The sequence below is a fragment of the Kineobactrum sediminis genome (genome assembly GCF_002868715.1).
GTDB classification, from domain to species: Bacteria; Pseudomonadota; Gammaproteobacteria; order Pseudomonadales; family Halieaceae; genus Kineobactrum; species Kineobactrum sediminis.
This window is the reverse complement of sequence record NZ_PKLZ01000007.1, coordinates 1-115,343: the sequence shown is the minus strand read 5'-3', so window position 1 is coordinate 115,343 and position 115,343 is coordinate 1. Positions and strand designations below refer to the sequence as shown.

93 protein-coding genes (1 of these 93 running past the window's edge) are annotated in these 115,343 nt (G+C 58.1%); 35 read left to right on the top strand and 58 right to left on the bottom strand.

Features of this window, described 5'->3' with window-relative positions; all coding sequences use genetic code 11:
• From CWI75_RS08695 to CWI75_RS08685, 3 genes are all read right to left on the bottom strand, one after another.
• Positions 1-275 carry the 5' portion of a DUF3429 domain-containing protein gene (locus CWI75_RS08695; RefSeq protein WP_101521122.1) on the bottom strand. Its footprint begins 160 nt before the window's first position, so only the first 275 of its 435 coding nucleotides appear in the window; its start codon is at positions 273-275; its stop codon lies off the left edge, out of view.
• Positions 276-290: 15 nt separating this feature from the next.
• Positions 291-833 carry a DUF3833 domain-containing protein gene (locus CWI75_RS08690; protein WP_101521121.1) on the bottom strand — a complete coding sequence of 181 codons (543 nt, stop codon included), beginning with the start codon at positions 831-833 and terminating at the stop codon, positions 291-293.
• Between the two features lie 98 nt (positions 834-931).
• Positions 932-1,276 carry a hypothetical protein gene (locus tag CWI75_RS08685; protein WP_101521120.1) on the bottom strand — a complete coding sequence of 115 codons (345 nt, stop codon included), beginning with the start codon at positions 1,274-1,276 and terminating at the stop codon, positions 932-934.
• A gap of 141 nt (positions 1,277-1,417) precedes the next feature.
• On the opposite strand from CWI75_RS08685, the gene CWI75_RS08680 reads away from it, so the two are divergent.
• Complete coding sequence (locus tag CWI75_RS08680; RefSeq protein WP_101521119.1) at positions 1,418-2,500, top strand: NAD(P)H-dependent amine dehydrogenase family protein; 1,083 nt, start codon at positions 1,418-1,420, stop codon at positions 2,498-2,500.
• A 68-nt stretch (positions 2,501-2,568) separates the two neighbouring features.
• Here the strand turns inward: CWI75_RS08680 and CWI75_RS08675 are convergent, their stop codons facing one another.
• Positions 2,569-4,011 carry a hypothetical protein gene (locus CWI75_RS08675; protein WP_101521118.1) on the bottom strand — a complete coding sequence of 481 codons (1,443 nt, stop codon included), beginning with the start codon at positions 4,009-4,011 and terminating at the stop codon, positions 2,569-2,571.
• Positions 4,012-4,078: 67 nt separating this feature from the next.
• Complete coding sequence (locus tag CWI75_RS08670) at positions 4,079-7,159, bottom strand: TonB-dependent receptor (protein ID WP_101521117.1); 3,081 nt, start codon at positions 7,157-7,159, stop codon at positions 4,079-4,081.
• Positions 7,160-7,420: 261 nt separating this feature from the next.
• Between CWI75_RS08670 and CWI75_RS08665 the strand changes: the two genes are divergently transcribed.
• Both CWI75_RS08665 and olsF read left to right on the top strand, forming a co-directional pair.
• On the top strand, positions 7,421-7,621 hold the full coding sequence (locus CWI75_RS08665) for a hypothetical protein (RefSeq protein ID WP_101521116.1): 201 nt from the start codon (positions 7,421-7,423) through the stop codon (positions 7,619-7,621).
• 24 nt (positions 7,622-7,645) lie between these two features.
• Positions 7,646-9,466: a bifunctional ornithine lipid synthase OlsF gene (olsF, locus tag CWI75_RS08660; protein WP_101521115.1), complete on the top strand. Its 1,821-nt coding sequence runs from the start codon at positions 7,646-7,648 to the stop codon at positions 9,464-9,466.
• Here olsF and CWI75_RS08655 read toward each other — a convergent pair.
• Positions 9,372-10,754 carry a DsbA family protein gene (locus CWI75_RS08655; RefSeq protein ID WP_101521114.1) on the bottom strand — a complete coding sequence of 461 codons (1,383 nt, stop codon included), beginning with the start codon at positions 10,752-10,754 and terminating at the stop codon, positions 9,372-9,374. The genes olsF and CWI75_RS08655 overlap by 95 nt on opposite strands.
• Positions 10,755-10,815: 61 nt before the next feature.
• Between CWI75_RS08655 and CWI75_RS08650 the strand changes: the two genes are divergently transcribed.
• From CWI75_RS08650 to glcF, 3 genes are read left to right on the top strand one after another with little or no spacing between them, the layout of a single operon-like run.
• Positions 10,816-12,246, top strand: coding sequence for an FAD-linked oxidase C-terminal domain-containing protein (locus CWI75_RS08650; RefSeq protein WP_101521113.1), 1,431 nt, complete (start codon positions 10,816-10,818; stop codon positions 12,244-12,246).
• Positions 12,243-13,313 (top strand): glycolate oxidase subunit GlcE, encoded by a 1,071-nt coding sequence (glcE, locus tag CWI75_RS08645; RefSeq protein ID WP_101521112.1) that lies wholly within the window; start codon positions 12,243-12,245, stop codon positions 13,311-13,313. Before CWI75_RS08650 ends, glcE begins: the two co-directional genes overlap by 4 nt.
• Positions 13,314-13,322: 9 nt before the next feature.
• A complete protein-coding gene (gene glcF / locus CWI75_RS08640) occupies positions 13,323-14,552 on the top strand; it encodes a glycolate oxidase subunit GlcF (protein WP_101521111.1) in 1,230 nt (409 codons plus the stop codon).
• Here glcF and CWI75_RS08635 read toward each other — a convergent pair.
• Positions 14,538-15,566, bottom strand: coding sequence for a DUF2235 domain-containing protein (locus CWI75_RS08635; RefSeq protein ID WP_101521110.1), 1,029 nt, complete (start codon positions 15,564-15,566; stop codon positions 14,538-14,540). The genes glcF and CWI75_RS08635 overlap by 15 nt on opposite strands.
• Positions 15,567-15,834: 268 nt before the next feature.
• Here CWI75_RS08635 and rmf point away from each other — a divergent pair, with 268 nt between their 5' ends.
• Positions 15,835-16,038: a ribosome modulation factor gene (gene rmf / locus CWI75_RS08630; protein WP_101521109.1), complete on the top strand. Its 204-nt coding sequence runs from the start codon at positions 15,835-15,837 to the stop codon at positions 16,036-16,038.
• Between the two features lie 61 nt (positions 16,039-16,099).
• Here rmf and CWI75_RS08625 read toward each other — a convergent pair whose 3' ends face one another.
• Entirely contained in the window at positions 16,100-20,947 is a 4,848-nt protein-coding gene (locus CWI75_RS08625) for an NAD-glutamate dehydrogenase (RefSeq protein ID WP_101521108.1), read from the bottom strand.
• A gap of 250 nt (positions 20,948-21,197) precedes the next feature.
• Between CWI75_RS08625 and CWI75_RS08620 the strand changes: the two genes are divergently transcribed.
• Genes CWI75_RS08620 through CWI75_RS08595 form a run of 6 tightly spaced genes read left to right on the top strand, consistent with a single transcriptional unit; the run spans position 21,198 to position 28,123 of the window.
• Positions 21,198-22,154 carry an AAA family ATPase gene (locus CWI75_RS08620; protein WP_101521107.1) on the top strand — a complete coding sequence of 319 codons (957 nt, stop codon included), beginning with the start codon at positions 21,198-21,200 and terminating at the stop codon, positions 22,152-22,154.
• A gap of 11 nt (positions 22,155-22,165) precedes the next feature.
• Complete coding sequence (locus CWI75_RS08615) at positions 22,166-23,107, top strand: DUF58 domain-containing protein (RefSeq protein WP_101521106.1); 942 nt, start codon at positions 22,166-22,168, stop codon at positions 23,105-23,107.
• Positions 23,104-23,589, top strand: a complete 486-nt coding sequence (locus tag CWI75_RS08610) for a DUF4381 domain-containing protein (RefSeq protein WP_101521105.1) — start codon at positions 23,104-23,106, stop codon at positions 23,587-23,589. Before CWI75_RS08615 ends, CWI75_RS08610 begins: the two co-directional genes overlap by 4 nt.
• Positions 23,586-24,635 carry a vWA domain-containing protein gene (locus CWI75_RS08605; RefSeq protein ID WP_101521104.1) on the top strand — a complete coding sequence of 350 codons (1,050 nt, stop codon included), beginning with the start codon at positions 23,586-23,588 and terminating at the stop codon, positions 24,633-24,635. Before CWI75_RS08610 ends, CWI75_RS08605 begins: the two co-directional genes overlap by 4 nt.
• The gene (locus CWI75_RS08600) at positions 24,628-26,463 is read left to right on the top strand and encodes a VWA domain-containing protein (RefSeq protein WP_101521103.1); all 1,836 of its coding nucleotides are present in this window, start codon (positions 24,628-24,630) and stop codon (positions 26,461-26,463) included. The genes CWI75_RS08605 and CWI75_RS08600 overlap by 8 nt, the downstream gene beginning before the upstream one ends.
• Positions 26,447-28,123: a BatD family protein gene (locus CWI75_RS08595; RefSeq protein WP_162300033.1), complete on the top strand. Its 1,677-nt coding sequence runs from the start codon at positions 26,447-26,449 to the stop codon at positions 28,121-28,123. Before CWI75_RS08600 ends, CWI75_RS08595 begins: the two co-directional genes overlap by 17 nt.
• Positions 28,124-28,125: 2 nt before the next feature.
• Here the strand turns inward: CWI75_RS08595 and pepN are convergent, their stop codons facing one another.
• From pepN to CWI75_RS08555, 8 genes are all read right to left on the bottom strand, one after another.
• Positions 28,126-30,783 (bottom strand): aminopeptidase N, encoded by a 2,658-nt coding sequence (gene pepN, locus CWI75_RS08590; protein ID WP_101521101.1) that lies wholly within the window; start codon positions 30,781-30,783, stop codon positions 28,126-28,128.
• Positions 30,784-30,791: 8 nt separating this feature from the next.
• A complete protein-coding gene (locus CWI75_RS08585; RefSeq protein WP_101521100.1) occupies positions 30,792-31,625 on the bottom strand; it encodes a DUF2797 domain-containing protein in 834 nt (277 codons plus the stop codon).
• The gene (locus CWI75_RS08580) at positions 31,622-31,897 is read right to left on the bottom strand and encodes a YeaC family protein (RefSeq protein WP_101521099.1); all 276 of its coding nucleotides are present in this window, start codon (positions 31,895-31,897) and stop codon (positions 31,622-31,624) included. The genes CWI75_RS08585 and CWI75_RS08580 overlap by 4 nt, the downstream gene beginning before the upstream one ends.
• A 43-nt stretch (positions 31,898-31,940) precedes the next feature.
• The gene (locus tag CWI75_RS08575) at positions 31,941-32,804 is read right to left on the bottom strand and encodes a rhomboid family intramembrane serine protease (protein ID WP_101521098.1); all 864 of its coding nucleotides are present in this window, start codon (positions 32,802-32,804) and stop codon (positions 31,941-31,943) included.
• Complete coding sequence (locus CWI75_RS08570; protein WP_101521097.1) at positions 32,804-33,688, bottom strand: NAD(+) kinase; 885 nt, start codon at positions 33,686-33,688, stop codon at positions 32,804-32,806. The genes CWI75_RS08575 and CWI75_RS08570 overlap by 1 nt, the downstream gene beginning before the upstream one ends.
• A gap of 6 nt (positions 33,689-33,694) precedes the next feature.
• Positions 33,695-34,666: a 1-aminocyclopropane-1-carboxylate deaminase/D-cysteine desulfhydrase gene (locus CWI75_RS08565; RefSeq protein ID WP_101521096.1), complete on the bottom strand. Its 972-nt coding sequence runs from the start codon at positions 34,664-34,666 to the stop codon at positions 33,695-33,697.
• Positions 34,667-34,674: 8 nt separating this feature from the next.
• Positions 34,675-35,664, bottom strand: a complete 990-nt coding sequence (gene lipA / locus CWI75_RS08560; protein WP_101521095.1) for a lipoyl synthase — start codon at positions 35,662-35,664, stop codon at positions 34,675-34,677.
• Positions 35,665-35,891: 227 nt separating this feature from the next.
• Positions 35,892-36,878, bottom strand: a complete 987-nt coding sequence (locus tag CWI75_RS08555; protein ID WP_101521094.1) for an aromatic ring-hydroxylating oxygenase subunit alpha — start codon at positions 36,876-36,878, stop codon at positions 35,892-35,894.
• Between the two features lie 179 nt (positions 36,879-37,057).
• On the opposite strand from CWI75_RS08555, the gene CWI75_RS08550 reads away from it, so the two are divergent.
• Complete coding sequence (locus CWI75_RS08550; protein ID WP_101521093.1) at positions 37,058-38,290, top strand: acetyl-CoA C-acetyltransferase; 1,233 nt, start codon at positions 37,058-37,060, stop codon at positions 38,288-38,290.
• Positions 38,291-38,372: 82 nt separating this feature from the next.
• Here the strand turns inward: CWI75_RS08550 and icd are convergent, their stop codons facing one another.
• Entirely contained in the window at positions 38,373-39,626 is a 1,254-nt protein-coding gene (gene icd / locus CWI75_RS08545) for an NADP-dependent isocitrate dehydrogenase (RefSeq protein ID WP_101521092.1), read from the bottom strand.
• A gap of 147 nt (positions 39,627-39,773) precedes the next feature.
• On the opposite strand from icd, the gene CWI75_RS08540 reads away from it, so the two are divergent.
• Genes CWI75_RS08540 through CWI75_RS08510 form a run of 7 tightly spaced genes read left to right on the top strand, consistent with a single transcriptional unit; the run spans position 39,774 to position 46,091 of the window.
• Complete coding sequence (locus tag CWI75_RS08540; RefSeq protein WP_101521091.1) at positions 39,774-40,427, top strand: pseudouridine synthase; 654 nt, start codon at positions 39,774-39,776, stop codon at positions 40,425-40,427.
• On the top strand, positions 40,424-40,891 hold the full coding sequence (locus tag CWI75_RS08535; RefSeq protein WP_101521090.1) for an NUDIX hydrolase: 468 nt from the start codon (positions 40,424-40,426) through the stop codon (positions 40,889-40,891). Before CWI75_RS08540 ends, CWI75_RS08535 begins: the two co-directional genes overlap by 4 nt.
• Positions 40,888-41,997, top strand: coding sequence for a tRNA 2-thiouridine(34) synthase MnmA (gene mnmA / locus CWI75_RS08530; RefSeq protein ID WP_101521089.1), 1,110 nt, complete (start codon positions 40,888-40,890; stop codon positions 41,995-41,997). The genes CWI75_RS08535 and mnmA overlap by 4 nt, the downstream gene beginning before the upstream one ends.
• Before the next feature lies 1 nt (position 41,998).
• Positions 41,999-42,643: a high frequency lysogenization protein HflD gene (gene hflD / locus CWI75_RS08525; protein WP_101521088.1), complete on the top strand. Its 645-nt coding sequence runs from the start codon at positions 41,999-42,001 to the stop codon at positions 42,641-42,643.
• Between the two features lie 30 nt (positions 42,644-42,673).
• Positions 42,674-44,050: an adenylosuccinate lyase gene (purB, locus tag CWI75_RS08520; protein WP_101521087.1), complete on the top strand. Its 1,377-nt coding sequence runs from the start codon at positions 42,674-42,676 to the stop codon at positions 44,048-44,050.
• 6 nt (positions 44,051-44,056) lie between these two features.
• A complete protein-coding gene (locus CWI75_RS08515) occupies positions 44,057-45,172 on the top strand; it encodes a cupin domain-containing protein (RefSeq protein ID WP_101521086.1) in 1,116 nt (371 codons plus the stop codon).
• Positions 45,162-46,091, top strand: coding sequence for a GNAT family N-acetyltransferase (locus CWI75_RS08510; protein ID WP_162300032.1), 930 nt, complete (start codon positions 45,162-45,164; stop codon positions 46,089-46,091). Before CWI75_RS08515 ends, CWI75_RS08510 begins: the two co-directional genes overlap by 11 nt.
• Before the next feature lie 54 nt (positions 46,092-46,145).
• Here the strand turns inward: CWI75_RS08510 and CWI75_RS08505 are convergent, their stop codons facing one another.
• From CWI75_RS08505 to CWI75_RS08480, 6 genes are read right to left on the bottom strand one after another with little or no spacing between them, the layout of a single operon-like run.
• The gene (locus tag CWI75_RS08505; RefSeq protein ID WP_101521084.1) at positions 46,146-46,463 is read right to left on the bottom strand and encodes a Rieske (2Fe-2S) protein; all 318 of its coding nucleotides are present in this window, start codon (positions 46,461-46,463) and stop codon (positions 46,146-46,148) included.
• Positions 46,464-46,500: 37 nt separating this feature from the next.
• Positions 46,501-47,460 (bottom strand): methylmalonyl Co-A mutase-associated GTPase MeaB, encoded by a 960-nt coding sequence (gene meaB / locus CWI75_RS08500; protein WP_101521083.1) that lies wholly within the window; start codon positions 47,458-47,460, stop codon positions 46,501-46,503.
• Between the two features lie 3 nt (positions 47,461-47,463).
• Entirely contained in the window at positions 47,464-49,626 is a 2,163-nt protein-coding gene (gene scpA / locus CWI75_RS08495) for a methylmalonyl-CoA mutase (RefSeq protein ID WP_101521082.1), read from the bottom strand.
• 22 nt (positions 49,627-49,648) lie between these two features.
• Positions 49,649-50,059: a methylmalonyl-CoA epimerase gene (mce, locus tag CWI75_RS08490; RefSeq protein ID WP_101521081.1), complete on the bottom strand. Its 411-nt coding sequence runs from the start codon at positions 50,057-50,059 to the stop codon at positions 49,649-49,651.
• Between the two features lie 10 nt (positions 50,060-50,069).
• Positions 50,070-52,883, bottom strand: coding sequence for an ATP-binding protein (locus tag CWI75_RS08485; RefSeq protein WP_101521080.1), 2,814 nt, complete (start codon positions 52,881-52,883; stop codon positions 50,070-50,072).
• A gap of 40 nt (positions 52,884-52,923) precedes the next feature.
• Positions 52,924-54,654 (bottom strand): acyl-CoA carboxylase subunit beta, encoded by a 1,731-nt coding sequence (locus CWI75_RS08480; protein WP_101521079.1) that lies wholly within the window; start codon positions 54,652-54,654, stop codon positions 52,924-52,926.
• 323 nt (positions 54,655-54,977) lie between these two features.
• Here CWI75_RS08480 and pabB point away from each other — a divergent pair, with 323 nt between their 5' ends.
• On the top strand, positions 54,978-56,354 hold the full coding sequence (gene pabB, locus CWI75_RS08475) for an aminodeoxychorismate synthase component I (RefSeq protein WP_101521078.1): 1,377 nt from the start codon (positions 54,978-54,980) through the stop codon (positions 56,352-56,354).
• Between the two features lie 33 nt (positions 56,355-56,387).
• On the opposite strand, the gene thrH is transcribed toward pabB, so the two are convergent.
• The 7 genes from thrH to CWI75_RS08440 all read right to left on the bottom strand — a co-directional run bounded on the left by thrH (position 56,388) and on the right by CWI75_RS08440 (position 62,648).
• The gene (gene thrH, locus CWI75_RS08470; protein WP_101521077.1) at positions 56,388-57,005 is read right to left on the bottom strand and encodes a bifunctional phosphoserine phosphatase/homoserine phosphotransferase ThrH; all 618 of its coding nucleotides are present in this window, start codon (positions 57,003-57,005) and stop codon (positions 56,388-56,390) included.
• An 83-nt stretch (positions 57,006-57,088) separates the two neighbouring features.
• Positions 57,089-58,063, bottom strand: a complete 975-nt coding sequence (gene cysB, locus CWI75_RS08465) for an HTH-type transcriptional regulator CysB (RefSeq protein ID WP_101521076.1) — start codon at positions 58,061-58,063, stop codon at positions 57,089-57,091.
• 112 nt (positions 58,064-58,175) lie between these two features.
• Positions 58,176-59,075 (bottom strand): 5'-nucleotidase, encoded by a 900-nt coding sequence (locus tag CWI75_RS08460; protein ID WP_101521075.1) that lies wholly within the window; start codon positions 59,073-59,075, stop codon positions 58,176-58,178.
• Positions 59,075-60,397 carry an alanine/glycine:cation symporter family protein gene (locus tag CWI75_RS08455; RefSeq protein WP_101521074.1) on the bottom strand — a complete coding sequence of 441 codons (1,323 nt, stop codon included), beginning with the start codon at positions 60,395-60,397 and terminating at the stop codon, positions 59,075-59,077. The genes CWI75_RS08460 and CWI75_RS08455 overlap by 1 nt, the downstream gene beginning before the upstream one ends.
• Positions 60,394-61,404, bottom strand: coding sequence for a 1-aminocyclopropane-1-carboxylate deaminase/D-cysteine desulfhydrase (locus CWI75_RS08450; RefSeq protein WP_101521073.1), 1,011 nt, complete (start codon positions 61,402-61,404; stop codon positions 60,394-60,396). The genes CWI75_RS08455 and CWI75_RS08450 overlap by 4 nt, the downstream gene beginning before the upstream one ends.
• Positions 61,404-61,739: a preprotein translocase subunit YajC gene (gene yajC, locus CWI75_RS08445; protein ID WP_101521072.1), complete on the bottom strand. Its 336-nt coding sequence runs from the start codon at positions 61,737-61,739 to the stop codon at positions 61,404-61,406. The genes CWI75_RS08450 and yajC overlap by 1 nt, the downstream gene beginning before the upstream one ends.
• A gap of 126 nt (positions 61,740-61,865) precedes the next feature.
• Positions 61,866-62,648: an exodeoxyribonuclease III gene (locus CWI75_RS08440; RefSeq protein ID WP_101521071.1), complete on the bottom strand. Its 783-nt coding sequence runs from the start codon at positions 62,646-62,648 to the stop codon at positions 61,866-61,868.
• Positions 62,649-62,830: 182 nt separating this feature from the next.
• On the opposite strand from CWI75_RS08440, the gene CWI75_RS08435 reads away from it, so the two are divergent.
• A complete protein-coding gene (locus CWI75_RS08435; RefSeq protein WP_101521070.1) occupies positions 62,831-64,525 on the top strand; it encodes a class I adenylate-forming enzyme family protein in 1,695 nt (564 codons plus the stop codon).
• A 13-nt stretch (positions 64,526-64,538) separates the two neighbouring features.
• Here the strand turns inward: CWI75_RS08435 and CWI75_RS08430 are convergent, their stop codons facing one another.
• From CWI75_RS08430 to moaC, 13 genes are all read right to left on the bottom strand, one after another.
• A complete protein-coding gene (locus CWI75_RS08430) occupies positions 64,539-65,249 on the bottom strand; it encodes a glutathione S-transferase family protein (RefSeq protein ID WP_101521069.1) in 711 nt (236 codons plus the stop codon).
• A gap of 10 nt (positions 65,250-65,259) precedes the next feature.
• Positions 65,260-65,709, bottom strand: a complete 450-nt coding sequence (locus CWI75_RS08425; RefSeq protein ID WP_101521068.1) for a nuclear transport factor 2 family protein — start codon at positions 65,707-65,709, stop codon at positions 65,260-65,262.
• A 38-nt stretch (positions 65,710-65,747) separates the two neighbouring features.
• Positions 65,748-66,512: a glutathione S-transferase family protein gene (locus CWI75_RS08420; protein ID WP_101521067.1), complete on the bottom strand. Its 765-nt coding sequence runs from the start codon at positions 66,510-66,512 to the stop codon at positions 65,748-65,750.
• Between the two features lies 1 nt (position 66,513).
• The gene (locus CWI75_RS08415) at positions 66,514-67,386 is read right to left on the bottom strand and encodes an amidohydrolase family protein (protein ID WP_101521066.1); all 873 of its coding nucleotides are present in this window, start codon (positions 67,384-67,386) and stop codon (positions 66,514-66,516) included.
• A 146-nt stretch (positions 67,387-67,532) separates the two neighbouring features.
• Positions 67,533-68,762 (bottom strand): cytochrome P450, encoded by a 1,230-nt coding sequence (locus tag CWI75_RS08410; protein ID WP_101521065.1) that lies wholly within the window; start codon positions 68,760-68,762, stop codon positions 67,533-67,535.
• A 162-nt stretch (positions 68,763-68,924) separates the two neighbouring features.
• The gene (locus CWI75_RS08405; protein ID WP_101521064.1) at positions 68,925-71,102 is read right to left on the bottom strand and encodes a xanthine dehydrogenase family protein molybdopterin-binding subunit; all 2,178 of its coding nucleotides are present in this window, start codon (positions 71,100-71,102) and stop codon (positions 68,925-68,927) included.
• Positions 71,099-71,581, bottom strand: coding sequence for a (2Fe-2S)-binding protein (locus tag CWI75_RS08400; RefSeq protein WP_101521063.1), 483 nt, complete (start codon positions 71,579-71,581; stop codon positions 71,099-71,101). Before CWI75_RS08400 ends, CWI75_RS08405 begins: the two co-directional genes overlap by 4 nt.
• Positions 71,582-71,588: 7 nt before the next feature.
• Complete coding sequence (bcp, locus tag CWI75_RS08395) at positions 71,589-72,065, bottom strand: thioredoxin-dependent thiol peroxidase (RefSeq protein ID WP_101521062.1); 477 nt, start codon at positions 72,063-72,065, stop codon at positions 71,589-71,591.
• 81 nt (positions 72,066-72,146) lie between these two features.
• A complete protein-coding gene (locus tag CWI75_RS08390) occupies positions 72,147-72,689 on the bottom strand; it encodes an NUDIX hydrolase (protein WP_101521061.1) in 543 nt (180 codons plus the stop codon).
• 60 nt (positions 72,690-72,749) lie between these two features.
• Positions 72,750-73,226 carry a flavin reductase family protein gene (locus CWI75_RS08385; protein ID WP_101521060.1) on the bottom strand — a complete coding sequence of 159 codons (477 nt, stop codon included), beginning with the start codon at positions 73,224-73,226 and terminating at the stop codon, positions 72,750-72,752.
• A 72-nt stretch (positions 73,227-73,298) separates the two neighbouring features.
• Complete coding sequence (locus CWI75_RS08380; protein WP_101521306.1) at positions 73,299-73,763, bottom strand: molybdenum cofactor biosynthesis protein MoaE; 465 nt, start codon at positions 73,761-73,763, stop codon at positions 73,299-73,301.
• 4 nt (positions 73,764-73,767) lie between these two features.
• Positions 73,768-74,019 (bottom strand): MoaD/ThiS family protein, encoded by a 252-nt coding sequence (locus CWI75_RS08375; protein WP_101521059.1) that lies wholly within the window; start codon positions 74,017-74,019, stop codon positions 73,768-73,770.
• A complete protein-coding gene (gene moaC, locus CWI75_RS08370; RefSeq protein ID WP_101521058.1) occupies positions 74,019-74,507 on the bottom strand; it encodes a cyclic pyranopterin monophosphate synthase MoaC in 489 nt (162 codons plus the stop codon). The genes CWI75_RS08375 and moaC overlap by 1 nt, the downstream gene beginning before the upstream one ends.
• Positions 74,508-74,763: 256 nt before the next feature.
• On the opposite strand from moaC, the gene CWI75_RS08365 reads away from it, so the two are divergent.
• Together CWI75_RS08365 and CWI75_RS08360 are read left to right on the top strand one after the other, a co-directional pair.
• Positions 74,764-75,777: an LLM class F420-dependent oxidoreductase gene (locus CWI75_RS08365; protein ID WP_101521057.1), complete on the top strand. Its 1,014-nt coding sequence runs from the start codon at positions 74,764-74,766 to the stop codon at positions 75,775-75,777.
• Between the two features lie 57 nt (positions 75,778-75,834).
• Positions 75,835-77,139, top strand: a complete 1,305-nt coding sequence (locus CWI75_RS08360; RefSeq protein WP_241521139.1) for a spinster family MFS transporter — start codon at positions 75,835-75,837, stop codon at positions 77,137-77,139.
• Here the strand turns inward: CWI75_RS08360 and CWI75_RS08355 are convergent.
• Positions 77,136-78,152: a class I fructose-bisphosphate aldolase gene (locus CWI75_RS08355; protein WP_101521056.1), complete on the bottom strand. Its 1,017-nt coding sequence runs from the start codon at positions 78,150-78,152 to the stop codon at positions 77,136-77,138. The genes CWI75_RS08360 and CWI75_RS08355 overlap by 4 nt on opposite strands.
• A gap of 145 nt (positions 78,153-78,297) precedes the next feature.
• Here CWI75_RS08355 and CWI75_RS08350 point away from each other — a divergent pair, with 145 nt between their 5' ends.
• Positions 78,298-79,032: a ZIP family metal transporter gene (locus tag CWI75_RS08350; RefSeq protein WP_101521055.1), complete on the top strand. Its 735-nt coding sequence runs from the start codon at positions 78,298-78,300 to the stop codon at positions 79,030-79,032.
• Positions 79,033-79,117: 85 nt separating this feature from the next.
• Here the strand turns inward: CWI75_RS08350 and CWI75_RS08345 are convergent, their stop codons facing one another.
• Positions 79,118-79,612 carry a CBS domain-containing protein gene (locus tag CWI75_RS08345; protein ID WP_101521054.1) on the bottom strand — a complete coding sequence of 165 codons (495 nt, stop codon included), beginning with the start codon at positions 79,610-79,612 and terminating at the stop codon, positions 79,118-79,120.
• Positions 79,613-79,833: 221 nt separating this feature from the next.
• Here CWI75_RS08345 and CWI75_RS08340 point away from each other — a divergent pair, with 221 nt between their 5' ends.
• Positions 79,834-80,577 carry a Crp/Fnr family transcriptional regulator gene (locus CWI75_RS08340; RefSeq protein WP_101521053.1) on the top strand — a complete coding sequence of 248 codons (744 nt, stop codon included), beginning with the start codon at positions 79,834-79,836 and terminating at the stop codon, positions 80,575-80,577.
• On the opposite strand, the gene CWI75_RS08335 is transcribed toward CWI75_RS08340, so the two are convergent.
• Genes CWI75_RS08335 through treS form a run of 4 tightly spaced genes read right to left on the bottom strand, consistent with a single transcriptional unit; the run spans position 80,574 to position 92,904 of the window.
• Positions 80,574-82,541, bottom strand: coding sequence for a 4-alpha-glucanotransferase (locus CWI75_RS08335; protein ID WP_101521052.1), 1,968 nt, complete (start codon positions 82,539-82,541; stop codon positions 80,574-80,576). The genes CWI75_RS08340 and CWI75_RS08335 overlap by 4 nt on opposite strands.
• A 39-nt stretch (positions 82,542-82,580) precedes the next feature.
• Positions 82,581-87,743 carry a malto-oligosyltrehalose synthase gene (locus CWI75_RS08330; RefSeq protein ID WP_101521051.1) on the bottom strand — a complete coding sequence of 1,721 codons (5,163 nt, stop codon included), beginning with the start codon at positions 87,741-87,743 and terminating at the stop codon, positions 82,581-82,583.
• Complete coding sequence (treZ, locus tag CWI75_RS08325; protein ID WP_101521050.1) at positions 87,740-89,563, bottom strand: malto-oligosyltrehalose trehalohydrolase; 1,824 nt, start codon at positions 89,561-89,563, stop codon at positions 87,740-87,742. The genes CWI75_RS08330 and treZ overlap by 4 nt, the downstream gene beginning before the upstream one ends.
• A 14-nt stretch (positions 89,564-89,577) precedes the next feature.
• Positions 89,578-92,904, bottom strand: a complete 3,327-nt coding sequence (treS, locus tag CWI75_RS08320; RefSeq protein ID WP_101521049.1) for a maltose alpha-D-glucosyltransferase — start codon at positions 92,902-92,904, stop codon at positions 89,578-89,580.
• Between the two features lie 251 nt (positions 92,905-93,155).
• On the opposite strand from treS, the gene CWI75_RS08315 reads away from it, so the two are divergent.
• The gene (locus tag CWI75_RS08315) at positions 93,156-93,929 is read left to right on the top strand and encodes an endonuclease/exonuclease/phosphatase family protein (protein WP_101521048.1); all 774 of its coding nucleotides are present in this window, start codon (positions 93,156-93,158) and stop codon (positions 93,927-93,929) included.
• Positions 93,930-94,022: 93 nt separating this feature from the next.
• Entirely contained in the window at positions 94,023-95,093 is a 1,071-nt protein-coding gene (locus CWI75_RS08310; RefSeq protein ID WP_101521047.1) for a mechanosensitive ion channel family protein, read from the top strand.
• A gap of 23 nt (positions 95,094-95,116) precedes the next feature.
• On the opposite strand, the gene CWI75_RS08305 is transcribed toward CWI75_RS08310, so the two are convergent.
• The 4 genes from CWI75_RS08305 to CWI75_RS08290 are packed head-to-tail and all read right to left on the bottom strand — an operon-like array spanning position 95,117 to position 100,843.
• Complete coding sequence (locus tag CWI75_RS08305) at positions 95,117-96,745, bottom strand: alkaline phosphatase family protein (protein WP_101521046.1); 1,629 nt, start codon at positions 96,743-96,745, stop codon at positions 95,117-95,119.
• Positions 96,745-98,022 carry a glycosyltransferase gene (locus CWI75_RS08300; RefSeq protein ID WP_241521138.1) on the bottom strand — a complete coding sequence of 426 codons (1,278 nt, stop codon included), beginning with the start codon at positions 98,020-98,022 and terminating at the stop codon, positions 96,745-96,747. Before CWI75_RS08300 ends, CWI75_RS08305 begins: the two co-directional genes overlap by 1 nt.
• Before the next feature lie 8 nt (positions 98,023-98,030).
• The gene (locus CWI75_RS08295) at positions 98,031-100,280 is read right to left on the bottom strand and encodes a hypothetical protein (RefSeq protein ID WP_101521044.1); all 2,250 of its coding nucleotides are present in this window, start codon (positions 100,278-100,280) and stop codon (positions 98,031-98,033) included.
• A complete protein-coding gene (locus CWI75_RS08290) occupies positions 100,280-100,843 on the bottom strand; it encodes a TVP38/TMEM64 family protein (RefSeq protein ID WP_241521137.1) in 564 nt (187 codons plus the stop codon). The genes CWI75_RS08295 and CWI75_RS08290 overlap by 1 nt, the downstream gene beginning before the upstream one ends.
• A 112-nt stretch (positions 100,844-100,955) precedes the next feature.
• Here CWI75_RS08290 and CWI75_RS18410 point away from each other — a divergent pair, with 112 nt between their 5' ends.
• The 3 genes from CWI75_RS18410 to CWI75_RS18515 are packed head-to-tail and all read left to right on the top strand — an operon-like array spanning position 100,956 to position 105,169.
• A complete protein-coding gene (locus CWI75_RS18410) occupies positions 100,956-101,132 on the top strand; it encodes a hypothetical protein (RefSeq protein ID WP_162300029.1) in 177 nt (58 codons plus the stop codon).
• 9 nt (positions 101,133-101,141) lie between these two features.
• Positions 101,142-102,767 (top strand): trehalose-phosphatase, encoded by a 1,626-nt coding sequence (gene otsB / locus CWI75_RS18520; protein ID WP_206604680.1) that lies wholly within the window; start codon positions 101,142-101,144, stop codon positions 102,765-102,767.
• Complete coding sequence (locus CWI75_RS18515; RefSeq protein ID WP_206604679.1) at positions 102,764-105,169, top strand: glycoside hydrolase family 65 protein; 2,406 nt, start codon at positions 102,764-102,766, stop codon at positions 105,167-105,169. The genes otsB and CWI75_RS18515 overlap by 4 nt, the downstream gene beginning before the upstream one ends.
• A gap of 3 nt (positions 105,170-105,172) precedes the next feature.
• On the opposite strand, the gene CWI75_RS08280 is transcribed toward CWI75_RS18515, so the two are convergent.
• Positions 105,173-105,892, bottom strand: a complete 720-nt coding sequence (locus CWI75_RS08280; RefSeq protein WP_162300031.1) for a Crp/Fnr family transcriptional regulator — start codon at positions 105,890-105,892, stop codon at positions 105,173-105,175.
• 228 nt (positions 105,893-106,120) lie between these two features.
• On the opposite strand from CWI75_RS08280, the gene CWI75_RS08275 reads away from it, so the two are divergent.
• From CWI75_RS08275 to CWI75_RS08265, 3 genes are all read left to right on the top strand, one after another.
• On the top strand, positions 106,121-107,032 hold the full coding sequence (locus CWI75_RS08275; protein WP_101521042.1) for a DUF1853 family protein: 912 nt from the start codon (positions 106,121-106,123) through the stop codon (positions 107,030-107,032).
• A 161-nt stretch (positions 107,033-107,193) separates the two neighbouring features.
• On the top strand, positions 107,194-107,601 hold the full coding sequence (locus CWI75_RS08270) for a UrcA family protein (protein ID WP_101521041.1): 408 nt from the start codon (positions 107,194-107,196) through the stop codon (positions 107,599-107,601).
• Between the two features lie 155 nt (positions 107,602-107,756).
• A complete protein-coding gene (locus CWI75_RS08265; protein WP_101521040.1) occupies positions 107,757-108,176 on the top strand; it encodes a UrcA family protein in 420 nt (139 codons plus the stop codon).
• 13 nt (positions 108,177-108,189) lie between these two features.
• Here the strand turns inward: CWI75_RS08265 and CWI75_RS08260 are convergent, their stop codons facing one another.
• The 4 genes from CWI75_RS08260 to CWI75_RS18405 all read right to left on the bottom strand — a co-directional run.
• Positions 108,190-109,749: a sodium/sugar symporter gene (locus CWI75_RS08260; protein WP_101521039.1), complete on the bottom strand. Its 1,560-nt coding sequence runs from the start codon at positions 109,747-109,749 to the stop codon at positions 108,190-108,192.
• 13 nt (positions 109,750-109,762) lie between these two features.
• On the bottom strand, positions 109,763-112,240 hold the full coding sequence (locus tag CWI75_RS08255; RefSeq protein WP_162300030.1) for a glycoside hydrolase family 3 protein: 2,478 nt from the start codon (positions 112,238-112,240) through the stop codon (positions 109,763-109,765).
• A 56-nt stretch (positions 112,241-112,296) separates the two neighbouring features.
• A complete protein-coding gene (locus tag CWI75_RS08250) occupies positions 112,297-114,975 on the bottom strand; it encodes a TonB-dependent receptor (protein ID WP_206604678.1) in 2,679 nt (892 codons plus the stop codon).
• 88 nt (positions 114,976-115,063) lie between these two features.
• Positions 115,064-115,343, bottom strand: a 280-nt coding sequence (locus CWI75_RS18405; RefSeq protein ID WP_206604677.1) for a hypothetical protein, incomplete at its 5' end; no start/stop codon positions are given.

Here is a 115,343-nt window from a genome sequence, read left to right as displayed (position 1 = left end):
GCGGCAATCGCCGCTTTCGAAAACACGACAAAACCCGCCGCGATCACGACGATCGCGTTGCTGACCAGCAGTCGTTGAAGTTTTTCAGTGCCCCGGCGATGTAGCGCCGTCCCCCAGAGGGTGCCGGCAAGGAAACAGAGGATCGCCAGTGAGTAGACCAGAAAACCCTGTTGAAAGAGACGCAATTGCGACCCTGAGCTGAACCACAGGCCCAGGACCACCAGCAAAAACGGCAATATCCCGGCAAAACCCAGGTTGCGCGCCGCTGTGCTCATCGCCACGGAACCCGGTCAGCCCTCTTGTTTTGCAATAACCAGCAGGATTTCGCCCACATTGAACCCAAACTTGCTCATCACGGACTCGTTAATGAGCTTATCGGGGTTCACCAGGTACATCCGGTCATCAATACGCAAATCAATGGTCCCGTCACCGTAGGGGACGCGAAGAACATAATCGAGGAACATACTGTTACCGGCCACTGTAATGTCGGCTTCGCCGACAACATCGCCCGCCGTTCCGGTGTAGCGGCCCTCCCCCTGGGGGGTAAGGGTCCAGACGCGGCGCTGAACCTCGCCGTCATTAAACTTGAACTCTTCTTCGAGGGTGCCTATGCCATTTTCCCACCGCCCGTTCAGATCGACGTTGAAATAACGGGTTACCTCGCCACCACGGTTTTTGATCACACCATGGGCGGTCAGCTGTCCCTGAAAAAACTTTTCGGGAACCAGCAGGGGGCGATTATCGGCGTAATCCTCGACCGAAACCGGAGTACAGGCTGCAAGGACAAGCGTGAGAAGCAACACCAGGCTTGAGAGGGGGCGGGATAGAAACATGAGACGCTCGCATAGTCACCAGGAATGGAAAGTATAGTAGCTACGCAACCGGTTGGCGACGGGATCACCAGACCGGCTTAACGTCTTCCTGGAATGTGTTACAAGCGGTAGCTGATACCGACTACTGAGCTACAGGCCTGGCTACTGACGAAACCATGCAAGCGAGCCTGTACCCCGGCTTTGTCCCGCTCGGGGATTCCAAACATGAGGCCGCTGTAAAACCCCAGTGCCTTGGCGTAAATGACATCGCCCTGGGCGGTATCGTACTCGTCGAGAACCTCATCCGTGAGATCCCCATAGTCGTCCTCGGTTAAATAACCCAGGGTATCCTGGGCAAGCACACACGTGAGGCGCTTGGCCGCCGAAAAATCTTCAGGGCCCAGTGCCAGGGCTGACGCGTGGCTTGTGACTATAAGCAGCAGTACTGTCAAAATTGTGCGCATGGTATCCTCAGGCTTCCCAAAGAGAACTCTAATGGTGGGAATTATGATGCCCGGTTGTGACATTTGTATGACACTTCTGTGAAATATCACGACCGGAGTCGCCACCACAGGGCACATAAAAATAATCAGGAGTAGTCGTTGATGAGTCTGCGTATCATTGTCTGGGGCACGGGTAATGTCGGCCGTCCGGCGATCCGGGCTATTTTGTCGCACCGGGACCTGGAGCTGGTCGGGGTGGTGGTTGCCAATCCTGACAAAATCGGCGTTGATGCAGGGGTGATCGCAGGCGTAGCCCCAATCGGTGTCGTGGCCACCGATAACTGGCGCGCACTACTCACAGCGGGAGCCGACGCAGTGGTTTACTGTGCAACCGCCGACATTCGCCCGCAGGAGGCGATGGCCGATTTGCTCGCCTGCCTGGAAGCGGGCTGCAATGTCGTATCCAGCGCTTTTTACAGCTACCTGCACCCCGAATCGACCCTCCCGGACATTTTGCGGCCGGTCTCGGATGCCTGCGATCGAGGTGATAGCTCACTGTTTGTATCCGGCATCGACCCGGGCTGGGCCATGGACATGCTCCCGGCGCTCGTCAGCGGCACCAGTTCAGCGATCACTGAAATCCGTAGTCGCGAAATATTCAATTACGCGCTCTATGACCAGCCCCATGTGGTACGGAAAGTCATCGGCTTTGGCGGCGACATGGCTGTGCTTCCACTGATGTTGCACGACTTTGCGATCGAGATGGTGTGGGCACCGATGGTTCGCATGGTCGGTGACGCCATGGGGCAAACGGTCGATGCCATTGAAGTGTCTGTTGAACGCAGGGCCCTGGAGACTGATATTACGATACCGGGAATGGGCTTGTTTGCAGCCGGCACCCAGGGAGCATTCCGGTTTGAAGTGCGAGGAATGCATGAAGGCAAAGCGCGTTTCGTACTTGAACATATTACCCGTATTGATGATAACTGCGCGTCCGACTGGCCCTACCCGCCCACGGGACAGGGGTGTCACCAGGTCATCATCAGTGGCAATCCGGACGTCACTATCAGCCTGCATGCCCACGACCATTTCGAACCGGGTGCTGCGGGTGGGGGCAACGCCTCCGCCGCCTGCTGGCTGGTTAATGCCATCCCGGCAGTGGCCGCAGCGGCACCGGGTGTGCTTACCCTGCTGGACCTGCCATCAATCGATGGCCGCAGGCAAATCGGCACACGCCTTCCCTGAAAACATTCTGCACAAAAAAAACGCCAGCTCGAGGCTGGCGTTCAAAGGGGACTGATTAGATCAGAACATTACAAGGTATCGGGCAGGGTCCAGCCTTCGTACCAGAAGCTGGTAGCGGAGGGATCCACTGCACCGGCATAGTCGGTTACATCAAAGAACGCAGGGTCCGCGACACTCACCGGGTAGGTTGCATTAATGTCATCAATGTCCAGGGGGCCAACTGCGGCAGCTTCAGCCACTTGTGCGGCATAATTGGCATCCAGTTCTACATCGGGCACCAGCGAAGGCAACAGGACCACATCACCGGCAACGTCACAATCGGCAATCACGTTGGTGTAAACAAGCTCGGTACCAACCGCTGCTGCGCGTGACGCGTCAACACAGGTAGTGTCACCTGTAAACACGGAATCGGCTTCGTTAAAGGTAAACACTGAGTGGTGTATAAAACCACCGGATGTCGCCTTGAATACCGCTGCCGTTGACTTTTCACCGCCCCCTACAAAGGTTGCGTTGGCAATGGTCGGCCGGGAGAGAAAATCGAGGGTGCCTTCGGTATCCGCTTCAATGAGGTTACCAAATGTTTCCGGACCCTGGGTCACCAGCGCATACTGTATGTTGCCGCTGAAACCTTCATCCCAGTCAACGGAATCATCAAGATTGTTGGTAAGCACCAGGTAGCGGGTATTCACGGTGCCGCCGTAGTACTCAATACCATCGTCGGCGTTGCTGTTGACCTGGATGTATTCCATCTCAGTACCAGAACCCACACCAATCAACGAAATACCGTTGATCTCGTTACCTGTAGCGAATTCAAACCCGCCCTCTGTAACAATGACATAGTTGAGAACACCGCTGTTGTCTTCAGGCGAATAACCACCGCCGAAACCGGATTCACCTTCGGAGTCAACGTTACAGGCGATTGCTCCCTGGTCCGCTGTCAGGCATTCATTGTGCGGAGCATAGCCGTGCATGATCAGCCCGCCCCACTCACCGGTACCGTCGTAACCTGCATCGTCGGAACTGAAGATGATGGGCGCATCGGCGGTGCCCTGGGCCATAATCATTGAGCCACGGGTGATAATCAGGTTGGCAAAGCTGCCGGTCTGGCCCTTGATTTCGGTGCCCGGTTGAATGCTCAGGGTAGCGGACGTGACCGCGTTGCCATTCGACAGGAAGCCTTCGTCAACTGACATCTCCAGATTACCGTTACCCACAGTCACACGGGATTCCATGAACCAGACCTTGTCGCTGGTGAGTGTACGATCTTCGAGAATTGCTGCCGGCAGCTGGCAGACATCGTTACCGTCGGCGTCCTTGACGCGGGCTGAGGACCAGTCCGGGCAGCTGGAGGTTGTGCTACCGCCAGTATCGCCGTTATCAACAGGCGGTGGATTGGTGACGGTGGTTGGGGCGTCAATGGTGATCGTTGAATCATCACCTTCAGAGCAGCCGTAAAGACCGCCGAGAGAGCCGAGGACCGCCGTGGCGATTGCTAGTTTTTTCAGTTCCATAACTACTCCTGGGTTTTTTGCCGGTATGGTAAAAATTGATTGCTCACGCCCCTCGGCGATTGTTCGATCAGAAGACCCAATCGAAACCTGCTTTCACCTCAAAGCCGCGCTTGTAACGCTGGAAGATATTGCCGCCCTGAGTGAATTCGACTTCCGCATCGAGAATGTTTTCGAATTTCGCGCGAAAGGTAAAAGTGTCGGAAAGTGAATAACGGTAGACCAGATTGAGATCCATTCTGGGCTCCAGAAGAACATCCGGTTGCCCGGAAACACCAACGTCTACAATGGTGTCGCCGCTCTGGTTCAGCAGCAGGGTCAACTCATGCCCCGCGCCGATATCGTCGTAGCCAAGAATCAGGTTGAAGGTGTATTCCGGCGCGCCCTGCAGTTCACGCTTGTTACCATTGAGCAGGGTCACTTCGGAGTCGATATAACTTCCGTTCAGGGCCACAAAGAAGCTTTTGCTGTAGGTGGCATCAAGCGCGAAATCCTTGCGCCCATCCACTTCAACACCAAGGATCTCGGCCGACTCTGCATTCTGAAACGTGCGTGAGTTACCCGCGGTACCGGATGCCGGCTGTACTACACGCTCAATGGGGTCCTGCATATCCTTGTAGAACAGGGCGACGCTAACGGACTCCTGATCAGACCAGTACTTCTCCCAGCGCACATCGTAGTTGGTGACATCAGACACCTGCAGGGCGGGATTACCGATAACGCGGAAGTTGAATTCCTGATCGTAGAAGGTGGCGTTGGAGGTTTCCTTGAAATCGGGACGGGCGACTGTTTTGGACACACCAAAACGCAACTGTTGCTCATCGGTAATGAACCAGTTGAGGCTTAACGAGGGTAATACCGAGTTTTCCTCCAGAACCGACTGCACCGCACCCTGTTCACCGGAAAGGCTGAAGGTATCAGTGGTCTGGGAGTACTCCTCGTAACGAACACCGGCAACCAACTGATACTTCAGGTTCCAGAGCAAATCGTAGGACAGGTAAATACTGTTGAGGTCCAGTTCCGCTTCATAGCTGTCGCTGGGTAATGTCTTGTCGAGAAAGTTGAAACCGGTACTGTTAACACCGGTGATCGTATCGTCATTGATCACATCGGAGACACGAAGATTCGGGGCGTTGTCGTCCACCGCCAACAAACCACCCTGGAAACCGTAGGTATCAGAGTCTGAGTCCCGCTCCCGCTTGATGGCATTGACACCAAACTCCAGCGTGGACTCAAAATTGCCGTTGGAAAACAGGTATTCAGCATCAACCGACACATCGAGGTTGTCATCAACCAGGTCATCGTAGCGACGAATCAGCTGGGCGGTCTGCAAGTTGAAGACACCATCGTTGCCCTGCAGGTCAAACCGCACTTCACGTCGATCCGGCGCGTAGCGTTCCGCTCGGCTTGCGGTACCCTGCCAGCTCAGCGTCCACGCCTCATCACTCCCGAGCATGTGCTCACCGGTCAGCTGCTGGGAGAGGAACTGGCGCTCCTCCCACTCGATTGACCAGCCTGTGGATGGCACCAGCTCGTCGCCATCAAAACCGTCTTCCACCCTTACCGACTCGCTGGTGACACGGGAGGCGATCGTGTTTGAGGTGAAACTCGTCTGGCCGAGATTCAGGCCAACCGAAAACAGGCCGCTGGCGTCGATATCATTATCGAACTGCTCGAAGGTGAAGTCATCCAGTACTCGCGAGGCATTCACACCGCCGTAGGTACGGCGGATACCGTCCTTGCGGACACTGCGCTCGTTCTTGTAGTTGGCGGCGGCGAAATAACCGAGCTCGGCGCCACCCCACAGGTCAATGTCGAATACGTCCCCATAACTCAGGCCAAGGGAGACATCGGGTGTTGCCGTTTCCTCGTCGAAATTGAAATCGTCACTGATCGCACCGGCGCCCAGCTTGCCCAGCTCCTGTTGCACGCGTGCATTGTAAAATTCGGAAAAGCGCAGGGCCTCGGCGACAGCATAGGCAATCGCGGGACGCTGCCGCGCGCCGTCGTCCCAGCCGATCACATCAAAGTCACCACTGATCGGATCGACGTAGGCATCCTTGCCGGTTACACCATCAACGTACCCCAGCTGGAAAGACACCTTGCCAGACGCATCGTTAGGAAACGTGCGCGTGTTGATCTCTAGATTACCGCCGGTGCTCTCACCGGGCATGGTGGCAATGAAGCTTTTACGGATATCGAGCTGTTCCACCATGCTGCTGGGAAACAGGTCCAGCGGCACAGTGCGTTTGGCGGGATTGGTACTGGGCATTGTGGCACCATTAAGGGTGCTGCTGACATAGCGGTCACCCAGGCCGCGAATGAAAACGAACTGCCCGTCCTGTACCGTAACACTGGGCACACGGATGACTGATGCCGCGACATCCGTATCACCGAAACGGGCCAGTTGTTCAACATCCAGGGTATTGATGACGTTGGTTGCGTAGCGCTCGCTATCCTGCAGGCCGCCCGTGGGCAGGCTCGCAATAACCGTGACTTCCTCCAGCTGGGGCACATTGATACTGACCCGTTGTTCAGGGCTGCGCAGAGTGAACTCGGAGCGCTTGGCGGCATTTGCTATGACGCGATAATCGTCGACGCTGCGCGTACCCAGATCGGGATGGCTGATGGTGAGGGTATAAAGGCCCCGCGGCACCTCGAGCTCGTAGCGGCCCGCATCGTCAGTAACCGTCGTCCTGGTGATGGCGCCGTCCAGAGTAACCGATGCCTGTGCAACCCCGGAACCCGCGGAGCGCACCCTGCCCTCAACCCGACCAGTGGCGGCGCGGGCGCGCTGCGCCGCGGTCTCGGAAGGAAAATAGGCCTCAACTGTGGCCACCGGATCCTGGCCTTCGGCAAGCGCCACCAGGATATCGGCCAACTGTCCTTCGGCGGAATTGAAGCGGAAACTGTGGACGGTCTGGTCACCGTCCATGATCTGCACGCTGTGCGCGCCCGGGGACAAATCAAAATACACCAGGCCGGCCTCATCCAGTGTTCTGGTGACGGTTCCGTCAAGCACTACGGTAAGCCCCGCTGCGCTACCGGTCTGCTGATTTACCTGCAAAACAAGTTCATCAGCTGCATTGGCAAACCACGCTGAGAACAGCAAGACGGCGGTGGCACTGACGCGAGAAAAAGTTGGCTTCATTCTGGGTTCCCGATGATCCTGATGACTGGGTGCCGGAGCGCATCGATTTTCTGTGAACCGTTTGCCGCTCAGGATGGGGCCATAGTAGAGAGACTAAATGACAGTTATGTGATCGATATGTGACATTTTTATTGCAATCACAGAGTGCAATTTGGCCCTTGTCTTCACAGCTTCAGGTCAACAAAACGTCATAATCCTGTCTTCTTTTTGCAACAGCGGCAGCGCACGCTAGGGGAAATACACCGGTCAGGAGCAGAATTCGTGAAAGCCTTTTATTCCCCTGCAGAACTTAACCAGAAAGAACGCACACGACAGGAAATCAATGCACATGTTGATGCCTTTCTGCGTAACGGTGGCGAGATTTCGGTGATTTCAGTACAGCGACGGGAGACGCCTGTACGACATGGCACCCCCTGGAATGGTCACGAAGACCCCTCCTATCTTATTAATCAGACAACCTGAGCTGGCACTAAAAGGCTGATAATAATGATTGACGTGGCGCAATTACTTGAAAACCGCTATCCCGGGCTATCCCAGAGACACCGCCGGACTTCCAGCGGCCTGGCCCGGCTCCTTGGCTATCTTTTCCATGAATCCCGTCTAAAACAGTTCGCCAGACAACATCCTTACCTTGAGGGCTTCGATTTTATTGAAGAAGTCCTGCGCTATTTCGACTTCACACTTAAAATACGCGACAACGAGCGCGCACGTATTCCAACGACGGGCCGGGTGGTCATTGCAGCGAATCATCCCATTGGGTCCCTGGACGGACTGGCCTTGTTGAATCTTGTGAGACAGGTGCGACCGGACGTTAAAGTGGTTGCCAATAGTCTGCTTGAGGCAGTGGGGCCATTGCAGCAGGTTTTGCTGCCAGTCAATAACATGGGGGGAAGCACTCCACGACGCAACCTGCAACGCATCAAGGAACACCTGGCTCAGGAGGGTGCCCTGATTATTTTCCCCGCTGGTGAGGTTTCACGATTTGGTGTAAAGGGTGTCAAGGACGGCGACTGGCACCGTGGGTTCGTAAAGATTGCCCGGGCAACGCGGTCGCCCATTTTGCCCGTGTATGTTGCGGGGCGTAACTCGGTACTGTTTTACAGCATGTCCGTGTTCGCCAAGCCACTTTCCACACTTTTGCTGGTGCGTGAAATGTTCAGGCAAACACATAACGCGGTTGATGCAAGGGTCGGCAAACCCGTTCCCTTTGATCACTACGATGCCCTGGAGATTTCAGCTACCGGGCTTGCCGCATTATTTCGCAAGCACGTTTATCGCATCGCACGGGATCGAAAGCCGCTGTTCAAGTCTGTCGAAACAGTGGCGCCGGCGGAGAATCGCCTGTTGCTACGCCAGGAAATAACAGCCAGCGAATCACTCGGGGTTACTACCGACGGCAAGCAGATATTCTTATGCAACATGCCTCAGGCTCCCTGTGTAATGCGGGAAATAGGACGCTTGCGGGAGCTGACGTTCCGCTGCGTTGGCGAGGGCAGCGGCCTCCCCCGGGACATCGATCGCTTTGACCGCGAGTACCAGCAACTGGTGCTCTGGGATCCACTCGAGCTGGAAATTGCTGGCGCCTATCGGCTGGGGGATGCCCGCACGCTGCAACAGCGGGGCGGCGTAAGTGCGCTCTATACACATACCCTGTTCCACTTCGGAGCGGGTATGTCTCCCTATCTGGAGTGCGGGCTGGAACTGGGCCGCAGCTTCGTTCAGCCCCGCTATCAGACCCGCGAGAGCCTGGACTACCTGTGGCAGGGTATCGGTTGCTACCTGCGGCGCTATCCACATTTTCGCTATCTTTTTGGCGCGGTCTCCATCAGCCCGCTGTATGGGGAAGAGGCCATCGCCCGACTGGCACATTTCTATAGCACTCACTATGACCACTTTGAGCTCGATGTCAGTGCCCGTACCCCACTACGGATAAACCCTCTGCTGCAAACAACCCTCAATGCCGAGTTTGCGGGGCTGGATGCGGAACAGGGACTGCGAATACTGCGTACGGCCCTGAAAAGCCGGGGTTTGCAGCTGCCCACCCTGTTCAAACACTACACCCGGATTGCAAATCCCGAGGGAATTGCCATTACCGCCTTCAATGTCGATCGCGAGTTTGGACATTGCGTCGACGGGTTTCTGCTGGTGGACCTGCAACAGCTGAAGCCCGGCAAGCGCAAGCGCTACCTGGAAAATACGCTAACCCCGGGAGTTATGACTCCTGCTGTGCCGCCTCCGCCAAGGTCTTTTGCAGAACCTCAGCGACCAGCCACAGGCGATCCTGACCCCAGGCAGTCACCAGCGTAGCACCGTTACTGTCGAGTAACCTGAAAGCGGGTACTCCCCAGCAATTGAAGGCATACATCGCTTCGCGATTGGCCTCGAGAGCAGATTCCCACCCCGACTTGCCCAGCTGCGCTTTTGCCTCTCGCCAGGACAGCCCGGCTCGTTGCGCTATGCGTTTCAGGGTACGCTTGCGCGTCGTGTTGCGGCCCTCGGCAAAGGCCGCGCGCAAGAAACTGCTCATCAGCTCAACCTTTTTACCTTTCGCCTCCGCCAGGGGGAGCAGCGAATAACAGCGGCGCACCGGCTCGCCGATAGGATCGTAGAAAGGGCCGTAGGGCACGCCCAGTGCGGCGGCTTCCCGGGCCGCATCACTGAAAATGTAAAAACCCTTGTCGCGCGTTGCCGACACCCCCCGCATCACCATCGGCAAAACCGGCCGCACCACCAGGTTGATTCCGCTCTCCCGTGCCAGGCTTACCACCGTATCGTAAATTAGCGCGGTGTAGGGGCTGCGCAGGGAGGCGTAAAACTCGAGTGTCATGGTGCCCTTATCCCTGCGTGGGCCGGTACGAATTGGCGGCCTTGGGTAGAGGCAGGCATTCATGGGCCGGCGCAGGGCATCCAGCGCTTGCAAACGCTGTTCGAGGTGGTAGAGACGATCAACGCCCCAGTACCACTCGCCCCCGTAGTAAAACATCGCCCCGGAATAATGGTGCAGCGCCGTGCGTCGCGCTTCGCCGCTGGCCAGCATGGCATCTCGCTCGGCGTCCGATGACTCACCGTGGCGCCGGGCCAACACGTCGAGAGCATCGGCGTTGTTGGTCAGCACCGCACTGCTCAGGGCTTCGGCGGCCTCCACTAACCCGGCCTCGGGAGTGGCCGAGAAAATACGCTGTGCGCGCTGTAACAGCGCAGCGGAAGGCGCAAACAGAGGCGGACACTGCAGGCCGTAAAAAGGCGCGGCCGCAACCGCATCATCGCGCGCCAGTGCCGGTAGTAATTCAGGCTCCGGCAGATTGGCTCCGGAGGGGCCAGGCACCAGGTGCCAGCGAATGCTGATATCATAATGGGCCAGTAGTGGGCCGATACACTGGGCCGCAAGCAAGCTGTAGGGATCATCCAGTTGATGGAAATACTCAACAATATGGCCGGCACCGGTTTGAAGGCGCTGTTGCTCGGCGCGAGCCGCTGCAGCGTTGCGGCGCCCAGGGTCGGTAAGCCGGTTGAGCAGCCGGGAGGTAACCCAGCGCCGCAAAAGCGAGGGGTCCATTGTTGCAGCCCCGCCCTGTTCGGTGAATTTGCCTGCCATTACAGTTCTCCCAGCCCGGATACGTTATTATTCATGCGCTGAAATCAGGATACCATGTTGTATGAGCAGATCACCGCAAAGCGATCTTGTACGGGCACTGAGCGCCGTGGTGGCCGAGTCATCGATTATTACCGAGCCGGAAGCGCAACGCCCATTCGAGTGTGACGGCCTGCCGCTGTATCGGCAATTACCGATCGTTACCGTACTACCGGGCACCGTTGCGGAAGTGCAGCAGGTGCTGCAAACCTGCGATCAACTGGGTGTACCCGTGGTTGCCCGGGGCGCCGGCACCGGCCTGTCGGCCGGGGCCATGCCACATCCGGACGGTGTCCTGCTGGTGCTCAGCAAGCTGGACAGCATTATTGCCATTGACCCGTTGGCGAGAACAGCGCGGGTACAACCGGGGGTGTCCAACCTCGCGATCTCACAGGCGGCAGCCGCGAGTGGCCTGTATTATGCCCCGGATCCTTCTTCCCAGATCGCCTGCACCATTGGCGGCAATGTGGCTGAGAATTCAGGCGGGGTACACTGCCTCAAATACGGTCTCACCGTACACAATGTGCTGGCGGTGACCCTGCTTACCGTGGCCGGCGAACAGGTCACTCTCGGTGGCAGCGGCTACGACGGTCCCGGCTACGATTTGCTGGCACTGATCACCGGCTCCGAAGGCCTGCTGGGTGTGGTAGTGGAAATTACCGTAAAACTGTTGCCGCAGCCGGAACTGGCGCAAGTGGTCATGGCCGGTTTTGCCACCGTCGCAGCCGCCGCGGATGCCGTGGGCGCAGTAATAGCCGCAGGCATCGTACCGGCGGGGCTGGAGATGATGGATGCACTGGCCATCCGGGCTGCTGAAGATTTCGCCGGTGCCGGTTATCCGCGCGAGGCCGCCGCGCTGTTGTTGTGTGAACTCGACGGTACCCGCGAGGAGGTGGCTGGCCATGTGGAAAAGGTTCACGCCCTGTTTACCGCACAGGGGGCAAGCTCGCTGCGGGTATCGGCCAACGAGCAGGAGCGTGCCCTGCTGTGGCGCGGGCGCAAATCGGCATTTCCCGCGGTGGGGCGCCTGTCTCCGGACTACTACTGCATGGATGGCACTATTCCCCGCGGCAAGGTCGCGGTAGTGCTTGAGGAAATCAGCCGACTCTCCGCTCACTACGGGCTGGCGGTAGCCAACGTATTTCATGCCGGCGATGGCAATCTGCATCCGCTGATCCTGTTTGATGCCGCCTGCCCGGAGCAAATCCGCAAAGCGGAAGCATTCGGCGCCGACATCCTCGAGTTGAGCGTTGCGGTGGGAGGCTGTATTACCGGGGAACACGGTGTGGGCCTTGAAAAACTGCAACAAATGCCCAGCCAGTTTACGGTGGAGGAGCTGCATTTGCTGGAAGATATCAAGGCGGCCTTCGACCCGGCACTGACCCTTAATCCGGGTAAGGGCATTCCGATCCTGAAACGCTGCCAGGAATATCGGGCGCTCCCGGCGCGGACATGACTGATTTAAGCCAACACCTTTGCGAACAGGTCGTCGCCGCACGCGCTGCCGGCGAGCCGTTGTATATTCGCGGAGCCGACAGCAAGCGGCTATGGCACGGCCACAACTGTACGGCCGGGGTGCTGGACGTAGCAGACCACAAGGGAATCGTTGACTACCAGCCGGGGGAAATGGTGCTGGTTGCCAGAGCCGGCACGCCTGTCGCCGAGATCGAGCACGCGCTCGCCGCCCAGGGCCAGATGCTGGCCTTTGAGCCGCCCCTGTGCGCGGGCCGCGGTACCATTGGCGGCACCCTGGCCTGCAACAGTTCCGGGCCCGGCCGCCCCTGGGGTGGTTCAATTCGGGATGCCGTATTGGGAGTACAATTGATCAGCGGTAAAGGTCACCTGTTGAACTTCGGTGGCCGGGTCATGAAAAATGTTGCAGGCTACGATGTGGCCCGCCTCCAGGCCGGCGCGCTGGGCTCTCTGGGAATAATCAGCCAGATCAGCCTGAAGGTAATGCCGCAACCGGAAACCGTGGCGACGCTGGCACTGGAGATGGACGCGAAAACCGCACTCGACACCATGCTCCGGCGTGCTAACGAGCCCAAACCCCTGAGCGCCGCATGCTGGTTTGACGGCTGCCTGTACCTGCGTCTGTCCGGTGCCGAGAGCGCGGTCAGCCGAACCGCAGCCGCCTGGGGCGGCGATTGCGTTGCGCCGGAAGCCACACCCTGGGAAGCCCTGCGGGAATACCGTCTGGCGGCCTTCGGCGACCAGTCGCTGTGGCGGGTGTCATTACGCAGCGACGCACCATTGCCCGAAGCCCGGCCACCGCTTCTGGTAGACTGGGGCGGCGCACTGCGCTGGTTCTCGACCGACGGTGAAGGCACTGCTGCTGCGCTGACTCGCTATGCCGCCAGTCACGGTGGCTACGCCGGGTTGTTTCGGCCCGGCGTAGAAAGTACCGGAATGCCTGATATCCCACAACTGAACCCGGTGCAGCAGCGCCTGCACTTGCGCCTCAAGCAGGCCTTTGACCCGGATCGGATACTGAACCCGGGCCGCCTTTACAGCTGGCTTTAGGATTATTATATGCACGTTGACTTACATCCTGACCTGGCCGACAGCATCGCCGCAAAAGGTGCCCGGGACCTGCTGAGCGCCTGCGTGCACTGTGGCTTTTGCCTGGAAACCTGTCCGACCTACCTGGAAACCCGGGATGAGCGGGACAGCCCCAGGGGCCGCATTTATCTTGTTCGGCAATTACTGGAGACCGGCACCGCTTCGGCTACCACGCGGCACCATCTCGATCGATGCCTGACCTGCCGCAGCTGCGAAACCACCTGTCCGTCGGGCGTCAAATATGCACAACTGGCAGAACTGGGCCAGCATTTGACGGAGCAGGCCGCACCAAGGCCCCGGCCCATGCGGCTGTATCGCTGGCTGCTGCGCGAAACCATCAGCCGGCCGCGATTATTTGCGCTACTGCTGGGGGTGGGGCAACGACTGAGACCTCTGGTGCCAGGGCCGCTGCGCCTGCAGATTCCACGCCGGCAGCAACGGCTGCCTGTGCCCGCGACCAGCCGGCCACGCACGATGCTGGTTCTCGAAGGCTGTGTACAAGCGGCGGCCACCCCGAACACCAACGATGCAGCACGCCGTGTATTAGATCAACTGGGTATCAGCCTGCAGGCGGCCCCACGGTCCGGCTGTTGCGGTGCCGTGCAACAACACCTGGGCAACGAGACCGGTGCGCTGGCCAATCTGCGCCACAACATTGATGCCTGGTGGCCCCACATTGAAGCCGGTGCCGAGGCCATTGTGAGCAGTGCTTCAGGCTGTGGCGCAATGCTGGCAGACTACGGTCGCTTGTTGGCCGATGATCCTGCCTACGCCGTAAAAGCGCGGCGGGTCAGTGAGCTGGCCTGCGACCTGGGCCAGGTCCTGGAGCGCGAGGATCTGTCGTCATTGCGTCCCGACACCGGTTGCGGCAAGGTTGCGGTACACACACCCTGCTCGCTGCAACATGCGCTCAGGGAACCCACACTGGTGGCCACAGTGCTTCGGCGCGCGGGCTTCAGCCTGGCAGATACTCGTGAAGATCACCTGTGTTGCGGCTCTGCGGGCACCTATTCATTACTGCAGCCCGCGCTCAGCGACTCTTTGCGCCGGCGCAAGATCAGGGCCCTGAGCGGGGACCAGCCGGCGATCATTGCAACGGCCAATATCGGCTGCCAACTGCAGCTGGCAACGGCGGCGGTACCCGTTGTCCATTGGATCGAGCTGCTGGATCCGGCGAGACCCGTCTCAGCCCGCAAGTAAACCCCATTTGCCGTCCCGCAACTGCAGCCAATGCGCCAGCACAGGCGAACTGTCCACGCCAGCCTTGTGCCGGAGGTACACGGATTCGTGCACCTGGGCGGTAACCGGCATTCGGCGCTGATAGCGCCCCAGGGCGCGCCAGAAACGCTGGTAGGAACGATGTGCACCCGCAGTGTGATCAAGATTCCCCGGATCAACCAGGTGCGGCTCAAATACCAGGCCCGCAGCCTCGGCTTCGCGAGCCATCCAGGCCAGCGGAATGTCACTGAGCAGGGCACCGGTTTTATCCGCCGCATAGCCGCCACCGATATCCGCATGTACGCCGGCAAACCAGACCTGCTGGAGATCCGCGCTGCCTGACTCATGCCACAGGGTGGGCTCGAAATCTGCACGTTCTTCGTCCATGGCCACAGCGTGACGCGCCACCCGCACATTGCTGCCCAGCACCGGGTCAAAAAACAGGTCTTTTTCCTCGGCAAAAGCCAACACCCGGGTGGGAATACCCAGTGCCCCTACGGTATCCCAGACGCCGATAAAATCCACTGAAGCCCTGGAGCCCTCTACGGCATTGGCACGTCGCCAGCGCTCGGCGGCCGCGGAGCCAGGTTTTGCGTTACGTCGCTTGTAAAGGTCAAACGCCTCGGGAATCCGCTGCGCCTGTTCGCGCTTGAGGATGCCACAGTTATTCAGCATTCCCGCCAGGCAACGGACCGTGTAGGCACCGCGACTGAACCCGAACAGAAAGAGGCGATCACCCGGATTGTAATTCTGCACAATAAAACGATAACCATCCTGGATATTCTTCACCATGCCAAGGCCGCCGGTACCGCCCCTCACCCGGGAATAATAGGAGCCAACCCCCCAATCGTAAAACACGACCTGTTTGTGCCCGGCCGGGGTCAGTGGGCTCAGTGCCCTCGCGACCCGCAACACATTGGTCGGGTTTTCACTCTCAGGATCATTCCAGGTACCATCCGCACAGATCACAATGTGTTTGCCTTGATACTTCCCCATGGCGCTGCTCCGAATCGCGGTAGCAGATAGTCTAAACCGGATTTGGTTATAAGCGCGAGATCCCTTGTTCCAAATCAATAGTCGACGCCGGGCACTATCTCTGCTTAGATAAAAATGCGCGTTCGCGCGTACTGCGATGTACCGGCCTACGGTTTTTCCGTTCCGTACAGTTCACAGCTCACCCACAGGAGTCGGCAGTGCCCACCAGAGCACACACCCATTCCACTGTCGGCGCTTGTGGAAGCAACGTCTCAAGGGAGGCAGTTCTATGAAAAAACATAAACGCGACACCAGTTCCCGGGCTTTTGACCGTGGCTATCGTGCCGGGGTTTCCGGTCGTAGTGTTGATTTCTGCCCACATGCCCAGGAGGAACAGCGCCAGCACTGGGTATCCGGTTGGCGTGAAGGTCGTGTTGATCAATGGGATGGCCTGACGGGTATCTCAGGCGTCCACAAAATGCGTGTTTCCTGAAACACCCGGAAACACAATAACGAATTGAACAGAGGTGCCGGGGGCTGTTTCCAGCCCCCGTTCAAACGTGCAGGCTGCTCTGCGCCAGGTCCAGCAACTCCCGTATGGCCACCGCGAACATCGCGAAATCCGGTGCATCTGTAGTGTGTAGCTCGGTTAACATATCGTGCCATCGCCCAAGTAATTGCGCCTGCTGGTGTTCCCAGGCAGCAATGCATGTCTCGAGACTTTCGTCATCAGGCTGTCGATGACGGAAAGCCCCTACTGCCAGTGCACGTTGTTGCCATTCAAGGTCTTCCAGATAGGTATCCCGCGCCATGGCCTGCCATTCGTTTTCGACCTTGGCCGCAATAATCTGGCCGCCGAACCAGTCGAGCTCCAGGCGCTCACCCAGCTCGAAATACAGTTCCGCCACCTCAAACAACTGCGCGCCGGTTTCGTGGGCTGTTTGAATAATGCCCAGGGCGGTATAGCCCTGTAGTGAACCGGCGACCAGCTCGGCCAGCGCCGGCTCGACCCCTTTGCTCTGGTAATGGCGCGACAAAGCCTTGTACTGGTCTCCGGCCCGTCCCCGTAGCATGGCGGGCAGGGCTGCCTGTAACTGGGCGACCCCGTCGCCGAACTCGGCTATCGCCAGGGTTGGCGACATTTCATGGCGCCTGTTACGCAACAGCCAGCGAGTCGCTCGCCGCACAAGCCTGATGAGACTGTGCATCATCTGTTGCTGCACAATGGCATCGATCTGGTAATCCAGCCCCTCGATCTGCTCCCAGATGTCGTCCACTGCATAGATACTCATGACCGCGGTGTAGGCACGGGCAATATCCGCGACCGGGGCACCGGTCGCCTTGCGCAACCGGGCGACAAAATTGAATCCCGCACGGTTTACGATATCGTTGGCCACCTGGGTGCACATGATCTCGCGGCGTAGCCGGTGTTCCCTGACCTCATCGGGGTAGCGCTCCACCAAGAGAGGCGGAAATGCCGTGGCTACTGCGCCCGCCAGATGCGGATCAATACCGAGGTCTGACTCAATAAGCGCTTCCTTCAGGATAGATTTGCTATAGGACACCAGTATCGCAAGCTCCGGCCGCGTCAACCCTTTGCCCTGCACTTTCCGGTCGGCGAGTGCCTGATCGGAAGGAATAAATTCGAGCTCCCGATTGATTTTTCCGGTCTGTTCCAGGGTGCTGATAAAACGCCGGAACTCACCATTGCGCTCTTCTGCCTGCAACTCCGCAAGGCTTATTGCCTGCACCTGCCGATAGTTATTCTGCAGCACCAGCCGGGCGATACTGTCGGTCATTTCCTCCAACAGGATGTTGCGCTGTTTTTCAGTAAGATCACCGCGCGCGACGACCGCATTCAGCAGGATCTTGATATTAACCTCGTGGTCGGAACAGTCGACCCCACCGGCGTTATCGATAAAGTCGGTGTTCGAACGCCCGCCATGCAGTGCGTACTCTACCCGCGCCAACTGGGTCATCCCCAGATTGCCACCCTCGCCGATAACCCGGCAGCGAAGATCAGTGGCATCTACCCGCAGGGAATCATTCGACTTGTCGCCAACGTCGGTGTGGGATTCCGTCGTGGCCTTGATATACGTGCCGATGCCGCCGTTCCATAACAGGTCGGCTCGCGCGCGCAAAACATGGGAAATCAGGTCATTCGGGGTCAGGTGGTCGCTATGAATATCAAAGCGGGCCTTCATTTCCGGCGAAATGGTGATGGCCTTGGCCGAGCGCGAAAAAATGCCACCGCCAGCGGAAATCAACTCGCTGTTGTAGTCACTCCAGCTCGAGCGCGGCAGCTTGAACAGGCGTTCGCGTTCGCCAAAACTGATCGCTGCGTCGGGTTCCGGATCAACAAACACATGCAGGTGGTTGAAAGCGGCGAGCAACCGGATATGGGGCGACAACAACATGCCGTTGCCAAACACATCGCCGGCCATATCGCCGATGCCGATCACGGTAAAATCTTCTTGCTGTGTGTTGACCCCCATCTCGCGAAAATGCCGCTGCACTGAAACCCAGGCGCCGCGAGCAGTAATGGCCATCTGCTTGTGGTCGTAACCGGCACTGCCGCCGGAGGCAAAGGCATCGCCCAGCCAGAACTGGTATTCATGGGAAATGGCATTGGCAATGTCGGAGAACGTGGCGGTGCCCTTGTCGGCTGCCACTACCAGATAGGGGTCTTCGGCATCCTTGCATACCACCAGTGGCGGCCGCAAAATACCAGTCTCGGTTCGGTTATCGGTAATATCCAGCAAGCCGCGGATGAATATCCGGTAACAGGCGATACCCTCTTCCTGCACCTGATCGCGGCTCATTTCGGCGTGCAGGCACTTGGCCACAAAGCCGCCCTTGGCCCCGACTGGAACGATCACCGCATTTTTTACCTGCTGGGCTTTAACCAGGCCCAGCACCTCGGTACGAAAATCCTCCAGCCTGTCTGACCAGCGCAAACCGCCGCGCGCCACCTTGCCGCCACGCAAATGTATACCCTCGATACGAGGGGAATAAACAAAGATCTCGTACAGCGGTATCGGCTGGGGCACACCGGGAATATCCCGGGGGCTGAGCTTGAAGGAGAAATAGGACTTGAGTTTGCCGTCGTCCGCCTGCTGGAAAAAATTGGTACGCAGTGTCGCCTTGATCACCGTTACAAACTGGCGAATGATGCGGTCCTCGCCAAGATTCTGCACTTCCTCGAGAGCGTCCAGGATACGCTGTTCCACTGCCACTTCGCGTTGCGCCCGCCACTCATCATCGCCGTCAAAAACCGGGGAAAATCGGGTCAGGAACAGCTCCACGATACCTGCGGTAATATGCAGGTGATTGGCCATCGTCTCGGCGATGTAGTCCACACTGTATGGGAACTGGAGCTGTCGCAGGTAACGGGCATAGGCGCGCAACAGTGCGATTTCACGCCAGCTGAGGCGAGTGCCGAGCAGCAACCGGTTGAATGAGTCATTTTCTGCCTCGCCAAACCAGATGCGGCTGAAGGCATCCTCGAACTCGTCCCGCACCTGCTCGAGGTCAATATTATTGGACAGTGAATAAATCAGGCTGAATTCCTGGATCCAGTACCGGCTGCCGTCGCTGGCCCGCACACCGTAAGGTCGCTCCGAGACCACTCGCAAGCCAAGATTCTCGAGAATGGGCAACACATCGGACAACGGCAATAACTCGCCGCGCTGATACAGGCGCAGCCGCAGTTTGTCATCACCCTCCTCCAGCAGGCGATACAGCCGCATGGCAAGAGCTTCATCGCGCTGCAGGGACAGGATCTGGTTGATATCCATCACCGCTACGCGCGGGTCAAAATCGTCGCGATAACCGGGTGGAAAACCCGCACCCAGGTCGCGCGCGTATTGCTCACCCGCTTCTTCGCCAAACTCTTCAATCAGGCGAATTCGCAGCCGGTCTTCCCATACCAGTGTCGCCTGCACGATCTGCTCCTCAATTTCATTAACGTCATAAATTTGTTCGATCGTCGGGTTAACCCGCAAAATGAAGTGTACGCGGACCAGTACGGACTCAGAAAAATAGGTGTTGAACTCGGCATCTTCAGCGCCGAATGCCCTGCACAGGATCTCCTGTATCAGCAGTCTCTGTTCGGTGTTGTAGCGATCCCTCGGCATGTAAACCAGGCAGCTGAAAAACTTGCCGTGCGCGTCGCGGCGCACAAAAAGGCGGGTTTGGCGACGCTCCTGGATACGGTTGATCGCGGAAACCGTCTCCGATAACTCCCTGACACTGGATTGAAACAACTCATCCCGGGGGAACAACTCCAGCACCCGGGCCAACTCGCGCCCGTCGTGTTCGGTCGGGTCCAGCTTGGAACGCTGCACGACCTGGCGGACCTTGCGCCGCAAAATGGGTATCGACATGGGGTTCATGGTGTACACGGACAAGGTATACAAACAGATAAAACGATGCTGGCCAATGACTTCACCCAAGGGGTCAAAGACCTTGACTTCAATGTAGTCGGGATAGGCCTGCCGGTGCACACGTGACCGGGTTCTCGACTTGGCAAAACTCAATTGCCGCCGTTGCAGTTCCTCGGATGCCATACTGTTCAGATCGTCCTGCAAATCGAGGGCACCACGGGTGGTGCGCAGGCGCTGCATGCCCAGGCTCCGGCTCTCATCAACCAGCACTTCAAAATCAGGACCCTGCCGGTTCACTTGCAGGTATTCATAACCGAGCATGGTAATGCGGTCACGCTCCAGCCATTGCAGGAACTTGACCGCCTCATCGCGATAGACGGGGTCAACGCAGTTTGTGGCTGCGATAGTTTCGCGGGCTGCCTGGAGTTGGGTCCGCATTGCGGAAAAATCGTCGACCACCAGTGCGACCTCCTGGAGGATATCGCGCAGGATATCTCCCAACTCGGTAAGTTGCTCCGGGTGCGAGTGCCGCCCTATCTCAAAATACAGGAGGCTTTCGTGAGAGACCTCGGTGAATTCTGCCTGCCCGGCTGGCAGCACTTCAATCAGCTGGTGGTCAATTTCCCGCCGGGATTCCAGATTGCAACTGGCAAGTGTGTGGATACGGATATTGCGCTGATTCAGCTCGCCGCGAACCGATGCCGTGCAAAACGGCAGGTCCCGACAGAGAATGACAATGACCGTAGAGTTACTCTCCCAACCGTGCCGTTGGATATCGGGATTGAAAATCTGCACCTTGGGCTCGGGAGCGTCCCAGGACTGCATAAAATGTAAAAGTCCGTAGAGGCAGCCATACAGGTTTTCAACCGCACGATTACGCATGTCCTCTGCAGGGAAGCGACTGAAGAAAACCGCCGCCAGGCTATGCAGCGACAATCGATCCTGCGGGGCACCGTGCTTTTCTATGTGTACAGACAGCTCGTCCAGCAGGTTTTTTTTCAATGCATCCCAGGCCATAATTCGCGCGTATACTCCGGGCCTGCAACAGGCCATTCTGGTATTGTTATCACTGGATGCAGTCTAGCGTAAACGACCGTGGATGTAGTTACCACGCACCGGAACTTTTACACACTGGGCCAGTCTCATGGTCACCCTGACACGGGGACGTGAACAACGCCACCTGTTTGGCTACAATGCGCGCTCATGACAAAGTGCCCGCGGCGCTGTGGCTCCAGCGGCCGAAAAAACACACTATTGAGGAGACTGCGTGGCAAGTGCAGATATAAGAACACTGGAAACCTGGCTTAGCGGGCAGATTATCGGCCAGGCCCACCTGGTGGAGAGACTCATCATCGCTTTGCTCGCAGATGGCCATTTACTGGTTGAAGGGGCTCCCGGACTGGCCAAGACACGGGCCATCAAGGCCCTCGCCGATGGCATTGAAGGCAGTTTCCACCGCATACAATTCACCCCTGACCTGCTGCCCGGGGACGTGACCGGTACCGAGATCTACCGGCCCCAGGAAGCGAGCTTTCATTTCCAGCGCGGCCCCATCTTCCACAATCTCGTGCTCGCCGATGAAGTCAACCGGGCGCCGGCCAAGGTGCAGTCGGCCTTACTAGAAGCCATGGCCGAACGCCAGGTAAGCGTGGGCAGCGATACCTGGCCACTTCCCGAATTGTTTATGGTAATGGCGACCCAGAATCCTATTGAACAGGAAGGCACCTATCCACTGCCCGAGGCCCAGCTTGATCGTTTCCTGATGCACGTCAATGTCGGCTATCCCGATGCGGCGGCCGAAATGGCCATTCTTCGCCTGACCCGCGCGGAAGCCGGCGGTAGCGCCACCACCGCACCTCCACCGCTGAGTCAGGAAGCAGTCTTCGCCGCTCGCCGTGAAATTCTCAATCTGCATATGGCAAGTACGGTTGAGAATTATATTGTGCAGCTGGTCATTGCCTCGCGACAGCCCGAACTCTATGCCGAGCACCTGAGCAGCTGGATCGAGTATGGGGCCAGTCCCCGCGCGACAATCGCCCTTGATCGCTGCGCCCGCGCACACGCCTGGCTGCGGGGTCAGGAGTTTGTCAGCCCCGACGATGTTCAGGCAGTTGCCGCCGATGTACTTCGACACCGCCTCATCCTCAGCTTTGAAGCCGAGGCCAACGGCACCACCGTCGATCAGGTTATTGCGGAACTGCTGGCCCTGGTGCCTGCAGCCTGAGGCTGTTGTTGATGCGGACGTCTGATTTCACCCAACCTGCAGTGGGCGCCCATATTGACCTGGCAAAACTGATAGGCCTGCGCCTGGCTGCGGGCCAGCTGAAACTGACCCGGCGCACGCGTGCCCTGTCGACGCTTGCCGGCCCCAATAAGGCGAACTTCCGCGGTCGCGGTATTGACTTTGAAGAAGTGCGCAGCTACCAGCCTGGCGACGATATCCGCACCATTGACTGGCGGGTGACCGCACGTACCGGCACTGCCCATACCAAGGTATTCCGTGAGGAGCGCGAACGCCCGGTACTGGTGGTTGTGGACCAGCGTAGCAGCCTGTTTTTCGGCTCGCGTAATTGTTGCAAATCCGTACTCGCCGCGGAGCTGGCAAGCCTCTTGGCCTGGAGCGCACTTGGCAACGGCGACCGGGTCGGGGGCCTGGTTTTCAATGAGCACGATCACCGCGAAATACGCCCCCGGCGCAGCCGCAAAACAGTACTGGCGATTTTGTCAGAAGTGGAATCCTTCAATCGGGCCCTGCCGCTCGAGTACCCCGGGGAAGAGGACAGCCTGGGCACCATGCTCGCCAACCTGCGCCGGATAGTACGCCCGGGCAGCAGTGTCTACCTGATCAGCGATTTCCAGGGTGCCGAGACCCCTGCCGCCCGGGAACATTTGTCGCGCCTGGCACAACATACCGAAATCACCGCGCTGTCCTGTATCGACCCGATTGAGCAGACATTGCCGCCGCCGGGTCGCTACGCAGTAACCGACGGCAAACAGCGCCGTGAACTGACGACGACTGACCAGCGCCTGCGACAGCGCTTTGAACAACAACAGGCCAGCCGCAACGAAGCGCTCAACCAGGATTTACAGCGACTGGGCATACCGTTGCTGCAGGCTTCGACCCTGGACTCGCCATTCCAGCTGTTACAGCGCTATTTCGGGCAGGCCCGGCGATGAATCCCCAGGATCCACTGGCCGACCTGCAACCCTTGCGACCGGCAGAAGCGCTCTCCTGGTGGCCTCCGGCACCGGGCTGGTGGCTCTTGCTGGGCCTGTTGGTGGCAGGGCTGTCGGTGATGGCCTTTCTATTGTGGCGTCGCTACCGGCGCAATCGCTACCGGCGCGTGGCACTGCAACAACTGGCGAGGATCACCGATAGCCATGCCTACCACCAGGACCCCGCGCGTCTGCTCGGTGAGGTTAACAGTCTGCTAAAAGCGGTTGTCCTGCACAGCTACCCGAAAAGCGAAATGGCTTCTGTTACCGGGGAACGCTGGCTGCAGTTCCTCAACGATGGCCTGGAGCAACGCGGTAGCTCCCTGCGCTTCCCCGAGTCAATCGGCCCAGACGCCTACAGTGCCGCACCCCAAGTCGGGAATAGTGACGAGCTGGTAAAAGCCACGCGGGCCTGGCTCCGTTTGCACCGGAGCCGCAGATGATCGAGTGGTTATGGCCCCTGGTTCTTTTATTGTTGCCGCTACCGTGGCTCGTGCAGCGCTGGGCGCCGCCGGCAAACAATCGGGAACCGGCCCTGCGCGCGCCCTTCTTCAACCAGTGGCAACAGCTCAGCGAGGGCCGCAATCCTCATTCCAATAGCGCCAGTCGCGGCACTCTGCTGATATTGTGGTCGTTATGGCTGTGCCTGTTGCTGGCCGCGGCTCGACCCACCTGGGTCGGAGAGGCCATTGAGCTACCCAAAAGCGGTCGCGACCTGATGCTGGCGATCGATATATCGGGCAGCATGCGTGTTGAAGATATGCAGGTTGGCAATAGTCTCGTGCGCCGCATTGATGCGATCAAGGGCGTCGGCGCGGAATTCCTCAACAGCCGCCGGGGTGACCGACTGGGGCTTATCCTGTTTGGCAGCAACGCCTACGTCCAGTCGCCCCTGAGTTTTGATGTAACAACCGTGGAGCGGTTTCTGCTGGAGGCCCAGATCGGTTTTGCCGGCCAGGAAACGGCGATTGGGGATGCTATTGGGCTGGCAGTCAAACGCCTGCGGGAGCGACCTGCCGAAAGCCGGGTGCTGGTGCTGCTTACTGATGGCCAGGATACTGCCAGTTCCATTACGCCGCTGGACGCCGCGCGCCTGGCGCAGGGCCTTGGTATCCGCATTTACACTATCGGTGTCGGCGCCGACCAGCTTTCTCTTCCTGGCCTGTTCGGCTCCAGCTTTGGTAGCCGCCGGGTAAACCCCTCCGCCGACCTCGATGAGGAGACGCTGCTGGAAATCGCCAGGCTCACCGGTGGTCGCTATTTCCGGGCACGGGATCCCCAGGAACTGGCGGGGATCTATCAGTTGCTGGATAAGCTCGAGCCTGTGGAACAGGACGTCGCGGTTTATCGTCCCCGTCAGGCCCTGGCGCACTGGCCACTGCTGTTGGCACTTCTGCTGAGCTTCGGGCTGGCAATACAACACTGGCGCCGCCTGGGCGGCACACTGCGAACGCCGGCTGCATGGATACGGGAGCAACGCCGTGATTGAGGCACTATCTGGCCTTCACCTGATACGCCCGGCCTGGCTCTGGTGCGCCCTGCCCGCCCTTGGCCTGGCCTTATTGCTATGGCGGCAGCGCTTGCAGGGTGGCGGCTGGAGCAGGGTTATTGCGCCGGAGCTGCTACGCCATTTCATCGGCCGCGATGACCGGCGCACTCGCAACACGCTGGTACCGGTTATCCTGGTGGCCTGGCTGCTCGCCTGCGTTGCCGCCGCCGGTCCCAGTTTCAAGAAAATGCCGCAGCCCATGGAGCAGGTACAGGATGCCCTGGTTCTGGTGCTGGACTTGAGTTATTCAATGAAAGCCACGGACCAGGCGCCGTCGCGACTGGATCGGGCGCGGCAGAAACTGCTCGACTTGCTGGCTGAGCGGCGCGAAGGCCAGACCGCGCTGGTAGCCTATGCCGGCGATGCGCACGTGGTAACACCACTAACGGATGATATCCAGACCATCACCAATCTGCTACCGGCGCTGAAACCGGACATGATGCCGCTACCGGGTAGCGACCTGTCGGGTGCCGTGGAGCTTGCGGTTGAACTGCTGCACTCGGCCGGCATGATCAGCGGCCGCATCCTGGTGCTTAGCGATGGCACTGCAGACGCCCAGGTATCGAGTGCCACCAGGGCCCTGCGCGGCAGTGGGGCAACCCTTTCGGTGCTGGCACTGGGCACGGCCAGCGGGGCGCCGATGCCATTGCCTGGTGGCGGGTTTGTCAGGGATAGTAACGGTGCAATCGTGCTGCCGGGACTTGACGAGGGCCCCCTGCAAAAACTGGCTCGCGATACTGGCGGGCGCTATCGGCGCCTGGAGATTAACAACAGTGACCTCGCCTATCTGCTCGCGGAACAAACTCTCCCGGGAACGGACAACACCATCACTACAGACACCTCAGCGGACACCTGGGAGGATCAGGGCTATTGGTTGGTGCTGCTGCTCCTGCCGCTGGCACTGGCCCTGTTCCGTCGCGGCTGGATGCTGGGCGGTGTACTGCCGTTGGTGCTGCTGCTTGATCCCCAGCCCGCCACTGCCCAGAGCTGGCAGGACCTGTGGTTCACTCCCGACCAGCAGGGCCTTCGCGCTCTACAGGAGGGCGACGCCGAACGCGCCGCCGAACTGTTTGAAAACCCTGACTGGGCAGGCACCGCGGCTTTTGCCCAGGGTGATTACAGCGCGGCTGCAGAGCATTTCAGTGCCCGGGACAGCGCCGATTCGTGGTATAACCGCGGCAATGCCCTGGCCCGAAAGGGTGAACTGGTGCCGGCGGCGAATGCCTATAAACGTTCTCTTGAGCTGGAACCCGGGCGCGCCGATGCGGAGACCAACCTCGCACTGGTGGAAGCCCTGCAGCAACAGCAACAGGAACAGGAGGGACAGCAGCCCTCTCCCGAAGAGTCCCAGGACCCGGGACAATCAGACGGCGAGCAGAATGACCAGCAGGGCGATCCGCAGGCGGCAGAGAACGCCGGCGAGCCTCCTGCTGACCAAAAGCCTGAACAAAACGGCGAGCGGGAACCGTCTGCCGAACCGGAACAACCACGCCCCGAACAGCAACAACCGGCTGCTGACCCGCTGCTCGATGAAACGACGGAAACACCGGGGGACGCCTCGCCGACTCCGGCGGCCGACGGTCAACCACTTCCCGAAGTAGAGGTCCCGGAACTTTCCCTGGAGGAAGCGGAACGCAACCAGGCGCTGGAGCAATGGCTGCGCCGGGTACCGGATGACCCGTCGGGATTGCTGCGGGAAAAATTCAGGTATGAAAGTCGCAAGCGACAACAGCAACAACCAAGGAATACAAATGAAGCGAACTGGTAGCCAACTGGCGTTGTGCGCCCTGCTGCTGATGTTCAGCAGCGCACTGCACGCTGCGTTTGACGTCTCTGTAGACCGCAGGAATCTTGCCCTGGGCGACAGTTTTCGCCTGGTTATCACCTCTACCGGCAACGAGGACCTGAACGACCTTGACCTGCGCCTCTTGCTCGCTGATTTCGAGATTTTGCAACGCGGCACCAGCAGCAACACCAATATTATCAACGGCCAGCGCTCGCGAACCCGCCAGCTGACCCTGGACCTGTTGCCTCGCCGCGAGGGTACCGCCTATATTCCCGCTTTCAGTACCGACGCTGGTAACAGTGAGCCGATCGCCATTGAGGTTGGCCCTACCCCGACTGTGGAAGATGGCGACCAGTCGGTCCTGTTTGAAGCAGAGGTGGATCGCACCGAGGTGTATGTCCAGGAGCAGATAGTGCTGACGCTGCGCATTCAACAGGCAATCAACCTGGATAACCGCAGTATCAGTGACCTGCAGCTTGCCAATGCATTCGCCAAACCCCTGGAACAGAAATCTTTCCAGCGCAATGTTAATGGCCAGCCCCGGCTGGTCCACGAAGTGCGTTATGCCATTTTCCCGGAGCAAAGCGGCACCCTGGAAATCCCAGTCCAGGTGTTTACTGCACGGGAAAGCCAGGCCCGACGCCGGGCATTTGACTTCGGCAGCAGCGGTCGCCAGGTACAGCGACGTAGCGAACCCTTGACCGTTACGGTGAAACCGCGCCCCGATGCCTTTCCCGGCAGTACCTGGCTGCCGGCGCGCAATCTCATCCTGGAGGAAAGCTGGTCAGCCGCACCGGAGCAATTGCAGGCTGGAGAGTCCGTCACCCGCACCATAAGCCTGCGTGGCGAGGGTCTCCAGGGTGCGCAATTGCCGCCTGTTGAATTTGTACAGATCGCGGGGCTCAAATACTACCCCGACCAACCACGGGTTGAGGATCGCGAAGATGACATCGGCCTGGTCGGTTTACGCCAGGACAGCGCCGCCCTCGTGGCAACTGCATCAGGTAACCTGACGCTTCCCGAACTGAGGATTCCCTGGTGGGATACCGAGGCTGATACGCTGCGCCACGCCGTCCTGCCGGCCCGGAATATCGTTGTCTCCGCAGCACCGGGGGCTGCCGCTCTTCCGGCACCGGACACCAGTGCCGTCGTTGTCACATCGCCGAGCCGGGGTGGCGCGGTTAACGAGGCCCGGCTGCGGCTCTGGCAGATACTGACGCTGGTGTGTGCGCTGGGCTGGCTGGCAACGGTGGTCTGGCACCGTCGCCAGAGAGGACAGGTAGCGACGCCTGCCGCTGACAAGCCTAAGGAAAACCGCGCCGCCGGGAGGGCCTTCAAGCGATTACAGGCCGCCTGTGCCAGTAACAGTGCCGCACAGGCCCGTCAGGCACTGCTCGCGTGGGGCCAGGCCCGACTCGCCCCGGCACCGTGCCAAAGCCTGGCGACGCTGACCACTACCCTGGGCGACCCCGACCTGTCAGGAGCGGTCTCGCAACTGGACCGGGCTCTGTATGGCGACCATACCGGTCCCTGGGATGGAACGGCGCTACTGGCGGCAGTGACACGTCACCAGCAGGCAAAACCGACTACAGGCGCAGCGGGCGATGCCGTGCTGGACCTGTACCCGGGCAGCGCTCGTTAGGACTACGCCAGGGCTTTATCCAGCACTTCGTAGACATCCCGGGATACCGTGGGCATGGCAGCCAGGCGCTGCAACTGGGCGCGCATCTGCTCGCCCCGCCCCCGGTAGTTGCGCCACTTTGTCAGCGGCGTTAACAGGCGTGCCGCAATCTGCGGATTGCGCGAATCCAGTTGCTCAATGATGTCCGCCAGCAACCGATAGCCCTCGCCGTCGGCACGGTGAAAGTTCACCGGGTTGGCGTTACTGAAGGCGCCGATAAGTGAACGCACCTTGTTTGGATTACGAATATCGAAGGCCGGGTGTGCCAGTAGCGCTCGCACCCGTTCCAGCGCATCGGCCACCGGCATTGCTGCCTGTACCTGCAACCACTGGTTCACTACCAGGGTTTCCTGCTCCCAGTCCGCGTAAAACCGTGCCAGCGCCGCATCGCGTTGCTGGTCCGGGCCATGCTGGGCAATTGCCTGCAGCGCGGCCAGGCGATCTGTCATATTGGTTGCGGTGTCAAACTGGGACTGTGCCAGCTGCAAGCCTTCGGCCCCGTCCAGAGCGAGATAATCAAGGCACATGTTGCGCAGGCTGCGGGCACCAATCTGCTCAGCAGTGGGCGCAAAGGGCGCAGAGGTTACCAGGCGCTGGTAGCAATCGGCAAACAGGTCCGCGTGCGCACTGGCAATGGTACTGCGCAGCATTTGCCGTGCCTGGTGAATGATGTCCACATCCGCACCACCCTGGCCCGCGGCCAACTCGGCAAGATACCCCTCCGCCGGCAGGCGCAGCATCTCAGCCACCATTGCAGGGTCCAGATCGGGGTCCGCCAGCAATGCGCCAAGGGCCTCCAGGAATTGCGGTTCAACCACCACTGCCGAATCCGCAGCGAGCTGGCCCTGGGTGTCGGAAAGCACTCGCAAGGCCAGTTGCTGGGAGGCGTCCCAGCGCACAAAACCGTCAGCTTCGCGGCTCATCAGTGCGCACAGGTCAGCTGTACTGTAATCATATTCCAGAGTGACCGGTGCGGAGAATCCGCGCAACAGCGCCGGTACCGGCGCCTCCATTACCCCCTCAAAACAAAAACTCTGTTCCTCCCGGCTGAGTTCCAGTACCCGATGGGTATTGTCCGCGGTCTCGCCACCGGGCTGATCATCCGCAAGGCGCAGGGGCAGGTTACCGGCGGTACCCAGCAGGCCCAGCGCCACCGGTATGGTCATGGGTTCCTTGTGGGGCTGGCCGGGCGTGGCCGGACAGGACTGGCGCAGAGTGAGGGTATAGCGCGCAGCGCCAGCATCGTAGTGGCCGCTGGCGACCAGGCGCGGGGTGCCGGCCTGGGAATACCAGAGTCGGAACTGAGAGAGATCAACACCGGAGGCATCCTCCATGGCGCGAACAAACTCTTCGCAGGTTACGGCCTGGCCATCATGGCGCTCAAAATACAGGTCGGAACCCTGGCGAAAAAGATCCGGGCCCAGCAGGGTGTGGATCATGCGCACCACCTCTGCGCCTTTTTCATAGATTGTTACAGTATAAAAATTGGAAATTTCAATGAACGAATCGGGCCGTACCGGGTGCGCCATCGGCCCCGCATCCTCGGCAAATTGGGCTGTGCGCAGCAGGCTCACGTCCTCTATCCGTTTCACCGTACGCGACCCCATATCGGCGGAAAACTCCGCATCCCGGAAAACGGTAAAGCCCTCCTTGAGGCTAAGCTGGAACCAGTCGCGACAGGTGACGCGGTTGCCGGACCAGTTATGAAAATACTCGTGGGCCACAATAGCCTGGACCCGCTCGAAGCCGGCATCCGTGGTGATGTCCGGGCGACACAGCACACAGGAACTATTGAAGATATTAAGGCCCTTGTTCTCCATGGCGCCCATATTGAAATCATCGACCGCGACAATATTGAAAATATCGAGATCGTATTCGCGGCCATAGGTCTCTTCATCCCAGCGCATGGACTGGATCAGGGAGTCCATGGCGTGCGCGCACTTATCCAGGTCCTTTTCTTCGACGTAGATCCGCAGGGTTACATCGCGTCCGCCACAGGTGCGGAACCGGTCCTCCACATAGTGCAGGTCGCCGGCCACCAGTGCGAACAGGTAAGCGGGCTTGGGATGCGGGTCATGCCAGCGCACCCGGTGACGGCCGTTTGCCAGTGCTTCCGGGGGTGCCGGATTGCCATTGCTCAGCAGTACCGGATAGAGCGCCTGATCCGCTTCTATCGTCACGTCAAATACCGACATAACATCCGGACGATCGGGAAAATAGGTGATTTTACGAAAGCCCTCCGCCTCACACTGGGTACAAAACATCGTGCGGGACTTGTACAGGCCCTCCAGGGAAGTATTATCCTGGGGATGAATCCGGGTGCGACAGCGAAGCACACACTGCGCCGGTGCCCGGGCTATCGTCAGCAGTTCATCATCCCGATGGTACTCGTCCGGGGCCAACTCGCGTCCGTCAATGGCAATTTCCAGTAACTCGAGCTCCTGGCCATTGAGTTCGAGCGCGGCACCGCTGTCGGCCTCCGGATTGCGCCGCAGGTGCAGCTGCGACGTTACCACGGCATGATCCTCAAACAACTCGAAGGTCAGCTCAGTGCGCTCGAGTAGAAAGGCTGGTACCTGGTATTCCTTGCGGTAAATAACTTTTGGCTGTGCGTCGCGCATTGCTTACCTCAGATCAGTGAAAGAGCGACCTGGTAGCCGCCAAACTTGCGTAAATTGATGACCCCGGTATCGAGGATCAGATACTGCCCCTTGATGCCCTGTAGGGTGCCCGCCACGGTGGGTGTCTTGTCGAAATTGAAGGACTTGACCTTCGTCGGGTACTCCAGCACCGGATAATCGATCACTGTTACCGGTTGTGTCTCCAGCGCGGCAATGGCCTGCAGCCCGTGGTTGCGTTGCAGTTCCACCAGTCCGGCCTGGCACTCCGCCATCAGGCGCTGGCGCTCGACTTCAAGGTTGGCCGGGGCAGTGGCGCCCTTGAGCATCGCCTGCCAGTTGGTCTTGTCTGCGATATAGGGCTTTAACAGTGTTTCCACAAGGCCCGATTGCAGCCGGGTACTGACCCGGAAGATGGGCACCGCCTGCGTGGCGCCCTGGTCCATCCAGCGGGTGGGCACCTGGCTGTGCCGGGTAATGCCCACCTTGAGCCCGGACGTGTTGGCCAGGTAAACGAAGTGGTCAATCATGCAGTTGCTTTCGCCCCACTCCGGTTCCCGACAGGTCCCGAGATGGAAATGACATTTTTCCGGACTCATGATGCAACTGTCACACTGTGCAAGGCGGCGAAAGCACGGGTAACAAAAACCCTGGTTAAAGCTCTTGCTGGTCAGCCTGTCACAGTGAACACAATTGATCTGGCCGAGGAATTGCAGTTCCAGCGCCTGGCCCAGGTAACAGTTCAGCGGCAAACTGTGGTCGCCCAGCACCATTTCATAAGCCACCGGCACCGCCAGACGGGTTTTCATTTTGCGCAGGGCACCGCGGGCCAACTCTCGACTCATTGTTGCGGCTCTTGCGCGGTATCGCGCCAGTTCAGGGGAACCGGCTCGGGGTCATCACAACTGGAGTCGGCCTTGCTGCCCTTGTCGATAAAGCCGATCCGCTGCTCTGGCGGCAAATGCCGCTCCCCCCAGGCGATAATGGCCTGCATGGCACTGGCGCGCTGCTCGGGGGTAAGGGCGCGGCCATCCGGCCATTTGCCCAGCTCTACAGAGCGCCTGAGGCTCTGGTAGACTTCCGGGGACATTTGCTCAATAACCTGTTGATAATCCATAGTGGCTCCGGCGTTTATGCAGCCGGCTATTATAACCTCCAGGCTAACCCCTGTCCCGTTGCAGGCCCACAGACAGTAAAGCCATTACGGCGCCAAGCACACCACCAGTCAGCAGACCGCCCACGTGCGCTGCATTGGCAATGGCACCAAACCCCAGCACTTCAATCACCCCCGCCAGACACAGCAACAACCAGCCCACCATCAACAGCATGATCGGCGCACTGGGCTCAAACCGCCAGGCCGGCTGCAAACGGGCGCCGACAAAGCTGAAGCCCAACAAGCCGTAAACAACCCCGGACATACCGCCAAAAATTGATGGCCCGCCGAACAGATACTGGCTGCCGTTGGACACAATCGCTATCACCAGAAACAATCCCAGCATATGTGCTGCGCCGAGCGTACGTTCTACCCGGGATCCCAGCTCCCACAGCCAGAGGCTGTTGAATACGATATGTAACCAGCCAAAGTGCAGAAACGCCGGTGTTATCAGGCGCCAGTATTGGCTGCCCATATCGCCAAAACGGATGCTACCACCGGCAAACTCGAACGGCGCGAAGGTAAACAGCGACAACCACGACACGGGCGCGCCCAGGTAGACCAGCAGGAAACCGGCTATACCGAGCACAATAAGCGCCAGGGTGACAGGCGCACTCAGCAATAAGGGCGGGCCGCTCGGTGAAGCCTGCCGCGCTGGCGGCGACCGCAGCTCATCGGGCAGCGCATTGTCACGCCAGGCCTCGAACAGCTTCGACACGGCTCTCGCGTGCTCGGCACTGGCGACTTCAAGTACCTGCTCGCCAGCGGCCTCGTACACCCGGTGCGGCACCCGCTGCTGCCTGAGCAGGGCAACAAAGCCTCCCAGGTCTTCATGTGCAGGAACGCGCAGGGCAATATATCCGTCGGCCATCAATTCACCAGCGCACTATTCCAGCGCAGTTTATCCCTGCAGCTGGCATAAAAACTGTGCCCGGTCGGGTGCAGCAGTGTCAGCCGGTCCGGCTTTTTGGTAATCACCACCGAATCTCCTGGCCGCGCTGTCATGTTGACCTGGCCGTCGCAGGTGACTGGCGGGTGAATGCGATTGCGCTGCAGGATATCCAGGCGAATTTCACTGTTGCCGTCAACCACGATTGGGCGGCTGCTGAGGGTATGTGGAAACATCGGTACCAGGACTACCGCATCCAGGGTCGGATGCATGATAGGGCCGCCACCGGAGAGCGAATAGGCTGTTGATCCTGTCGGGGTCGAAATGATCAGCCCGTCCGCACGTTGCCGGTAGACGAATACGTCATTGACGTACAACTCGAACTCTATCATCTGCGCCGAGGTACCCGAGTTCACCACCACATCGTTGAGGGCATCGGCGCGTCCCACGGTGACTCCATCGCGCACCACCCTGGCGTCGAGCAGGAACCGGCTCTCGCGGGTATATTCACCGGCGAGCACCGCCGGTATCCGGGTGGCGATATCGTCGGGGGTGATGTCGGTGAGAAAGCCCAGCCGGCCCCGGTTAACGCCCAATACCGGAGTCTGGTACCTGGCGAGCGTGCGTGCGGCACCCAGCAGGCTGCCATCGCCACCCACCACAATCACCAGGTCACTGTCTTCGCCGATTTCATCCAGGGTCGCCCGTGGATACGGAGCATCGGGTATCAGTTCGCCCAGCCGGTGCTCCAGCACCACCTCGCGCCCCTGTGGTTCCAGCAGGGCGACGAGCTCCAGCAGAACTTCCGCCAGCCCTTCCTGCTGGCTGCGCCCCACCAGGCCGATTTTATAAAAGGATGTTTGCATGCCGCCCTACCTGTTCGAACCAGTGGCACAGTATAACCCTGAACCCGTCGGCTCATGCACGCCGGATTCCATCTGCTGCCGTAGCCAGGAAAACCCCCGCCGTCCCTGCAGGCCCCCGGTGTGCACCAGCACTACCGGCTCCTTCGATGACCATTCACCAGAGGCTCTCAAGCGCTGTAGTGCGAGCATCGCCTTGCCGGTATATACGGGTTCCAGTGGCAAGGCGAACCGCCGTTCACAGGCCAGCATCACCTGCTGCAACGCTTCGTTGCTGCGGGCAAATCCCCCACAGTGAAACCGGATATCCAGGTCCCAGCCGGCCGTGCAAGTCGCGCCAGTGGCAGCCACAGCCACCGCCGTCCTGGTACCGAGGTCGCCATCGCCTTTAAGCGCCACAATCCCGGTTACGTGGAAGCCCGGGGGCAGTGCTGCGACCAGTCCAGCCAGGGTAGTGCCGGTCCCCGCCGCAACGACAATCCGCGCCGCGGCAGGCGCGCGCTGCAAAACAAGCTCGGCAATGCGGCTGCAACCCGCCACCCCCAGGGCGTCCGCACCCCCTTCGGGAATCACATAATCCGCCTGCAACCGTTGCGCCAGTTGCGCGCGGTAGCCGGGTTCATGGCGTTGCCGGTATTCTTCGCGACTCACAAAATGCAGCGCCATACCCCAGCGCCTGGCGTCCTCCAGGGTGGCTGAAAGCCGGGCGGGTTGCTCGCCGCGGATAACGCCTACAGAGGCTATCCCGCGCTGCCGGGAGCAGGCAGCGAGGGCGTGCAGGTGGTTGGACCAGGCGCCGCCGAATGAGAGTATGCGACGCGCACCGAGCGCGGCCGCCCGATCAAAATGGCCGCGCAATTTGAACGCCTTGTTACCCGGGGCGTTGCCGCCCAGGCGGTCCAGCCGTAGCACCTGCACCTGGTCAAGACTGGCGCCGAGCAACTCCTGGCCGGCAAGTGACTGCCAGAGATCATTGTTCAAAACAGGGGTTACGCCAAACCCACGTTATTTTTCTGCAGGACCTGTTCGGCGCGGTAGCTGGAGCGCACAAAAACACCGGAGACGACTTCCAGAAACCCCTTTTCAAGGCCCTGCTCGCGGTACTGCTCAAACTCCTGTGGGGAGACATAGCGGTCGATGGGATAGTGATTGACGGTGGGCTGCAGGTACTGGCCGAAGGTCAGCACATCAACCCCCGCGGCACGCAGGTCATCCATGGTGGCCAGCACCTCATCCTCGGTTTCGCCCAGTCCCAGCATGACACTGGTCTTGGTAATGACATCCGGTCGGTAGGCTTTTGCATGGGCCAATACGGCCAGGGTCTGTTCATAGCTGGCCCGGGAGTCCCGAACCGGGTGTGTCAGCCGACGCACCGTTTCAATATTCTGCGCAAAGACCTCAACGCCTGAATCCAGCACGGTCTCCACGTCCGCCAGTACACCCAGAAAATCGGGAGTTAACGCCTCGACCGCGGTAGCCGGGTTAATTTCCTTCACCTTGTGCACACAGGCTGCGTAGTGAGCGGCGCCGCCATCGGGCAGATCATCGCGATTCACCGAGGTCAGCACTACATATTTGAGTCCCATCAGACGCACCGCGTCCGCGGTGCTGGCCGGCTCTGCGGAATCCAGCCAGCCTCGGGGATTGCCGGTATTGACGGCACAAAACCGGCAGGCGCGGGTACAGACGTCCCCCATCAACATGATGGTCGCAGTACCGGCACTCCAGCATTCGCTCATATTGGGGCACTTGGCTTCTTCACAAACGGTCGCCAGGCGGTGCTCATGCACAATGCCTTTCACTTTCTCGTAGGTAGCGCCACCGCGCACCCGGATCCGCAGCCAATCGGGCTTGGGCAAACGATCTCCGGTGCTGGCGGCGGTTTTGATGCCATCCTTGATCGCGGTAATGCCACGGTCATTGACAAATTTATCGCCGCTGGCAACCTGTACCAACGGGATCAGCTTGTTGTCTGACATATCAAGAGGTCCTGTCGCCTGGCATTATTGTTCCCAATTGTGAATTATAACGAATTCGGAACGGATTCGCAGGTACCGACCACAAGAAACCCAAGCGGAGCTGCTAATTGCCCAATGATGGCATGACCTGGCGCCAGATCCCTGCCTGGACAGCGACCACCCGGACATTACCGAACTCGACCGGGAAACCGGCGCCCGGAGGGACTGAACCCAGGCGCGTTTAACGGTCAGGAAGTGGCGAAGGGTTCCACGTAAAACTGGCTGTACCATTTGCGGAATTTTGCAATCGGTCCGTCACCATCGCAGAGCACTGGCTGGGGCCGATAGATCTTGTGCTCCCAGATGGGCATATCCTCATCCAGCTGCTTGCAGATATCGCGAATAATAGCGGCATTAACTCCCCCGCTCACCGCCTCCCCGTCCACCTTCGGTTGGGTAAATGCAAAGCGCACCTGCACCTTACCCTCGTCGATGGGCACCACATTCCCCATCAGGAAGGTCTGGGCGATACCCTCGAAGCGGGTATAGCTCTGCCCCGGGCCAATGCCCTTTGAGGTAATGGCGCCTTTTACCGTACCGCGCGGTGTTTCCATATCGGCTCGCTGAATACCCAGGGAAATGTGATCCGTATAGGTCAATTCGGACTGGGGCAGTGTTGCCGTCTGGTGCACGTAGCGAAAATGTGCGGCATCGGCACCGTTTTCAGCCATTTCCTGGCAACTGGTGTTGATCGTCCACTCAAACCGCTGCAGCGGTGCCCAGTCATCGCTATTGGCCTCCTCAAGCGACTCAACGTCCCACAGGGGAGCCACACCTTCCGGGTGATACCAGGCATAGATCTGCTGGTTATCCTCAACTACCGGGTAGCTGACCAGGCACTGCTTGTCCTGTATTTTCGGCGGGATGTTCTTGGCATAGGGGATTTCCGTACAAAATCCCTCGGCATTGAACTTCCAGGAATGAAACGGGCACACTATGGTTTCGCCCTCAATACGGCCACCCTGGCCACTGCTTTCATTGATGCCGTAGCCCAGGTGCGCACCCAGGTGCGGGCAGTAGGCATCAAGCAATACCGGCTTGCCGGATTCGGTGCGAAACAGCACCAGCTCCCTGCCGAAATAATGCACGGGCCTCGATTGGCCCACGGCGAGCTCATCCGAGTAGGAAACGACAAACCAGCCATAGGGCAGAGGCATTGGGGGACGTGGTGACATGATTGAACTCCTGATCTGATAACAGGCATCACTATAAGACAGAAGCTCGCCCTTGGCAGAGCTGTGGGTACAAACAGCTGGACTGACCCGCGCATAAATGCGATTACTCTTTACCGGCAACCCGCAGTATCATGGGACACGGGTTCCAACAACACCAGACACCAATCAGGAGAACATGAATGTCAGAAGCATGGATTATTGATGCCTGCCGTACACCCCGCGGCATCGGCAAAAAAGGCAAGGGCGCCCTTGCGGACCAACACCCCCAGCACCTGGGTGCGACAGTGCTGAAGGCGATCGCCGAACGCAACAGTCTCAATACCGCCGACGTTGACGATATTATTTTCGGCACCAGCAGCCAGCGCGGCCAGCAGGGCGGCGACCTGGCCAGAATGGCGGCCCTGGATGCAGGCTATGACCCCCGCTCCTCGGGGGTTACTCTTGACCGTTTCTGTGGTTCAGGCATTACCTCGGTCAATCTGGCGGCAGCTTCCATCATGAGTGGCATGGAGGATGTGGTGATTGGCGGCGGCTGCGAAATGATGTCCACGTTTGGCCAGGATCCGAGCCAGTCACCCTTTATCGACAGCGATAACCTGCGCCTGCGTGAGCGTCACCCCCAGCCCCACCAGGGTGTGTGCGCGGACGCCATCGCCACGCTTGAGGGCATTGATCGCGAAGCAGTGGACAACCTGGCGGTTGTATCACAACAGCGTGCGGCCCATGCCATCGCCAACGGCTACTTCAGCAAAAGCCTGATCCCGGTATATCGTCCCGACGGCAGCCTCGCCCTGGACCACGAGGAGTTTCCCCGTCCCAACACCACCCTGGCCAGCCTGAGCGAACTGAAAGCCTCCTTCGGTGCCCTGGCGGATTACCCCCTGACCGAGTCCGGCGTCACCTACCGCAGCCTGGTCAACACCGTTTACCCCGATCTCGAGATCAATCATGTACATCACGCGGGCAATTCCTCGGGCGTGGTCGACGGCGCTGCCGCGATACTGCTGACCTCTCCCACGTATGCTCGCGCCAACGGCATGAAGCCCCGGGCGCGCATTGTTGCCATGGCCAATATGGGCGACTCACCCACCCTGATGCTGAACGGCCCGGTTCCGGCAGCCCGCAAGGTACTGGCCAAAGCCGGCATGCAGCTGTCGGACATTGACCTGTTTGAAATCAACGAGGCCTTCGCCGTGGTCGCCGAGAAGTTTATCCGCGACCTCAAGCTGGACCGCGACAAGGTCAATGTCAATGGCGGCGCGATGGCGCTGGGCCACCCGATTGGCGCCACCGGTTCGATCCTGATCGGCACCCTGCTCGATGAACTCGAGCGCAGGGACAAGCAGTTCGGCCTGGTCACCATGTGTGCCGCCGGCGGTATGGCACCGGCGATCATCATCGAGCGCATCTAGCCACAAGGGGCTCTTGCAGCCCCTTTTTTCACCCATAAAAAAAGCCACCTTACGGTGGCTTTTTCGTAAACCCGCAAGGAATTTACATATTTTCAATCATCTTCTGGCCAAAGCCGGAACAGCTGACCAGGGTGGCACCTTCCATCTGGCGCTCAAAGTCATAGGTGACCGTGCCGTTCTGGATGGCGCCGTTCATGCCATTGATGATCAGGTCGGCAGCTTCGTTCCAGCCCATGTGACGCAGCATCATCTCGGCCGAAAGGATCAGGGAGCCGGGATTGACCTTGTCCTGGCCTGCATATTTGGGCGCCGTACCGTGGGTGGCCTCGAACAGGGCGATGGTGTCTGACAGGTTGGCACCCGGTGCGATACCGATACCACCCACCTGGGCCGCGAGGGCGTCGGACAGGTAGTCACCGTTCAGGTTCAGGGTGGCGATAACACTGTAGTCGCCGGGACGGGTGAGGATTTGCTGCAGCATGGCATCGGCAATCACATCCTTGATGACGATATCCTTGCCGTTGTTCGGGTTCTTCATGGTCACCCACGGGCCGCCATCCAGCAATTCACCGCCGAATTCCTGCTGGGCAAGTTCATAGCCCCAGTCGCGGAAAGCACCTTCGGTGAATTTCATGATGTTGCCCTTGTGCACCAGGGTTACCGAGGGCAGGTCCTGGTCGATTGCGTACTGGATCGCCTTGCGCACCAGCCGCTTGGTACCCTCTTCGGACACGGGCTTGATGCCGATGCCCACTTGCTGGGGAAAACGAATTTTGGTGACGCCCATTTCCTTGAGCAGGAAATCGACCACTTTCTTGGCCTCATCGCTACCCGCCTGGTATTCAATACCGGCATAGATGTCTTCCGAGTTTTCACGAAAGATCACCATGTTGCAGGAGCCCGGGTCCTTCACCGGGGAAGGTACGCCCTCAAACCAGCGCACCGGCCGCAGGCAGGTGTAAAGGTCCAGTTCCTGGCGCAGGGCCACGTTCAGGGACCGAAAACCGCCACCGACCGGCGTGGTCAGGGGCCCTTTGATACCCACGGAATAGGTCTTGATGGCTTCCAGCGTTTCTTCCGGGAACCAGTCGCCTTCATACAACTCGGCGGCCTTTTCACCCGTGTAGATTTCCATCCAGGAAATTTTCTTGCTGCCACCATAAGCTTTTTCGACAGCAGCATTGACCACGTCGATCATTACCGGGCTGATATCAACACCGATGCCGTCGCCTTCGATGTAGGGGATGATGGGGTTGTTGGGGACGTTCAGGCTGAAATCGTCATTAACCGTAATTTTTTCGCCGGTGGTTGGCACCTGGATATGCTTGTAGCCCATAGGTTCTTCTCCGTAGCTGTGGGTCCATTGAGTCCCGGGGTGCGGTATCCTAGTGAAACGCCCCGTTAAAACGGCGCCCAGTGTAGCAGGTTTCCTGTCCTTTCTCGTGGGTGGGATACAAATTTTTAGCGCCCCGGAACCACGTGCATGGCCAGACTGATCCTGTTCAACAAGCCCTTCAAAGTCCTGAGCCAGTTCAGCGACCGCGATTCCGTGGGCGCAGGCAGCACACTGGTACGCGCTACGCTGGCAGACTATCTGCAGGCGCCGGATTTCCGCGTTGCCGGACGCCTGGACTACGATTCGGAGGGATTACTGCTATTGACTGATGATGGCCAGCTGCAGCAACAGATCGCCAATCCCCGCTACAAGCTGTGGAAGACCTACCAGGTACAGGTAGAGGGAAAACCGGATGCCCGGGCCCTTGCACAGCTGGCCGGAGGCCTGCAACTCAAGGATGGCCCCACTCTGCCCGCCCGGGTGGCCTGCATTGCCGAACCCGGGGATCTGTGGCCCAGAACGCCGCCGGTGCGCAGGCGTCTTAGTGTTGCCGACAGCTGGCTGGAGATCAGTATCCAGGAGGGCCGCAACCGGCAGGTACGACGAATGACCGCGGCCGTGGGCCTGCCCACCCTGCGCCTGATCCGCCGGCGGGTCGGCGACTGGACGCTGGCGGGGCTGGCGCCCGGCGACCACCGGATCATCACCGTTCACCGTCCGCGCACTCCAGGGATTCCGCGACCTGCTTCATCGACGCGGCTGTCCAGGGGCGCGCGCAGCCGCAAGAGGCCAGGGTCATGACACGCTGGCACCCCCATGTCACCGTGGCCACCGTCGTCGAACGTGCAGGCTACTATCTGTTGGTCGCAGAACGAGACAAGGCCAGCGGCAATGTTGTCTTCAACCAGCCGGCCGGCCATCTTGAGCAGGGGGAATCGTTACAGCAGGCAGCGCTACGCGAAACCCTGGAGGAAACCGGCTGGGATATCACATTGCGCGGCATTCTTGGCTGCGCGCTTTACACCGCCCCAAGCAACGGCATCACCTATTACCGAACCACATTTGTTGCCGAGGCCATCCAGGAAAATGCTCGCGCGGTACGGGATCCGGATATCATCGCCGTGCACTGGCTTGATTACGAGGCAATCATCGCCAATTCTGGTAAACTGCGCAGCCCGCTGGTACTGGTCGCTGTTGAGCAGCACCGCAGCGGGCTCTGTTATCCCCTGAACATGATATCCAGTATGGTGAATTACCAGCCATGAGCTTTAATGCAGCAACCAAAGTTATTGTCGGCATGTCCGGTGGCGTGGACTCCTCCGTTGCCGCCCTGTTGCTCCGTGAACAGGGCTATCAGGTTGAAGGCCTGTTCATGAAGAACTGGGATGAGGATGACGGCACCGAGTACTGCACCGCCAAAGACGATTTTGCCGATGCCCGGGCCGTTGCCGAAAGGCTCGGCATTACCCTGCATGGCGCCAATTTTGCCGCCGAATACTGGGATAACGTCTTCGAGCATTTTCTCGAGGAATATAAAGCCGGGCGCACACCGAATCCCGATATTCTCTGCAACCGTGAAATCAAGTTCCGCGCCTTTCTGGACTATGCGCTGATGCTGGGCGCCGACTGTATCGCCACCGGCCACTATGCCCGGCGCGGTGAGTCCGACCGCAAGGCCACTTTGCTGCGCGGGCTGGACAACAACAAGGACCAGAGTTATTTCCTCCACGCTGTCGGCCACCGGGAGCTTGAGAAAACCCTGTTTCCCGTGGGCGAGATCCAGAAGCCGGCGGTGCGGGACCTGGCTCGGGAGCACGGCCTGGCGACACACAATAAAAAAGATTCCACGGGTATCTGTTTTATCGGCGAGCGTCGCTTCAAGGATTTTCTGCAGCAGTACCTGCCGGCACAGCCAGGTGATATTTACAGCCTTGAGGGTGAACAGCTGGGTCGGCACCAGGGCCTCATGTACCACACAATAGGCCAGCGCCAGGGACTGGGCATTGGCGGCCTTGCCAATCACGACGACTCGCCCTGGTATGTGGTGGGCAAGGACCTGCAGCGCAACAGACTGCTGGTGGCCCAGGGCAATAACCATCCGGCGCTGTTTTCCAGCAGCCTTGGGCTAACGGATATATTCTGGATCGCGGACGAGGCGCCCGCCATGCCCCTGCGCTGCCAGGCCAAGGTGCGCTATCGGCAACCCGATCAGGCGTGCACAGTGACACCGGTGGCGAGCGGGTTTCAGGTCTCCTTTGATGTCCCGCAAAGAGCGGTCACACCAGGCCAGTCAGCCGTATTCTACGACGGCGAACGCTGCCTGGGGGGCGGCGTGATCACCGCCAGTGATTCGATAATGCAGGCTCGCTGAGATGCCAACCAAAGCCGCCAGCCTGCTGGAAAAACAGACCATCGCCCTGGCCGGCATCACCCAGGCCGCCAGGCTGGTGGACGAACTGTCCCGTACCGGCAACTGCCCTCCCGAATTCCTGGCATCGTCGTTACAGAGCCTGTTCGCCTTCGAGGTCGATCAGGTAGAAGACGTCTATGGTGGCATTGCCGGCGTCAGGCTGGGCCTGGACACCCTCGCCGGCATGCTGGGCAATGGGCAAACCCCGGACCAGCGGGAAGTGGTGCGCTATGTGTTCAACCTGCTGTATCTGGAGCGTAAATTCGCCCGGGACCCCGCGATGATGTCCGTAGTGCACTCGCGATTACAGCATGCAAGCTTTCACGCCGAGCACTTTGCCACCCAGGCAAACGACATCTGCAACAGTATATCCGGCATCTACCAGGATACTCTCAGTACCCTTAAATTCCGCATCAAGGTCAGCGGCAGCGCCGAGCACCTGCAGAACCGCCAGACCGCAGACGCCATTCGCGCGCTATTGCTCGCCGGGCTGCGTTCAACGTTTCTCTGGCGCCAGCTGGGTGGCAGGCGCTGGAAGCTGATATTACAACGGCGCGCCATTGCCCGACAGGCACAAGAACTGTCACGCAATTCGGGCGTGATGTAACCTCTTTTCGTCATTTTCTGGAGCACACCAATGAAGCTGGATTCACTGACCGCGATTTCGCCAATAGACGGCCGCTACGGCAACAAGACCTCGGCGCTGCGCGAGGTATTCAGCGAATTCGGCCTGACCAAGCGTCGGGTACTGGTAGAGGTCCGCTGGCTGCAGCAGCTGGCAAAATTAGCCGGAGTGCCCGAAGTGCCGCCCCTGTCCACCGCCGCCAGTGACCTTCTCGATGCGATTGCCCGGGACTTCACCCCGGAGGATGCCGCTCGTATCAAGGACATCGAAGCCACCACCAACCACGATGTCAAGGCAGTGGAATATTTTATCAAGGAACGTTTTGTCGGCAACAGTGAGTTGGAAGCGATTGCTGAATTCGTCCATTTTGCCTGCACCTCGGAGGATATCAACAACCTGGCCCATGCCCTGATGTTGCGCGACGGCATGCAAAGGGTGATGGTTCCGGAAATGCAGAAACTGGCCGCTGCGCTAACCGACCTGGCCACCGCACATGCCGCGGTGCCGATGCTGTCACGCACCCACGGGCAAACCGCCAGCCCCACCACGATGGGCAAGGAAGTGGCCAATGTCGTCGCGCGGCTGCAGCGGTCGCTGCAACAGCTGGGAGGTGTCGAATACCTGGGCAAGATCAACGGCGCGGTCGGCAACTATAACGCCCACCTGGTGGCTTATCCCGATATCGACTGGCAGGCTACGGCCGAGGAGTTCGTGACTTCGCTGGGCCTGTCCTGGAATGCCTACACCACCCAGATTGAGCCCCATGACTACATGGCCGAACTGTTTGACACCATCGCCCGTTTCAATACGATCCTGACAGACTTCAATCGCGATATCTGGGGTTACATTTCAATGGGCTACTTCAAGCAGCGCACGATCGCCGGAGAGGTGGGTTCGTCTACCATGCCCCATAAGGTCAACCCCATCGACTTCGAGAATTCCGAAGGCAACCTGGGCCTGGCGAATGCCATTTTCCAGCATCTGGCCGCAAAACTGCCGATCAGCCGCTGGCAGCGGGACCTTACCGACTCCACCGTGCTGCGCAATATGGGCGTTGGCTTTGGTTACAGCCTGATCGCCTATCAATCCAGCCTTAAGGGCATCGGTAAGCTGCAACTCAACGAATCGCGACTGGCCGAGGACCTGGAGCAGAGCTGGGAGGTGCTGGCCGAGCCTATCCAGACCGTGATGCGCCGCTACGGTATTGAAAAGCCCTATGAAAAACTCAAGGAACTCACCCGCGGCCAGGCCATGAACCGGGATACCCTGCAAACCTTCATCAACGCACTCGACCTGCCGCAACAGGCCCGCGACCAGCTGCTCGCACTGACCCCGGCTACCTACATCGGCAATGCGGACATCCAGGCCCGCGCTATCGACCAGGGCTAGCGGCCCGTGCCGGTACTCACCCTGGATCAGGATCAGTTTCTCGCACGCCACTGGCAGCGCGAACCGCTGCTGCTCCGAGACGCCGTAGCAGGGTTCAAGCCCCCCATCAGTGCCGATGAACTTGCCGGCCTCGCCATGGAAGAGGACGTGGAGTCGCGCATTATTGAATGCCGGGAACCGCTCTGGCAATTACACCATGGCCCTTTTACAGCGGATGCGTTTGACCGCAGTCATCCCTGGACATTGCTGGTGCAGGGCGTTGACCGCTACGTGGACGCGGTCGCCGAACTGCTGGACCTGGTCGATTTCATCCCTCGCTGGCGACTGGACGACATCATGGTCAGCTATGCCAGTGCTGGCGGCGGCGTTGGCCCCCACTATGATCTCTACGACGTATTCCTGTTGCAGGGCGAAGGCGAACGCGTCTGGCGTATCGGCCAGCGCTGTGATGACAACACGCCACTGCTGCCCCACCCGGACCTGAAACTGCTCGCGGATTTCCACTGCCAGGCGGAATACCGGCTGCAATGCGGGGATATTCTTTACGTGCCACCAGGGGTTGCTCACTGGGGCGTTTCGGTAGACGACTCCACCTGTTTTTCTATTGGTTTTCGCGCTCCAAAAGCGGCTGATCTGCTGTCGCGCTGGGTGGATTCGCGTCTCGAACAGCTGGATGCCAGCGTTTTGTTGACCGACCCGGACCGCAACCCGGTCGGCGAGCCGGGCGAGATTCGCCGGCAGGATATCCAACGGGCGCAGGCTCAATTGTCGGCACTGCTGACTCCTGAAGAGGATGAATCCTGGTTTGGCGAACTGGTCACCGAGTCCGAGACGGCTTATGCTGAAATCACCACAGTGAATGCTGCTCTTGCGCAGCTACGCGGTGCCCATGCGCGCGTCGTACTGGTACCGGGTGCGCGGGTCGCCTGGCAGGCACTGGAGAACAGTATCCGGGTGTTTGCCAATGGCAGCAGCCAGCTGTTCCCGCCGGGCTTGCGAACAACCGTATGCCTGCTCTGCAAACAGGGCTGGCTGGACAACGATACGCTACAGGGAACCACCGTGGACACCGGGCAGCTGTTACGGTTCCTGCTGGAGCATGGAGGTATTGATGTCGATTGAACAAGTGGATGAACTAACGCTACGGGTGGCCGATTGGCAGGAAGACCTGGCCACCCTGCGCGCCATCCGGGAGCAAGTGTTCATCATTGAGCAGGCGGTACCGCGAGAGATCGAGTGGGACGATAAAGATGACACCGCCGTTCACATACTGGGCACCCTGGGGGATGAACCCGTGGCCTGCGGCCGCCTGTTGCCCGATGGCAAGATTGGCAGGATGGCGGTACTGGCACCCTATCGCGGTCGCGGTATCGGTGCCGCAGTGTTGCAGGCCCTGGTCGATGAAGCTGGCAAGCAAGGACTGGATAGCGTCTATCTGCACGCCCAGGCTCACGCCGGTGACTTTTACGCCCGCGGCGGCTTCAGTACCTATGGCGAACCGTTCCTGGAAGCCGATATTCCCCATATCGCCATGCGCATGCCGCTGGAGCCGGGCCAGACACCGGGTTACGTCACCCGTATCAGCTACCCGCAACCGTTCTCCGACTATGCCGTCACCCTGTGTGAATCCGCCAACCGCGAGCTGTGCATCCTCAGCCCCGCGCTCGATCACCGGGTATTTGATAATACAGAACTGGTCTCCGCTCTCAGTGCCCTTGCGCGCAGCACCCGCCACGCCCGCATCCGGATTCTGGTCAGCGACCACCGGCCGCTGATACAGCGCAGTAACCGCCTGCTGGCACTGGCCCGCAGGCTACCCTCATCGGTAATTTTGCAACAGCTCGACGAGCATCCGGACTGGAAAGGTGAAACCCTGATCATCCGCGACCGCAACGGCGTACTCTACAAGCCGGCCGAGTCCGACAGCGCCGCGTTTTATGAGCCGGACTCCCGCGCCGGGGCCGAAAGACAGTTGCTTCTGTTCGATGAACTCTGGCGTCACAGCGCCCCGCATATCGAGTTTCGCAGCAGTCTGCTTTAACATGGGCTGTGGATGAAGCAGAGCGTGCGACACGCGACTGCTGAGGGCATCAGACTACGCCGGCAACATCACCCCGACTTCGTTGCCTTCGTACACCAGGGAATATACGCGCAAACCGCGGCAGGGTAGTTCGGTTGCCTGCAGCAGCTCGCCGCTGCCCAGGTCAAACCGGTATCGGTGCAAAGGGCATTCCAGCATGCCACCGATAATGGCCGCGTTGTCCAGTGGGTGCTCACGGTGAGGACAATGAGACTCAAACAGGTACCTTTCACCCTCGTCCTGGACGAGCAGCAACGAAAGATGGTCGATACGGAACTGGCGCCGGTAGCCGTCGCCCAGGTTGATCAGCTTCTCCAGAGACTGGAAGTACATAGGCCGGCTCAATGCAACAACTCCCCGCCCCGCCGGCTTACAGCAATGCGATAAGCTGGCGGGCGGCGTGGAACGGGGTGATACGCCCCTCCTCCACATCCTGCTCCAGCCTTGGTATCAGCGCCTTGATCCGGGGATTCTGGGTAAGTTGCTGCAACAGCATCTCGTTCAGAAGTTGCCGCATCCAGTCCCTGTTTTGTCGCGCGCGCTTGTTCTGGAAAGCCCCGGCCTGCAGGGCCTGGAAGTAGTAATCCACTATCATGCCCCACACCGCGTCAACATTGTCATTCTTCAGTGCCGAGCAGGTCATGACCCGGGGCGTCCAGAAACTGGTGTGCCGCAACAGGTTCATGGCCGAGGTATAGTGCCGGCTTGCCTGTTTTGCCAGCAGGGCGCTATCGCCGTCGGCCTTGTTGATTACGAGCGAATCCGCCAGCTCCAGAATACCTTTTTTGATGCCCTGCAGTTCATCGCCGGCGCCGGGCAGCATCAGCACCATGAAAAAATCCACCATGCCCGCAACCTGGTACTCGGACTGGCCGACACCGACGGTTTCAACCAGAATCACATCGTAGCCGGCGGCCTCGCACAGCAGCATGGTTTCGCGGGTTTTCTGGGCCACCCCGCCAAGCGCACCGGAGGCAGGCGAAGGGCGGATAAAGGCCTCCTGGCGCCGCGACAGGTACTCCATGCGGGTCTTGTCACCGAGAATGGAGCCCCCGGCAATGGGCGAACTGGGATCCACTGCCAGTACCGCCACCCGTTTGCCCTGCGCTATCAGGTACAGGCCAAAGGCTTCGATAAATGTGGATTTCCCGACCCCCGGCACACCGGAAATACCCACCCGGATACTGTTGCCGGTCTCCGGCAATATCTGCTCAAGCACTTCCTGGGCCCGGTCGCGATGTTCCGCGCGCGAGCTTTCGACCAGGGTAATCGCCTTGGCGAGGGCCCGGCGATCACCATCCTTCAGTGCCTGCAAATCAATCGCTGTCACGGATCAGCTGCCGCCCTGGGCCTCATTGACCGCGTCGAGCACGTCCCGCGCGCACACGGGAATGGGCGTGCCCGGGCCAAAGATGCATTTCACACCCGCCTTGTACAGGAAGTCATAGTCCTGGCGAGGGATAACGCCGCCGGCGATAACAACAATGTCGGAGGCACCCTGTTTGCGCAGTTCAGCTACCAACTCGGGGACCAGCGTTTTATGCCCCGCCGCAAGCGAGGAGGCACCCACCACATGCACGTCGTTCTCGATCGCCTGGCGAGCGACTTCTTCCGGTGTTGAAAACATCGGCGAAAGGTCTATATCAAACCCGACATCGGCAAAAGCGGTAGCCACCACCTTGGCGCCGCGGTCGTGGCCGTCCTGGCCCATCTTGCACACCAGCATCCGCGGGCGGCGACCGTATTTTGCAACAAACGCGTCAATGTCCATGCTGATACCCTGCCAGTTTTCATCCTGCTGGAAGGCTGAGCCGTAGACGCCGGAGACCGTCTGGGCCTGGGCATTGAAACGGCCAAACTCACGCTCCATCGCGAACGAGATCTCCCCCACCGTGGCGCGCCGTCGCGTGGCTTCAATGGCCAGTGCCAGCAGGTTGCCCTCACCACTGGCCGCCGCCTGGTAGATATCTTCAAGAATAGCTTCAACGGCCGCTTCGTCACGATTTTCCCGCACGCTGGCCAGTCGCTCCAGCTGTGAGGTGCGCACGGCATCATTGTCTATCTGCAGCACATCAATGTCGCTATTGTCGTCCACGCGGTACTTGTTGACCCCGACTATGACGTCTTCACCGCGGTCAATACGCGCCTGCTTGCGCGCCGCCGCTTCCTCGATGCGCAGCTTCGGCATGCCGGTTTCAATGGCCTTGGCCATACCGCCCGCCTGCTCCACTTCCTCGATCAATTCCCAGGCCTTGTCGGCGATGGACTGGGTCAGGCTCTCCATCATGTAAGAACCACCCCAGGGATCAACCACATTGGTGATACCGGTTTCTTCCTGGATGATCAGCTGCGTGTTGCGGGCGATGCGCGAAGAGAATTCCGTTGGCAGGCCAATCGCTTCATCCAGCGCATTGGTATGCAGTGACTGGGTGCCGCCGAACACCGCGGCCATGGCCTCGATGGTGGTACGGACCACATTATTGTAGGGATCCTGTTCGGTCAGCGACCAGCCCGAGGTCTGGCTGTGGGTGCGCAGCATGGAACTCTTGGCTTCTTTCGGGTTGAACTCACTGACGATACGCGTCCACAGCAAACGCGCTGCCCGCAGCTTGGCGATCTCCATATAGAAATTCATGCCGATGCCCCAGAAAAAGGACAGTCGCGGTGCAAACTGGTCGATATCAAGGCCCGCGGCCAGTGCAGTGCGGATGTATTCCTTGCCGTCGGCCAGGGTGTAGGCGAGCTCCAGGGCGGCGTTGGCCCCGGCCTCCTGGATATGGTAACCGGAAATCGAAATCGTGTTAAAGCGCGGCATATGTTCAGAGCAGTGAGCAATGATATCGCCGATAATCTTCATGCTCGGTGCGGGCGGGTAGATGTAGGTGTTGCGTACCATGAACTCTTTGAGGATGTCGTTCTGGATGGTACCTGCCAGTTGCCCCTGTTCAACGCCCTGCTCTTCCGCGGCGACGATATAACCCGCCAGGATAGGCAGTACCGCGCCGTTCATGGTCATGGAGACAGAGACTTTGTCCAGGGGAATGCCATCAAAAAGGATTTTCATATCCTCTATGGAATCGATGGCGACACCCGCCTTGCCGACATCGCCAGTCACCCGCGGGTGATCGGAGTCATAACCACGGTGGGTGGCCAGGTCAAAGGCCACGGAAATACCCTGGCCCCCGGCCGCAAGTGCCTGCCGGTAAAAGGCATTGGACTTCTCCGCGGTGGAAAACCCCGCGTACTGGCGAATTGTCCATGGACGACCGGCATACATGGTCGCCTGCGGACCTCGCAGGTAGGGTGAAAGACCCGGCATGGTGTTGGTGTATTGCAGGTTTTCAAGGTCTTCCGCGGTGTACAGCGGCTTGACGTCGATGCCTTCGGGGGTGTGCCAGGTGAGGTCGTCAAGGCTCTTGCCTTTCAGGCCCTTCTCCGCCAGCGCGCGCCAGGCTTCGGGTGTTGCCTGTTCTGTCTTGTCATTTTTGTCCGTCATAGTGTTCTTCTCCGCGAGCCTGTCAGTGTTCTTCGCCGGGCTGGTTAATCTCGATCAGAACGCCGTCACAGCTTCTGGGGTGAATAAAAATAACACGGGAACCATGGGCGCCGGGGCTGGGTGCATCGGCCAGAAACTGGTAGCCCTTCGCCTTCAGGCGGGCCACGTCGTCCTCGATATTGTCCGAGCGAAAGCACAGGTGATGCAGGCCGCCACCACGCTTTTCCAGGTAGCCGGCAATCGGCCCCTCGCCGTCAAGCGGATGCACCAGCTCGATATTAGTCGGCGGCAGCGGAAAGAACGCGGTCGAGGTTTTTGCCGCCACCACGTCTTCGGTGCCCTCGAAAGGCAGGCCAAAGTCTTCCATGAAGCGCTTGATCGCCTTTTCAAGGTCAGGCACCGCGATGGCAATATGGTCCAGGGCTGTAATCATGGCTTATCTCTCAAATCACTTGTTGCAGGAAGCCTGCGGTAAGCTCGCGCTTGCGCGCCGCGACGGCCTCGGGGGAAATCACTTCGATTTTTTCGTCCGGGGTGATCTTGAACAACGGCTGGCCTTTTTGAATGATGACCCCGTCCGTTTCCACCAGGACCTTTTCCACCGTACCGGCGAAAGGTGCATAGACCTTGTTGAACATCTTCATCACTTCAACAATATACAGAGGGTCACCAGCGGCAAACTGGTCGCCCTCGCTGACATAGACCGTATGCTCCGGCGACTCGCGGCCGTAGAACATACCCCCGCTTTCCGCCAGGATCTCATCCGCACGGGCCGTCACCGGGGGCACCAGTACCTTGGCCATGCGCGTTTGCAGATCCTCGTCCAGTAACTGGTCCGGAATGTGAATGCTCAGGTCCGTGTTTACGCCAAGATCAAAATAACGGATTGCCTCGGCAATGCTGGGCAATACCGCCATAATGTCCACGCCTGCCTGGAAACCCTTATGGGCAGCGCGCACCTGCGTCCAGGTACTGCCCGACATACCGGCAGGCGCCTCTTCAGTGTCAAGCTGGGTTTGCAGGGCAATCCAGTCGGGTGCATCAAGACGATTGTTGAGCTCAGTATAGAAATCCAGCGCCTCCTGCAGAATGTCGTGGTCGTGATCCCAGATCATGCTCGCCGCCGGGGCACCAGGTACGTAATCCATATTCAAAAAATGATAGGTATCCGCCAACAGCTCGATCGGGTTTTCGTTCCAGCAGACCTTGCCCTCGATCAGGGTATAACAGTCGCGATTGATACTGAGCCAGCCGCTGAGTATGTGAGGCGAATCCAGCAACTGCTGCAGCGGCCGCATTAACAGGGTCTTTTTCAGCTCAACACTGCTTTGCAATCCCTTGGCGGCGACCTCACTGTGACCCTTGAGCTGTTGCTGGCAGATTTCGCGCCAGGCAAACTCAAGATCAATATTATTCGCCTGGTCTTTCAATGCACCCACCAGGGTCAGGTAGGGCACAATAAACCGGGTGGTCGGCCGGGCATTGATATTCTGGCCGATGAACCAGTTCACCAGCCCGTAATGAAACTCCAGGTTGGTCGCCAGCTCCTTGCCTCGCATGCGTGTGCGGCGAAGGGTTTCAGCCATTTTCTGGTAGGTGTCCAGCCGGCTGTCACCGACCGTCAGGAGCAGCGCGATATTGGAATCATAAGCGCCGGCCAGGGTGTACTTCATGAATACATCGGTATCGGGATTATGCAGGCTGATACCCTGGTCATCGCGAATCTCGCCTTCCAGCGCATCGCTCCAGTCTTCGATAATACCGCCGGCGCTGGGCCTCAGCGCCTGGTCCGTGGCATTGAGCCGCGCTTCGACACTGTCGTTGTGGCGCAGAAGCCGGGTCGGCCTGGGCAGGTGGGGACCGTGTACTGCAAGCAGCACCATCGCTTCAACCAGTGATTCAACCACGAAATAGTCATCGTCAAGATCCGGATTGGTGAACTTGAGGGCATAACACAGTTCAGTAACCCGGTGCTCAACCTGGATACGGGTATTCATTTCCATGAAGAAATGCTTGTCGCGGTCCACGATGCACTCGAAGGTGGAGACGGAATCAAGCCCGACGGCCGCACCAAAACGCGACGCCTCGTCTTCCATTTCCTCGAGTGTCGCGAGGTCCTGGCGCAGGACTTCGGCTTCTGTCGCCTTGCCGGTAGTTTCCGCCTCGGCAATGGCAGCGCGCAGGGATTCAACAGTCACCGATACTTCCAGCAGTTTTTGCTCGTGCATCTGCAGCGAACAATCGCGGCCGCCCAGGGTGACACACCAGTCACCGTTACCCAGCACCTGTATTTCCTGGTGACGGGTAGTCTCGATATTCAGCTCGACCAGTACGTTCTTGTTGTCGCCAACACCGGTGGTCTTGACCTCGTTGAGAATTTCCCGGACCAGCTCGGCAGTGCGCTCATACTGGCCTATTCCCAGGATACGCTGACCTTTACCCCCGCCACCACTGATCGCCTTCAGGCGCACACGATTCCTGGGGTAGTCGGCCTGCATGCGCTTTACCGCTTCCACCAGGGTATCGCTGAGCTCTTCAACGGTATAGAGATCGATACCCTGGTTGTACGACGCCGCCAGTACGAAGTCGGCCTTGTCTTCGAGGCTTATCGAATCGTCGTCCAGCTTCGCGGTATCAACTGGCAGGCCATGCATGTCACAGAGCGCCTTGAGTGCGGCGACATCAGGATGCTTCTTGAGCAGGGTCAACGCGGTGGCGTTATCAATACCCGGGGTAACCGACACGCCGGTTTTGAGTGCAGTGCGCTTGGCTTCATCCTTGAGCCCGGCGTCGTGCACGGTGCGCGAACAGGGGCCGATGAAGTTGAGACCGGCGCGTTCCATGGCGGCTACCATGCCCTCGTCCTCGGCCATGAAGCCGTAGCCGGCGAAGATGGCATTGTAATCATTGTCCCGGGCAATGCTGATTATCTGGGCAATGCGCTCGTTGCGCTCCTCCTTGTTGGCACCGGTGTAGTCCGGCACCCGGTGTATGCGGTCAGGATCCGTCAGGGAGCGCAATTCCGGCGCCAGTGCATTCTGGTAGACAATGGAGTCTTTTTCCGACAGCAGAATACCAAAATGCACAATACCCATCTCGGTAAAGACATCCATGGCCTCCTTGCGAATCGGCCCGCGACAGATAATCAGCGGACGCAGGTCACTGCAATCAAAGCCGGCCACCCAGGTGGAGCGACTCTTGCCCAGACGGCGATCACGATGAATGAGCGGGTTGCGCAGATAGTGTTCGTTGGACACGTGTTATTTCCTCAATCTGGCTGGTTGTTTCGAGCGACGACTAGTGGAATTCACGCTGCACTGAAGTGAGCGGTTCCGGCGTATAGTGACGCAGGCAAAAATCCATATGCTCCGCCAGCACATGGCGCAGGTCTGATGGCATTACGATCTGGGAGATGGAACCCAGGCTCAAAGCCTCGTTGGGATTCATTAACTCCTGTTCGTAACGCTGGGCCAGAAGCTGTTCTTCCGACCGTGCCCAGACGGTCACCAGCTGTTCGGCCATCTCCCGCGCTTCATCCGGGGCCAGGCCGGCACTGACCTGGGCACGGGTTTCGGCGGTGATTTTTTCCGCCAGGCTGCCGCGAATCTTGCGCAGTTCATCCTTGTACACATACTCGACACCTGCAGGCCCCATTACCGCCACCCGGGTAGTGGGCAGGGCAACCACGAAGTCGGCGCCGGTGGCATAGTTGTTATAGGATGCATAGGCACCGCCAAAGGCATTGCGGACCAGCACCAGGAAGCGCGGTGTGCGCAGGTCGACAATGGCATCCAGCATCGCCCTGCCCGCCTGCACAATACCCCTGGCCTCCTGTTCACGACCGGGCAGGAAGCCGGTGGTGTCTTCGAGAAATATCACCGGAATATTGTAGAGATTGCAAAAGCGGATAAAACGCGCGTTCTTGTAGGCCGCGGCGATATCGATCTGGCCGGAGGCGACTGCCGAATTATTGGCAACAAAACCCACCACATTCCCCCCCATACGACCCAGCGCAGTAATCGTATTGCGAGCACGCTCGGCCTGCAGCTCAATAAAATCACCGTGGTCACACAGTTGCTGGATCAGGATGCCAATATCAAACGGGGTGTTGTAACCGGTTGAGGAATTGAAGGCTTTTTTCAGCAGGATGTCGATATCCCAGGTCTTGCGGCTAACCGGATCCGAAGAGGCCTGGTACGGCGGTGCGCTATCGTTGTTGCCTGGCAGATAGTTGAGCAGTGCGCGCACCTTGCGCAGGGCGGCGACTTCGTCGGGAACCACAAAATCGGTGACGCCGCTCTGGCTGTGAACCCCGGGGCCACCGAGCTCGTCAGCGGTAACGTCTTCACCAAGCACGGACTTCACCACACCGGGGCCGGTGAGGCCAAAGAATGTCTCGTTGGGCTGGATCAGGAAACTGCCCTGCCGCGGCAGGTAAGAGCCGCCACCGGCATTGAAGCCGAACATGCACATGATGCTGGGCACCACGCCGCTGATCTTGCGCAGGGCGGTAAAGGCATCCGCATAGCCATCGAGGCCACCGACGCCGGCAGGAATATAGGCACCGGCTGAATCATTGAGGCCCACTAATGGGATCTTGCGCTTGGCGGCCAGCTCAAACAGGCGGGCCAGCTTTTTGCCGTTGGTCGCGTCCATGGAGCCGGCGCGCACGGTAAAGTCGTGGCCGTAAATCGCCACGTCCCGACCCCCGATTTTGATCAGGGCAGTAACCAGGGACGCGCCATCCAGGTTCGGCCCCCAGTTCTGGTAGAGCACGGTGGGCGCTTCATCGGCGAGGTATTCAATCCGCTCCCAGACGGTCATCCGGTTTTTCTGGTGCTGACGCTGGATACTTTTAACGCCTGCCGCCTGCAGTGGACGCTGCTGCATCTCCCAGCCGGCCTTCAGTGCCTTTTCATAGAGACCGGGCTCGGAAGCCACTTGCCCCGGCACCTTGAATTCACGTTCATCATGCGTCGCAAAAGGGTTGCTGAGCGATGCGACCAGGTCTGTTGTATTACTTGTCATAGTTCTGTCATCCATGCTGATGCCTGCCGGCTCGAAAAAACCGGCAGCTGCCTGTATCTTCTGTCGAGGTTCCCGGGTTTACACGCGACGGTGGCGCGGCTTACGATGGCAAACCTGCCTGAATTCGGCGACCCAGATTAATTCCAAGCCGCCTGAAAGTCAATTTAAGCGCCGTAAATGCGACACGTCCAGAAGCTGCATATGCAATGTATTAACCGAAAACATGCCTATAAATGCGTAGATTTTTTGTCAATTTCCTACGCAAACGTGCCATTGCACTCCGAGGGCAGTAACAATAACAGGCCCGTAGCACGGTGTCGCCCGTGAATCTGCAGCTTGACGAGCTCCACTGGCAGCCGGACAGCGGCTCGTTATTCGAGCGCCTGCGCCATTTTGGCGATGCCGTGTGGCTGGACAGCGCCCAGCCCTGGGCCGCCGGCGGACGTTATGACATTCTGGTGGCGGAGGCCAGCATGGACTCGCCCGCGGCACCTGTGGCCACCGACGGCGTCGATCTTGACCGCTATTTCACCAACCTGGCGAGCTGGCATCGCGAGCGCTACCAGGGCATCACCCCGGCTGATCCGGGCCTGCCTTTCTGTGGCGGCCTGTTGGGCTACATTGGCTACGAACCGGGCAATGCCCTGCACGGTATCACGCCGCATCACCCGACCGTGGCAGCCATGCCCCCGATCCGGCTTGCAGCCTACGACTGGTGCGTCATCCAGGACCACCTGCTAAAGCGCACGGTACTGGTATCGCTGCCCTGGGTTTCCCCTGCCCGGCGCCGGGACATTCGGCAGTGCCTGGGTCCTGGTGCGAGCGCGCGGCAACCCGGGACTTTCAGGTTACACAGCGGTTTTTTGCCGGACAGCAGCCGTGCCGAGTACCGGCACGCCTTTGAGCGGATCCAGGAATACATCCAGGCCGGGGACTGCTACCAGGTAAACCTGGCACAGCGGTTCCGGGCGGGCTACAGCGGCGATCCTCTGATTGCCTATCGGGTCCTGCGCGAGGTCGCCGCGGCACCGTTCTCCGGCTATGTTGACCTCGGCGGGGACAGCGCCCTGCTATGCCTGTCGCCGGAACGTTTTTTGTCCGTCCAGGGCCGCCAGGTTGAAACCCGTCCCATCAAGGGTACCCGGCCACGTTACGCCGACCCCGACCGCGACCTGCGCAGCGCCAGGGAGTTGCGGGAGAGTCCCAAGGACCGGGCAGAGAACCTGATGATTGTGGATCTGCTGCGCAACGATCTCGGGCGCAGCTGTGTACCGGGCAGTATCCATGTTGAGAAACTGTTCGAGCTGGAAAGTTACCCGACGGTACACCATCTGGTAAGTACTATCCGTGGCGAACTGGCAGCGAACCGCGGCCCCCTGGAACTGCTGCGCGACAGTTTCCCCGGCGGCTCCATCACCGGGGCACCCAAGCGCCGTGCCATGCAGATCATTGCCGAGCTGGAGCCCTGTAGCCGCGAGGCTTATTGTGGATCACTGCTCTATATCAGCGCAGACGGACGCATGGACAGCAACATTGCCATCCGCAGCCTGCTTTGCGAGGGCAGCGATATACGCTGCTGGGGCGGTGGCGGCATCGTCGCGGATTCCAACGGCGACCAGGAATACCAAGAGACCTGGGACAAGGTCGGTCGCTTCTTCAGTACCCTCGAACAGCGCTTCGGCACCCACGCTCCCCGATAACGGCGGGCTCCACCGTCGCGGTCGGGGAAATGCCTACAGGGTCAGGCTGCGATGACTGGCGGCGATGAATGCAGCCTTGAGAGCGGGAAAGTTGTGTACCGCTTCGAACTGCGGGAATTCGTCAATCACATTTTGCGGCGCGTGGAATAGCAACCCCACATCCGCCTCCCCCAGCATAGTGGTGTCATTGTAGGAGTCGCCCGCGGCGATAATCCGGTAATTGAGTGTGTGCAGGGCTTGTATTGAGGCACGCTTGGGGTCTTTCTGGCGCAGGGTATAATCGATCACGCTCCCGCCTTCGTCCACCACCAGCTTGTGGCACAACAGCGTCGGCCAGCCCAGTTGTCGCATCAGCGGCGCGGAAAACTCATAGAAGGTATCGGACAGGATAATCACCTGGAAACGCGCACGCAGCCAATCGAGAAACTCGGCCGCGCCGGGCAGGGGTTCCAAAGTGGCAATGACTGCCTGGATGTCATCAAGCTTGAGGCCGTGCTGGTCAAGCAGGCGCAGGCGCTGCTTCATCAATACGTCATAATCGGGGATATCCCGGGTGGTTGCGCGCAACTCTTCAATGCCGGTGCGCTCGGCAAAAGCAATCCAGATTTCCGGTATCAGAACACCTTCCAGATCCAGGCAAGCCAATTCCACGTGTCGTTCTCCCAAGCAGTTCCAGAAAGCGGCACAATCTAACCAAGCCAGCTCCCGGCCACAAGGGCGAGGACGTCAAATAATCAGTAAACGGGCAACTCAATATCCGCAAAGAGCTCATCGAGTTCCGTTTTGCCGGGATGCGCAAAGGCTTCCCTGACCACATCGCGGGTAAGGTGGGGGGCAAAGTCTTCGATAAAGTCGTACATGTAGCCGCGCAGGAAAGTACCGCGCCGGCAGCCGATTTTGGTTACGCTGCTGGCAAAAAGTGCGCTTGCATCCAGCGCCACCAGGTCAGAGTCCGCCTGCTCATCGTGGGCCATCGCGGCGACAATGCCGATCCCCAGGCCAAGCCGTACGTAGGTCTTGATAACATCGGCGTCAGTCGCGGTAAATACCACCCTGGGCACCAGGCCGCGTGCCAGAAAGGCCTCGTCCAGCCTGGAACGGCCGGTAAAGCCAAATACGTAAGTAACCAGGGGATGCGCGGCCACATCCTCCAGGGTCAATTCAGCGAGTTTGGTCAGCGGATGCCCGCGAGGCACCAGCACACAGCGGTTCCAGCGATAACAGGGCATCATGATCAGGTCACTGAACAGCTCCAGCGCTTCGGTCGCGATGGCAAAATCGACGGTGCCGTCCGCCGCCAGCTCTGAAATCTGCATCGGTGTGCCCTGGTGCATATGCAGGGACACGTCCGGATAACGCTCGATGAAGGAACGGATGGTGGCCGGGAGCGCGTAACGCGCCTGGGTATGCGTGGTTGCAATCGACAGGCTGCCCTTTTTTTCGTTGGAATATTCCTGGGCAACCTGCTTGATGCTCTCTACCTTGCGCAGCACTTCTCCCGCAGTTTGCAGGATCGCCTCACCGGCGGGTGTAACATGGGTGAGGTGCTTGCCACTGCGGGCAAAGATCTCCACCCCCAGCTCGTCCTCCAGCAACCGGATCTGCTTGCTGATGCCGGGCTGCGAGGTATAAAGGCTCTGTGCCGTGGCCGAGACGTTCAGGTCATGATGCGCGACTTCCCAGATATAACGCAGTTGCTGCAATTTCATGAAACGCTCCGATTAAAAAACGGCCACGGCCAATTACTGGCCAACCAGGCTTATACAGAATAGTGTTTAAATACGCGTTTGTGCAAATACAATGGAATAACCAACCGGGGCTTCAGTTATTGGCTACCCCATGGGGAACGTGACCGGTGGCAATATGGGGCCCCGCCAGCTGGCAGTGGGTTTCCTGGTCATCGAAAAAAACATCTGCCTCATAGGCCCGCAGGAATTCGGTTTTGTTCAGTCCACCCAAAAAGATGGACTCATCGATGCGAATGTTCCACGCCCTCAGCGTACGGATCACCCGCTCATGTGCCGGCGCGGATCGCGCTGTCACCAGGGCCGTGCGAATCGGTGCTTCAGAGGCGGGAAACGCTTGCTGCAGTCGATGCAAAGCGGCGAGGAAGGGTTTGAAAGGACCACCGCTTAACGGGGTGCGTGCGGCCGCGCGTTCGCTGGCGCTGAATGCCTCGAGCCCTTCACTCTTGAATACCCGTTCAGCCTCATCGGAAAAGACCACCGCGTCGCCGTCAAAGGCAAAGCGCAATTGGTCTGAGCTGCTGTTACCGGCCTTGTTGGAAACGAGGGTTGCGGCAGCAACGCCGCAGTTGAGCGCGTAGCGTACGTCTTCAGCTTCATTCGACAAAAACAGCTGGCAGCCAAAGGCATTGATATAGCGCCAGGGGCTCTCACCCCCACAAAAGGCGGCGCGGCTGATCGCCAGGTCGTAGTGCTGGATTGAATTGAAAACCCGCAGGCCGGTATCGGCACTGTTGCGGGACAATAGCACGACTTCAACCTGGGTCCGGTCACCCAACAGGGTATTGAGGCGTAGTAACTTCTGTACCAGCGGGAAGCCCTCGCCGGGTTCCAGCGGTTGCTCTTCGCGTGCCACCTGATACTCGGAGTAAGCCTCCAGGCCCTGCTCCCGGTAAACGGAATGGCTTTCATCAAGGTCAAACAGCGCACGCGAGGAAATCGCGATAACGAGCTTGTTGTCGGCTGCAGGCATCATCAGCTTTTAAAATACTCTTTACTGATGCGGAACACCAGCGGGCCCAACAGCAACAGAGCCACCAGGTTGGGCAGTGCCATGAAAGCATTGAGCGTATCGGCAATCAGCCAGACCAGCTCCAGTTCCACCAGTGTCCCCACGGGAATAACGAGCACCCAGAGCAGGCGAAAAGGCATACTGGCACGCACACCAAACAGAAAGACCGCACAGCGCTCACCATAGAATGACCAGCCGATCATCGTGGTAAAGGCGAACAGGCACAGGCCAACAGTGACCACATATTCCCCGCCGGGCAGCGCATTGCCAAAGGCCATGGAGGTAAGGCTGGCGCCGCTGATGCCGGATGGCAAAACATCCATGATCACAATCACCAGCCCGGTCATGGTACAAACGATCAGGGTATCGATAAACGTGCCCAGCATGGCGATCATGCCCTGCTGTACCGGCTGGTCGGTGCGCGCCGCCGCGTGGGCAATTGGCGCGCTACCGAGACCCGCCTCATTGGAAAAGATACCGCGGGCAACACCGAAACGGATGGCTGCCCAGATGGTAGCGCCGGCGAAGCCGCCGGCCGCCGCCGAACCGGTAAAGGCCGACTCGACGATGAAGGCCACTGCCGCGGGCACCTCGCTGATGTGCATCAAAATGACAACCAGCCCCATCAGCATGTAACTCAGGGCCATGATCGGCACCAGCCAGCTTGCGACCCGGGCAATGCGGCGCACGCCACCCAGGATCACCGCGGCCACCAGCACCATCAGGACCAGGCCGGTTAACAGGGGCGGCACGGAAAAGGAATCGCTCAGTACCTGGGATACCGAATTGGACTGCACCGTATTGGCAATACCAAAACCCGCCAGGGAACCAAAGATGGCAAAGGCCCACGCCAGCCAGTGCCAGCGCTTGTGTAAGCCGTTGCGAATGTAGTACATCGGGCCACCGCTATAGTTGCCCTCGGCATCCTGTTCGCGAAAACGTACCGCGCATACGGCCTCGGCGTACTTGGTAGCCATGCCCACCAGGGCGGTGATCCACATCCAGAACAGTGCCCCTGGCCCACCCAGCGCCAGCGCTGTGGCGACGCCGGCAATATTGCCGGTACCGATAGTGGCGGAGAGCGAGGTCATCAGTGCACTGAAAGGTGATATATCGCCCTTGCCATGGCCTTCGCGGCCGGCGAACAACAGCGCAAATGCGCGCGGGATATGGCGCAGGGTAAGAAAGCGCAAGCCGATACTCAAATAAAGCCCGGTACCGAGCAGCAGCGCCAGCATCACCGGGCCCCAGGCCCAGCTGTTAACCGTTGTCATGAAGTCTGTCATTGCACCTTCCCTGGTAAGTCAAAACCCCGCGCCTGGGGAAAAACCCCGAAAGCGCCACCGGTGTGTAGAAAAACAATGTCCCGGCAATCGCCGAAGCGTCCCGCCGCTATTTCCCGGACCATTCCGAAAAATGCCTTGCCGGTATACACCGGGTCCAGCAACAATCCCTCGAGCGCGGCGAGCTCCGCAATCAGGCTGAACACCTCTGGGGCAGCAATACCGTAGCCGCTACCGACATAGCCGTCGATTATCCGTGGTTCATAATCAAGCGCGGGCATATCAGGATAGCGGGCCTGCCAATCAGCGACATCGGCGGCGACCTTGTCAAGAAAATACTGTTCGTCATCACAGACGTTGATGCCCCAGACGGTCAATGGCAATTGCTGCAGCGCCACACCAACGGTCAGCCCCGCCTGGGTTCCACCGGAACCGGTGGCGGTCACCAGTTGCGCAGAGGCGATATCGGCCCCGGCAAGGTCGTCCGCCAGTTCATCACAGGCTGCGATATAACCCCAGATACCGAGGCCGTCACTGCCGCCGGTCGGTATTACCAGTGCCTTGCGCCCGGCGGCCCGGTAATGCGCCTGCCAGTGCTCGAACAGGGCAGGCAACTCAGCTACATACTGGCGCTTTGGGTAGCAGTTGATGGTTGCCCCCGCCAACTGATCGAGCAGGTAGTTGCCCTCGCTGCCGGCGGGTTGCTCGCCGCGCAGTAACAGATGCACCGCCAGCCCCATTTGGGCACCGGCAAAAGCCGTTGCCCGGCAGTGATTGCTTTGTAGTCCGCCGCAGGTAATGAGGGTATCGCAACCCTGCTCCAGGGCATGGGCCACAATAAACTCCAGCTTGCGAACCTTGTTGCCGCTCAGCAGGCAGCCGGTCAGGTCGTCCCGCTTTACCCAGAGCCTGTGACCCCGGCCCCAGCGCTGACTGGCCCGCTCAAGATACTGCAGCGGCGTTGGCCGGGTGGCGAGCTCAACCCTCGGCGGGTACCCAAGCGATACCATCAGCTAATGGACTTGAGGGTTCCCTTGGGCAGAATGGCGTGCACGTGGATACGCTGGAACTTCATGTCCACGTTATTGGCCACGTTGAGTACCATGTAATTGTCATCCAGGGAGGTGACCCGGCCAAGAATACCGGAACTGGTCACTACTTCGTCTCCCTTGGAGAGTGCGGCCACCATTTGCGCATGCTCTTTCTGGCGCTTGCGCTGGGGCCGGATCGCGATGAAGTAAAAGAGGGCGAACAGGCCGACAAGAAACACTATCTGGAATATTTCCCCGCCTCCCGCAGAGGCTCCTTCCGCCTGGGCATGGGCGCTGGCAATGAATAAACTCATGAGTAATTTCCCTGGTTAGTAATAGTGGACGAAGGGGCCGTTACTGCTGCCCCGAAAGCCGGTAAATGTACAGTGATTCCCCGACTGCTGCAATCTGAAGACGGGTTGACCGGAGGCCGGATGGTCTCAGGGATGCAATTCAAGATCATAGTGCATGACCAGCGGCGCATGATCGGAAAAACGTTCCGCCGTGTAAATTTCGGCGCCGGTTACGGCGGGCACCAGGCCCGGGGTAACAACCTGGTAATCCAGTCGCCAACCCACATTTTTGGCCCAGGCCTGGCCGCGATTGGACCACCAGGTATATTGATCCGGCTCTTGATTCACCAGGCGAAAGGCATCCCGGTAGCCCAGTTCGTCATACACCTTGTCCAGCCAGGCACGCTCCTGCGGTAAAAACCCCGAGTTTTTCTGGTTTGCCTTCCAGTTTCTCAAATCAATATTCTGGTGGCAGATATTCCAGTCGGCACAGATAATAAACTCGCGGCGCTTGCGACGCAGGGTCCGCAGGTGTTCGAAAAAGTGCTCCATGAAACCGTATTTTTTTTGCAGGGCCGCATCGCTGCTGGTACCCGAAGGCAGATACAGGGAGATGACGCTCACCCCGTCATAATCGGCCTGCAGGTAACGTCCCTCTGAGTCTGCCGGATCCCATCCCAGCGTAGTAACCACCGACCGGGGCTCGGTCTTGCTGTAGAGCGCGGTGCCACTGTAGCCCTTGCGTTCGGCATCGTTATAAAAGCAATGATACCCCTCGGGACAAAATACAGCGTCTCCCAGCTGATGTTCCTGGGCCTTGGTCTCCTGGATACACACCACATCCGCATTGCGTTGCGCCAGCCAGTCGAAAAAGCCCTTGCGCGCCGCCGAGCGGATGCCGTTGGTGTTACAGGTGATAATTGTCGCCATAGGTAGCCCAGCCATCGCAGAATGGCCCGCAGTGTAACGGAATGGACCAACCGGGTTCAATTGGCCGGAACCCGCAACAGCCCGCTGCCAACCAGCGCCCGGGCTGTGTATTATCGCCAATCCCTGTAAAATATACATAACATACGCTAACGCCAGTCGATCTCCGGAGCAATCACACCCGCATGAATGATGTCACCGAAATCACCAGCCGCCTGCACGCCGCCACCGAACAGCTGACCAGCCCCGGAGCACCCTTTGAACTCGGTACCTGCCAGGCCAATGGGGTCACTGTTCGCTGTTACCGCAATGCCCCGCCCAACCTGCGCGAAGCTTTGGATGCAGGCCGCGCCCATGGCAGCAAAGTCGCTGTCACCTACAATGATGAGCGCTACACCTTTGACGACTTCTTCCAGGCCGTGGACCGTCTGGCCAACTACCTGGTGCGGGAACGGGCGATAGCACCGGGCGACCGGGTCGCCATTGCCATGCGCAACTACCCGGAATGGATGATCGCCTTTGCCGCCATCGTTGCCGTCGGTGGCGTGGCCGTACCCCTGAACAGCTGGGGACGCACGGAAGAACTGACCTATGCCCTGACCGACGCCGGCGCTCGCCTGGTGTTTTGCGATAGCGAACGCCTGGACCTTATCGCGCCCCAGCTGGCAAGCCTGGGCTGCCACGCTGTCGTGGCGCGGGGTACCCCCACGGTGGCTCAAGCCACCCATTGGACCGATGCTCTGGCCTGGCCCGCCGAGCGCCCGGAGGTCGCGATCAGTCCGGACGACCTGGCCATGATCATGTATACCTCCGGCACCACCGGCAAACCCAAGGGCGCGGCGTCCACCCACTTTGCCATCGCCCAGGCCCTGTACAACTTCGAGCTGATGGGTTATCTGTCCGCCATGGCCAACCCCGAGATTATCGGCCAGATGATGTCTTCCGGGTTCGAGCCCTCCACTCTGCTCGCCGTGCCCCTGTTCCATGTGTCCGGTTGCTACGCCGTGTTTTTGCTCAACCTCCGCGGCGGACGCAAAACCAGCATTCTGTATAAGTGGGACCCGGAAGCGGCCCTTGAAGTGATTGAGCGAGAGCGTATCACTGTGTTCACCGGTGTGCCGGCGATGACCATCGCCCTGCTCGAATCACCCCGTTTCGCAACGACTGACACCAGCAGCCTGTTTTCGCTGGGTGCCGGTGGCACTGCCTGCCCCCCTCACCTGAAGGATTTGATCTACAGCAAGGTACCCCATGCCTACCCCGGCACCGGCTATGGCATGACCGAAACCAATGCCACCGGCAGCAGCTGCACCGGCGAAGCCTATCGACTGCGTCCGGAGTGTGCCGGCACGGTATCACCCATCGTGGAAATGCGTGCAATCGATCCTGCCGGCAACCCCCTGCCACCGGGCGAGGCCGGGGAGCTCGTGGTGCGCAGCCCGACCAACGTGCGCGAATACTGGAATCTTCCCGAAGCCACTGCCGAAACCTTTGTCGACGGCTGGGTACATACCGGCGATATCGGTTTCGTGGACGCGGATGGCTTTGTCCATGTTGTCGACCGGATCAAGGACATGGTTATTCGCAGCGGGGAAAATATCTACCCGATTGAGGTGGAAGGCGTGCTCACCGCACATCCGCAAGTACGCGAGGCCTCGGTCTACGGCCTGCCCCACCCTGTGCTGGGCGAGGAACTGGCCGCCACGGTTTACGGGGAACCGGATGTCGACCCCGAGGCGCTACAGGCCTACCTGAAGGAACATCTCGCGGGTTTCAAGGTACCCACCCAATGGTTACTCAGCCCGGGGCCGCTCGCACGCAACGCCACAGGCAAGCTGCTCAAGCGCGACATACGCGAGGCGCATCTGGCGAGTCGCTGAATGGGGCTTGAGGTCAATCCCCGCTAGGAGAATCGGCCCCCAGGACCATGGAGCGGGCATTGCGGGAGAAGCTGTCAGCATCTTCCTTGTTTTTGGCATCCATCAGCTCGGCAATATCCACCGGCACTTTAACACCGGCGCGGGCACCCGGTCGCGCCGAGATCGCCCCCATCCAGCGCGACAGGTTATCGAGGCCGGCAATGGATATCCCCGACCAGCTGTGGGTGCGCACCCAGGCCCAATTGGCCATATCGGCAATACTGTAATCGCCCGCCAGAAATTCATGTTCGGCCAGCTGTGTATCCAGTACCTCAAACAACCGCCTGCCCTCGGCCTGGTAACGGTCAATCGCGGGCTGGATTTTCTCGGGGAAGTAGCGATAGAAGACATTGGCCTGCCCCATCATCGGGCCGATACCGCCCATCTGGAACATCAGCCACTGGATGACACGCGAGCGCCCGCGAACATCGGCAGGCAGAAATTTGCCACTTTTCTCCGCCAGGTAAATCATGATTGCCCCGGACTCGAAGACCGCGAAATTATCTTCATCACGGTCAGTAATGGCGGGAATACGGCCGTTCGGGCACATCTTCAGGAAAGCGGGTTCCCTCTGTTCACCCTTGCGCAGGTCAACCGTATGCACCTCATAGGGCAGCCCCATTTCCTCCAGTGCAATGGACGCCTTGTAGCCATTGGGCGTGGGCGCGGTGTACAGGTCAATCATGGTAAGTCCTTCAAAGATTCATGAAATCAGGCGCGTTGAACACCCAGCTTTTCTCTTCCTCGCGGCGGCACATACGCCAGCCATCAGCCGTGCGCCGATATTCATCCAGGTACCACAGACCGAGAAAAAACACCTGCCGATGGCCATCGGGCATGGCCATTTCCATCGGATTGAAACACATCACCCGGCCGGTTGCGCTATCCCCATGCAGAGTGACATGGACATTGGCGTTAAGGTGCTGGGTATTGGGAAAGATGGCGTCGGCCACGGCCTCCTTGAGATAGGTGATGGTTTCCTCCAGATTACCAACACCGCCGCCAAAGGCCGAGTAATCGACATGGGCATCTTCAGTAAAGACCTCACGCAACTCATCAAAGGTTTTACTATCGATAATGTGCGCGTATTGAACGACCAGGTCCTGTATTTCAAGGCGATCGGAAAGCTGTTGTTGTGACATCATATTATTGGGCTCCGAGTGTGTGTCAGGTAACGCCGGGGTCAGAAATCCAGCGGCAGGGCAATATGGTCCCGATACATGAGATCGCGATGGGCCTCGAGCCTCGGGGTCAACAGGGCCATAACCTCTGCTGAGCCGGATTCGTAAATGCTGCGCATGTAATCGGGCATGGGATTAACGTCCGCGGGCAACGGCTTCACCATGGCGGCGAAATTGGCCCAGTAAAAATCGACCGCCGTTACCGAATCACCGACAAAATACGGACTACCGCTCGAGGCCTGGGAGGCCAGGCGCCCATCGAGCAAAGCGGATATATCCTGCAGCTTGTCAGTGGCGGCCTCTGCGGCGGAGGGACTCCAGCCATACTTTGCTGCCATCCGCGCTATCGGGGCCGGCGGCTCGGCCATCGACATCGCCGGTGCCAGCATCTGCAGGCGCCGCAGCCAGCCAAAACCATCGACCCCTGCGATCATGGCCGACAGGCCCTGGGCATCGGCCCGCCCGGCAGCAGCGTCAGGCAATAGCGGTTTTCCCGGTGCCAGTCGCTCCGCCAGATGCAGCAAATCCAGCCAGTGGGACACCGGCGGTTGCTGTTCAAAAATGGCTACCGGTGCGGAATCCTGTCCGGTCCAGGCGCGCAGCGCGATGTTCTCACCACCACCTTCCTGGCGAACCGCAAGGTAGTCCAGCCCTTTCCAGGAAAAGATGGCTTTGGCCGCTTCACCCCAGGGGCCGGGTACTCCGGCGGTAAGCACGAGGCGCAATCCGGGTGCCGCAACCGCCTGTTCAACGTCAAGATACTCCACCTCAGGCGTCCAGCTTGAACACGCGGATGGCATTTTCCCGCAGGAACTTGGGCCATACCTCGTCGCGAAACGGGACCTCAGGCATTTCGCTGAAAATGCGGTCCAGCGACAGCCCCATGGGGAAGTAACCCGCATACATCACCTGGTCTGAGCCACGGGTATTGGCAAAATGGACGATATCCTTGGGATAATGCTTTGGTGCGAAGGCACTGGTCATGTAATGCAGGTTCGGGTACTTGAGCATCAGCTTCCAGGCAACATCGGTCCAGGGCTCGCAACCGTGGCGAGTCACCACTTTGAGTTCCGGGAAAAACCACAGCACTTCATCCAGCAGCTCAACTTTCTGCGGCCCAAACGGCAGCCGCGGGCCGGGAATACCCATACAGGGACAAAAAGGTATGTCCAGCTCTACCAGCTTGGCATATATGGGGTACCATTTTTTGTCGTCAACCGGCACGGGGGGACAGATCATGGCCGGTGATGCGGTAACCGCCTTAATATCGAACTCCTCGTGCAGGGCGACGATGGCGCGAACCTCATCCATCCCGTTGTTGGGGTTGGCTTCGTAGCAGGCAAAAAAACGGTCCGGGTAGCGGCGCAGGGCCTCTTTGTGCTGTTCGGCGTAGGGGCCGATGCCGATCATGGCGCGATCGATATTGTGCTTGTCCATCTGCGCGACGGTATAGGCAATATAATCATCCTGGCCCTCGATTTGAGGAATGTCCTTGAACATGTACTGGGCCGGCATCTTGAACATTTCATGGCTTTGCTTATCCATGAGCATGGGCTTTATCCACTCGTAAAAGTGGCTGTTATCATCACCGGGAACAGCCAGCATCAGGTCGATAACGCCAATATCCTTGGGCATGGGCATTGCAGATTCTCCTTTGGTTACAGGTGGCCCATTGTGCGCTGCGAACGCGGCCACACCAAGCCCGGCGAGTCCTGCACCAGGGACAATCTGGCCCGGGGCACAATACCGTGAACCGGGCTACCGACAAGTGCCAAAGCAGCGGGCGTTCAGGCGACGGTATCGAAGGTGATCGGCATATGCTTGATGCCATTGATGAAGTTCGAGCGCAACCAGTCAATGTCACCATCCAGGCGTGGGTTGCGGATACGGCGGACGATCTCCTCAAAGATGACCCTCAGCTCGAGGCGCGCCAGATGCGAGCCCATGCAGAAATGCTGGCCGATACCAAAGGCGCGGTGCTCGTTGCGCACGTCCTCGCGCTGGTTCCGGAGAATATCGAAGCGTTCAGGATCTGCAAACACATTTTCGTCAGAGCTCGCAGCGGCGTAAAACAACTGCACCCTGTCGCCCTTTTTGATCGCAACACCGCCAATTTCCGTGTCGGCCATGGCAGTGCGGCGGAAGGCAATCACCGCCGGGTTGTAGCGCAGGAACTCCTCGATCGCATCGGGAATCAGCGCCGGGTTGTCCACCAGCTGCTGGTACTGGTCCGGATGCTCCAGCAGCAGCCGCATACCGTGGCTGGTGACAGTACGGGTGGTTTCGTTACCGGCGACTATCAACAGGAGGAAGAAATTGCAGAATTCGTCATCAGTCAGTGGTTCCTCTTCCACCGTACCGTTGAGCAACACACTCACAATGTCATCTTCGGGGTGTTCACGATGGGTGGCGGCTATCTCCATGCCAATCATGAACATCTCGATCATCGCGTTCATGCCATCCTCTTTCGACATCGCAAGATCCGGATCATCCATCCCAATCATGATGTTGGTGAGTTCGAACAGGCGCTGGCGCTTGTCCTGGGGTACGCCCATCAACTCGCAAATCGCCATTAAGGGCAGGCCGGCAGCGACATCCTCGACGAAATCACAGCGACCACCCTGCACTGCCCGTTCAACGATATCCACTGCCAGTTTTCGGAACCCGGGTTCATAGCTGTCAACTTTGCGTGGTGTAAAAGCACTGCGTACCAGACGCCGATACTTCAGGTGATTGGGTGGATCCATGTTGATCATCTGGGTGCGCATTAACTCGAGATCGCCCTCGTCCGGCTCATGCAGCATGCAGGTACGCTCGGCCGAGGAGAACAGCTGCGGATTTTTTGATACCAGGTCCAGATCCGCCTGGCGGGTAATCACCCAGTAGCCCGGGAGGTCAGCGCTGGGTTCATGCCAGTACACCGGTTGTTCGCGGCGCAAGTACTGGTAGATTTCGCGGGGCTGGCCGCCGCGATAGGTATCGGGATTATTGAGGTCGAAGTGAGGGCAACCGGACATACATACGCTCCTGGCAACGGCGTGGCCGTTGCGTGACAGTGCTACTAATGGTTATTAGTTAGCGCCCTAGTCTAGCGTAATAGCGGCACATGTACAGTACCCGGGGAACCGATTTAATGTCGCCACCAGCCCCGGCGGCAGGAATGCCGACCGAGGCAACGGTCAGCCCAATTTGAAGGGCAGGCGACGCTGGCGGACGCCGGTGGCGGCGAACAGGGCATTACCCAGGGCCGGCGCGGCGGGTGGGGTGCCGGGCTCACCCACACCACTGGGTGCTGCGTTGCTGTCGATAATAACAACCGTCATTGACGGCATTTCATTGTGGCGCAGCATCGGGTAGTCGTGGTAGTTGCTCTGCTGTACCGCCCCCTTTTCCACGGTAATTTCCCCGTAGAGTGCAGCGCTCAGGGCGAACACAATGCCACCCTCCATCTGGTCGCGGACAATGTCGGGGTTGATGACCTGGCCACACTCTATCGCACAATATACATGCTCGATCCGCGGTGTGCCGTTGTCCCCCAGAGATAGCTCAACGACCTCGGCAACCACCGAATGGAATGATTCGTGCACCGCAACACCCTGGAAACGACCAGGCGCGGGACTGCCCCAATTGGCGGCTTCGGCCACGGCATCCAGTACCCGGCGCTGGCGGGAATCTGCAGGCAGGTGCCTGCGCCGGAACACTACCGGGTCGGCGCCGGCGGCATGTGCCAGCTCGTCGATAAAGCTCTCGACAGCAAATGCGGTATGGCTGTGGCCAACGGAACGCCAGTACCCAAGCGGCACGGGCACCGGCAGGTTATGGTACTGCACACTCACCCCATCAAACCGGTAAGGCAGCTCGTCCGCCCCCTCTACCGAAGCAAAATCCTTGCCTGCCGCAACATCACCGATCAATTTCCGGGCAGCACCCGGCACCCATTGCGGGAGCATGCTTTTGGCGAATTCGGGCAACACCTGCTGGTTGATGCTGGGACCGACGATACGATGCTGCCAATGACTGATGCTGCCGTCCCCGTGTACCTCTGCCTGCAGCTGCCCCGCCATCGCCGGCCGGTACCAGTCGTGCCGGATGTCGTCCTCCCGGCTCCACACCAGCTTCACCGGACGTTGCAACTGCCTGGCAATTGCCGCCACCTCGGCCACGTTATCCGCCGCGGCGCGACGGCCGAAGCCACCGCCCAGGAACTGGTTATGCACCACTACCTGCTCCCGGGGAATACCCAGTTCACGGGAGGCGGCGTCACGGGCAATATCCGGCGCCTGGCTGCCCACCCAGATTTCACAGCCGTCATTACCAATCCGGCAGGTGGCGTTAAGGGGCTCCATCGGTGCATGGGCGAGGAAGGGAACATGATAACGCCCCTGTACCCGCTGCCCTGCTCCCGCTTCAGCACCGGATTGATCATTGCGCACCGAGGCAAAATCATCGCCGTCGAGGGCTGCCGTCATGGCCTCGGCAATGGCTTTGCTATCGCGCAGCCCACTGGCGGGCGGGGTAAATTCAACCTCGACCTTTGCCGCTGCCTGGCTGGCCTGCCAATAACCCTCGGCGACCACTGCCACACCATAGGCGGTGGCGAACACAGCCACCACGCCGGCCATGGCCCGCGCCCGGGTAGCCTCGAACGCGACCACCTCACCGTCAAACCAGGGACAGCGCAACAGGACTGCGGTCAGGCAATTCTCCGGCGCAACGTCCATGCCGAAACGAGCGCTGCCGTCACTCTTGCAGAGGGCATCCACGCGCTGTTCGTAGCGACCAATCAGGCGAAAGTCAGCCGCTTCCTTCAATACCACATCGGCAGCCAGCGGCAGCGTTCGGGCAACAGGGACCAGCTCTGCGTAGGCAATCGCCACACTGCCATCGACTGCGTGGACCATGCCGTTTTCCGCGATCAGCGAGGCCCGGGGCAATCCCGTTTGCGCCATCGCCGCCGCTACCAGGGTTTCCCGGGCAGAAGCCCCCACCTGCCGTAAAATGTCGTAATAGATACGGATTGACGCACTGCCACCGGTGATTTGCAGACGCATTTCGGGATCCGCAAAGGCACTGTGCACCGGAGCCATTTCATAGTGGATCTGTTGGGGGTCAAGCTCCAGCTCCTCGGCCACCAACGTCACCATACCGGTGACAATACCCTGGCCCATTTCAGCCTTGGCGATCTGCACAGTTACCTGGCCATCGGGATTGATACGCAGGAAAGCATCGGGTTCAAAATCTCCGGGCTGCCCCAGCTCCGGCGGCTTGCCCGAGCAGCCCGCGAGCTGGAAACCAATCACAAAGGCACCGCCGGTAACCGATACATTACGGATAAACCGCCGCCGACTGAGGCTCATGATTGTGGCTCCGGCGCATCCGGTTGCCAGTGGGCAATGCTATCCGCGGCACTGTGAATGGCACGCTGAATCTTGTTATACGTGCCACAGCGGCACAGATTCCCCGCCATGGACTGGCGAATCTCGTCGGTATCGGGAGCCGGGTTACTGGCCAGCAAGGCCGCAGCGGCCATGATCTGGCCGGACTGACAATAGCCGCACTGGGGCACATTGTGCGCCACCCAGGCCCGCTGCAATGGATGATCCCCACCCAGCCCCTCTATGGTCGTCACTGCCTTGCCGGCCGCTGCGGACAGCGGTGTCACGCAACTGCGTATCGCCTCGCCGTCAAGATGCACCGTGCAGGCACCACAAACACCCATGCCACAACCGAATTTGGTGCCGGTCAGGCCGAGTGTGTCGCGAATCACCCAGAGCAATGGCGTGGCCGGGTCCGTATCAAGAGAGCGTCCACGGCCATTGAGGTGAAATTCGATCATGCGATCCTCAGAGTTTCAGTTCTTTGATCAGGGCAACAATATCGTCGTGATGGGATTTGGTGGCCACTTTCGACATGACATGCCTGAGCCGGCCATCCTTGCCGATAATGAAACTGCTCCTGAGTATTCCCATGAACTCCCGCCCCATGAATTTCTTCAGACCCCAGGCACCGTATTTATCGGCAACCGCGTGGTCTTCATCCGACAACAAGGTGAAATTCAAATCCTGCTTGTCAATAAATTTACCCAGTCGCGCCACCGGATCCGGACTCACGCCCAATACGACCGTATCGAGATCGTCCAGCGCCTGTTTACTGTCGCGAATGCCGCAGGCCTGCACCGTACAGCCGGGGGTCATCGCCTTGGGATAGAAATAGAGCACCACATTCTTGCTATCTCGAAACTGTTTCAGGCTAACCCGGTTACCCTCCTGGTCCTGGAGCGTAAATGCCGGTGCCAGATTGCCTATCTTGGGAAATGCCATGTACTCTCCATTGATCCGCTGATAAAAACACTGTGCTGTTACAAAGCCCTGTCGATCCCGAAATCGGCCCCGCCAGTGAACCTAGAGGCGCTGGCGCGGCTCTATTGCCGAAACCCTCACCGGGAAATGGCCGCTGGCCGCGTCGGCGAAGTATTCCCTTAGCGTTTCCCGTACTACCGGGAATGCGATTTCGTCCCAGGGGATCTCATCTTCCCGATACAGTTCGGTCTCAGTACTTTCGGGACCGACCCCATAGGCGCCCTCAGCCAGGCCACAGCGATAGAACATGTATACCTGGCTTATGTGGGGCACATCAAACACACGGTACAGCTCCATATCCGTAGCCCGGGCGCGGGCTTCTTCCCAGGTCTCGCGGGCAGCACCCTGGAGTGTGGTTTCGCCATTCTCCATAAATCCCGCCGGCAACGTCCAGTACCCGCGTCGCGGTTCGATGGCGCGCTTGCACAGCAGTATCCGTCCCTCGTGAACCGGCAAACACCCGACAATAACCCGGGGATTGATGTAGTGAATTTCGGCACAGACCGTACAGACAAAGCGCTGGCGATCATCGCCCTCCGGCACTTGCAGGCCCACCGTGCTGCCACAACTGGTACAAAACTTCATTGCATTCCCATATCTATTTCAGATGCCTGTGAAACCGTTAACCAGAACCCCATGCCCGTGTCAGGCCAAAGCCCGGTAGGCCCCGCCGAAAAACAACAGTGGTTCCACTTCTTCGCGCTTCTGCATTGCTTCAACGCGACCGACTATAATGAGGTGATCACCCGCTGGATAGGTCGCCTCAAGACTGCACTCAAATGTCACCAGGGCGTCTGTTACCACAGGGGCACCGGTAGCCCCCAGCGAATAGTGATCGGGCTCCAGTACGTGATCCCCCTTGCGCGCGTAGCGCGAGGACAGCTCCTGCTGGTTACCTGCCAGCACATTAATGGCGAAGTGCCCGCCTTTGGCATAGGCGTCGAATACATCCGAGTTATTCTGCAGGCTCCAAAGCACCAGTGGTGGATCCAGTGATACCGAGCTGAACGAGTTCGCGGTTAACGCCAGGGCTTCTCCCTCCTCGGTAACAAGGGTTATCAAACATACCCCGGTTGCAAAACACCCGAGGGCGTTGCGCAGTTCACGTCCGTCCAGTTCCATGTGTTACTCCTGTATATACCGTAATTATGACTGTTCAGTTCAAATTATCTCGCCGCCGCGCGCATCCCCCGTTCAGGGTAGCTGCCAGCGCCGGGCCCGTTCGCTATCGCTGGCGCGGGCCTCAAGCCACCTGCTGCCTGTGTCGCCATGTTCTTTTTTCCAGAAAGGCGCCTCGGTTTTCAGGTAATCCATTACATATTCACATGCAGTGAACGCGTCGCCACGATGCGCACTGCTGACACCCACCCAAACGACAGGCTCTCCCACCGCCAGCAGGCCCACCCGATGCACGACAGTCGCCGCCAGAACCGACCAGCGCTGTGCAGCCTCATCAAGAATCGCACGCAGGCTATTTTCGGTCATGCCGGGATAATGCTCCAGTTCCAGGGCGGTTATTGCCGCCCCATCATTGCACGCGCGAACGTAGCCGGTGAAGGTGACAATGGCCCCGGCCTCGCGCTCGTGAAGCGCCTTCTGCAGGGCTTCGGTAACGAACGGTTCCGTTTGAATGGATACTGCAAACCGGTCCCGGACCAAGGGCCTAACCACCCGTGACGGGAGGATAAAAAGCCACCTCGTCACCCGCCTGGAGTATCGCGTTGGTGCTTACTACTGCCTGGTTGACCGCGCGGATCAGGTTAGGCTGGCGCAACACATCCCCCCAGGGCTCGCCGCGTTGCTCAAGTGCCGCCTGCAATCCGTCAAGGGTGCCATACCGGGGCTCCCAGGGCAGCTCAAGCAGTTCGCAATCCAGCTGTTCACGCACCCGGGCAAAAAACCGTACCCGTATCATCAGTCGGGGCCCTGTTCGCGGCGCCAGTGCCCGGACTTGCCGCCCAGTTTTTCTGCCAGGCCAAGTTCGCGGATCACCATGCCCCTGTCGACCGCTTTGCACATGTCATAGATAGTGAGCGCGGCTACCGAGGCTGCTGTCAGCGCCTCCATTTCAACGCCGGTCTTGCCGCTGAGACTACAGCGCGCGGTAATCCTTACCGCGTTGGCCTCTGCGTCAAGGAGGAAGTCCACATCAACGCTGTTGAGCATCAGCGGATGGCACAGGGGAATGAGGTCGGCGCATTTTTTGGCGGCCTGGATGCCGGCAATGCGAGCCACCGTGAGCACATCGCCCTTGGCGTGCCCCCCCTGGCGCAACAGGCTGAAGGTCTCGGGCTGCATGCACACCAGCGCGGTAGCCACTGCTTCACGCTGTGTTATCGCCTTATCGCCCACATCCACCATGCGTGCGGTGCCAGACGCATCCAGGTGGGTGAGTTCCGCCATTGCCCTGCTCCGTATCCTGCAAAATCGCAAACGTCAGTGTATCCAATCAGCCATAAAAATAACACCAGTGCTGAGCGCTTAAGACAGGAGCCATGGCCGCAATGTGAGCTTGCCAGCCAAGGGGATTCCGGTAAAGTTGCTGCATGACAGCCACCACTGGAGCCCATTCAACAGGGCTGAAAGAATGAGGGATAGCTGGGTTGGCCAGGGATCATATCGCTGCAGCGCAACGACGCCATAACAAGAGGACAGGAAAATGAGCAAACTGACACTGGGATTACAGCTCGGCTATTGGGGCGCACAACCACCGCCGAACCTGGTCTCCCTGGCACAGGAAGCGGAGCGTCTTGATTTCGATTCGGTCTGGGTGGCGGAATCCTGGGGTAATGATTGCTTTACCCCGCTGGCCTGGATTGGCAGCCAGACATCACGCATTCGCCTTGGCACTGCGGTCGCCCAGTTGTCCGCACGCACACCCACTGCCTGCGCGATGGCAGCCATGGCTCTGGACCATCTTTCCGGAGGGCGCATGATGCTTGGGCTGGGCGTATCGGGCCCCCAGGTCGTCGAGGGTTGGTATGGCCAGCCCTACAGCAAACCGGTCACTCGCACCCGGGACTATGTCGACATCATCAGGCAGGTGCTCGCCCGCGAGCAACCGGTTACCAGCGACAGTGAATTCTACCCACTGCCCTATCACGGCCCCGGGTCATGGGGGATGGGCAAGCCACTAAAACCCATTGTCCACCCGCTAAGGGCCGACCTGCCCATTTTCATTGGCGCCGAGGGCCCCCGAAACGTGGCCCAGACCGCGGAAATCGCGGATGGCTGGTTACCTCTTTATTACTCACCCTATCGCCAGGAGGTATACGCAGATCAGCTGCTGGCGGCCAAACCCGGGTTTGAAATTCCCGCGCTGGTACTGTGCAACATCAATGACAACCTGGAGGAAGCACTCTACCCGGTAAAGGCGATGCTGGGATTTTATATCGGCGGCATGGGCTCAAAGGCACGCAATTTTCACAAGGAGCTGATGGCCCGAATGGGCTTTGCCGACGAAGCGGAACAGATCCAGGAATTGTTTTTTGCCGGCAAACGCGACGAAGCCATTGCCCTGGTACCGAGCCGGTTTGCCGATGAGATCTCGCTGTGCGGACCTCGTGACCGCATCCGTGAAAAAATCAGGGACTGGGAAAGCTCCCCTGTCACCAGTCTGCTGATCAATGGTGATAGTGCACTTTTGCGGGAAATGGCGGAGCTGGTTCTTTAACCCATCCGGCTCAGCAGGTATATTGCGGGGACATAAAAATACAGGGATGCATCACCCGTGAGCGATACCGACCAGGATTATTCCGCAGGCTATAAACGTTTCGTACTGGTCATGTTGACCATTGTCTACGCGTTCAATTTCATTGATCGCCAGATCCTGGTAATCCTGCAGGAACCGATCAAGGCCGATATGGGTCTGTCGGATGCGCAGCTGGGCCTGCTAAGCGGTTTCAGCTTCGCCCTGATCTATGTCACCGCCGGCATTCCCATCGCCTATTGGGCGGATCGCGGCAATCGCCGCAATATCGTCTCGCTGGCTCTGGCCGTTTGGAGCGGCATGACGGCCCTGTCGGCTTTCACCCAGAACTACGGCCAGTTACTTGCAGCGCGAATTGGCGTTGGTCTCGGCGAAGCCGGCGGCAGCCCACCCGCACACTCGATGATCAGCGACTATTACCCCCCTGAGCAACGGGGTCGTGCGCTATCGTTTTATTCAACGGGGATCTACGTCGGAATCCTGATTGGCTTCATGTTTGGTGGTGTCATTGCCGAGGCATTTGGCTGGCGCACCGCATTTCTGGTGGTAGGCATTCCCGGCGTTTTGTTTGCGGTATTTTTACGCTTTGCGGTCAAGGAGCCCATTCGTGGTCGCTGGGACACCGCTGCCGAAAGCACCCATAAACCGACCCTCTCGGAAACCATGACCCTGCTGCGGCAACGTCCCTCCTTCTGGTATATCGCCGTAGGTTGCTCTCTCACCGCATTTGTCAGCTACGGGGTGGGCAATTTCTTTCCCTCGTTCCTCATGCGCAGCCACGGCATGAGCATTGGCCAGGTAGGTGTGGTACTGGCGCTGGTGTCGGGGGTGACTGGCGCGGCCGGCACCTACCTGGGCGGTTACCTGGGCGATCGCTTTGGCGCCGCAGATGCGCGCTGGTACCTCTGGGTACCGATGATCGGGGGGGCGGTAGCTTTTGTGCCCTACCTGTATGTGCTGCTTACAGCCAATACCACGGGCCTGCTGGTCGTCCTGGTATTCACCAATCTTCTCACAACCCTGTATCTCGGGCCCTGTATCGCGTTGTCCCATGCACTGGTGCCACCATCAATGCGAGCGCTGACCTCGGCCATTCTGTTTTTTGTGCTGAACATGATCGGCCTGGGGCTGGGGCCTTTTCTCACTGGCCTGATGAGCGATTTGCTGGCGCCACAATATGGCGAGGATAGTCTGCGCTACGCCATGGTTATCAGTTCGATGCTGGGCCTGGTGGCAATAGCCATGTTTTATATCGGTGCCCGCAAGTTACCGGCAGACCTGGCCAAGCGCCAGAGCGATCGTGAGACAAGCCTGGCGGTAGTTTAACGCTCCATTGATGGTGCGTATTTGCCCTGCATTGCCAGTTGGCTCAGACGGGCACGCAGGGCCAGCGCCGCCTGTGCTTCGGGCACGTTCTCGGTCTTGCCGTGCCAGGCTTCCAGTGCCGGCCCCTGCAGTGCGCGGGCAAACGAAAAACTGAGCTGCCACAAGCCATCCGCGCGTCGCTGGTTAAGCGCATTCAAATTTGCCGTCGCCTCTGCGGGCGCCTGCCCACCCGAAAGGAAATTAATACTTGGCACGGCCAGGGGTACTGAGCGGCGCAAGGCACGCAGTGTCAATTCAGCTACCTGGTCGGGTGGCGCGGTGGCGGCGTCCTGGCCGGCGGTGACCATACTGGGTTTAAGCAACATGTATTCCAGTACAACTCCATGGCGTTGCAGGGCGCCAAACACCGCTTGCCACACCTGCTCGTGGACCTCTGCGCTGCGCGTAATGCTATGGTCGCCCTTTATGAGTACTTCCGGCTCGACGATGGGCACGATACCCTCATTCTGGCACTGCGCCGCATAGCGCGCGAGCATCTCCGCGTTAGCGCTTAAACCAAGAGGGGTCGGGTTATAATCCGACACGGGATAAACCTCCCGCCACTTGGCAAAGCGCGCACCCTGTTCGCGATAGCCCTGCAGGCGATCGGCGAGACCATCAAGCCCGTAGGTGATCATATCCCCCGGGGCACCGGGTAAGGGCCCCTTCCCCTTATCGACCTTGATCCCGGGCACGATACCGCGGGTAGCAATAAGTTGCGGCAGCGGTACACCATTGTCGTCGCTCTGCCGCAACGTTTCTTCATAGAGGATCACCCCGGCGATGGCATCTTCCAGGCCTTCGGTCGATAACAGCATCTGCCGATAGGCGCGCCGCGTCTCTTCGCTGGACTCGACTTCTACGGCCGAGAAGCGCCGGGCGATAGTAGGATTACTTTCGTCGGCCGCCAAAATACCACGGTGGCCGTCAACAAGATCATTGATCGTATCCTGCAACTCTGTTCGGTGACTCATCGGTTCTTTCTCCTGCTCGACAGCTCACGCGGCGAACCGCGTCATAGTGCTCCGGTGTCGTAGTCATTGATGCCGGTCAATCCCGGGCGCAACGATACCTGTTAGCTTCAAGATAGACGATCTGGGGAAAGTGGGAGTTCTATTGATGGAAAACACCTTCTGGGCGCCGTTTTTTACCAGCCTTATAGCCGCGTCGGTCACCGCTCTTGGCATCTATACAATTCGGCGTTTCTCCCGCTGGGGGGAGGCAAACATCAGTTACTTCATGTGTTTCGCGGCCGGCGTACTGATCAGCGCCTCCTTCCTGCACCTTGTTCCAAAATCACTGGGCATGAATCCCGACGCTCACGCGTGGCTACTCGCGGGATTTCTGGGGATGCTGGTTTTTCACCGTTTTTTAAGCGGAGTCATCTGTGAGAAAAGCCCAAAGAACGTGAACTATGTTCTCGGCCTTTTACCGATGACAGGTATAGCCTTCCACTCCTTCCTTGATGGATTCATCTACTCGATTACTTTTACGGTCAATGTTTTTACAGGTTTGATCGCCACGCTGGGCATGGTGCTCCACGAGTTTCCGGAAGGCATCATTATCTACCTGTTTTTATTACGCGCGGGGTTTTCCGAGCGCCAGTCACTGCTAATGGCTTTGCTGGCAGCAGCAGCCACCACACCGCTGGGCATGGTGATCTCCTATCCATTCATAAGCGAGATTGACTACACAACCCTGGGCGCCCTGCTCGCTCTGGCGGCCGGCTCCCTGCTGTATATCGGCGCTACACACCTGTTGCCAGAGGCAGAACATGAACAGAAGAAACTCAGTCTGCCAGCTGTATTTGCAGGGGTCCTGACCGCATTATTGATTGTGATGAGCCGCCACTGACTCCCCCCCTTACGTGGTTATCCCGGACTGGATGCCGCCAACAGGCAGCAGTCTCGTCCGGGCATGGTGCGGCCTTCGCTGGCAATCAACCGACTGAGGCGGATCTCGCGGATTCATGATGCGCACTAACGTGCTTCAGGAAATCCAGCACCTCGGCTGCATCAATCTGGTCGGGCTGGGCTTTTTTGCCGCGTGCTCGCGAATCGGACGTCGCCGATATGACATCGCCCATTGACAACATGCCCGCAAGCTGCCCGTATTGATTGACAACCGGTAACCGTCGCACTTCATTTTTCTCCATCAATGCCAGAGCACTCTGCACCGAATCCTCTGTATTACAGCAGGCTATTTTCTTATCGCCCATGATCTCCCGGGCCGATATTTCCCAGAGCGGCTTATGCATCAGTCCCGCACCCATAGCGATATCACGATCGGTAACGATTCCGACGGGATGTTGTTCGTCGTCGAGTATCGGGACACTGCCACAATCGTTATTCCACATGAGACTGGCGATCTCTTCAAGCGAGCTATCCGGTGAACAGGATGCCACTTCCCTGACCATTGCATTTTCTACCAACATGTCGGTATCTCCTCATAAAGTATGGATTTCATTGCTGCCAATAATCACGCCTCAAGGCGATTATATTATGCTGGCAGAAGCCGCCCCGGACGTCTTGACAGGGATCAATTAGCTATTGCTGATTGCTTTTATTGACAAATTACAAACCTCAACTAGGTTTAGGGCTCTCTAGCAACTCTTATTTTCGACTGACAACCACCTGGTGTATCTGGAGGTTTGACGTGCAAAATATTCAACAAGAGTCGAGTGTGGGCAATGCCTGCGACACACAACATATGCCGTTCAAGCCCTGCCTGGCGATCGGCGATGATGGAGACCTGGTCAGTGAAAACACACCGATTGTACTCAAGAGTATTGCCCAACCCGTGCGGCTTGCCGCGGGCGAGACACTATTCAGGCAAAACAGCCCTGTTACGGGTTTCCACCTGCTTCTGGAGGGTTGCCTGAAGGAAACCCATATAGATGGTAACGGCCATGAGTCGGTCATCAATTTTTTCTACCCCAATGAATTTGCCGGTATGGATTCACTGGGAAAATCATTTTTCGACAATACCACAGAGGCCCTTGTGGACTCCCTGATATGCAGCATTCCCGGCCCTTGCGTGAAGGACAAGAACGCCAAATCGGTGCCCTGCCTGGAGCATTATGTGTGGACTCTGATGGCCCTGCAGATGACGAAGTCCAAATCGCGGTTGCTGGCCTCACGGAATTATAACGCCGCCCAGAAGCTCGCCGATTTTCTCGTCACCCAGGCAAAAAAAACAATGACCGGGAAACTGGCCGCTAGCCACCTGGATTTGCCCATGTCACGGCAGGACCTTGCCAATCATCTGGGCATGTCCCCTGAGACCCTGAGCCGCCTGTTTGCGGACTTTACCAGCCGCGGGCTGGTGAAGACGTGGCACGCACAGGCGCACATCCTTGATTTTGACGGCTTGAACAGAATGATCTCACGGCCTCATTAAAGGGGCCTGTCAACAACCCACCATCCTGCCAGCTCACGCAGACGCTGAAGCAATGCCTGGTGTGCCTGGCAGAATGCCGCGCCCCGGGCCTGCAGGGCAAGCACCAGTACACAAGGCAAGTTCAGAACCTGGCCCTGTTGCAACGACTGCGTGTAACGCGCGGCATAATCAGGCGGTACCCGCAGCGTCCAGTTGTCGGGTCCGGGCACACCAGGCTGGTTGTAGTCATCCTCGATCCCCAGCAGATCGGAAAAAAACACCATCACCTGCTCCGCCGGACTGGCAAAGATATCCGCCACCTTGGCATGTACCAGCTTGCACCGGTTACCGGCGATTTCCTGTGCAAAATCATCCCGGTCCGTGCCGGGCCGCAGCTTCCCGGCGAGATAGGCGGCTTGCTGCGGCGCATTGCCCTCGTTCACCCAACGCCGAGCCAGTCGCCATATGGAAGGGGTATCGTGATTGCCAACCATAATCCAGTCGGCGGGAGCGGCGTTTTCACTGCGATAGACATCAGCCGGATTATCCAGATCCGCTTTCTGGGTAACACGAAAACGTCCCAGGCCGTGGCGGGCAATGGCCCGGGCCAGGGGATACGGAAGTGTACTCAGCACCTCACAGAGTATATCTTCGTGCGCACCGCCGTGGCTTAGCACACCATTGACGATTGCATCCATAAGCACTGCGTAGCGATCAAGCTGGGCATCATCCAGAGACCGGACCCAATTGTCCGCATGCCGCGGCACCTCGGTATTAAGCTGATCCGGCCGCGCAATAGCGTATCGGGCCAGGCCGGGTTTATCGGCCAGGTTTGGGGACGAGAACAGCCGCGCACCATTTTGTACCGCGTGGTAAGGATCCGGATCATCGCTGGCGTACACCCAGGGGCACACCAGCCCATGCGGGTGGTCTATGCGCAGGCCGTCAAATTCCTGCACCAGCCTGCCTACCCGGGTTAACAACAACCTCATGGCCGGGCCCGGGCGGCCACTGGCATCGAGATACTGTTCCGGGTCAAGCACCCCATAACCCCAGGGCTGGCCGGCGGGGTTGGTGCGACTCGGTGGCGCTCCCATGTAATAGCCCTGCAGATAACAGGAGCTGCGGCTCCAGTCGTCACAAGAGGAAATGCCGACCTGTAGATCACCATACACGAGCAAACCCAGCTGCTGCAGATAACCGCGAAGTGCCATATGCTGGCGCTGCAGGAGAAACTGGCCCAATCGATAGCGCTCGGTGGCCTGGGTAAAGTGCTCCTGCAGGCGGGCGCGGCGCGACGCACAATAGGCGTCGCGCTCGGGGGCATGCTGGTACAGTTCCCGGTCCGGACAGCCTTCGTCCGTTTCAGGCCAATCGCGATGGTGAAGCCCATTATATTCGGTCGCCAGGGCGTGATACAGGGCATCGGCCTCCAGCCAGTCCTGTTCACGCGCACTGAAGGCAACCAGTCCCGCTGCAAGGCCTGCGACAGCGGGGTCACCCAGCTCCCTCGCATTACAAAAATGGCGGTAAATATCGTCCAGCGCGATACTGCATGCATCGTAGGCATAAGTATGTTGCGTACGAAAATGCGACTGATCCGGGCACCCCGCCACCAGCTGGTCCAGCAAGCTTCTGTCCAGAAGGCCCGGAGAGTCATCGTCACTGCTAACGGTATCCGCGAGTGCACCCAGATCGAGATTCAGGCTGTTTCTGGAAAACAGGGTAGCATCATAGGGCGAGGGATTCTCGCGTCCCGTCTGGCCCTGGGGTCCCAGCTGGATGCCGTCAAAGCCCAGGCTACGGGCGAAGGCAAAAAAAGCCCGTGCACCGTTGCTGTAAGGAGATCCACGCCCAATATCTTCGGCGCTGTCCCGGGGGAAACAGCTATCGTGAATGGCCAGCGACAGGCGCCGTTTGCCCAACAACCGCAGCGCCTCAGTAATGGCCTGGTCGGGCTGCGCCTGGAAAGTGTCGGAATTCATGGCATAACCTCTGTTACCGGGGTGTTTTTCAGGGCTGTGTCAGTGTGGGGTGTCTGATAAAAGCAACGCGACCGGAAAATGACCCAGCACCCTACCCACAGGCAGGCACCAGCCATCGTCAACACGGGTGCCCTGGTGAGTTTCATCGGTCAGCAGGTCAAGCCAGTCTGCGACGGGCACCTCTAACCGGGTGTCGCCCCACACATCATCCCCGAGGGGATCGCATTCTGCGGCCAGCCCGAACAACAGCCGGGGCACTACCACCAGCAGCCATGTCTGGCCGTGATTCCGCGCAAAGACGCAGAGATTGTCGGCTCGTTCGCCGAATGTACCAAGCGGCTGGTAGCTCCCGCTATGAAACACCTCGGGACTTGCAAGACGCGCCTGCAGGCCGCGCCATACCAGATACAATTTGGCACGCCCGTCATCGATCTGCTGGACCAGCTCTCGCGTGAACCCAGCCAGGCTCTCCGCCGCGCTTGCCTGATCCTGCAGCTCTGCCAGCAGCGTTGCACGCCGTTCGTAGTCAATCGGTTGGCGATTGTCAGGGTCAACCAGGCGGAACTCCCATAGCTCGTTGCCCTGGTAAAAGTCCGGCACCCCGGGAGCGGTAAGCTTGAGTAGTGTGCGCGACAAACCGGCAAACATCGCCACACGACTCACCTGCTGCTGAAATGGCAAAAAGGATTTACTGAAAGTGTTGCTGCCGGCAGGTTCCAGCAGTGCATCAATGAATCCGGCAACCGCATCTTCGTAGTCACTGTCCGGGTTTATCCAGGAGGTGTGAACCTTGGCTTCCTTGATCGCCTTGTTCATGTAAGCCTGGATACGTTCGCGGAATCCGGACAGGGCCTGTTCATCCATCGGCTGTACAGGCCATGCCCCCACCAGGGTCTGGTACAGCAAATATTCATCGTTTCTGGAAGGCGCTTCAGTATTCTCAAGCGAGCGTTTCTTGCCCGCATTGAGGCGGGCCCAGCGCCGCACCTTCGCTGCCCACTGACTCGTTATTTCCGATAGCACGTTAATTCTCGAACGCACATCTTCACTGCGTTTACTATCGTGGGTGGAGGTGCTGAGCATCGCATGCGGCCAGTTCTCCAGCCGTTGCTGGCTCTGGAAATGAAAAGCGGCCACCGATAGCCCGAAACGATCCGGCTCACTGCCGACTTCATTGAGCGACAGCAGACGGTTGTAACGATAAAACGCGGTATCCTCAAGGCCCTTTGCCATAACCGGGCCGGTGTATTGCTGGAACTTCATCGCAAAGGCCACCACGCGCTGACGATAGTCTTCACTCTTGCCCTCTGCAATGTCGGTGAGTAAGACTTCACGTACAAAATCGAATACCAGGGTATCCGCTGCGGGGCTTTTTTTCTTGGCGATGTTCACTGCCCAGTTCAGGTAGTGACGGTCTTCCTGCATGGCCCCGGCACCGGTCACGTAAGTCCGGTAAACCGGGAACCACGCCACAATGTCCGCTAACGCTTCCCGTAAACTGCTCAGGGTGAAGTCACGGGTATGCCGCTCCAGCTCTGCAATACGACCGAGTTGCTGCGCCAGTACATTAAGCTCACTGGCGAGTGCTGTGCGTATTATCAGTTTTTTGCAGTCGTACACCAGATCATTCGGTGCGGTTTTTTCACCGGTAAATTCCTGGTAAATAGCGTCAATTCTCGTTTCGCCTTCACTATCCACAAACAGGTTGTCCACCAGATTGGAGAATTCGTAGCCGGTTGTACCATATACGGCCCAGTCCTGATGAAGCCGCTCGTGTCTGGCAAGAATTTTTTCCACCAGCATATACAGGGGTTTGGCTTCATCCGGAATCGGCGATCCCGGCGCGGATGTGACCGGGGAATCGCCCACCATTACCTGCGTCGGTGCGCGTACACGCGCCTGTACATGCTTAAAATAGGCGGCGGGGTCATACAGACCGTCGGGATGGTCGATACGCAGTCCCTGTACTTTACCCGCTGCCACGAGATCCAGTACCAGCGCATGGGTCGCTTCGAAAACCTCGGGAACTTCCATACGCACGCCGGCCAGGTCATTAATATCAAAAAAACGCCGATAATTGATTTCGTCTGAAGCCACGCGCCAATAGGCAAGCCGCCATGCCTGGCTGTCCAGCAGCTTATCCATTAACTCAATACCTGTCGGGCTGTTGAATTCATCGAGATTTTCATCAATGAAACAGGCGATATCAGCATCTTCATACAGACGCGCCAGATTGGCCTTGTGGACTTCCTTGTCGCGCGCTCTCTCGGTGCGCTCCGATTCGAGGGCGGTCGTGTGTGCCGGCAACTTGGCCAGTGCGGTAACAAGACTCTGCAGCGCAAGCAAACGCGTATCATCGGTGCCCAGTCGCTCTTCCAGGCGAGCAATATCATGATCCAGCAGCTGGGGGTATTGCTGAGGGTCGAGTGGAAACCGGTGCTCGTAATAATGAATAGACAGTTCACCACGCTGCGCGTCCAGGGCTAGGGTTAATTCACCCAGCTCAAGAGTCGTCCCGTAATGGTCACCCAGCACTGGTAACAGTACTTTGCCGCGCAAGCTGTCCTTTAGTGGCGTCCAGTCAATATCAAAAAAAGTTGCATAATTCGAGGCCACACCATTTTCCAGAACATCGAGCCACCAGGAGTTATCACTGCCCATGATGCCCATATGATTCGGCGCCATATCCATGATCAGCGACATGTCATGCGCCTTTAGAACGTCGCTGAGATGATCGAATCCCTGTTCACCTCCAAGCTCGGGGTTTAACCGGTTATGGTTGATAATATCGTAGCCGTGAGGGCTTCCCGGACGCGCCTGCAGGCACGGAGAGCTATAACAGTGACTGATGCCAAGTTGTTGCAGGTAGGGAACAATTAGCGCTGCGTCGCGAAAGGTAAAACCACTGTGCAACTGCAACCGATAGGTGCTGCGGGGAATAATGGCAGTTCGCGTTGTCGCCTCGACAGAAGTCGACAAACTGGTGGGGGCCATCGGGGCGCCACGTTCACCGCGCAGTATGCTGAACAGGGCGCGAATGTGCGGATCCTGCTCCCACAACTCGCAGTCCAGTAGCAGCTTTCGACTCCAGTTGGGATGCTCATCGGTAGTGCCCGGCATATTGACCTGCGCCACTTCGCCGAGCATGTCTTCTGCCTGTATCATCATTACCCGGGAAGGCGTTCGCGCGAGGTAGCGGTGCACAGCGCAGGCGAGTTCCGGTGTCATCGCCGGGGTTGCTACCGGCTGTACAGTCATCCCGGCAGGTAACAGGCTTTCCCGCTCCAGCGCCATCAACAACCGTGCCCGGTCTTCCGCTCGCCCTATAATCTGTCGCTCTCGTAATTCGGGTGTGGGGAACAGGCCAAGTCGTTCACGCAATTCCAGATCGTACCCCTGCCAGAAACCTGCCAGGGTCGGGAGATCATGGGTGGTGACGGCCACCAGTGCCTGCTGTTCAAATTCTTCAGGTGCCTTGAAACAGCCCTGGTGACCTTTTTCAAAGTACAGCAGGCGGTAAGACAGCACTCCAAGCGGCCCCAGCGCCTCGCGAACTTCATCGGGCACCGTCCCCAGATCCTCGCCAATCACCAGACACTGGTTACGCTGGCTTTCCAGGGCTACGATTCCGAGCATGTCCGAAAAAGGGTAGTTCACATAAGCGCCGGTTGTTGCCGGCTCACCCAGCGGTATCCAGAACAGTCTCATAAGCGCCATGACATGATCTATGCGGAGGGCGCCGGCATGACGCATGTTCTGGCGCAAGGTCGCGATGAATGGCGCATATCCCTGTTCCCGCAAAGCCTCCGGCCGCCAGGGAGGCAAGCCCCAATCCTGCCCGTTGAGATTGAAATCATCAGCGGGGGATCCTATCCTGGCTTCGGAGGCATAAAGATCCTGGTGAATCCAGGCTTCGGCGCCGGCCACATCAACGCTAACCGCGAGATCCTGGTAAATGCCAACTCCCATACCCGCACTGTGGGAGTCTTCGGCCGCAGACTGCAATTGCACGTCCGCCTGCCACTGGCAATATTCATAAAACATGACCTCCGTTTCGTGCTCCGATGCAAACGTATCAACCGGCTCCCCGATCGGGGAGCGCCAGGCTTCCGGCCACACCGGCCAACCCCAGATGGATGCGTCATCAGCATGAAAGTGGGCCTGTAGCGCCTCATAAAGTGCGTGCTCCCGAAGCGCGCTACCCTGCTGTTCGCGGAAGCGTCGAAAGTCCCCGGCGCGTTCCGTCTCCTGCTCCAGGTGCATTTGGCGAAAAGACCGATAGAGCATCTGCAGTACTTCGATTTTAATACGTGATACTTCAACGTAATCCACATGCTCGGAGGCACGCAGGGCACGCAAACGCGCCTGGAAGTCTTCCTGTGCCGTATGGACTCGTGCTTTTTCGCACTCAACAAAATCTGCTATTGCTTCTATATCAAGGTACAGGATGTTCAGGAATAAACGGCTGGAGGGGCTATAGGGGCTGTTGTGAGCCGGATTATGGGGGAACAGGGCATGCAGCGGATTGAGCCCCACCAGGTCGGCACCTGCCTGGGCAGCAACGGCCAGTAACCGGCGCAAATCGGTGTAATCCCCAATACCCCAGTTTCGCGCCGAGCGAACCGCGTACAGTTGTGCCGCAATACCCCAGACCCGGCCGTCGTTGCGCACTGCCTCGGGTTGATAACAGGCGCCCGGAGCAACGATAAGGGACATTTGCGCCGGGCTTGTCTCCGGCAATTCGGTATCATAGACTTCCAGCCGGTGGTAACCGGTCCGGGTTACGCCAGACAGTGTTAACTCATACCGCTGCCATTGAGTATCCCCGCACGTGTCCTCGCTTAGCAGCCTGAGATCGGCAGGCGAAAAATCACCATCCTCTTCGGCACCGTCTTCGTAGAACAAGCGCCAGTGAAAACGATGATGAGCGTTCTTTCCGGGGACACCGATGTTAATCGGAAAGGAGCTCTCATCGTCACGCACGACCCGCACCGCGGGCAACAATCGCTGTAAGTCCGAGGTCTCCAAAGCGTCAAGCGCGGCAACCAGTGCATCGTCGGTCGCTGTGGGAACGCCCATGGCGGCGAGCAGCGCTCTTTGGGTTTGGGTTGATGTCGAATGCCGCTGACCCCAGATATCGCTGTATTCAGAGGTGATACCATAACGCCGGCCAAGACGCTCAAGCACGTCATGCATAGTCATTTCCCTGCTTCCTGAAGGGTCCAGCGCAGGGACCAGGGCGGCAGCCTGTGCGCCGCGAGCTCCGCTGCCAGTGCGGGAGGCTGGGCATAAAGGACGCGTGCCCTGGCCCCCGTATCATCGCTCACAGACACTGGTGAATCACCGATATTGGCGATGAGGGTCAGCACTGAACCCTCTGCCAGCTGCCACTGCACCCACACCGCGTTTGCACCCAGTAACAGGAATTCACCCGCCCCGACACCCGTTGCGCGCGGAATTATCTCTGTTTGTCGAAGACGCAACAGCTCCTGGTAAAATGCCAGCCATTGCGCATGGTCCGGCTCCAGCAAATCGGCCCAGTCGAGCTTGCTGTTCCGGAAAGTATCCACGGCATTGGGATCGGGGATACGGTCTCGTGCAGTCGGGTCACTGAACTGGGCGAAGTGGGAAAATTCCTCTCGTCGTCCCCGGGTCACTGCCTCTGCCATGTCCCCGGTAAACGAACAGAAATACTGGAAAGGCTGGGTAGCCCCAAATTCCTGGCCCATAAACAATAAGGGCGGCGCCGGCGCAAGTAATAATATGGCGGCCGCCACCTGGACCTGCCTGTCACCGGTCAGTGCGTTAATACGTTCCCCAAGGGCCCGATTACCCACCTGATCGTGGTTCTGCAGGAATGAAACGAAACTGGCGGCCGGTAATTCCGTACTGGGCTCACCACGTCGAGCACCACGAAAACCCGACATTTCGCCCTGATAACCAAAGCCATGCGCAAGACAACGTCCCAGATACCAGCCCGGCAACTGTTCGTAGTCGGAGTAGTAGCCGTCCGTTTCCCCCGTAAGCAGGATATGCAAGGCGTGGTGAATATCATCGTTCCACTGCGCAACATACTGGCGCGCAGATTCATCGTTATCGCGTTGCATATAGCGGGCGATATTATTATCGTTCTCCAGCACAAGGTGTACATGCCGTTCCTGGCCAGGCCCATTGTTTACAGCCGCCGCCAGCTCTTCGAGAATATCCGGGTAAGAGTCATCAACGATCGCGTGCACTGCGTCAAGTCGCAATCCATCCAGGTTGAATTCCTCAATCCAGTATAAAGCGTTGTGGATGAAGAACCGGCGTACCGTGTCACTGTGCTCGTCGTCGAAATTTATTGCTGCCCCCCAGGGCGTATGGTGGCGGCTACTGAAAAACTGCGGTGCATACTGATGCAGATAATTGCCAAGGGGACCAAAGTGGTTGTATACGACATCGAGAAATACCATTAAGCCGCGCTCGTGGGCTGCCTGAATCAACGCCTTGAACTCATCGGGATCGCCATAGCTGCTGTCGGGCGCAAAAGGCAACACCCCGTCATATCCCCAGTTGCGGTCACCGGGGAAATCCGCGACCGGCATGATCTCTATGGCACTGATGCCAAGACCAACCAGATAGTCCAACCGTTCACACACCCCCGCAAAGTTCCCGGCCGGGGTGAAAGTGCCGATGTGCAGTTCATAAAGAACGACTTCCTCCCAGGCGCGACCGCGCCAGCTGGAATCGAGCCACTCCCACGATAGCGGATTGACTACCTGGCTGGGGCCTTCCACATCTTCAGGCTGGAAGCGTGATGCGGGGTCAGGTATTCGCAGATCGTTGTCGATAAGGTACCAGTAACGGCTACCCGGCCCGGCCTCGGTTGTCAGCAGGGCGAACCAGCCATCGCCTTCCGGGGTCATGGCGAGGACTCGCTCTCCGGTGTCCACCTGCAAGCAGACTGCGACCTCGCTGGCGGCGGGCGCCCACAGTCGAAATCGTACTCGCGCTTCATCAACGACGTGCGCACCAAAAGGCATCGTATGACGCCGCCTCACAAGTGACTCTCAAGCTGTCCAGGTGCTGCGGTGAGTAGCTTCAATAACCCTTCCAGCGGGATATTGACCCAATCAACCCGATTACCAAGCTCGTAACGCAGTTCGTAAAGCGCCTTTTCAAGCTCGAAAAGCTCTATCAGTTGGCCTGCAACGGCATCGTCGCCGGGCCAGGAGGCGCAGCCCTGAACCCCGCGTCGGTAACCCGCAAGGAATGCCTCTACCGCGACCGTCTCCCACTCCCGGGCATAGGACAGTAGTTCCTGGTAGTTAGCCGGCCGCGCGGCCGAACTGTTGGCCAGGGCAACGCCGGTGGCATAATTGAATGATCGCAACATACCCGCGACATCGCGTAGCGGGCAATGTTTCAGTCGGCGCTCCGTGGGCAATCGCGCCGGCTCACCTTCAAAATCGATAATAACCACGTCATTCGCATTCAACAGGACCTGGCCGAGGTGAAAGTCACCGTGGTAGCGAGTTTTCATCGCAGAGGCTGATTCAGGTACAAGACTGTCGACCCGCGCCAGCAAACGCGCCTTGTTTCTCTGGATTTCTGTGGCCAGGGGCTGCCACGCAGGCTTTATATTGTCGATCTGCGCTTCGAGCTCGAGCAGGGTGCCATGAACATCATCGGCTACCCGGTCACTCCACGCTTTGAGATCCTGCGGTTCGATCGATTCAGGTTCAAAGTCGGGATCACCCGTTTGCTGCGCCAGCGCACTATGCAGTTCTCCGGTCCGCTGGCCCAGTATCTCCGCCATCCAGCGATACTGGCCATGACGTTCAGCGCCGTCCGGGGGCACGCCCTCTGGCCTGGTCAGGCAATCCTCGAAAAAGCGCTCGAGATAATCCACTGTAAATGTCCAACCGTCTCCCTGGTTGGGCACATGAGCCTGCACCAGCCCGAGAGTACTGGTTGCTCCGTTACTGTGTTCAAATTCCACCGAACCCGCCAGCGGTGCTATATTCGGGTAGTGAACCACGTCCGTCAAAAAACGGCTCATTTCCAACTCGGGGTTGATACCCTGGTGGACGCGCCGGTACAGTTTCAGGAACAACCTGTCACCCAGGATCACGGTGCTGTTGCTACCCCCGACCCAGGACTTGCCGAGCCCGCTAAGAGGCGCATCATCGACCAACTCCGCGCAGGCCCGTGTGGCGCAAAAACGCAGTGTTCCGGACGGACCTGTAACGCTTGCACCCGTCTGCACTGCCCTGACTATAGCGCGGAAAAAACTCTCGTCGGCAACCGCATCATAGACAATCCCCGCACGTGCCTGCTGGCGAATCCGGGCGAGCGCTGAGGGCAGCAAGGGCCGGACGGCTTCATCTTCCGGCTCTCCCCATGCCATGGCCAGCGGCAACAGGTAAGCCTGCCTGCTGCTGTCGCCAAAACAGGCATTCACCCACATCCATAGCCACTCGCCGCCCTCCGCGGGCCACAGCAGCATATCGCTGATATCTACCCGCTGCAGCAATTGACCCTTCTCTGCGTACCATCTCTGGGCCTGCAAAAAATCCGGCAGTATTGTCCGCTCAAGCTGCAACCTGAGGTTTTCCGCCAGCATTTTCCGCCCGGGTTCCACTTCAGCAGGGAAAAAACTGCGCCAGCCCGCAAAAAATACCAGCGTCGGCAGCTCGGGTGGTGGCAGCGCTTCCTCGTGCCAGGGCGGAGCTTCCGCGCCGCTCGTCAGATCAAACCAGTAAAAGCCATGGCCGGGTAATGTCAGCAGATACGGCAAATCGCCGATGGGCGGGAATGCGGTGCGGCCCAGCATCTCTATCGGCACACTTCCCCTGAAGCGCGACAAATCCAGCTCCACTGGCTGTGCAGAGCGGGCCAGGTTCGCCACACACAAAACGCAGTCATCGCCGTATTCGCGCACATAAGCGAGTATTTTCCGATTACCAGGCTGTAGAAACTCCAAAGACCCCCTACCGAAAGTGGCGTGAGCTCTGCGAATCGCAATCAGACGCTTCATCCAGTTCAACAGGGATGACGGTTTGCGCTTATGCGCCTCTACATTAACAGCTTCGTAGCCATATACCGGGTCCATAATTGGCGGCAGATAGAGGAATTGTGGATCCGCTCTGGAGAATCCGGCATTGCGATCGGGAGACCACTGCATGGGAGTACGCACTCCATTACGATCACCTAAAAAGAAGTTGTCCCCCATGCCAATTTCATCACCGTAATAGACAATGGGCGATCCCGGCATCGACATCAGCACACTGTTCATCAATTTTATCTTGTCCTGGTCATTGTCCATGAGGGGAGCGAGGCGTCGGCGGATACCTACATTAATCCGCATTCTCGGATCCGTCGCGTAGCGCTCGTACATGTAATCACGCTCGCGATCAGTAACCATTTCCAGGGTGAGCTCGTCGTGGTTGCGTAAAAATATGGCCCATTGGCAACTGTCGGGAATAGACGGGGTCTGTTGCATTATTTCAACAATAGGGTGTCGCTCTTCCTGTGCAACCGCCATATAGATCCGCGGCATCAGGGGGAAGTGATAGGCCATATGGCATTCGTCACCATCACCGTAATAGGCCTGGGCATCTTCTGGCCACTGATTCGCTTCCGCCAGGAGAACACGATCCTGGTAGTGATCATCCACTACTGACCGCATGTATTTGAGCACTGCATGCGTTTCCGGCAGGTTTTCATTACTGGTACCCTCCCGTACGCACAAATAGGGAATGGCATCGAGTCGCAGGCCATCGACGCCCATATCCAGCCAGAATCGCATTAACCGAATAACTGCTTTTACAACCTCCGGGTTATTGTGATTAAGGTCAGGCTGGTGATGAAAGAAACGATGCCAGTAATATGCCTGTGCCTCGTCATCCCACGTCCAGTTGGAGATCTCGCTGTCGGTGAAAATGATTCGGGTACCGCTGAATTTCTGGTTAGTCTTGCTCCAGACATAAAAATCCCGTTTTTTGCTGTCGGCGGGCGCTTTTCTCGCCGCCTGGAACCAGGGGTGCTGGTCAGAAGTATGGTTGATCACCAGCTCGGTAATTACCCGCAGGTTACGACGGTGCGCCTCCCGCATGAAATTACGGAAATCTTTCCGGGTACCGTAATCGGAATGAATACCTGTGTATTCGGCAATATCATAGCCGTCGTCGCGCATTGGCGATGGGTAGAAGGGCAACAACCAGAGCGTATTTACGCCCAGCTCCGCGATGTAATCCAGCTGCTCTATCAGGCCCTTGAAATCACCTATGCCATCGTTATTACTGTCCTTGAACGCTTTCACATGTAACTGGTAAATAATTGCATCCTTGTACCAAAGGTGATCTGCAACGGGTTCTGCCATTACTCTCTCCGGTCATTTGATGCCCGCCCCCAACTTCCCGAAAGGCAGGGAATCCAGGCCCGCCACTAGCCTGGAACCGCACAAGGGCCAGCTTGCTGAACATAGTGCTGCCTCCCATTACAGCAACCACATTCCGCATGGTCATTGATAAACGTCAAAGCATGGATAAGGTAAATATGCAGAATCGGTAAGGTCACCAGGTCAACTCATCATGAGAGATATATCAGTATTGTCGGGGGAGCCAACAAGGAATGCAGGACAAGAACATCCGCAAGCCAGTCAATCCCGCGGCAGGTAAGGCTCCGCCATCAGCTTCGGAACTGACCGTAGCGACCTATAACATTCATGCTTGTATCGGCAATGACCAGCGCTTTGATCCCGAGCGAACTGTCAGCGTGTTACTGGAGCTTGATGCGGATGTCATAGCGCTACAGGAAGTGGAGCACCACAATATGGATGGTCATGACATGCTTGATTACCTGGCGAATGAGACCGGACTTACGGCAATTGCCGGTCCAACGCTATTGCGTGCCACACGGCGCTACGGCAATGCGTTACTCACCCGTCTACCGGTCAGCCTGGTTAACCGGATTGACCTCAGTTCAGGGGGCCGAGAACCCAGGGGGGCACTGGAAGTCATGCTGGACTGGGATGGCGGGACGCTACAACTGGTTGCCACCCACCTGGGTTTGATGCCATGGGAGCGTCGACTGCAGGTGCAGCAGCTTATCTCCCTGTTCGAGCCAGAAATTGCTGACACAGCGGTACTAATGGGTGATCTTAATGAGTGGTTTTTGTGGGGCAGGCCCTTACGCTGGCTGCATGCTCATTTTCAGGCGATACCCATCCGGGCGACATGGCCGGCGAAACGCCCGGTATTTGCACTTGACCGCATCTGGGTCGACCCTCGCGCGCAGCTGGAAAGCCTCGAAGTACATACTAGCCCACTCGCACGAATGGCGTCCGATCATCTTCCATTAAAAGGATACCTTCGCCGCAGTGACCACCGGAATCATGGGCCATGATGTCCGTTATCAATGTAAAACCCCATTATCCGCCTATCATGATGCTTACCGGGGAATATTTTCCCCAACAATGTGGAGCATGAAAACATCACCATGGAACTCCTGAATCGCGAAATTCTTGATAACTCCTTACAGACCTGGCTAGTCGCCTCGGTAGTTTTTTTCGTGGCTGCCCTGGTACTGAGAATAGTGAGCGGATTTATCCAGAGGCGCCTTTCAGCATTTTCAAAACGGACCAGAACCAACATTGATGATTATCTGGTCGCCGCACTGGGAAAGACCAAAATCCTGTTCCTGCTGATAATCAGTATTGTCCTTGCATCATCACTACTGACTCTTCCTGTCGATATTGAGGTGGCTCTCGAGCACACCCTTATCGTTGCGCTATTGATACAAATTGGATTCTGGGTCGCTGAATTCAGCAGAGAATCGCTGGACCACTATCGGAAACGGTCGTTATCGGAGAACCCTGCATCTGTTACCACGATTAATGTGCTCGGACTATTCATCAGGATTACACTCTGGTCGGTTGTCTTCCTGCTGGCTCTCGATAATCTGGGTGTAGATATCACCGCGTTGATTGCCGGCCTGGGCATTGGTGGTATCGCGGTTGCCCTGGCCTCACAGAAAATACTGGGAGATCTGTTCGCCTCTCTTTCGATCATGCTGGACAGGCCATTTGCAGTGGGTGATTTTCTTATACTTGATGATTATCTGGGTAGTGTGGAACAGGTAGGGTTGAAAACCACCAGGCTGCGGAGCCTCTCAGGTGAACAATTGGTATTCTCCAACTCCGATTTACTCGACAGCCGTATACGCAATTATGGTCGGATGTATGAACGTCGGGTCGTCTTCAAAATTGGCGTCACTTACTATACGCCCCGAAGCAAGCTGAAGGCGATCCCCGCCATCATGAGAAACGCTGTTGAAGCACAGGAGCACACTCGCTTTGACCGATCACATTTTGCGTCATATGGGGACTATTCACTGGTTTTCGAAACGGTATTTTACGTCCTGATGCCGGACTACAATGTGTATATGGATATCCAGCAAGGCGTCTATTTTTATATTCACGAACAGTTTGAACGGGAACAGATCGAATTTGCCTTCCCGACACAACAGCTGTTCGTCACCCAAACCGAGTTGCCGGACGAGTTAAAGTAAACAACGCCAGTTTTAATGGCCTTTCATTCTTCCTTTTGGCCCGCAGATCGTCCCAGGTGTATGAGAGCGGCGTTGCGTAAATCTGTCGCTCGCAGCGGACCGGAGCCACCTGCGTAAAGATCCACTGTGGACGGCACCAATACAAATGCGCTGGTTTCCTCGGGCGCGGCGCCGCCATGGGCACCGTTCTCGTTGGAAAAACTGCAGGGGTCCACACCCATACGCCACCCACAGAGTATGAACTGTCCCGCTGACGGATGATGACAGAGGGTAATGAGATCATCAGTAACTTCGTGCAAAAAAGGGTGTTCCGCGCCGAACACATCGGCGCTTTGCTCGGGTAACTGGTAAACAGCGGCACCAGCCCAGGCAATAGCGCGTCCTGGTCCATTGGGTACCATCACCAGGGGAACCTGCGTTTTTGTGGCAAGCTCGAGTGCGGCGGCATCACGCTCTTTTGCTTCCCCCAGAGCGTCACAATATACAAACCCCACTGGCCCCAATCCTCTTACCGCGACATTTGCATCGGTTACGTCACCCGACGGTTGGTCTTTCACCGGAAACAACCACTGAATCCGCTTGCCTCCCAATCGGCGTACCCGATGAGTCTGGACGCCGTGCCCGGCAAACAACGACAAGGGCACTGGACGGTTGCAGTAGTCGGAGAATACTGATGACACGGCCTCCTCAATGGTACGGCCAGTGAGCCTGAGGTAGGAAATCACATCCTCCTGGCCGTGGTCGGAGTAAATCCAGACGTCATAATCGCGGTAATGTGAACGATGAGCAGCCCGCCACAGACGACCGACTGCGTCGTCAATGCCTTTGAGCGTCCAGTGCGCAAACAGGGATTTGGGACCACGACGGTGAGCCTGCTCGTCATAGCCAAGGAAGTTCAGGTGTATTATCGGCAGCCCCCGGGCAATGTCCACTTTAACGCCAATAGTCACCAGCTCCCGCAAGACGATGGAAATGCCCACACGTGTGGGAACGAACTTGAGTTCGCTCACCAGATTCCTGCCCTGCAGCAGGCCGCGGCAAAAATCCACGATTGCCAACACAAGCTCAACCACAAACAACACCGCAATCCGAATGAAGCTGTATATGTTGCTCAAGAAGAGCAGTATGACAACAAGGGTGTTGGCTCGTCTCAGGCCAGGGCCCCAACCCAGGGCGGAGGCACAATAGTGCGCCTCGGCAGCGCCGCCGGTGTAGTTGTCAACGTAGGCACTGCCACCTTGCAGCAAAGGTTCGCCACCCCTCTCCTCCAGCTGTCGTTCGACATCGGAGGCAGCACCAGGCTCAAACATTCTCACCATTTCGCCCGAATCGCTGTCGCGAAAACTGAAGGCCGGCACCACGCCCTTAACGCCGTAGAACAGCTCACCCTGGAAAGCGGCGGTACTGGATGGCATGCCCGCGTATTGCCGGTGCAGGCGATACCCCTTGCGCCGCAACAGTTTTTGCAAAAAAGGCATTCTGCCACGCTCCAGTGCATGCTGTATCTGGGCGTGAGAGAGACCATCAATCTGGATCATAACCAGGCCGCGCGTACTGGGAGATGCTTCGGTACGCGGCAATTGCAACAGGGTCGCCAGCCACTCACTTCGACCAAGCTGAATGCGCTTCAAAAGCGTCTTGAGACGGGACATCACAATGGCATGGACCCCGACTGGTCATTGCCACGAATGGCGGCCCCCGTAGCGGCCGCCAGGCCCTGGATAATATCCCATTCGGTCTTCACCAGATTCATCGTGCTCTCCCAGCTGCCGTACTCTTCAGCCCTTGCCGCGGCACCCTGAGCTATGAGTTTCTCATAACAGGCAAGCGCACTCCCCGCCGTGCGCTCCATTGAGAACTTCTCGGCTGTGGCAAGGGCAGCAGTGTGCAGTGCTTCCCGGGTTTTGCTGTCCGAGGCGGAGACCCACTGCAAGGCGGCGACAAAATCATCCACCGTCGACTCCTGCAGCAGGCGGCCGTTATATTCATCCCGGATGACTTCACGCACCCCTGTTGCATCAATGCCCACCACTGGAACTCCAGCCGCCATCGCTTCCGTTAGCACCATCCCCTGGGTTTCGCTGGTCGAGGCAAAAGCGAACACATTCATCGCAGCATAGGTATCGGCCAACTCCGGATGTTTCACAATGCCTATATCGTGCAATTGGCCAAGCACGCCCTCCCGAGACAATATCTCCCGCACGGGACCGGCCGATGGTCCCTCCCCGGCGAGGATAAAATGGGCCCCGGCATTGTTCTTCAGGAACCGTGCTATGGCCGTGGCGAGAAACTCAAGGTTTTTCTCGGGCGCAAGACGACCAAGATGACCAACCACGAATGCGTTATCGGGTATGCCAAGCCTCGCTCGCACACGACCACCGTCGGCGTTGCTGAAGTCCGACAGCTTGATTCCCGTCGGTATCACGGTAACAGGTGCCGTTGTCCCACGCTCATGTAGCAATTTCGCAATACTCTCGCTGGGCGCGAAGACCTGGTCGCTCAGGTTGGCGTAACGTGTTGCCAGTTCAATCACAAAACGGCGGAATGCGGGTGAATCCACCGGCACATAGTGCGTGTATTGCTCGTACAGTGTGTGATGGGTAAATACCAGGGGCAGTTGCCGGAAGCGCGCGATGCGCATCGCTGTCATCCCAAGTAAATAGGGATGGTGCGAGTGCACAATGTCCGGTTTGAAATTGTCCAGTTCGGTATTCAATAGCCCGGAAACCGGCAGCACGGCAGAAAAATCACTGCCGTTGAAGTGCTGAATCGCCGGAATGCGCACGACGTCTTCTTCGTTTGGCGGTTGCTTCTCAAATTCCGGCGCCACCACCAGCACTCGATGTCCTTGCCGTCGATACTCCGCAGTAAAAGCGGCAACAGACCTCGCCACGCCGCCAACATGGGGAAGGTAGGTATTGGTTAACATGACAATATTCATCGTTCGTGTTTCTTCAGTTCAATATAGGTTTCATCGAGAGGTACGGTAACCGCCGCGTAACCCGGCAGATGCACCTCAATATGCGGAGGTGCCTGGTGCCAGTCAGCCTCCCAGGCTATTCGTACCACCTGCTCGGTAGCGACAATCTCAACGGTTACGGTGCCGAATTCGGTCGGTGCCGGGCCAATACGTGAGACCACACCGGGAATGAGCCATGCATCCGGTATTCCCTGGCATAACAGCAATCGATGCCCCTCCTCTCGCAAGAACATGTTGCGTAGCATTAACACCCATTCCGCCGCCGCCCAGGTATGCTGGCCATCTCCCATACAGCCGCCACCTGTACGTGGATGTATCGCTTCCGGCCATTGCCCGGTAGGGCTTGCAAGATCCGCAACTGTCTCCACCAACTGGAAATAGCGCTGGTCACCGGCACGCAGCAGGACCTGGGCTATATGCAGAGTCAGGTAGGGATTAATACCGGCATGAATCATATCCTGGAAGAACCCCCCACTGACCATGCAGTTGTCCAGTAAAAAATCCACGGTGTCCATCAGGCGTACATCATGGGGTTCGGTCAACTGCGCCGGATAACCCATCGCCAGCGAGCCGATGGCACCCGGGTCGGGCCGCCGACTGGGTGCGGCGGGCATCATGGGCCGCTCCAGCCGCAGCGCCGCAAGCGCCAGACTCGCATCGATGTCGGCCTGGAATGCCGCCCCCTCAGCTTCGAATGTCTCCCCTGCTACACCTTGGCCCATGGCATGACACAGATGCGAAGCCGCCCGCAGCCCCGCGACACCCCAAAAATCATCCCAGTAATAATAGTCGTTAAGACCCAGGTGCTCGGCACTGAAGCCTGCCGGCAATAATCCGCTGGTCGGTGATCCATGCTCTTGTGGCGCCCGCTTGCGGCCGATCCATCGCGCCCCCCGAAGAATGGGCTGATGCCATTCGGGTTTGGGAGTGGTCCCGGTCATGGCACAATACCGTTGCATGATCCAGAGCGCCTGGCCGTTGGCATCCCATTCACCCTCCTGTGAGTGGTAATACCCGGCGAGCGTCTGTCGTGGCGCAAACTGGTCCAGGGCCCGCTCCGCACGGGAGGTGAAACCGGCGCACAGCAACGCGTTGATAATAAAGGCGGCATCCCGGAACCAGAAACGTTTGTAGGTGTAGGGTCCGGGATATACGTCACCGGGCGAATGCAGCACCAGCGTGCGTAGCGCGGCGTTGAACAGAAATTGCATTTTTCCATCGGGAACCTGGATCTGGCATACACCCTTGAGTGCATCCTCCCAGGCCAGCGCCGATTTCTTGCACGGGGTGGAACGCTCGGCCAGGGGCACACTCACCCTGAGTTTACGCTCCTCACCCGGCTCCAGTCGGAACAGGGCTGCGGCCGTTACCATGCCCACATCGCAAAGCCCCCTGGTCTCGTCGGTTTTATCCTTGAGGTAGATACTCACATCCCCGGCGCGGTAGTCCGACACATGATGACGCTCGGCCGGCGCACTGAAATTCACCCGACGGTCACCTTCAATACACCAGCCTTTACGCTCCGCCGATAGCTCCGCCTGGTTAATAAATGCGACCCCCTCGGGGTTATAAGGGCGCAGCGCGACCACCAGCCAGCCACCCTGTTCGCTGTTGGCCGTAAGCTGAAGATGGCAGCTGAACTCGCCCGGATCGACATCGACCTCGGCTCGACTCACAAGCTGCAGGCCATTTGCAGCCGAACTGGTATTAACCGAGAGGCCTTCATCCAGCTGCCATTGCTGGCTCACCTCCTTAACCCTCGACGGCAGCAGGTAACTGCCGTCGTCACCCAGTACCCAGGTATCTATCGACCAACCATCGTAGTGGGGGGTCAACAACCCACGATCATCCACAATAGGTAGAAAATCCAGGTCCGGCAAGCCGATAGCCGTCCAGTTACGATGCGTCAGGTTAATGTGGGTAATCGAAAAGGCACGGGGGATAAAGGCGTCATCCAGCGGGTCAAACTGGCGTTCAATCCAGTACGGCCAGACCCAGTCAAGGTTGTGCTGGATAACACGGGAATTGATCAGGCCTCGCGCATGGAATACTACGCCGGCCCGCAACAGCTCGACCGGCTCCGCCACTTCTGAAGGCTGTGCAAATCGATGCATACGTGCCAACAGCGCTATGGGGTCGAGAAAACCATGTGAGCGCGCTAGCCGGCGGATAGCAAAGCGCCAGGGCAGCCATTTGGTCCAAGCCATTATACCTCTCCCGGTTCAGTGTCATCGGTGTAGCGCGCCAGGGCACGGCGCGCAAGGCGGTTGATGTACAGCACAAGAACGACAACCACGATAAAGCCACTGCCATATAGCGCCCACTGCAGCGGCGTGAAAGCGGATTCCCCGGCGCCCAGCAAAGCGATATCCGCCGCGATTGAGCCCAGATATACATTGTGCAGGGAGAAGGGAATAATGCCTGCCAGCGTCCCGAGGGTGAATCCACGCAAGGAAAACCCGGTAAGGCCAAAGAAATAATTGGACACCTTGAAAGGAAAAAAAGGAACCAGCCTGGTCAGCATGATGATCTTCCAGCCCTCGGGAACAAGTTCCTGGCTGACATGCTGCAGACGCGAATGCGATCGCACAAACTGCGCCGCGCGCTCGCCCATCAGGTGACGGGCAATCAGAAATGCGAGCACGGCGCCCAGGGTTGTTCCGATAACCACGTACACCACACCTTCGAGCAAACCGAAGGCAAAACCGGCGCCGGTGGTAAATAATATGCCGGGCACCAGGAGCAGCGTCACCAGTATCATGAGGAGCATGAACAGGATTCCTGCCCACGGACCCTGTTGCTCTATCCACACCAGCAGCGCAGTTATTCGTTCATCGACTCCAGACAGAAACACAAGCCCCAGCACTAAAAGAACAAACAATATGCTCAACACCATCCCCATGGCGGCAGAACCGGTCCCGCTATTCGGTGCCAATAATTTCAACTCCATCTCCATTTTCCCGAATATTTCCCGTACCCGTCAACCCGGCACAGGACAGGTACCCTTACCAGATACTATAGACCTGAGTGTGGTCCTGCGCCTGTATCGAGTGCATTGAGAATTCTCAATGACCATACACACCTGGAGCACCATCATGGTCGATATTAATATCCGCTATGGAATCCTCATGACCAAACCGCATCCCAGTACGACGCTTTCGCCGGTGCATTTCGATGCCGTTATTTTTGATCTCGACGGGGTAATCACCCAGACGGCAGAGGTGCATGCCCGGGCATGGAAACGCATGTTTGATGACTATCTGGGCACACATACCGACAAGTCGAGACCATTCGATATGGATACGGATTACCGCAACTATGTCGACGGTAAACCGCGCTATGACGGGGTTGCCAGCTTTCTGGCGTCACGCGATATTGAGCTGCCCTATGGTGATGAGAAAGACAGTCCCGATACTGAAACCATATGCGGGCTGGGTAATCGCAAGAACATACTGTTCAACGAGACGCTGAAGCGTGATGGGGTGAACGTTTACGACAGCAGCATCGCCCTGATAAAAGCATTACACGCCGCGGATATTCATACGGCAATCGTTTCATCGAGCCGGAACTGCAAGGCAGTGCTGGAAGCCGCCGGTATTAGCGACCTGTTTGAAGCCCGGGTGGATGGCGTAGATCTTGAGTTGCTCAAATTACCGGGTAAGCCGGCCCCCGACATGTTTCTTGAAGCGGCTCGCCGCCTTGCCAGCAAGCCACAGCGTTGTGTCGGCATCGAAGATGCGAGCTCCGGCGTGGAGTCACTGCGTGCCGCCGATTTCGGTTGTGTTATCGGTGTCAATCGTGGGGACTATGAGGAAGCGTTATTCAAGCATGGGGCGGACATAGTCGTCAGTGACCTGGGAGAGCTCCGGGTGGCCTCGCCTTCTGACGCCACAGCCGCCAGGGACTTACCGTCCGCACTGGATTGCATGAACGAGATTGACCCGGGCAACGACCATGAACTCGCTATTTTTCTCGACTACGACGGCTCTCTCACGCCAATAGTAGATAACCCTGATAATGCAAACTTAAGCGACACCATGCGCAAAACCCTGGAGGATCTGGCGGAGGTTTGTGAGCTTTCCATCATTAGCGGAAGGGATCTTGCAGATGTACGCAAGCGTGTTGCACTGGAGAACATATGGTACGCGGGCAGCCATGGTTTTGACATGGCCGGGCCCCGGGGCGAGCGCACACAATACCAGGAAGGTCGATCATACTTGCCGGTGCTGGACCGCGCCGAGGATGAATTGAACAACTTACTGGCCGACGTTCCGGGAGTGCGCGTAGAACGCAAGCATTTCTCGATCGCAACACATTATCGACAGGTTGCGCCGGATCATGTTCAAGGCGTCAAAGATACCGTGGCAGGGGTACATGCTGATCACCCGGAACTGCGCATGACCACCGGCAAGAAAATCGTCGAGTTGCAGCCCGATATTGACTGGGACAAGGGTCAGGCGCTGCGCTGGTTGATGCAGGCCCTGAGTCTCGATAGCGAGCGTTTCATTCCGCTCTATATTGGTGATGACGTAACTGATGAGGATGCCTTTCGTGAAATCGAGACCGAGGGGATTGGAATTCTGGTTGCGGAACAACCGCAGCCTACCCACGCAAACTACCATCTGGCCAACCCTGATGAAGTCGAGATCTTCCTGAAACGACTGACCAGTATTCTCCAAGGCGGTGACGAATGACAGCATGGACCCTTTCTTACAACGAATTCACTAAAGAGGAAGAGGCACTGCGGGAAGCGCTGTGTACTCTGGGTAACGGTTATTTCGCCAGTCGCGGCGCAGCGCCCGAGGCCAGCGCGGATGATACTCATTACCCAGGCACCTATATCGCAGGCTGCTACAACCGGCTCCAGGACACTATTGCGGAAAAAACCATTGAAAATGAGAGCCTGGTAAATGCACCCAACTGGTTGGCCCTCAATTTCCGGATCGAGGATGGCAACTGGTTTAATCTCGATGATGCCGAGATAATTGACTACGAACAGCAGCTGGATATAAAACGCGGGCTCCTGACCCGCACTATCCGCTTCCGCGACGAAGCCCAGCGCACTACCCGTATTGAGCAACAGCGCCTGGTATCAATGGATGAGCCACATATTGCGGCCATGACCTTGCAGATCAAAGCCGAAGACTGGGGCGGCGGCATTGAAGTATGCAGTGCCCTCGACGGTCGGGTAATAAACGATGGAGTTCCACGCTACCGTGACTTGTCCAGCCGCCACCTGCAGGGACTGGGCACGGAATCCGTTGCCGACGATACCATGCTGCTGACCGTCGAAACCAACCAATCGCATATCCGCATCGCCCTGGCGGCAACCACTCGCTTCTTTGAAGCTGACCAACAGGTCTATCCGGGATCCAGTACCCACCAGGAAGATGATTATATTGCCTGTTATTACTCAACCCGTCTCGACAGAGACAAGCCCCTGTATATCGAGAAGGTGATGGCGCTGTATACCGGCCGGGATTATGCCATTAGCGAGCCATCGCTTGAGGCCCGCAAAGCCGTAGCCGATGCCGACCGTTTTGATGGCCTCTGCAATCGTCATATCATGCGCTGGAGCCAGTTGTGGAAACACTTCGATTTTGATATCGAGCACGATGACAAAAAAGAAGAGAAACGCTCGGAACTGGTCCTTCGGCTGCATATATTTCACCTGATCCAGACGACTTCGCCCCATGTCATGAATCTCGACGTTGGTGTGCCGGCTCGCGGACTACATGGCGAGGCATACAGAGGCCACATATTCTGGGATGAACTGTTCGTGTTCCCGCTGTTCAACCTGCGTATGCCGGAAATTACCCGGGCGCTACTGGGGTATCGCTACCACCGGCTTGGCGAAGCGCGACGAGCGGCGAAGGACGAAGGCTATCGGGGTGCGATGTTCCCGTGGCAGAGTGGCAGTAATGGCCGCGAGGAAAGCCAGCGTGTGCACCTGAACCCCAAGTCAGGCAATTGGATACCTGACAACTCCAGGCTTCAGCGACACATCAATATAGCGGTGGCCTACAATGTCTGGCAGTACTACGAGGCAACCAACGACAAGGAATTCATGTCTTTCTACGGCGCGGAAATGGTTATGGAAATAGCCCGGTTCTGGGCCAGCGCCACCAGTTATAACGAATCCCTGGGGCGTTACGAAATCCTCAATGTCATGGGACCCGATGAATACCATGACGCCTATCCCGACGCCGACAAACCGGGCCTGAATAACAATGCCTATACCAATATCATGGCGGTATGGATCTTCTGCCGGGCACTCGAAATACGCGACATTCTGGACCCCAAAAGATTTGACGAGGTTTGCGAGCTCATTCGCCTGTCACCGGAGGAGCTGGTTTACTGGGATCAATTAAGCCACAGACTCTATGTACCGTTTCACGACGACGGCATCATCAGTCAGTTTGATGGATACGAAAAACTGGCTCCCTTTGACTGGGAGGGTTATCGACGCAAATACGGCGACATCCAGCGCCTCGACCGGATTCTGGAAGCGGAAGACGATACACCCAATAATTACCAGGTGTCCAAGCAGGCCGATGTGCTGATGCTGTTCTACCTGCTCTCCGCAGAGGTTCTGGAGGTGCTGTTCAGACGGCTGGATTACCCGTTCGAGTACGAGACTATCCCCCGCAACATTGATTACTACATGCAGCGCACATCCCATGGCTCTACGCTGAGCCGCGCGGTGAGTTCGTGGGTACTGGCGCGCTCAAATCGCCCGGGTGCATGGCCACTTTTCATAGAGGCGCTGGAAAGTGACGTCGGCGACATCCAGGGCGGTACTACCCAGGAGGGCATTCACACCGGAGCCATGGCGGGTACTGTCGACCTTATCCAGCGTTGCTTTACAGGTATTGAGATCCGGGACGACGTTTTGTGGTTTAATCCGACCTTGCCAGAAGGACTGACCAGCCTCTGCCTGAACATTCGCTACAGACAGCAGGTTATCGACCTGCGGGTCACCGTAGACCGCATTTCCATCGGCACCCAACCCTGCAGCGAGAACCCGATTACTGTCGGTGTCAAGAGCGAGACCTTCACGCTTGCGCCCGGTGAGACTCGAGACCTGCCCCTGTGAACACTACTGCTGGGCAAAGAAGTGCAGCCTCTGCGCGTCAATACCATAGCTCTCGCGTACCGCGCCTCCCTGGGTATACAGGATATCATTACGCTTGAAGCTCGCCAGCACCCGGCTGACGCTCTCCGGTGTGGCACCCAGCATATCCGCCATTTCATGCACAGTCAGCAGGTCCACCTTGTCGGATGCATCCCCGTATTCAAGTTCCGAAAGGAAACTGATCAATCGTGCCACTCGTGACTGAATGCGACCGGTGGAGAAATCCGCGATCCATTTATCAGCCTGGGCGAGTTGGCGATATCCCTGTTTCAACAAACGACAGTATCTTTGTGGATGTTCACGTTCCAGCAGGTGAATACTGCTCATTGGTACGAAAACGACGCTGGTACTCCCAACCGCAATCGCAGTGTGCTCATAGGCCTGATCGACCAGGCCCTCGAGACCAAACCAGTGGGTGTCGCTGTGCAAGCGTACAATTCGAGCCCGACCGTTTGACAAATAACTTACCAATTTCACCATTCCGCTGTGAATGAGGTAGACCCCATTGCCGCAGTCGTTTTCGCAGTAAATCACTTCCTTGGACGGGAAGTGTTTTACCTTGCTGGTCCTGAATAGTTCATCAACTTCAGAAACCTCTTCCGTACGCTCTTTCAATGCCGCTCTGGCAAAATGATAAGGTGCAATTGATCGGTCCTGGCCAGTACCCGTAATCGGTTTTAACACCTGTTCCCTCCTCGCCACAGGAGGAAGCTCCACCCATGGCACTGTTTTTCGTTAAATTTCCTGCAGCTGACTAGTTCTTATAGACAAGAAACCCGACCTGGCAATTGACGATTATCAATTTTTCCTGGAGGGGTCTGGTCGCGGATTCCCCGTATTGAGGAAAGTGCGGGCAACCCCTATGATAGCCAGGCTGCTACCATTCACCCTGATTGCCGGCCCAAATTTGAGATGAAATCTGACGATACACCATGGATTACACCCCAGGTTCGCGACCTCGCCTGGGCTTGTTTTTCGCCACCGCTGCTGCAGGTAGAGACACTGGGTTACAGCGCTGGACCGGCAGAGCTGATACTCACCCGGGAGCGCCGCCAATGGCTATCGAGACTGGACCGCGAGCCGGCGGCGCTGCTTGATTCACTGGCACAAAACCCGGCCCGCCGGCTGGGGCTCTATTACGAACAGCTCTGGCACTTTTTCCTCACCCAGGATCCAGACCTGGAGTTGATAGCACACAACCTGCCGGTCCGAACACGCAACAGCACTGTCGGGGAGTTTGACTGCCTCTACTATTGCCATCAGCGAGAGCGCTATTTTCATCTCGAGCTGGCAGTAAAGTTTTATCTCGGCCACCGCACTCATACGACCACAGAAACCGACAGCCAGTGGCGGGAATGGCTGGGTGCCAATACTGTGGACAGGCTGGAGCGTAAACTGGACCGCTTACTCAAACACCAGATTCGTCTGGGGCAGCACCCCCTCGCCCGGGAGATACTGGCCGATCTTGGAATTGAAAATCCAGGCCGGGAGATCGCCCTGCGCGGCGCCCTGTTCCAGCCCGCGGCGGATGCCCTGCCCGCGCCTCTGGGTTATAACCCCATGGTACCCATGCAATATTGGTACACCCTGGCCCACTGGCAACAGCAGGCCGACCCACACGCCACCTATGCATTACCTGATCGCCTGCTTTGGCTATCGGCGCTGTGCAGCCAGCGGCCGCTGGGGGCGGCTGCAATAACACAACACCTGACGGCACACTTTGCCCAAGGCGGCCACCCTCAACTGGTGGTACGACTGAACAGCGAGGGCCATGAAGATGAACGTTATTTCATTACCCACGCCCAATGGCCCGCGCCTTCGTAAAATATTACGAAGCCAACACCGATTGTTCCAGAGTAACGTCAACTTCCCGTCACCTGATTGACCCTAATCAAGCTTGTTTCTGCCGCATCTTCTATAGTTCAGGGGTAACTCTTAAACCTTTACCCAAGGTTTAGCGCCTTACACACGGAGGAAACAAAGTCATGACGAAAAGAACAGGGATTACAGGTACAGCGCTGGCCGCATTGATAGCTACAGTGGCGGTTCCCCAGGCCACCGTTTTTGCTCAGGAGAAAGAACGGGCACTGGAGAACGTTACGGTCGTGGCACCGCGAATAACCGAAAAGCGCCGCACGGGCTCCACAATGTTCACGGAAGTTGTGAACCGGGATGCCGTTGTGGATATAACCGACCTGAATCTCAGCCGGACAGCCGATGTTCGCAAGCTGGATAATCGTATCAGGGAAGCCGCGCAGCTTATTTGTGAGGAACTGGAGGACGAGTATCCTTTTGGGCGCCCCGATGTCTCTACTTGTGTTAACCGGGCCGTAGAAGACGCCATGGACCAGGCGGATAAAGCCGTTAGCCAGGCGCTTGCCAGAGTACGATAACCGGCAGGCTTGCTCCCAGCCTGGTTACCGTCACGATGGCCACGCTTCTAACCGCGATGTTTAACGTTCGCCGGTAACTTCCGGACTGAATGTTGCCTTTGTCATGGTTACAAGGCCAGGTGAAGGTTTAACAACCGAGAAACGGAGAACACCTGATGATGGCAGACAAAACCCGAAGCGTTATTATTGCCGCCATAGCACTGGCAGCGGCCTGTCACTCCCCCGTATTTGCCCAGCAGGACCAGGACCTGCTGGAAATCGACGATGAAAAAGTGATGGAAGAGGTTATCGTGGTGGCGCCACGCATCACCAGGGAGACACCTCTGGACGCGATGGGTGGGCTCATCGTGGAGCGTGACGAGATTCTCGACATAACCGATCTCGACCTCACCCGAACTGCCGATTTGCTGGTACTTGAGCAACGCATTGAAGACGCCGCCACCCGGATCTGCAACGAGCTGGATTCCCTCTATCCTCTGGGTTCCCCACGCACACTTGTCTGCATTCGCAGGGCGGTAGAAGACACCATGGCGCAGGTGGAACAAGCTGTCAACGAGGCCTTTGCCCGCGAATGACCATACTGCTCACCTACCACCAGACCGCGTAAAGTGCAGCCACTAGCAGGATGACTACTACCGCACTGAGATTGAATACCTGGCTGGTGCCAAAGTCCACATGGTTTATTTCCAGAAGATCAATCTGGGGAGCGGGACGCAGATGGGAAAGAACCACTGCAACAATAATGCACATAAGAAACACCAGACCAACCCGGTCGATGAATGGCAGGTCCGGCAATCCCAGCTTGAAGGCCAGGGATAACACGGCGGAGCCAATGGCAACCACCAGGGCAGCCGTAGCGGTGGTCGGCTTGTAAAACATTCCAAGCAGGAAAATAGCCACAATACCGGGCGTGAAGAAGCCGGTGAACTCCTGAATATACTGAAATGCCTGGTCGAAATTACCCAGCAGTGGCTTGGCAGTGATCATCGCAATCAGCATTGCCGAAACGGACACTATGCGCCCGACCTTTACCTGCCTGGCGGGAGTCATTTCGTAGTGGCCAAAGCGGGAAAACAAGTCAACGGTAAAGATCGTGGAAATACTGTTACACATCGAGGCAAGCGAGGACACAATGGCCGCGAGCAAGGCAGCAAAAACAAGTCCCTTGATACCTGTTGGGAGCAAAGTCATCGCCTGCGGGTAGGCCTGGTCAGGAACCGCCAGGTCAGGCTCCAGGACAAACATTATGATACCGGGAAGCACCACGATCATCGGCATCAGCACTTTTAGAAATGCGGCGAAGGCAATACCTTTTTGCGCTTCATCGATACTTTTTGCGGCGAGCGCACGCTGGATAATGTATTGATTAAAACCCCAATACGACAAATTCATTATCCACATGCCACCCACCAGTACCGAAATTCCCGGCAGGCTCTTGTAGTAAGGATGGTCGCGACTGAGAATCATGTCGAACTTTTCCGGGGCGGCCTCCAGCACCTGAACAAAACCCGCGAAAACTCCGGCTCCGCCCGACACCTCCTGCAGGAGAATGGTGATAATCAGTATGCCGCCAAGCACCAGCAACACGACCTGGATAATGTCGGTAAAAGCGACAGCCTTGAGGCCACCATAAAGCGAGTACGTCACTGCAAAGGCGCCCAGGAGTATCATTGAGAGAATAAGATCGAGGCCGGTGACTGTGTTAATGGCCAAAGCGCCCAACCAAAGAATGGCGGTTAAATTGACGAAAACATAAACCCCCAGCCAGAATCCGGCCATTACCGTGCGAACCCTGCTGTCATAGCGCTGCTCAAGAAACTGCGGCATGGTGTAAATGCCCATTTTCAGGAATATGGGCAGCAGGTACTTGCCCACCAATAGCAGGGTGATGGCGGCCATCCACTCATAGGATGCAATCGCCAACCCAATTGCAAACCCCGACCCCGACATACCTATAATCTGTTCCGCCGAGATATTCGCGGCGATCATTGATGCGCCTATTGCCCACCAGGGCAATGCCCTGCCCGCCAGGAAGTAGTCCTGGGCGTCCTTGACATGCCCTGCTTTTTCCCGCGATACCCACTGTGCCAAAGCGAACAATGAGACCGCATATATGAAGACGATGACCAGATCAATCTGTCCCAACATACTTAAAATTCCTTCAGCGACATTTCACAAGCGAGTCTTGGTCCGGTGTCTCCACTACGGCAACATCCAGTACAGTCATGGACATCCTGTGGTTGGTAACCAGCAGGAAGGGTGTGTTTACCCTATCCATCTCGGTGCCGGCCTCGGCAAAACACGCCAATGGAAAGGACAGGCGCACCCACTGGTTCAGCGGCAAAACCTTGAACAAGCGGGTGACATCAACTTGGCCGGAACAGGGCCACTGGCAATCCATGCGCAGGTAGGTGGTTCCCTCAGGATGTTCAGTCATCATCACGACCATGGTGAGCGCGCCATTCTTTTCGCGAAGCTCGCTGAAATCCCGGCCCCTCCCGTTCGCGGTCATCCAGTAGAACTGGGTATCCCGCTCTCCCGCACCACTCCAGGTCAGTTGGCGTGCATCCTCCTGCAAACGCACGTCCACACTTTTTACCTCGAATTCGCCGAAAGCCGATTTGCCATAGGATCCGGAAACGGGCGTCATCCAGTTGCTTTCGTCGCCAATATAATTGGCCCAGGGACTCTGGGTACCGCCCCTGAATATCACGGCATCGGCGCTCAGGATGCTACCGGCTGCTTTTTCGTCCAACGACCCCACAGTCGCGGGCTCGGCATAGGTAAGACCGTATCCCACAGGCCAGACAAAACGGTCCACAGGCAATGAGTCATCGATCTCATTAACGTCAAGCGCCGGCCAGGCAAATGGCAGCCGGCCGACAAAGTCATGACGTGGCAGACCCTGCACATTACCCACCAGTACATCGGCCAGGCCCGCACCTTCACTTCCCGGCAGCCAGGCGACAACAAAGGCATCAGCGACGTTCAATTCACGGTTCATCCACAGGGGCCGCCCGGTAATGAAGACTGCAACCACGGGAATGTCTTTCGCCTTGAACGCTCGCATGAGCTCGAGATCAACATGATCATCGGGCTTGTATTGCAAGTTTTCGATGTCTCCCTGCCCCTCGGCATAGGGTGTTTCGCCAAACACCACGAGGGCTACATCCGCATCCTGGCTTGTATCTGCCGCCAATATCGCTTCGCCACCCATGGCTGCAAGTGCGTCATTGAAGCCGGTATAGATAGACGTCGCACCGGGAAAATCACTGTTACTGTTTTCGGTTCCCTGCCAGGTCAGGGTCCAGCCGCCCGACTGCATACTCAGGTCATCCGCCCCGGTTCCGGCGATAACTACCTTTGCATTGCCCTTGATGGGGAGGATACCGCCGTTATTTTTCAGGAGTACCAGGGATTCCCGCACCGCTTTACGAGCCAGCGCCCGGTGTTCTTCCGAGCCAACCTTCGCCTTCAATTCCTGGGTAACACGGTCGCGTGGCGACCCCTGGTCCAGTATTCCATAGTTCGCTTTGACTGCCAGAACCCGACGTACTGCCTCGTCAATCCTGGCCATCGGAATCTCGCCCGATTCAACCTGGCTGACCACCCGGCGCTGTAAGAGTCTCCAGTCCGTGGGCGTCATTAACATGTCGATGCCCGCGTTAACTGCCTGCGCGCACGAAGCGTTGTTACAACCCGCTACCTGTCCGACACCATTCCAGTCGCTGACTACCATACCCCCAAAGCCCAGCTGGTCGCGAAGTACCTCGGTTAACAGTTGCCGGCTCCCGTGGACTTTCCGGCCATTCCAGCTATTGAAGGAGGCCATGATAGTTGGCACGCCGGCCTTGATAGTGCTGACGTAGCCCGCGCCATGGCCTTCAAGCAAAGTCTCCAGATCGCTGCGCACATCACCCTGGTCACGCCCACGCTGGGTGGCGCCATCGCCAATAAAATGTTTCGCCGTAGCCACTATGCCTTCAGCTTCAAAACCCTTTACCGCAGCCACACCCAACCTGCTCACCAGTTGTGGATCCGAGCTGTAACTCTCGTAGGTTCTCCCCCAGCGAAAATCTTTTGCTACGGCAACCGTGGGAGCGAAAACCCAGTCAATTCCCGTCGCTTTTACTTCGATTGCCGTAGCGCGTGAAATCGCCTCAACCAAGTCAGAACTGCCGGCAGCGCCAAGTCCAATATTATGCGGAAAAAGTGTCGCTCCCATGACATTGTTATGGCCGTGAACCGCGTCCGTTCCCCAAATGGCGGGTATACGCGTACCATCTGCAAGCGTGGGACTTGACTGGTAATAGGCCTCTGCCAGATCGATCCAGTCATCTATCGATGCGCCTTTGTTTTTAGAAGGGAAAGAGCCACCACCATTAAGCACAGATCCAATGCCAAAGCGGCTTACCTCTTTGGGGGTGATGGTCTTGATCTCACCCTGCATCATCTGGCCGATTTTTTGCTCCAGACTCATTTGCGAGAGCAGTTTGTCAATGCGGGATTCCGGGGATTGTGGTTCTGCGAATGCCATGCCACTGAGTAATGCGCAACCCGCCAGCCATGGGGAGATTTTGAGTAGAGTCCACGTGTACTTGGCACCAACGGGAGCGACCAGGGCTTTCAAGACCTTCATGATTGAATCCATCCAGGAAAAACAAAACGCACTCGGAACCCGAGTGCGCCATGGCATTAAAAGAAGTATTTCAGGCGCGCGCCATAGGTGCGTGGCCGGGTAAAGAATCGTGTGTTGTCGAATTGAGTAATAATTACCGCCGCTGTGGCTACTTCATCCTCAATATTGTTTACAAACGCTTCCAACCTGAGTTTCTCGTTCTTGGTGGTGAACCCGACACCCGCATCGAAGGTCCAGTAAGCCTCTACCCTATCATCCAGGCGCATGCGCGGATCGTCCGGAAACATGAAATCCTTACTGTTGAAAATGGTCAGGAACTGGTCATCTCTCCAACCCATTGAGAGCACATAATCAAAACTACCCCAGTCGGTGGCGATAAATTGGGATAGCGCAGCGTTGAACTGGTAACGCGGAGTGTGTGGCAAGCGGTTGCCACTGATGGGCCTGAATACGGCCTCATCGGGTGACACGTCTGCCTGGAACCGGAAATCCTGAATATCTTCCGCATCCTTGATTTCTGCTTCCAGCCACAACGCTGTCCAGTTCAGGTTGATGTTGTAGGGAAACTGGAACTGGCCATCCCACTGCATGCCATAGATTTCAGAATCGGCGGCGTTGAAGCTGAAGGACACTACCAGTGCTCCGGGAGTGGCGTCAGCGGGATCCGCGGCCTGACCTGAGTTGAACTCAATAGCCTGCTCAACGGACAGGATCGAGGTGAAAACCTGATCGGTGTAGTCATAATAGAATGCGGAGCCGTTCAACCTCGCCGGCACCGAACCGATATCAAACTCGGTTTTCCAACCGAGCTCATACATGGTTACTTTTTCAGTGTCATAGGTCGGGGAGATATTGGTACCGACTTCAGGGTCCTTGAAGGTGTCGTTGAAACCGCCGGACTTGTGCCCGGTAGCGACGAGACCATAAAGCAGAATGTCATCAGAGAGGTCATAGCCGTAGCGAACGCGCCAGTCAACGAAACTTTCCGACATCGACCCATCCTGCTGGGTGATCGAATTATCAGGAGAAATAGGTACTGCGAAGGAATGGGTACCGTCTTCAAGACAAATCAGGCTATCGGTGGAATCGGTGTCGGTACAGGCGGCCGGGTTGGCTGCACCACCTTCCAGTGCACCATTGGCAATGATGTCATCAAGTGTGTCGCGTTCGCCAAACCGGGATATACCATCCAGGTAGAAATCAATGAATTCCTGGGACGACACCTCGCCGCTGCCATCGACATCAGGATCATAGACAGTGCGGTCAAAGCCGGCGAACTCAAAACCTTCAGTTCCCACACGAGCGCCCATACAGCAGCCAAACGGATTTCCGGTATTGGTATCAAAACCGCCAAGGGCAAACGCATAGCGTGCGTTAACGCCCACTCGTGACTTCTCATCGTGGGTAAAGCGCAGGCCACTGGTCAATCGTGAACGGGGAGTCAACTCATAAGTGAAGTCGCCGTAAACGGAATAAGATTCCGCGTCTGTGTCGGGCTGATTGAACTCCGCGCCCTGGAAAAAACCACCACGATCCCCGGCAGAGGCAAGGAACGCTTTCTGGTCTTCCTTGAAGTAAAACGCTCCCACCGTATAGTAGAGGCGCTCACCATCGGGAGACTTGAAGCGAAGCTCGTGAATAGTCGACTCCGAATCGGTAATGAACTGAAAGCGGGACCAGTTATCCAGTGATTCATTAAGCGGTTCCAGTGTGGAAAACACACCCGGATAATCCGGCGCGAGAGGGGTCGCCGCAGAATAGTCATACACGAGATCACGGTAGCTGGTCAGGTATTCAATCTCACCAAAACCGAGATCGTAATTGACCTTCAGGCGCACACCCCAATGCTCTGTATCCTGAACCGGTTCGAACCCGCGGGCGACAACATCGCGGGGGTCTTCGATATCGTCCGGGTCAATACCATTGCCGAGCGAGTTGGCGAAGTTCGTGCCGGTATAGCCCGTACCCTCCTCTGAGACGTAATCGGCAGCCAACAATACCCGGAGATTATCATTTGGCTGCCAGAGGAACTGCGCGCGGTAGCCTTGATTATCAGCTGCCTCCGCAGTGCCCAGCTCCAGCGGCCCGACATCATTGTAATAACTGTCGTGATCCAGGGAATAGGCGGCCAGCCTGACTGCAGCAGTGTCACCGATGGGCACGTTGATCATGCCGGTGGCCATGCGCTGGTCGTAATTGCCGGCCTCGAATTCGACGGTACCGTCAAGAACGCCCAGACCAGGCTCCCATGACACAATATTGACCGAGCCGGCGGTGGCGTTACGCCCACGCAGGGTGCCCTGTGGACCAACATTGACCTCCACCCGTTCAATATCGAAGAATACGGAACCGATGCCCGCAGGGCGCGGGATATAAACGCCGTCAAGGTGGGTGGCGGCAGCCGGGTCGCCCAGCTCGGTATTGTTCGAGGAACCAATACCGCGGATCCAGACTTCAACATTGCCCTGCTTGTTACTGATTTCAACCCCCGGGGTTTGTTCCGAGAGATCAGTGAGGCTCTGGATGCCGAGAATTTTCAGCTGGTCGCCACTGAACGCTACTGCTGTGCCCTCAAAATCCTGCAAGCTCTGCTGCCGGCGCTCCACGGTGACGATGACTTCCTCAAGCACTCGACCATTGGTAGAGGTATCAGCCTGTGATGAAGCGGCACCTGGCAACGCCAGTAACGGCAACGACGTAAGCCACATCCAGTTTTTGTTTTTGGATTTATTCATGTTCAGTCCCTTTGTCGTCATCTTTAATCACGGCTGTCAGAGTGATTTTCGGCCCGGTTTAAACGGAGCTTGTTATTTTTTCCAGTGTCTAGTTGCCATCCGTGAAGCGGACATTATCGAAGTAGACAATATTATCCACCGATCGGTCCTGGTAGTCGGGGAATACAATCAGCTGGTCGACATCAATCGACTCAAAAAAGCCGATGTTACCGGTGAAATCGAAGCTGAGTTCCTCCCACTGCCCTACCAGGGTATTCGCCACCAGTATTTCAGGGCGCGCACCACCATTGGCGATGGCGAGCTTGACGCCGACCTCACTGATGACATCCTTGAACACCATGATCTTGATAATACTGTTGCTGGCATCC

Coding starts and splice junctions, on each gene's coding strand:
- CWI75_RS08365 (WP_101521057.1), top strand. CDS start 74,764: ATGAGCAAACTGACACTGGGATTACAGCTCGGCTATTGGGGCGCACAA.
- CWI75_RS08295 (WP_101521044.1), bottom strand. CDS start 100,280: ATGGCTTGGACCAAATGGCTGCCCTGGCGCTTTGCTATCCGCCGGCTA.
- CWI75_RS08255 (WP_162300030.1), bottom strand. CDS start 112,240: ATGAAGGTCTTGAAAGCCCTGGTCGCTCCCGTTGGTGCCAAGTACACG.
- mce (WP_101521081.1), bottom strand. CDS start 50,059: ATGATTACAGCCCTGGACCATATTGCCATCGCGGTGCCTGACCTTGAA.
- CWI75_RS08265 (WP_101521040.1), top strand. CDS start 107,757: ATGATGGCAGACAAAACCCGAAGCGTTATTATTGCCGCCATAGCACTG.
- CWI75_RS08595 (WP_162300033.1), top strand. CDS start 26,447: ATGAAGCGAACTGGTAGCCAACTGGCGTTGTGCGCCCTGCTGCTGATG.
- moaC (WP_101521058.1), bottom strand. CDS start 74,507: ATGGCGGAACTCACCCACCTGGATGCGTCTGGCACCGCACGCATGGTG.
- CWI75_RS08375 (WP_101521059.1), bottom strand. CDS start 74,019: ATGATACGGGTACGGTTTTTTGCCCGGGTGCGTGAACAGCTGGATTGC.
- glcF (WP_101521111.1), top strand. CDS start 13,323: ATGCACGTTGACTTACATCCTGACCTGGCCGACAGCATCGCCGCAAAA.
- CWI75_RS08680 (WP_101521119.1), top strand. CDS start 1,418: ATGAGTCTGCGTATCATTGTCTGGGGCACGGGTAATGTCGGCCGTCCG.
- CWI75_RS08400 (WP_101521063.1), bottom strand. CDS start 71,581: ATGATCGAATTTCACCTCAATGGCCGTGGACGCTCTCTTGATACGGAC.
- olsF (WP_101521115.1), top strand. CDS start 7,646: ATGATTGACGTGGCGCAATTACTTGAAAACCGCTATCCCGGGCTATCC.
- CWI75_RS08430 (WP_101521069.1), bottom strand. CDS start 65,249: ATGATTGACCTGTACACCGCGCCCACGCCCAATGGCTACAAGGCGTCC.
- bcp (WP_101521062.1), bottom strand. CDS start 72,065: ATGGCATTTCCCAAGATAGGCAATCTGGCACCGGCATTTACGCTCCAG.
- yajC (WP_101521072.1), bottom strand. CDS start 61,739: ATGAGTTTATTCATTGCCAGCGCCCATGCCCAGGCGGAAGGAGCCTCT.
- CWI75_RS08625 (WP_101521108.1), bottom strand. CDS start 20,947: ATGGCCTGGGATGCATTGAAAAAAAACCTGCTGGACGAGCTGTCTGTA.
- icd (WP_101521092.1), bottom strand. CDS start 39,626: ATGGGCTACAAGCATATCCAGGTGCCAACCACCGGCGAAAAAATTACG.
- CWI75_RS08570 (WP_101521097.1), bottom strand. CDS start 33,688: ATGCAAACATCCTTTTATAAAATCGGCCTGGTGGGGCGCAGCCAGCAG.
- CWI75_RS08385 (WP_101521060.1), bottom strand. CDS start 73,226: ATGGAACTGGACGGACGTGAACTGCGCAACGCCCTCGGGTGTTTTGCA.
- lipA (WP_101521095.1), bottom strand. CDS start 35,664: ATGTCAGACAACAAGCTGATCCCGTTGGTACAGGTTGCCAGCGGCGAT.
- CWI75_RS08335 (WP_101521052.1), bottom strand. CDS start 82,541: ATGAATTCCGACACTTTCCAGGCGCAGCCCGACCAGGCCATTACTGAG.
- glcE (WP_101521112.1), top strand. CDS start 12,243: ATGACTGATTTAAGCCAACACCTTTGCGAACAGGTCGTCGCCGCACGC.
- CWI75_RS18515 (WP_206604679.1), top strand. CDS start 102,764: ATGACAGCATGGACCCTTTCTTACAACGAATTCACTAAAGAGGAAGAG.
- rmf (WP_101521109.1), top strand. CDS start 15,835: ATGAAAAAACATAAACGCGACACCAGTTCCCGGGCTTTTGACCGTGGC.
- scpA (WP_101521082.1), bottom strand. CDS start 49,626: ATGACGGACAAAAATGACAAGACAGAACAGGCAACACCCGAAGCCTGG.
- CWI75_RS08550 (WP_101521093.1), top strand. CDS start 37,058: ATGTCAGAAGCATGGATTATTGATGCCTGCCGTACACCCCGCGGCATC.
- CWI75_RS08390 (WP_101521061.1), bottom strand. CDS start 72,689: ATGAAGTTTTGTACCAGTTGTGGCAGCACGGTGGGCCTGCAAGTGCCG.
- CWI75_RS08585 (WP_101521100.1), bottom strand. CDS start 31,625: ATGAGTCGAGAGTTGGCCCGCGGTGCCCTGCGCAAAATGAAAACCCGT.
- CWI75_RS08480 (WP_101521079.1), bottom strand. CDS start 54,654: ATGACAAGTAATACAACAGACCTGGTCGCATCGCTCAGCAACCCTTTT.
- CWI75_RS08510 (WP_162300032.1), top strand. CDS start 45,162: ATGTCGATTGAACAAGTGGATGAACTAACGCTACGGGTGGCCGATTGG.
- mnmA (WP_101521089.1), top strand. CDS start 40,888: ATGAGCTTTAATGCAGCAACCAAAGTTATTGTCGGCATGTCCGGTGGC.
- treS (WP_101521049.1), bottom strand. CDS start 92,904: ATGGCAGAACCCGTTGCAGATCACCTTTGGTACAAGGATGCAATTATT.
- CWI75_RS08250 (WP_206604678.1), bottom strand. CDS start 114,975: ATGAATAAATCCAAAAACAAAAACTGGATGTGGCTTACGTCGTTGCCG.
- pepN (WP_101521101.1), bottom strand. CDS start 30,783: ATGCGCGACGCACAGCCAAAAGTTATTTACCGCAAGGAATACCAGGTA.
- CWI75_RS08315 (WP_101521048.1), top strand. CDS start 93,156: ATGCAGGACAAGAACATCCGCAAGCCAGTCAATCCCGCGGCAGGTAAG.
- CWI75_RS08685 (WP_101521120.1), bottom strand. CDS start 1,276: ATGCGCACAATTTTGACAGTACTGCTGCTTATAGTCACAAGCCACGCG.
- CWI75_RS08440 (WP_101521071.1), bottom strand. CDS start 62,648: ATGGCGACAATTATCACCTGTAACACCAACGGCATCCGCTCGGCGGCG.
- CWI75_RS08535 (WP_101521090.1), top strand. CDS start 40,424: ATGACACGCTGGCACCCCCATGTCACCGTGGCCACCGTCGTCGAACGT.
- CWI75_RS08555 (WP_101521094.1), bottom strand. CDS start 36,878: ATGTCACCACGTCCCCCAATGCCTCTGCCCTATGGCTGGTTTGTCGTT.
- CWI75_RS08605 (WP_101521104.1), top strand. CDS start 23,586: ATGATCGAGTGGTTATGGCCCCTGGTTCTTTTATTGTTGCCGCTACCG.
- CWI75_RS08355 (WP_101521056.1), bottom strand. CDS start 78,152: ATGAGTCACCGAACAGAGTTGCAGGATACGATCAATGATCTTGTTGAC.
- CWI75_RS08450 (WP_101521073.1), bottom strand. CDS start 61,404: ATGGTATCGCTTGGGTACCCGCCGAGGGTTGAGCTCGCCACCCGGCCA.
- treZ (WP_101521050.1), bottom strand. CDS start 89,563: ATGCCTTTTGGTGCGCACGTCGTTGATGAAGCGCGAGTACGATTTCGA.
- CWI75_RS08350 (WP_101521055.1), top strand. CDS start 78,298: ATGGAAAACACCTTCTGGGCGCCGTTTTTTACCAGCCTTATAGCCGCG.
- purB (WP_101521087.1), top strand. CDS start 42,674: ATGAAGCTGGATTCACTGACCGCGATTTCGCCAATAGACGGCCGCTAC.
- CWI75_RS08300 (WP_241521138.1), bottom strand. CDS start 98,022: ATGTTAACCAATACCTACCTTCCCCATGTTGGCGGCGTGGCGAGGTCT.
- CWI75_RS08615 (WP_101521106.1), top strand. CDS start 22,166: ATGCGGACGTCTGATTTCACCCAACCTGCAGTGGGCGCCCATATTGAC.
- CWI75_RS08270 (WP_101521041.1), top strand. CDS start 107,194: ATGACGAAAAGAACAGGGATTACAGGTACAGCGCTGGCCGCATTGATA.
- CWI75_RS08540 (WP_101521091.1), top strand. CDS start 39,774: ATGGCCAGACTGATCCTGTTCAACAAGCCCTTCAAAGTCCTGAGCCAG.
- CWI75_RS08690 (WP_101521121.1), bottom strand. CDS start 833: ATGTTTCTATCCCGCCCCCTCTCAAGCCTGGTGTTGCTTCTCACGCTT.
- CWI75_RS08455 (WP_101521074.1), bottom strand. CDS start 60,397: ATGACAGACTTCATGACAACGGTTAACAGCTGGGCCTGGGGCCCGGTG.
- CWI75_RS08670 (WP_101521117.1), bottom strand. CDS start 7,159: ATGAAGCCAACTTTTTCTCGCGTCAGTGCCACCGCCGTCTTGCTGTTC.
- CWI75_RS08425 (WP_101521068.1), bottom strand. CDS start 65,709: ATGATGTCACAACAACAGCTTTCCGATCGCCTTGAAATACAGGACCTG.
- CWI75_RS08460 (WP_101521075.1), bottom strand. CDS start 59,075: ATGATGCCTGCAGCCGACAACAAGCTCGTTATCGCGATTTCCTCGCGT.
- CWI75_RS08675 (WP_101521118.1), bottom strand. CDS start 4,011: ATGGAACTGAAAAAACTAGCAATCGCCACGGCGGTCCTCGGCTCTCTC.
- CWI75_RS18410 (WP_162300029.1), top strand. CDS start 100,956: ATGCTCAACACCATCCCCATGGCGGCAGAACCGGTCCCGCTATTCGGT.
- CWI75_RS08415 (WP_101521066.1), bottom strand. CDS start 67,386: ATGCCCATGCCCAAGGATATTGGCGTTATCGACCTGATGCTGGCTGTT.
- CWI75_RS08610 (WP_101521105.1), top strand. CDS start 23,104: ATGAATCCCCAGGATCCACTGGCCGACCTGCAACCCTTGCGACCGGCA.
- CWI75_RS08655 (WP_101521114.1), bottom strand. CDS start 10,754: ATGGCAGGCAAATTCACCGAACAGGGCGGGGCTGCAACAATGGACCCC.
- CWI75_RS08635 (WP_101521110.1), bottom strand. CDS start 15,566: ATGGGGAAGTATCAAGGCAAACACATTGTGATCTGTGCGGATGGTACC.
- otsB (WP_206604680.1), top strand. CDS start 101,142: ATGACCATACACACCTGGAGCACCATCATGGTCGATATTAATATCCGC.
- CWI75_RS08575 (WP_101521098.1), bottom strand. CDS start 32,804: ATGGCCGACGGATATATTGCCCTGCGCGTTCCTGCACATGAAGACCTG.
- CWI75_RS08305 (WP_101521046.1), bottom strand. CDS start 96,745: ATGTCCCGTCTCAAGACGCTTTTGAAGCGCATTCAGCTTGGTCGAAGT.
- CWI75_RS08650 (WP_101521113.1), top strand. CDS start 10,816: ATGAGCAGATCACCGCAAAGCGATCTTGTACGGGCACTGAGCGCCGTG.
- CWI75_RS08505 (WP_101521084.1), bottom strand. CDS start 46,463: ATGTACTTCCAGTCTCTGGAGAAGCTGATCAACCTGGGCGACGGCTAC.
- CWI75_RS08345 (WP_101521054.1), bottom strand. CDS start 79,612: ATGTTGGTAGAAAATGCAATGGTCAGGGAAGTGGCATCCTGTTCACCG.
- hflD (WP_101521088.1), top strand. CDS start 41,999: ATGCCAACCAAAGCCGCCAGCCTGCTGGAAAAACAGACCATCGCCCTG.
- CWI75_RS08330 (WP_101521051.1), bottom strand. CDS start 87,743: ATGACTATGCATGACGTGCTTGAGCGTCTTGGCCGGCGTTATGGTATC.
- CWI75_RS08290 (WP_241521137.1), bottom strand. CDS start 100,843: ATGCTCCTCATGATACTGGTGACGCTGCTCCTGGTGCCCGGCATATTA.
- CWI75_RS08410 (WP_101521065.1), bottom strand. CDS start 68,762: ATGTCCGGTTGCCCTCACTTCGACCTCAATAATCCCGATACCTATCGC.
- CWI75_RS08580 (WP_101521099.1), bottom strand. CDS start 31,897: ATGGATTATCAACAGGTTATTGAGCAAATGTCCCCGGAAGTCTACCAG.
- cysB (WP_101521076.1), bottom strand. CDS start 58,063: ATGAAATTGCAGCAACTGCGTTATATCTGGGAAGTCGCGCATCATGAC.
- CWI75_RS08310 (WP_101521047.1), top strand. CDS start 94,023: ATGGAACTCCTGAATCGCGAAATTCTTGATAACTCCTTACAGACCTGG.
- CWI75_RS08435 (WP_101521070.1), top strand. CDS start 62,831: ATGAATGATGTCACCGAAATCACCAGCCGCCTGCACGCCGCCACCGAA.
- CWI75_RS08260 (WP_101521039.1), bottom strand. CDS start 109,749: ATGTTGGGACAGATTGATCTGGTCATCGTCTTCATATATGCGGTCTCA.
- CWI75_RS08405 (WP_101521064.1), bottom strand. CDS start 71,102: ATGAGCCTCAGTCGGCGGCGGTTTATCCGTAATGTATCGGTTACCGGC.
- CWI75_RS08275 (WP_101521042.1), top strand. CDS start 106,121: ATGAAATCTGACGATACACCATGGATTACACCCCAGGTTCGCGACCTC.